The 115,343-nt window shown below is 69.1% G+C and carries 90 protein-coding genes, 4 tRNA genes and 3 rRNA genes (2 of these 97 running past the window's edge); 39 read left to right on the top strand and 58 right to left on the bottom strand.

The window, feature by feature from the left end; translation table 11 throughout:
* Positions 1–598 carry the 5' portion of an arylsulfatase gene (locus ACVN90_RS02260; protein ID WP_475100569.1) on the bottom strand. The gene continues 1,757 nt to the left of window position 1, outside the view, so the window shows 598 of its 2,355 coding nt (coding positions 1–598); the start codon lies at positions 596–598; the stop codon falls past the left edge of the window.
* 338 nt (positions 599–936) lie between these two features.
* Between ACVN90_RS02260 and helR the strand changes: the two genes are divergently transcribed.
* Both helR and ACVN90_RS02250 read left to right on the top strand, forming a co-directional pair.
* Positions 937–3,111, top strand: coding sequence for an RNA polymerase recycling motor ATPase HelR (helR, locus tag ACVN90_RS02255; RefSeq protein WP_475100568.1), 2,175 nt, complete (start codon positions 937–939; stop codon positions 3,109–3,111).
* A 129-nt stretch (positions 3,112–3,240) separates the two neighbouring features.
* Positions 3,241–4,104 (top strand): serine hydrolase domain-containing protein, encoded by an 864-nt coding sequence (locus ACVN90_RS02250; RefSeq protein ID WP_475100567.1) that lies wholly within the window; start codon positions 3,241–3,243, stop codon positions 4,102–4,104.
* 48 nt (positions 4,105–4,152) lie between these two features.
* Here the strand turns inward: ACVN90_RS02250 and ACVN90_RS02245 are convergent, their stop codons facing one another.
* The 3 genes from ACVN90_RS02245 to ACVN90_RS02235 are packed head-to-tail and all read right to left on the bottom strand — an operon-like array spanning position 4,153 to position 6,617.
* Positions 4,153–4,620, bottom strand: a complete 468-nt coding sequence (locus tag ACVN90_RS02245; protein ID WP_475100566.1) for a hypothetical protein — start codon at positions 4,618–4,620, stop codon at positions 4,153–4,155.
* Positions 4,621–4,666: 46 nt separating this feature from the next.
* Positions 4,667–5,590 carry a S1C family serine protease gene (locus ACVN90_RS02240; protein WP_475100565.1) on the bottom strand — a complete coding sequence of 308 codons (924 nt, stop codon included), beginning with the start codon at positions 5,588–5,590 and terminating at the stop codon, positions 4,667–4,669.
* A 58-nt stretch (positions 5,591–5,648) separates the two neighbouring features.
* Positions 5,649–6,617 (bottom strand): squalene cyclase, encoded by a 969-nt coding sequence (locus ACVN90_RS02235; protein WP_475100564.1) that lies wholly within the window; start codon positions 6,615–6,617, stop codon positions 5,649–5,651.
* Between the two features lie 124 nt (positions 6,618–6,741).
* Here ACVN90_RS02235 and ACVN90_RS02230 point away from each other — a divergent pair, with 124 nt between their 5' ends.
* Together ACVN90_RS02230 and corA are read left to right on the top strand one after the other, a co-directional pair.
* Complete coding sequence (locus tag ACVN90_RS02230; RefSeq protein ID WP_475100563.1) at positions 6,742–9,204, top strand: transglycosylase domain-containing protein; 2,463 nt, start codon at positions 6,742–6,744, stop codon at positions 9,202–9,204.
* A 104-nt stretch (positions 9,205–9,308) separates the two neighbouring features.
* Complete coding sequence (gene corA, locus ACVN90_RS02225) at positions 9,309–10,307, top strand: magnesium/cobalt transporter CorA (protein WP_475100562.1); 999 nt, start codon at positions 9,309–9,311, stop codon at positions 10,305–10,307.
* Positions 10,308–10,361: 54 nt separating this feature from the next.
* On the opposite strand, the gene ACVN90_RS02220 is transcribed toward corA, so the two are convergent.
* The gene (locus tag ACVN90_RS02220) at positions 10,362–11,381 is read right to left on the bottom strand and encodes a zinc-dependent alcohol dehydrogenase family protein (protein ID WP_475100561.1); all 1,020 of its coding nucleotides are present in this window, start codon (positions 11,379–11,381) and stop codon (positions 10,362–10,364) included.
* Between the two features lie 204 nt (positions 11,382–11,585).
* On the opposite strand from ACVN90_RS02220, the gene ACVN90_RS02215 reads away from it, so the two are divergent.
* The 4 genes from ACVN90_RS02215 to ACVN90_RS02200 all read left to right on the top strand — a co-directional run bounded on the left by ACVN90_RS02215 (position 11,586) and on the right by ACVN90_RS02200 (position 15,507).
* Positions 11,586–12,974 carry an O-acetylhomoserine aminocarboxypropyltransferase/cysteine synthase family protein gene (locus tag ACVN90_RS02215; protein WP_475100560.1) on the top strand — a complete coding sequence of 463 codons (1,389 nt, stop codon included), beginning with the start codon at positions 11,586–11,588 and terminating at the stop codon, positions 12,972–12,974.
* Complete coding sequence (locus ACVN90_RS02210; protein ID WP_475100559.1) at positions 12,971–14,323, top strand: LLM class flavin-dependent oxidoreductase; 1,353 nt, start codon at positions 12,971–12,973, stop codon at positions 14,321–14,323. Before ACVN90_RS02215 ends, ACVN90_RS02210 begins: the two co-directional genes overlap by 4 nt.
* Positions 14,324–14,347: 24 nt before the next feature.
* Positions 14,348–14,878, top strand: a complete 531-nt coding sequence (locus ACVN90_RS02205) for an NADPH-dependent FMN reductase (protein WP_475100558.1) — start codon at positions 14,348–14,350, stop codon at positions 14,876–14,878.
* A 158-nt stretch (positions 14,879–15,036) separates the two neighbouring features.
* The gene (locus ACVN90_RS02200) at positions 15,037–15,507 is read left to right on the top strand and encodes an aldehyde dehydrogenase family protein (protein WP_475100557.1); all 471 of its coding nucleotides are present in this window, start codon (positions 15,037–15,039) and stop codon (positions 15,505–15,507) included.
* A gap of 66 nt (positions 15,508–15,573) precedes the next feature.
* Here ACVN90_RS02200 and ACVN90_RS02195 read toward each other — a convergent pair whose 3' ends face one another.
* The gene (locus ACVN90_RS02195) at positions 15,574–16,515 is read right to left on the bottom strand and encodes a DMT family transporter (protein WP_475100556.1); all 942 of its coding nucleotides are present in this window, start codon (positions 16,513–16,515) and stop codon (positions 15,574–15,576) included.
* Between ACVN90_RS02195 and ACVN90_RS02190 the strand changes: the two genes are divergently transcribed.
* The 3 genes from ACVN90_RS02190 to ACVN90_RS02180 all read left to right on the top strand — a co-directional run bounded on the left by ACVN90_RS02190 (position 16,514) and on the right by ACVN90_RS02180 (position 18,754).
* Positions 16,514–17,926 (top strand): aminotransferase-like domain-containing protein, encoded by a 1,413-nt coding sequence (locus ACVN90_RS02190; protein ID WP_475100555.1) that lies wholly within the window; start codon positions 16,514–16,516, stop codon positions 17,924–17,926. The genes ACVN90_RS02195 and ACVN90_RS02190 overlap by 2 nt on opposite strands.
* Before the next feature lie 179 nt (positions 17,927–18,105).
* A complete protein-coding gene (locus ACVN90_RS02185) occupies positions 18,106–18,276 on the top strand; it encodes a hypothetical protein (RefSeq protein WP_475100554.1) in 171 nt (56 codons plus the stop codon).
* An 88-nt stretch (positions 18,277–18,364) separates the two neighbouring features.
* The gene (locus ACVN90_RS02180) at positions 18,365–18,754 is read left to right on the top strand and encodes a DUF5684 domain-containing protein (protein ID WP_475100552.1); all 390 of its coding nucleotides are present in this window, start codon (positions 18,365–18,367) and stop codon (positions 18,752–18,754) included.
* 58 nt (positions 18,755–18,812) lie between these two features.
* Here ACVN90_RS02180 and ACVN90_RS02175 read toward each other — a convergent pair whose 3' ends face one another.
* The 3 genes from ACVN90_RS02175 to ACVN90_RS02165 form a co-directional block, all read right to left on the bottom strand.
* Complete coding sequence (locus ACVN90_RS02175) at positions 18,813–19,820, bottom strand: zinc-dependent alcohol dehydrogenase (protein WP_475100551.1); 1,008 nt, start codon at positions 19,818–19,820, stop codon at positions 18,813–18,815.
* 30 nt (positions 19,821–19,850) lie between these two features.
* A complete protein-coding gene (locus ACVN90_RS02170; RefSeq protein WP_475100550.1) occupies positions 19,851–21,563 on the bottom strand; it encodes an IlvD/Edd family dehydratase in 1,713 nt (570 codons plus the stop codon).
* A gap of 222 nt (positions 21,564–21,785) precedes the next feature.
* Positions 21,786–27,185 (bottom strand): chitinase N-terminal domain-containing protein, encoded by a 5,400-nt coding sequence (locus tag ACVN90_RS02165; RefSeq protein ID WP_475100548.1) that lies wholly within the window; start codon positions 27,183–27,185, stop codon positions 21,786–21,788.
* Positions 27,186–27,422: 237 nt separating this feature from the next.
* Here ACVN90_RS02165 and ACVN90_RS02160 point away from each other — a divergent pair, with 237 nt between their 5' ends.
* The 3 genes from ACVN90_RS02160 (at position 27,423) to ACVN90_RS02150 (ending at position 31,008) form a co-directional block, all read left to right on the top strand.
* Positions 27,423–28,526 carry a substrate-binding domain-containing protein gene (locus tag ACVN90_RS02160; protein WP_475100547.1) on the top strand — a complete coding sequence of 368 codons (1,104 nt, stop codon included), beginning with the start codon at positions 27,423–27,425 and terminating at the stop codon, positions 28,524–28,526.
* A 155-nt stretch (positions 28,527–28,681) separates the two neighbouring features.
* Positions 28,682–29,323 carry a TetR/AcrR family transcriptional regulator gene (locus ACVN90_RS02155; RefSeq protein ID WP_475100545.1) on the top strand — a complete coding sequence of 214 codons (642 nt, stop codon included), beginning with the start codon at positions 28,682–28,684 and terminating at the stop codon, positions 29,321–29,323.
* The gene (locus tag ACVN90_RS02150) at positions 29,320–31,008 is read left to right on the top strand and encodes an MDR family MFS transporter (protein ID WP_475100544.1); all 1,689 of its coding nucleotides are present in this window, start codon (positions 29,320–29,322) and stop codon (positions 31,006–31,008) included. The genes ACVN90_RS02155 and ACVN90_RS02150 overlap by 4 nt, the downstream gene beginning before the upstream one ends.
* 18 nt (positions 31,009–31,026) lie before the next feature.
* Here ACVN90_RS02150 and ACVN90_RS02145 read toward each other — a convergent pair whose 3' ends face one another.
* A complete protein-coding gene (locus tag ACVN90_RS02145; RefSeq protein ID WP_475100543.1) occupies positions 31,027–31,467 on the bottom strand; it encodes a VOC family protein in 441 nt (146 codons plus the stop codon).
* 389 nt (positions 31,468–31,856) lie between these two features.
* Here ACVN90_RS02145 and ACVN90_RS02140 point away from each other — a divergent pair, with 389 nt between their 5' ends.
* Positions 31,857–32,000: a methyltransferase family protein gene (locus ACVN90_RS02140; protein ID WP_475100542.1), complete on the top strand. Its 144-nt coding sequence runs from the start codon at positions 31,857–31,859 to the stop codon at positions 31,998–32,000.
* Between the two features lie 10 nt (positions 32,001–32,010).
* Here ACVN90_RS02140 and ACVN90_RS02135 read toward each other — a convergent pair whose 3' ends face one another.
* Positions 32,011–33,144, bottom strand: coding sequence for a peptidoglycan-binding domain-containing protein (locus ACVN90_RS02135; protein WP_475100541.1), 1,134 nt, complete (start codon positions 33,142–33,144; stop codon positions 32,011–32,013).
* Positions 33,145–33,296: 152 nt separating this feature from the next.
* Positions 33,297–33,686, bottom strand: a complete 390-nt coding sequence (locus ACVN90_RS02130; protein ID WP_475100539.1) for a PPOX class F420-dependent oxidoreductase — start codon at positions 33,684–33,686, stop codon at positions 33,297–33,299.
* 113 nt (positions 33,687–33,799) lie between these two features.
* On the opposite strand from ACVN90_RS02130, the gene ACVN90_RS02125 reads away from it, so the two are divergent.
* On the top strand, positions 33,800–34,657 hold the full coding sequence (locus tag ACVN90_RS02125; RefSeq protein WP_475100538.1) for an aldo/keto reductase: 858 nt from the start codon (positions 33,800–33,802) through the stop codon (positions 34,655–34,657).
* Between the two features lie 147 nt (positions 34,658–34,804).
* Here ACVN90_RS02125 and ACVN90_RS02120 read toward each other — a convergent pair whose 3' ends face one another.
* The 7 genes from ACVN90_RS02120 to ACVN90_RS02090 form a co-directional block, all read right to left on the bottom strand.
* Positions 34,805–35,107, bottom strand: coding sequence for a hypothetical protein (locus tag ACVN90_RS02120; protein ID WP_475100537.1), 303 nt, complete (start codon positions 35,105–35,107; stop codon positions 34,805–34,807).
* A 130-nt stretch (positions 35,108–35,237) separates the two neighbouring features.
* Entirely contained in the window at positions 35,238–35,870 is a 633-nt protein-coding gene (locus tag ACVN90_RS02115; RefSeq protein ID WP_475100536.1) for a hypothetical protein, read from the bottom strand.
* A gap of 107 nt (positions 35,871–35,977) precedes the next feature.
* A 5S ribosomal RNA gene (gene rrf, locus ACVN90_RS02110) occupies positions 35,978–36,094 on the bottom strand.
* A gap of 128 nt (positions 36,095–36,222) precedes the next feature.
* A 23S ribosomal RNA gene (locus tag ACVN90_RS02105) occupies positions 36,223–39,329 on the bottom strand.
* A 445-nt stretch (positions 39,330–39,774) separates the two neighbouring features.
* Positions 39,775–41,296: ribosomal RNA gene (locus ACVN90_RS02100) — 16S ribosomal RNA — on the bottom strand.
* Together the 16S, 23S and 5S rRNA genes form the textbook arrangement of a ribosomal RNA operon.
* Before the next feature lie 542 nt (positions 41,297–41,838).
* Positions 41,839–41,929 (bottom strand) — tRNA-Ser (locus ACVN90_RS02095).
* 88 nt (positions 41,930–42,017) lie between these two features.
* A complete protein-coding gene (locus tag ACVN90_RS02090; protein WP_475100534.1) occupies positions 42,018–42,869 on the bottom strand; it encodes a class II glutamine amidotransferase in 852 nt (283 codons plus the stop codon).
* A 132-nt stretch (positions 42,870–43,001) separates the two neighbouring features.
* On the opposite strand from ACVN90_RS02090, the gene ACVN90_RS02085 reads away from it, so the two are divergent.
* Entirely contained in the window at positions 43,002–44,411 is a 1,410-nt protein-coding gene (locus tag ACVN90_RS02085) for an MFS transporter (protein WP_475100532.1), read from the top strand.
* Between the two features lie 52 nt (positions 44,412–44,463).
* Complete coding sequence (locus ACVN90_RS02080) at positions 44,464–45,417, top strand: L-lactate dehydrogenase (protein WP_475100531.1); 954 nt, start codon at positions 44,464–44,466, stop codon at positions 45,415–45,417.
* Positions 45,418–45,468: 51 nt separating this feature from the next.
* On the opposite strand, the gene ACVN90_RS02075 is transcribed toward ACVN90_RS02080, so the two are convergent.
* The gene (locus ACVN90_RS02075; protein WP_475100530.1) at positions 45,469–45,918 is read right to left on the bottom strand and encodes an SRPBCC domain-containing protein; all 450 of its coding nucleotides are present in this window, start codon (positions 45,916–45,918) and stop codon (positions 45,469–45,471) included.
* 75 nt (positions 45,919–45,993) lie between these two features.
* Here ACVN90_RS02075 and radA point away from each other — a divergent pair, with 75 nt between their 5' ends.
* Positions 45,994–47,364: a DNA repair protein RadA gene (gene radA / locus ACVN90_RS02070; RefSeq protein WP_475100529.1), complete on the top strand. Its 1,371-nt coding sequence runs from the start codon at positions 45,994–45,996 to the stop codon at positions 47,362–47,364.
* Positions 47,365–47,558: 194 nt separating this feature from the next.
* Here the strand turns inward: radA and ACVN90_RS02065 are convergent, their stop codons facing one another.
* From ACVN90_RS02065 to ACVN90_RS02040, 6 genes are all read right to left on the bottom strand, one after another.
* The gene (locus tag ACVN90_RS02065; RefSeq protein ID WP_475100528.1) at positions 47,559–47,966 is read right to left on the bottom strand and encodes a dehydrogenase; all 408 of its coding nucleotides are present in this window, start codon (positions 47,964–47,966) and stop codon (positions 47,559–47,561) included.
* 44 nt (positions 47,967–48,010) lie between these two features.
* Entirely contained in the window at positions 48,011–48,727 is a 717-nt protein-coding gene (locus ACVN90_RS02060; RefSeq protein WP_475100527.1) for a FadR/GntR family transcriptional regulator, read from the bottom strand.
* Between the two features lie 104 nt (positions 48,728–48,831).
* Positions 48,832–49,605, bottom strand: coding sequence for a 3-oxoacyl-ACP reductase (locus ACVN90_RS02055; RefSeq protein WP_475100526.1), 774 nt, complete (start codon positions 49,603–49,605; stop codon positions 48,832–48,834).
* Between the two features lie 106 nt (positions 49,606–49,711).
* Positions 49,712–51,076: an aldehyde dehydrogenase family protein gene (locus ACVN90_RS02050; RefSeq protein ID WP_475100525.1), complete on the bottom strand. Its 1,365-nt coding sequence runs from the start codon at positions 51,074–51,076 to the stop codon at positions 49,712–49,714.
* Positions 51,073–51,825 carry a gamma-glutamyl-gamma-aminobutyrate hydrolase family protein gene (locus ACVN90_RS02045; protein ID WP_475100524.1) on the bottom strand — a complete coding sequence of 251 codons (753 nt, stop codon included), beginning with the start codon at positions 51,823–51,825 and terminating at the stop codon, positions 51,073–51,075. Before ACVN90_RS02045 ends, ACVN90_RS02050 begins: the two co-directional genes overlap by 4 nt.
* Positions 51,806–53,161 carry a glutamine synthetase family protein gene (locus tag ACVN90_RS02040; protein ID WP_475100522.1) on the bottom strand — a complete coding sequence of 452 codons (1,356 nt, stop codon included), beginning with the start codon at positions 53,159–53,161 and terminating at the stop codon, positions 51,806–51,808. Before ACVN90_RS02040 ends, ACVN90_RS02045 begins: the two co-directional genes overlap by 20 nt.
* A 187-nt stretch (positions 53,162–53,348) precedes the next feature.
* Here ACVN90_RS02040 and ACVN90_RS02035 point away from each other — a divergent pair, with 187 nt between their 5' ends.
* Positions 53,349–54,917: an amino acid permease gene (locus ACVN90_RS02035; RefSeq protein ID WP_475100520.1), complete on the top strand. Its 1,569-nt coding sequence runs from the start codon at positions 53,349–53,351 to the stop codon at positions 54,915–54,917.
* Positions 54,918–55,045: 128 nt separating this feature from the next.
* Here ACVN90_RS02035 and ACVN90_RS02030 read toward each other — a convergent pair whose 3' ends face one another.
* The 7 genes from ACVN90_RS02030 to ACVN90_RS02000 all read right to left on the bottom strand — a co-directional run bounded on the left by ACVN90_RS02030 (position 55,046) and on the right by ACVN90_RS02000 (position 61,827).
* Positions 55,046–55,741 carry a hypothetical protein gene (locus tag ACVN90_RS02030; protein WP_475100519.1) on the bottom strand — a complete coding sequence of 232 codons (696 nt, stop codon included), beginning with the start codon at positions 55,739–55,741 and terminating at the stop codon, positions 55,046–55,048.
* Between the two features lie 78 nt (positions 55,742–55,819).
* On the bottom strand, positions 55,820–56,323 hold the full coding sequence (locus tag ACVN90_RS02025) for an amino-acid N-acetyltransferase (protein WP_475100517.1): 504 nt from the start codon (positions 56,321–56,323) through the stop codon (positions 55,820–55,822).
* Between the two features lie 82 nt (positions 56,324–56,405).
* On the bottom strand, positions 56,406–58,931 hold the full coding sequence (locus tag ACVN90_RS02020; RefSeq protein WP_116194741.1) for an ATP-dependent Clp protease ATP-binding subunit: 2,526 nt from the start codon (positions 58,929–58,931) through the stop codon (positions 56,406–56,408).
* 197 nt (positions 58,932–59,128) lie between these two features.
* Entirely contained in the window at positions 59,129–59,293 is a 165-nt protein-coding gene (locus ACVN90_RS02015; protein ID WP_475100516.1) for a hypothetical protein, read from the bottom strand.
* The gene (locus ACVN90_RS02010) at positions 59,290–59,874 is read right to left on the bottom strand and encodes a hypothetical protein (protein WP_475100515.1); all 585 of its coding nucleotides are present in this window, start codon (positions 59,872–59,874) and stop codon (positions 59,290–59,292) included. Before ACVN90_RS02010 ends, ACVN90_RS02015 begins: the two co-directional genes overlap by 4 nt.
* 126 nt (positions 59,875–60,000) lie before the next feature.
* Positions 60,001–61,467: a cardiolipin synthase gene (gene cls / locus ACVN90_RS02005; protein ID WP_475100514.1), complete on the bottom strand. Its 1,467-nt coding sequence runs from the start codon at positions 61,465–61,467 to the stop codon at positions 60,001–60,003.
* 165 nt (positions 61,468–61,632) lie between these two features.
* Positions 61,633–61,827 carry a hypothetical protein gene (locus ACVN90_RS02000; RefSeq protein WP_116194744.1) on the bottom strand — a complete coding sequence of 65 codons (195 nt, stop codon included), beginning with the start codon at positions 61,825–61,827 and terminating at the stop codon, positions 61,633–61,635.
* Between the two features lie 157 nt (positions 61,828–61,984).
* Between ACVN90_RS02000 and ACVN90_RS01995 the strand changes: the two genes are divergently transcribed.
* Positions 61,985–63,292 (top strand): DUF4192 family protein, encoded by a 1,308-nt coding sequence (locus tag ACVN90_RS01995; protein ID WP_475100513.1) that lies wholly within the window; start codon positions 61,985–61,987, stop codon positions 63,290–63,292.
* A 29-nt stretch (positions 63,293–63,321) separates the two neighbouring features.
* Here ACVN90_RS01995 and lysS read toward each other — a convergent pair whose 3' ends face one another.
* Entirely contained in the window at positions 63,322–64,845 is a 1,524-nt protein-coding gene (lysS, locus tag ACVN90_RS01990) for a lysine--tRNA ligase (RefSeq protein ID WP_475100512.1), read from the bottom strand.
* A 148-nt stretch (positions 64,846–64,993) separates the two neighbouring features.
* Between lysS and ACVN90_RS01985 the strand changes: the two genes are divergently transcribed.
* Complete coding sequence (locus ACVN90_RS01985) at positions 64,994–66,202, top strand: MFS transporter (RefSeq protein ID WP_475100510.1); 1,209 nt, start codon at positions 64,994–64,996, stop codon at positions 66,200–66,202.
* A gap of 30 nt (positions 66,203–66,232) precedes the next feature.
* On the opposite strand, the gene ACVN90_RS01980 is transcribed toward ACVN90_RS01985, so the two are convergent.
* The 13 genes from ACVN90_RS01980 to tilS form a co-directional block, all read right to left on the bottom strand.
* Complete coding sequence (locus tag ACVN90_RS01980; RefSeq protein ID WP_475100508.1) at positions 66,233–67,027, bottom strand: MBL fold metallo-hydrolase; 795 nt, start codon at positions 67,025–67,027, stop codon at positions 66,233–66,235.
* A 26-nt stretch (positions 67,028–67,053) separates the two neighbouring features.
* Complete coding sequence (panC, locus tag ACVN90_RS01975; protein WP_475100507.1) at positions 67,054–67,899, bottom strand: pantoate--beta-alanine ligase; 846 nt, start codon at positions 67,897–67,899, stop codon at positions 67,054–67,056.
* A complete protein-coding gene (locus ACVN90_RS01970; RefSeq protein ID WP_475100506.1) occupies positions 67,896–68,609 on the bottom strand; it encodes a DUF2520 domain-containing protein in 714 nt (237 codons plus the stop codon). The genes panC and ACVN90_RS01970 overlap by 4 nt, the downstream gene beginning before the upstream one ends.
* Positions 68,606–70,426, bottom strand: a complete 1,821-nt coding sequence (locus tag ACVN90_RS01965; protein WP_475100505.1) for a PH domain-containing protein — start codon at positions 70,424–70,426, stop codon at positions 68,606–68,608. Before ACVN90_RS01965 ends, ACVN90_RS01970 begins: the two co-directional genes overlap by 4 nt.
* Positions 70,423–71,022 (bottom strand): PH domain-containing protein, encoded by a 600-nt coding sequence (locus ACVN90_RS01960; protein ID WP_475100504.1) that lies wholly within the window; start codon positions 71,020–71,022, stop codon positions 70,423–70,425. The genes ACVN90_RS01965 and ACVN90_RS01960 overlap by 4 nt, the downstream gene beginning before the upstream one ends.
* A complete protein-coding gene (locus tag ACVN90_RS01955) occupies positions 70,964–71,461 on the bottom strand; it encodes a DUF3180 domain-containing protein (protein WP_475100503.1) in 498 nt (165 codons plus the stop codon). Before ACVN90_RS01955 ends, ACVN90_RS01960 begins: the two co-directional genes overlap by 59 nt.
* Positions 71,458–72,015 carry a 2-amino-4-hydroxy-6-hydroxymethyldihydropteridine diphosphokinase gene (gene folK / locus ACVN90_RS01950; RefSeq protein ID WP_475100502.1) on the bottom strand — a complete coding sequence of 186 codons (558 nt, stop codon included), beginning with the start codon at positions 72,013–72,015 and terminating at the stop codon, positions 71,458–71,460. Before folK ends, ACVN90_RS01955 begins: the two co-directional genes overlap by 4 nt.
* Complete coding sequence (gene folB / locus ACVN90_RS01945) at positions 72,012–72,407, bottom strand: dihydroneopterin aldolase (protein WP_475100501.1); 396 nt, start codon at positions 72,405–72,407, stop codon at positions 72,012–72,014. The genes folK and folB overlap by 4 nt, the downstream gene beginning before the upstream one ends.
* Positions 72,407–73,234 carry a dihydropteroate synthase gene (gene folP, locus ACVN90_RS01940; protein ID WP_475100500.1) on the bottom strand — a complete coding sequence of 276 codons (828 nt, stop codon included), beginning with the start codon at positions 73,232–73,234 and terminating at the stop codon, positions 72,407–72,409. The genes folB and folP overlap by 1 nt, the downstream gene beginning before the upstream one ends.
* Complete coding sequence (folE, locus tag ACVN90_RS01935) at positions 73,231–73,821, bottom strand: GTP cyclohydrolase I (RefSeq protein WP_475100499.1); 591 nt, start codon at positions 73,819–73,821, stop codon at positions 73,231–73,233. Before folE ends, folP begins: the two co-directional genes overlap by 4 nt.
* A gap of 9 nt (positions 73,822–73,830) precedes the next feature.
* Positions 73,831–75,840 carry an ATP-dependent zinc metalloprotease FtsH gene (ftsH, locus tag ACVN90_RS01930; protein ID WP_475100498.1) on the bottom strand — a complete coding sequence of 670 codons (2,010 nt, stop codon included), beginning with the start codon at positions 75,838–75,840 and terminating at the stop codon, positions 73,831–73,833.
* Positions 75,841–75,986: 146 nt separating this feature from the next.
* Positions 75,987–76,538, bottom strand: coding sequence for a hypoxanthine phosphoribosyltransferase (hpt, locus tag ACVN90_RS01925; protein ID WP_475100497.1), 552 nt, complete (start codon positions 76,536–76,538; stop codon positions 75,987–75,989).
* A 23-nt stretch (positions 76,539–76,561) separates the two neighbouring features.
* The gene (gene tilS, locus ACVN90_RS01920; protein ID WP_475100495.1) at positions 76,562–77,557 is read right to left on the bottom strand and encodes a tRNA lysidine(34) synthetase TilS; all 996 of its coding nucleotides are present in this window, start codon (positions 77,555–77,557) and stop codon (positions 76,562–76,564) included.
* Positions 77,558–77,728: 171 nt separating this feature from the next.
* Here tilS and ppa point away from each other — a divergent pair, with 171 nt between their 5' ends.
* Positions 77,729–78,262, top strand: a complete 534-nt coding sequence (gene ppa / locus ACVN90_RS01915) for an inorganic diphosphatase (protein ID WP_475100494.1) — start codon at positions 77,729–77,731, stop codon at positions 78,260–78,262.
* A gap of 67 nt (positions 78,263–78,329) precedes the next feature.
* Here ppa and ACVN90_RS01910 read toward each other — a convergent pair whose 3' ends face one another.
* Positions 78,330–79,712 carry a M23 family metallopeptidase gene (locus ACVN90_RS01910; RefSeq protein WP_475100493.1) on the bottom strand — a complete coding sequence of 461 codons (1,383 nt, stop codon included), beginning with the start codon at positions 79,710–79,712 and terminating at the stop codon, positions 78,330–78,332.
* Positions 79,713–79,961: 249 nt separating this feature from the next.
* Between ACVN90_RS01910 and ACVN90_RS01905 the strand changes: the two genes are divergently transcribed.
* The 3 genes from ACVN90_RS01905 (at position 79,962) to ACVN90_RS01895 (ending at position 80,278) form a co-directional block, all read left to right on the top strand.
* A tRNA-Glu gene (locus tag ACVN90_RS01905) sits at positions 79,962–80,034 on the top strand.
* Between the two features lie 20 nt (positions 80,035–80,054).
* Positions 80,055–80,128 (top strand) — tRNA-Asp (locus ACVN90_RS01900).
* Positions 80,129–80,205: 77 nt separating this feature from the next.
* Positions 80,206–80,278, top strand: a tRNA-Phe gene (locus ACVN90_RS01895).
* 70 nt (positions 80,279–80,348) lie between these two features.
* On the opposite strand, the gene ACVN90_RS01890 is transcribed toward ACVN90_RS01895, so the two are convergent.
* Positions 80,349–80,906, bottom strand: a complete 558-nt coding sequence (locus tag ACVN90_RS01890) for a dihydrofolate reductase family protein (RefSeq protein ID WP_475100492.1) — start codon at positions 80,904–80,906, stop codon at positions 80,349–80,351.
* A gap of 139 nt (positions 80,907–81,045) precedes the next feature.
* On the opposite strand from ACVN90_RS01890, the gene ACVN90_RS01885 reads away from it, so the two are divergent.
* From ACVN90_RS01885 to ACVN90_RS01875, 3 genes are read left to right on the top strand one after another with little or no spacing between them, the layout of a single operon-like run.
* Positions 81,046–81,522: a DUF2975 domain-containing protein gene (locus tag ACVN90_RS01885; protein ID WP_475100491.1), complete on the top strand. Its 477-nt coding sequence runs from the start codon at positions 81,046–81,048 to the stop codon at positions 81,520–81,522.
* Positions 81,522–81,767 (top strand): helix-turn-helix domain-containing protein, encoded by a 246-nt coding sequence (locus ACVN90_RS01880; protein ID WP_056366551.1) that lies wholly within the window; start codon positions 81,522–81,524, stop codon positions 81,765–81,767. Before ACVN90_RS01885 ends, ACVN90_RS01880 begins: the two co-directional genes overlap by 1 nt.
* Positions 81,764–85,615 carry an SCO7613 C-terminal domain-containing membrane protein gene (locus tag ACVN90_RS01875; RefSeq protein ID WP_475100489.1) on the top strand — a complete coding sequence of 1,284 codons (3,852 nt, stop codon included), beginning with the start codon at positions 81,764–81,766 and terminating at the stop codon, positions 85,613–85,615. Before ACVN90_RS01880 ends, ACVN90_RS01875 begins: the two co-directional genes overlap by 4 nt.
* Before the next feature lie 9 nt (positions 85,616–85,624).
* Here the strand turns inward: ACVN90_RS01875 and ACVN90_RS01870 are convergent, their stop codons facing one another.
* Together ACVN90_RS01870 and ACVN90_RS01865 are read right to left on the bottom strand one after the other, a co-directional pair.
* The gene (locus tag ACVN90_RS01870) at positions 85,625–86,140 is read right to left on the bottom strand and encodes a glycine cleavage system transcriptional repressor (RefSeq protein ID WP_475100488.1); all 516 of its coding nucleotides are present in this window, start codon (positions 86,138–86,140) and stop codon (positions 85,625–85,627) included.
* A gap of 26 nt (positions 86,141–86,166) precedes the next feature.
* Positions 86,167–86,532 carry a hypothetical protein gene (locus ACVN90_RS01865; RefSeq protein WP_475100487.1) on the bottom strand — a complete coding sequence of 122 codons (366 nt, stop codon included), beginning with the start codon at positions 86,530–86,532 and terminating at the stop codon, positions 86,167–86,169.
* 188 nt (positions 86,533–86,720) lie between these two features.
* Between ACVN90_RS01865 and ACVN90_RS01860 the strand changes: the two genes are divergently transcribed.
* Together ACVN90_RS01860 and ACVN90_RS01855 are read left to right on the top strand one after the other, a co-directional pair.
* Positions 86,721–87,839: a polysaccharide deacetylase family protein gene (locus ACVN90_RS01860; protein WP_475100485.1), complete on the top strand. Its 1,119-nt coding sequence runs from the start codon at positions 86,721–86,723 to the stop codon at positions 87,837–87,839.
* A 315-nt stretch (positions 87,840–88,154) separates the two neighbouring features.
* Complete coding sequence (locus ACVN90_RS01855) at positions 88,155–89,663, top strand: sugar transferase (protein WP_475100484.1); 1,509 nt, start codon at positions 88,155–88,157, stop codon at positions 89,661–89,663.
* Between the two features lie 233 nt (positions 89,664–89,896).
* Here ACVN90_RS01855 and ACVN90_RS01850 read toward each other — a convergent pair whose 3' ends face one another.
* Together ACVN90_RS01850 and ACVN90_RS01845 are read right to left on the bottom strand one after the other, a co-directional pair.
* Complete coding sequence (locus tag ACVN90_RS01850; protein WP_475100483.1) at positions 89,897–91,372, bottom strand: glycerophosphodiester phosphodiesterase family protein; 1,476 nt, start codon at positions 91,370–91,372, stop codon at positions 89,897–89,899.
* Between the two features lie 90 nt (positions 91,373–91,462).
* Positions 91,463–97,444, bottom strand: a complete 5,982-nt coding sequence (locus tag ACVN90_RS01845) for a DNRLRE domain-containing protein (RefSeq protein ID WP_475100481.1) — start codon at positions 97,442–97,444, stop codon at positions 91,463–91,465.
* Between the two features lie 571 nt (positions 97,445–98,015).
* Between ACVN90_RS01845 and ACVN90_RS01840 the strand changes: the two genes are divergently transcribed.
* Complete coding sequence (locus ACVN90_RS01840; protein WP_475100480.1) at positions 98,016–99,326, top strand: glycosyltransferase; 1,311 nt, start codon at positions 98,016–98,018, stop codon at positions 99,324–99,326.
* 72 nt (positions 99,327–99,398) lie between these two features.
* On the opposite strand, the gene ACVN90_RS01835 is transcribed toward ACVN90_RS01840, so the two are convergent.
* Positions 99,399–103,154, bottom strand: a complete 3,756-nt coding sequence (locus ACVN90_RS01835) for a LamG-like jellyroll fold domain-containing protein (RefSeq protein ID WP_475100479.1) — start codon at positions 103,152–103,154, stop codon at positions 99,399–99,401.
* Positions 103,155–103,444: 290 nt separating this feature from the next.
* On the opposite strand from ACVN90_RS01835, the gene ACVN90_RS01830 reads away from it, so the two are divergent.
* A complete protein-coding gene (locus ACVN90_RS01830) occupies positions 103,445–104,101 on the top strand; it encodes a CDP-alcohol phosphatidyltransferase family protein (RefSeq protein ID WP_475100477.1) in 657 nt (218 codons plus the stop codon).
* An 11-nt stretch (positions 104,102–104,112) separates the two neighbouring features.
* Here ACVN90_RS01830 and ACVN90_RS01825 read toward each other — a convergent pair whose 3' ends face one another.
* Together ACVN90_RS01825 and ACVN90_RS01820 are read right to left on the bottom strand one after the other, a co-directional pair.
* The gene (locus ACVN90_RS01825) at positions 104,113–105,315 is read right to left on the bottom strand and encodes an MATE family efflux transporter (RefSeq protein ID WP_475100475.1); all 1,203 of its coding nucleotides are present in this window, start codon (positions 105,313–105,315) and stop codon (positions 104,113–104,115) included.
* Positions 105,312–106,451: a glycosyltransferase family 4 protein gene (locus ACVN90_RS01820; protein ID WP_475100474.1), complete on the bottom strand. Its 1,140-nt coding sequence runs from the start codon at positions 106,449–106,451 to the stop codon at positions 105,312–105,314. Before ACVN90_RS01820 ends, ACVN90_RS01825 begins: the two co-directional genes overlap by 4 nt.
* A gap of 117 nt (positions 106,452–106,568) precedes the next feature.
* Here ACVN90_RS01820 and ACVN90_RS01815 point away from each other — a divergent pair, with 117 nt between their 5' ends.
* Positions 106,569–107,123: a DapH/DapD/GlmU-related protein gene (locus tag ACVN90_RS01815; protein WP_475100473.1), complete on the top strand. Its 555-nt coding sequence runs from the start codon at positions 106,569–106,571 to the stop codon at positions 107,121–107,123.
* Positions 107,120–108,223, top strand: a complete 1,104-nt coding sequence (locus tag ACVN90_RS01810; protein ID WP_475100471.1) for a glycosyltransferase — start codon at positions 107,120–107,122, stop codon at positions 108,221–108,223. Before ACVN90_RS01815 ends, ACVN90_RS01810 begins: the two co-directional genes overlap by 4 nt.
* Here the strand turns inward: ACVN90_RS01810 and ACVN90_RS01805 are convergent.
* Positions 108,220–109,701 carry a hypothetical protein gene (locus ACVN90_RS01805; RefSeq protein WP_475100470.1) on the bottom strand — a complete coding sequence of 494 codons (1,482 nt, stop codon included), beginning with the start codon at positions 109,699–109,701 and terminating at the stop codon, positions 108,220–108,222. The two genes, ACVN90_RS01810 and ACVN90_RS01805, sit on opposite strands and share 4 nt — an antisense overlap.
* A gap of 217 nt (positions 109,702–109,918) precedes the next feature.
* On the opposite strand from ACVN90_RS01805, the gene ACVN90_RS01800 reads away from it, so the two are divergent.
* Positions 109,919–111,547 carry a tyrosine-protein kinase domain-containing protein gene (locus ACVN90_RS01800; RefSeq protein ID WP_475100469.1) on the top strand — a complete coding sequence of 543 codons (1,629 nt, stop codon included), beginning with the start codon at positions 109,919–109,921 and terminating at the stop codon, positions 111,545–111,547.
* 9 nt (positions 111,548–111,556) lie between these two features.
* The gene (locus ACVN90_RS01795) at positions 111,557–112,120 is read left to right on the top strand and encodes an arsenate reductase/protein-tyrosine-phosphatase family protein (RefSeq protein WP_475100468.1); all 564 of its coding nucleotides are present in this window, start codon (positions 111,557–111,559) and stop codon (positions 112,118–112,120) included.
* Between the two features lie 11 nt (positions 112,121–112,131).
* On the opposite strand, the gene ACVN90_RS01790 is transcribed toward ACVN90_RS01795, so the two are convergent.
* A complete protein-coding gene (locus ACVN90_RS01790; protein WP_475100466.1) occupies positions 112,132–114,024 on the bottom strand; it encodes a glycoside hydrolase family 71 protein in 1,893 nt (630 codons plus the stop codon).
* A 372-nt stretch (positions 114,025–114,396) separates the two neighbouring features.
* Here ACVN90_RS01790 and ACVN90_RS01785 point away from each other — a divergent pair, with 372 nt between their 5' ends.
* Both ACVN90_RS01785 and ACVN90_RS01780 read left to right on the top strand, forming a co-directional pair.
* The gene (locus ACVN90_RS01785) at positions 114,397–115,134 is read left to right on the top strand and encodes an SGNH/GDSL hydrolase family protein (RefSeq protein WP_475100465.1); all 738 of its coding nucleotides are present in this window, start codon (positions 114,397–114,399) and stop codon (positions 115,132–115,134) included.
* 111 nt (positions 115,135–115,245) lie between these two features.
* Positions 115,246–115,343, top strand: the 5' end (the start) of a protein-coding gene (locus ACVN90_RS01780) for an FAD synthase family protein (RefSeq protein WP_475100464.1). It continues 373 nt past the right edge of the window; only the first 98 of its 471 coding nucleotides appear in the window; the start codon lies at positions 115,246–115,248; the stop codon falls past the right edge of the window.

Genomic DNA, 115,343 nt, shown 5'->3' with positions numbered 1-115,343 from the left:
GATTGGGCTCGTACTGCGAAGCCTCGCCGGCGAGGAACCCGTAGAAGTACTCGAACCCGTTGCCGGTGGGCCAGTTCTCGAACGGTCCGGCCTTGGTGGTCTCCTCGGCGGGGGTGTTGTGCCACTTGCCCCACGCCGCCGTGGAGTAGCCGTAGTTGCGCAGCACCTCGGCCATGGTCGCGCTGCTCTTCGGGATGTGTCCGGAGTAGCCGTCCCAATCGGCCGCCAGCTCGGCGATCTGACCGGCCCCGACGCGGTGGTGGTTGCGCCCCGTGAGGAGCGCCGCACGGGTCGGCGAGCACATGGCGGTGGTGTGGAAGCGGTTGAAGCCGATGCCGCCCTCGCGGATCCGCTCGAGCGTCGGGGTGTTCACCTTGCCACCGACCGGTGCGGGCAGCGCGGGCCCTGCGTCATCGATCAGGACCACGAGGATGTTCGGAGCGTCGTCGTTCAGGTGTCGTTCCGGCGGCAGCGGCGAGTAGGTCGACTCGGCGAGAGTGCGCCCCGCGTAGCTGCCTGACGGCTTCGGGGGAAACGGCAGGGTCCGCGCGGGCGGGAGCGATGCTCCAGCGACGGAGTGGCGGTCGTCAGCGGTCATGCGTGTCTCCTGTCCCCGAAAGCGGGCGGGCCAGAGCGCCACCCCCAGTGGTGTCACCGTATCGACAGGCGTGCATGCATGGCATCATGCGGATCGCGTGAACTCGTCCGCGAAGGTGAACATCGCGTGACGCGGGACGAGCGGGTCCGCGGGATCCCGACGGGGTCTGCGCACGCAGAGGCGCGACCTTCCTGCCACTTCCAGGATATCCGGGGGTGGGGGCCTTGCGGCAAGAGCCCCTCGAGGGCGCATACTGGTCGGTCGCGACGCTCCCCGCCCCGTTCCTCCTTCCTCACTCCGTCAGAATCCGCGTCGCGAAGCCGCCAGGAGCCGATGCCGTGAATTCCCGTCCGATCAGCGATTCGAACCCGTCCTCTCCCTCAGCGGACACCACTGCTTTCCACCTCCCCGAGCGCCTCGCCGCCAAATCCGACCCGGCCCTCATCGGCGGTGACGAGCTGCACTTCGCCTCGATCGCCGACACCCTCGAGCGCTCGATCGCAGGCCTCGAGGATCGCCTCGACGAGCTGCGCCGCCGCCCCGGCGGTCACGGCCAAGCGGGCGTCGAACGCGACATCGAGATCCACCGCGTCTCGGCGCGGCTGCGGGTGCTGCGCCGCTTCGGGGTCGACGCGTGCCTCGGGCGCATGGTTCCCGCGGACGGCTCTGCGCCCGTCTACATCGGCCGCTTCGGACTCACGGATGCTGCGGGCCGACGTCTTCTCGTCGACTGGCGTACGCCCGCCGCCGAGCCGTTCTTCGCCGCCACGCACGCGCACCCGTCGGGGCTCGTCAGCCGCCGCCGTTACCGGTGGACGGGCGACCACGTCACCGACTACTGGGACGAGGTCTTCACCGCCGAAGGGCTGGACCACAACGCCGCGCTCGACGACCAGTCCGCGTTCATCGCGAGCCTCAGCGCCAGCCGGTCGCCGCGCATGCGCGATGTGCTGGGCACGATCCAGGCCGACCAGGACGCCATCATCCGCGCCGGGTCACGTGGAGCACTCGTCGTCGACGGCGGCCCCGGTACGGGCAAGACCGTTGTGGCGCTGCACCGCGCCGCATACCTCGTGTACTCCGACCCGCACCTCGGCGAGGGGCGCGGCGGCGTGCTGTTCGTCGGCCCGAGCCCCGCGTACCTCTCCTACGTCGAGGACGTGCTCCCGAGCCTCGGCGAGGAGAGCGTGCAGACCTGCACGGTGCGCGACCTCGTGACCGAGGGTGCAGCGGCGCGGCCCGAGACCGATCCCGTCGTGGCGCGTCTCAAGGCCGACGCGCGCTTGGTCGACGCCATCGAGCCCGCCGTCCGGCTCTACGAGGAGCCGCCCACCGAGGGTCTCGTCGTCGAGACACCATGGGCCGAGCTGTGGCTCGCTCCCCAGGATTGGGCCGAGGCGTTCGCGTCGGCCGAGGCGGGCCTGCCGCACAACGAGGCGCGCGACCAGGTGTGGGAGACGGTGCTCGACATCCTCACCGACCAGGTCGACGGCGAGGAGGTGCCGCTGCACCAGCTGCGGCGAGCGCTGGCCCGCAACGAGGAGCTGACGCGCGCCTTCGGTCGCGCATGGCCGCTGGTCGAGGCATCCGTTCTCGTGTCCGATCTGTGGAGCGTGCCGGCGTATCTGCGGCGCTCGGCGCCGTGGCTCGAACCGGCTGAGATCGAGGCGCTGCAGAGAACGGATGCTGCGGCCTGGACCATCGCGGACCTGCCGCTGCTCGACGCGGCCCGGCGACGGCTCGGCGATCCGGGTGCGTCACGGCGCCGGCGGGAGCGCGAGGCGAAGCTCGCGCAGGAGCGCGAGTACATGGCGCAGGTGGTCGATCGCCTGAAGGAGGCCGGCGACGAAATGATGCAGTGGCTCGACGGCGACGACCTGCGCAACAGCCTCGTCGACGAGTCGGTGCTCGACGCCGTCGATCCCGACCTCCTCGCGGGGCCGTTCGCGCATGTGATCGTCGATGAGGCGCAGGAGCTCACCGATGCGGAATGGCGGATGCTGCTGGCCCGCTGCCCGTCGCGCAGCTTCACGGTCGTCGGCGACCGGGCGCAGGCGCGGCACGGGTTCCACGAGTCGTGGCAGGAGCGCCTGGAGCACGCGGGTCTCACCGACGTCGGGGTGTCGTCGCTCACCATCAACTACCGCACGCCGAGCGAGGTCATGGCCGAGGCCGAGCCGGTGATCCGAGCGGCGATCCCCGATGCGAACGTACCGACGTCGATCCGGTCGAGCGGAGTGCCGGTGCGGCATGCCGCGGTGGCGGACCGCGACCGGATCCTGTCGGAGTGGCTGGAGGAGCACGGCGAGGGAGTCGTGTGCGTCATCGGAGACCCCTCGTTCGCGCCCCGGGAGCGGGTGCGCTCGCTCACCCCGGAGCTTGCGAAGGGCCTCGAGTTCGACCTCGTCGTGCTCGTCGAGCCCTCGACCTTCGGGGACGGCATCGAGGGCGCGGTCGACCGGTACGTCGCGATGACCCGCGCGACCGAGCGGCTGGTGGTGCTGGAGGGTTAGGTAGGGGGACGGATGCCGCGGCGCGCAGGCGCGGTTCCCAGACTTCGCAGAAGCTCACCGATGTCGTCGCCGATGTCGAAAGCGCTGCGAGGTTCGTGCGATTCTGCGAAGTCTGGGATTCTGGACGTCGTGACCCGCGCCCAGATCGTCGCCGACCGCATCGTGCGCGAGGCGGATGCCTCGGGATTCCGCGCCCACGGCTTGCACGTCCTCGTCGGAGACGACGTCGCCGAGCACCGGTGGACCGCGGATGTTCGCGAAGACATCCACTCGGCCGCGAAGGGCGTCTGCGTGATCGCGGCGGGGATCGCCGCGGACGAGGGGCTGATCTCGCTCGACGCGCCCATCGCCGCGCACCTCCCCGACGTCGAGCTCGGCGAGGGCGTCGACGACGTCACGCTCCGCCATCTGCTCACCATGACGAGCGGCATCGACCTGCCCTGGTCCGAGACGATGATGACCGACTGGCCCGACCTGTCCGAGGAGTTCCTCGGACGCCCTTCACGCGGTCGGGTGTTCCAGTACTCGAACGCCAGCACGTACACGGCGATGCGCGTCCTCGCCGAGCGGGTGGGCGATGTCGGCGACTACCTGGGGCCACGCCTGTTCGCGCCGCTCGACATCGACGATCCCTCGTGGGATCGCTGCCCGAAAGGGCGCATCGTCGCCGGCGGCGGCCTCGCCCTGCGCACCGAGGAGCTGTCCCGCATCGGTCGGCTCATCCGCGATCGCGGGCGCTGGGAGGGACGGCAACTCATGTCGCCCGAGTGGATCGACGCGATGCACTCCGACTGGGTGGTCGCCGGCGAGAACCCGGGATACGACGGATACGCCCTCGCGGGCTGGCGTGGTCCCGGCGAGGCGTGGCGACTCCACGGCGCTTACGGTCAGCTGCTCATCTTCGCAGGCGACGCGGTGGTGACGATCACCGCCGACGACCACTTCGGCGCTGACCGCATGGCCGCCTTCGCCGTCGAGGCCCTTCGCGACTGACGCGGCACGAAGCGCAGCACGTCACTCGCCCCCCCGTGCCGCGACGCGTCAGCCGCGCTGTACGTAGTGGCGCACGGTGTCGTCCCTCTCGACGAGGAAGCGATCGTCCTCCGGGTAGTACACCGCCCTGTCGATGTCGTCTCCCGCGAATCCTCGAATACTCTCCAGGCTGTCCCACCGCGAGACAGTGAGGATCTCCGTCAGGCCGTCCGGGAGTTCGCGCGTCAGGGTCCAGGCGTCCTTGTTCCCCGGAGCCGCGCGATACTCCTCGATCCCCGTCCGCTCGACGTAGTCGACGTATTCGTCGCGGTCTTCCGTGCGGATCACTCCACGCCATACCCGCACGACGTACCGATGGTGGCTGTGGTCTGCGAGGTCGGGCTCCGCCCGCGCGACGTCGGCGACCTCCTCCTCGGGGCGCGGCGGGATGTTCTCGTCGACCTCGAGCTCGGGGATGCTCGACTCACCCGGCCCCGGAACATGGGCGTGAGAGAAGTGCTCGTCATAGGTGGACACCGCGACTCCTTCCTTCGGCGACAGTCACAGCGTAGATCCGCAGACGTCAGCGCACGCGCAGTTCCTCCGGCAGCACCACGACGTCGACCAGCGCGCCGTTGCGCCAGACCGTCATCTCCATGCGGCGGCCGATCGCACCCTCGACCATGCGCCGCTGCAACGCCGTCGGGTCGGCGATCGTGACGCCGTCGAGCGAGAGCACGATGTCGCCGATGCGAGCACCGGCCACCGCGGCGGGACTGTTCGGCACGACCGAGACCACCTGCATCCCGACCCTCGATCCCGCCTTCGCTGCGACGTCCGGGCCCAGCGGCACCGTCGAACCCGCGATACCCAGCCAGGCTCGCCGCACCCGGCCTGCGACGCGCAGGGCGTCGATGATCTCGCGCGTCGTGGCGTTGATGGGCACCGCGAGCCCCAGGCCGATGCCGGCGACCGCGGTGTTCACGCCGACCATGCGGCCCGTGCTGTCGGCGAGCACGCCGCCGCTGTTGCCCGGATTGAGGGCCGCGTCGGTCTGGATCACCTCGTCGATGACCCGCCCCGACCTCGTCGGCAGTGAACGCCCGAGCGCCGACACGATCCCCGCGGTCACGCTGCCCGAGAAGCCGCGCGGATTGCCGAGCGCGACCACGAGCTGCCCGACGCCGAGTTTCGAGGCATCCCCCATCGTCAGCGGCGGCGGGGTGTCGACGTCGGCGCGCAGCACGGCGAGGTCCGACAGAGGATCGGCACCGATGACGGATGCCGCCGCCACTGTGCCGTCCGGAAACGCGACCTCCACCCCCACCGCACCCTCGACGACGTGCGCGCTGGTGAGCAGATGCCCGTCCGACGTGATCACCGAAGCGCTGCCGGCTCCCGACCCCTGCCGGGTGCGCACGCTCACGGCCGCGACGGACGGCAGCACGATCTGCGCGACGCGCATGACCGTCGAGGAGTAGGCGTCGAGCGCCTCCTGGTCGTCCACGAAACCAGTGTCGACCCGTCACGGATGCTGCGGCAGAAGTTCGCCGACGGCGGAAGCGTCAGGGCGCAGCATCCCACCAATCCAGCGCTCGCGTGCCGATCAGCGTGAGCCAGCGCGAGGGCTCCCCCTCGGCGACGTCGACGTCGAACCAGGTGCGACCCGGCAGCGGCGTGGTCTGCGGCCAGGTGCCGTCGGGATGCCGGGCGGCGCGCACGGCCTCCACGGCGTCGGCGAGCCGCGGGTCGGGCGGCGTGCCCTCGAGCAGCGCGACGTCGCGGAAGTGGTCGAGTGCGGCCAGCGCGCTGTAGCGGTGCCGGTTCGGGTAGACGAAGCGCGTGACGAAGTCGCCGACCATCTCGCCAGTCGTCGCCCGGGTCATGAGATGGCGTGACAGGAGGTACTCCTCGCCGCCGTGGCGGGCGTCGCGCATGCTCGTGTCGCCGGTGATCCGCTCGTACGCGAGGATGCCGCGCGCCGCGTTGAGGGTCGAGTGGAACGACGAGCGCACCGAGTCGCCCTCCTCGGCCTCGCAGTTCCAGCCGCCATCGGCGAGCCGATGCTCGGGGAACCAGGCGACCAGCCGCGACACGTCGGCGCCGAGCCACGCGCCGCTCGCCAGAGTGTACGAGTTGATGCAGATGTCGACCTCGCCACCCCAGTAGGGCAGGTCGTCGTACTCCCACCGGCTGTTCGCGGCGAGCTTGTCGGCGGTTCCGTCCAGCGCGGCCGCGTCGACGCCCCACTCGCGGAGGTCTTTCAGCACCCAGGTGGTCGCGACCCAGGGCTGACCCGGCTCGTCCTGTTCGGCGCTTCCGAAGAAGCCGGCGGGGAAGAAGGCGCCACCGGCCCACTGGCCGTCGGCGTCCTGCTTCGCCAGCATCCGCGCACCGAAACCCTCGGTCGCCACCCGCGCACGCGTCGCCTCCCAGACCTCGGGCGGAGCGCCCGCGAGATCGCGCTCGACCTGCCAGCGCAGTGCCGGGTCGGAGTCGAGCAGCCAGTCGAGCAGATCCTGATCGATGGTCATGCGGGCAGGTTAGCCACCGCCGCCGACAACGTCGATCGCAGCGCATCGCGCCGGCCCGCAGCATCCACCTGGCGCATAGCTTCGTCACCAGAACCGTCCAGGCCCGCTTCCTACGCTCGATCGCATGCCCGAATCCCGACGACGGGCGAGCGGATTCCTCGGCGGTCTCGCCGGGCTGCTCGGCCTCAGCGCCCTTGCCGGAGTCCTCGTGGCCGCCACCGTCACCCCGGCGGTCGCCCTCACCAGCGGTGCGGCGTCACAGGCGATCACCCTGTTCGACAATCTGCCGAGCACGCTCGAGATCGACCAGCTCATGGTGCCGAGCAATTTCTACGCCACCGACCCCGACACGGGCGAGGAGGTGCTCATGGCGCAGTTCCTCGAGCAGGACCGCACGCCGGTCACCTACGACCATGTCTCGTCGGCGATGTACGACGCGATCCTGTCAAGCGAGGACCCGCGCTACTACGACCACGGCGGCGTCGACCTCATCGGCACGACCCGTGCCGTGCTGTCGAACCTCGAGGGTGGTGGCGAGACCCAGGGAGGGTCGACCATCAGCCAGCAGTACGTCAAGAACGTGCTGGTGCAGCAGTGCGAGGCGACCGCGACGACGCAGGAGGAGAAGTACGCCTGCTGGTCCGAGGCGACCACGTCGTCCGGCACCGCGGGCATCGAACGCAAGCTGCAGGAGATGCGGTACGCCATCGCACTCGAGCAGACGTACTCGAAGGACGAGATCCTGCTCGGCTACCTCAACATCGCGAACTTCGGCGGCACCACGTACGGTGTCGAGGCGGCCGCCCGCTACTACTTCGCCACGACCGCCGCGAACCTGACCGTCGGTCAGGCGGCGACCCTCGCCGGCATGGTGCAGAACCCCAACTCGTACCGGATCGACCGACCTGCCGGCTCGATCACGGCCTCCGACGGCGCGACCTTCAACAAGGCGCCGGATGGCGTCATCGACGACGGCGCGACGCTCGGCGCGCTCGACGCGCTGGTGCAGTCCGGCGAGATCACCGAGGAGCAGAAGCTCGCCGCGGCCGACGGGTACACCTCGACGAAGGTGCGCCAGCTCTACGTGCTCAGCCGCATGCTCGATGACGGCAAGATCACGCACGACCAGTACGTCGCCGCCGCGATCGAGCCCATCACCCCGGCGATCACGCCGACCGTCACAGGTTGCGCCGCGGCCGGCGGCGCCGCCTACTTCTGCGAGTACGTGAAGGACGTGATCCTCAGCGACGCCGCCTTCGGCGAGACCGCGACCGACCGGCTGCAGACCCTCCAGCGCGGCGGCCTGAACGTCTACACGACGCTCGACTCCCGCGTGCAGTCGGCCGCCGAACAGGCGATGACGCAGTACGCGCCCACGTCCGCCACCATGCCCACCTCCAGCGGGGCGTCGACAGGACGCTTCGGGTCGACGACCGTGAGCATCGAGGCATCCACCGGCCGCATCCTCGCGATCGCGCAGAACACGACCTACAGCGAGGACGCCGCCGTCGACGACGATCCGAATTACTCGTCACTCGTCTTCGCCGGAGACCTCGCGGTCGGGGGTTCGACGGGCTTCAGCGCCGGTTCGACGTTCAAGCTGTTCACGCTCCTCGACTGGCTCGAGCAGGGCCACTCGGTGAACGAGACCCTCGATGGGCGGCTGCGCGTGTTCGACCACCTCACGAACTCGTGCGACGGCGACTGGACCAACACCTCGAACACCCTCGTGAACAACTTCGGCAAGGCGGCGGGCCGCATCGGCACGCCCCTGCAGTTCACGGCGTCGTCGCTGAACACCGGGTACTTCGCCATGGCCGAGAAGCTCGACCTCTGCGACATCCAGAACGTGGCGAACCGCCTCGGGGTCACCGAGACCGACGGCGAGCCGATCTCGATGGACAGCCTGAGCTCGATCATCGGCACGACGGCGGTCTCGCCGATCGCGATGGCCGCCGCGTACGCGACCGTCGCCAACGGCGGCACCTACTGCCAGCCGCGGGTCATCGATCGGGTGACGGATGCTGCGGGCACCGAGATCGCGAAGCCGGAGAGCTCGTGCGCCACGGCGCTCGAGCCCGGCGTCGCGGCGACCGCCGCGTACGCGCTGCAGGGCGTGATGAACTCAGGTGGAACGGGAACCGCCGGCAACCCCGGCGACGGCACCCCGCTCCTCGGCAAGACCGGGACCCACGAGGCCTGGCAGACGTGGATGATCGAGTCGAGCACCGCCGTGACGACCGCCACGTGGGCGGGGAACGTCGACGGCGGCGGCGACGTCTTCAACACCTGGCACGACGGAACCAGACTGTCGGACATCCGCTACCGCATCGGCAGGGCGGTGCAGGCCGCCGCGAACGCCGCCTACCCCGGGAGCGCGTTCCCCGACGCCGACGCACAGCTGACCAAGAGCTCGCAGGCCACCGCGCCCCGCACCGACGAACCCACACCGACTCCCACGCCCACACCGACACCCGCACCGACACCGACACCGGAGACCGAGGACGACGGCGATGGAATCGACGGAGGCGGCAACGGCAATCCCGGAGGCGGCAACGGCCAAGGCGAAGGCGAAGGCGACGGCTGACCGACCGGCCGTCGCGGGCCGCGGGCGCCGGGGGCGCAGCATCCTTCGTCTCATAACCGTGAGGATCGTTGCCCGCCGACCCGCGGGCCAGGGAGAATTGCCCGATGCCCATCGTCGACAACGGCGTGTACGTCGCCGGAAAGCGGATCGAGAATCCGTCGAGCCTCGCTGAGACCTTCGAGTACACCCGCGCACATCACGGGATGGCGTGGATCGGGCTGTTCCGCCCGACTCCGGAGGAGATCGCCGAGGTCGCCGACGAGTTCGCCCTGCACCCGCTTGCGGTCGAGGACGCGCTGACCGGACACCAGCGCTCGAAGCTGGAACGGTACGGCGACATCCTCTTCGTCGTGCTGCGGCCCGCCCGGTACATCGACGAGAGCGAGACTGTCGACTTCGGCGAGCTGCACGTGTTCGTCGGGCCCGACTTCATCGTGACGATCCGCCATGCGGAGTCCCCCGACCTCAGCCGCGTCCGCCGCCGGATGGAGCAGGAGCCCGACCTGCTCGCGCGAGGACCCGAGGCCGTGCTCTACGCGATCCTCGACGAGGTTGTCGACGAGTACACGCCGGTCATCGAGGGCGTCGAGAACGACATCGACGAGATCGAGGACGCGCTGTTCGAGCACGGCGGCGTCTCCCTGTCCAAGCGCATCTACGACCTGTCGCGCGAGGTGATCCTGCTCCAGCGCGCGGTCGCGCCGCTGGCCGACATGCTCGAGTCGCTGCAGCGCGGGGCGCCCAAGTACGAGGTCGACCTCGAGCTGCAGCGGTCGCTGCGTGACGTACACGACCACGCGCTGCGCATCATCGACAAGGCCTCGGCGTTCCGCTCGATCCTCGACAACGCCCTCACCGTCAACGCGACGATCGTGACGCAGCGCCAGACCGACACCGCCCTCGTGCAGAACGAGCAGGTCAAGAAGATCTCAGGCTGGGCGGCGATCCTCTTCGGCCCTACGCTCGTGGGCACCATCTACGGCATGAACTTCGTCTATATGCCCGAATTGGAATGGCCGCTCGGCTATCCGATGGCACTCGCCTTGATGGCCGCGACGAGCCTCACCCTGTACTGGGTCTTCCGCAAGCGCCACTGGCTCTGACACAGGGATGGGGAGGGATGCTGCGGCCGCAGCATCCCTCCCCACGGCGCTGTCCTATACCGTGAGCAGGACCTTCGTGGCACGGCGCTCGTCCATCGCCCGATACCCCTCGGCCGCCTCCGCGAGCGGGAGCGAAAGGTCGAAGACCTTGCCCGGGTCGATGCGCCGGTCCCAGATGAGCTGGATGAGCTCGGGCAGGAAGCGGCGCACGGGCGCCGGTCCGCCGTGCAGGTGCACGCCGGAGAAGAAGAGCTCGAGGCCGTCGAGCGAGACGTCGTGCGCGACACCGACGTAGCCGACGTGACCGCCGGCGCGCGTCGCGCGGATGGCCTGCATCATCGACTCCTGCGTGCCCACGGCCTCAATCACGCTGTGCGCGCCGTAGCCGCCGGTGAGCTCCTTGATCTTCGCGACGCCGGCGTCGCCGCGCTCCTCGACGATGTCGGTCGCGCCGAACTCGCGCGCCAGCGCCTGCCGGTCGGCGTGCCGGCTCATCGCGATGATCCGCTCGGCGCCGAGCTGCTTCGCCGCCAGGATGCCCAGCAGCCCCACCGCGCCGTCGCCGACGACGGCGACCGCTTTGCCCGGACCGGCCTCGGCGGCGACGGCCGCGAACCAGCCCGTGCCGAGCACGTCGGAGGCGGCGAGCAGCGACGGGATGAGCTCGGGGTCGGGCATGCCGGGAGTGGCGACGAGCGTGCCGTCGGCGAGCGGGATCCGGGCGTACTCGGCCTGCGTGCCGATCGCGCCCATCGGGTGCGCGTGGATGCACCGTGACTGATAGCCGGCCCCGCAGATCTCGCACGTGTTGTCGGAGGCGAAGAACGAGCCGACGACGAAGTCGCCGACCTTCAGATCGGTGACGGCGTCTCCGATCTCGGTGACGACGCCGACGTACTCGTGCCCCATCGGGGTGCGGTCGACCGCGTCGTCGCCACGGTACGGCCACAGGTCCGACCCGCAGATGCAGGTCGCGGCAAGACGGATGATCGCGTCCGTCGGCTCGACGATGGCCGGGTTCTCCCGTTCTTCGACCCGGACATCGCCGGGTGCGTACATGACGACTGCGCGCATATGGGCTCTCCTTCTCAGGGTGGTGGTTCGAGCATCCGCTCCGCGCCGCTGCGGCGGGAGTTCCTGCTGTGACAGGTACTGGCGGGGCACCCCTTGGTGCGACCGCCGAGCGGCGCAGACCCCCGAATGACGTCGCGTGTCGTCGAGGGACGCCGGATGACGGCGAGGGCGGATCGGGGTGGCCGATGCGCCTAGCGTGACCCCATGCCCGAGAACGACCCGCCCGCGCACGAGCGCCCGACGCTGCGCGCAAACGCGGGCGGCCTGGAGGCGCTGCCTTCTGCGCGCCTGGGGTTCACCACGCGTCAGCTGCACGCCGGCGACCGGCCGGTGGGCCCGCACCGGCCTCGCGCGACGCCGATCTACCTCACCGCGGGATTCGAGTTCGAAGACTTCGCGCAGGCCCACGGCCGATTCGCGGGCACGGACGACGGCTTCAGCTATACACGCGTCGGCAACCCCACCAACGCCGCGGCCGAGCAGCGCATCGCCGACCTCGAGTCGGGCGTGGGCGCGCTCCTCGTCGCGAGCGGCCAGGCGGCCGTGACCACGACGATCCTCTCGCTGGTCTCCGCCGGCGACCACGTGCTGGCGTCGTCCAGCATCTACGAGGGCACCCGCGAACTGCTGCGCGACGACCTCGCTCGGCTCGGCATCGTCGTCGATTTCGTCGACGACCCCAACGATCTCGCGGCGTGGGGCCGCGGCATCCGTCCTCGCACGAAACTCGTGTTCGCGGAATCGATCCCCAATCCGAAGAACGACGTGCTCGACGTCGCCGGGCTCGCCGACGTGGCGCACCAGCACGGCGTGCCGCTCGTGGTCGACAACACGCTCGCGACGCCGTACCTGCTGCGCCCGCTCGAGCACGGCGCGGACATCGTCGTGCACTCGGCCAGCAAGTTCCTCGCCGGCCACGGCACCGTGCTCGGCGGGGTCGTCGTCGACGGCGGCACGTTCCCGTGGGCGGACCACGCGGACGCCTACCCCCAGCTCGCGCGAGAGCGCGGCCTCGACGGGCTGACGTACGCCGAGCGGGCACCGCGCACCGCGTTCCTCGAGTTCTCCCGACGCGTCGCGATGCGGTACGGCCCCGCCCCGTCGCCGCTCAACGCGTTCCTGATCCTGCAGGGCGTCGAGACGCTGTCGCTGAGGGTGCAGCGGCAGTCGGCGACCGCGCTGACCATCGCGCGGTGGCTCGAACAGCACCCCGGCGTCGAATCCGTCGACTACAGCGGGCTGGCGTCGAGCCCCCACCACGCGCTCGCGCGGCGGTACCTGCCGAACGGTCAGGGCTCGGTCTTCGCGGTCACCCTGCGCGGGGGCCTCGAGTCCGCGCGCGTGTTCAGTGACGCGCTGCGACTGTTCACACGGATGACGCACCTCGGCGACGTGCGGTCGCTCGTGCTGCACCCGGCGACGACCACGCACGTGCTGCGTGACGGCGAGCAGCTGGCCGCGCGCGGCATCGGCCCCGGTCTGCTGCGTCTGTCGATCGGCCTCGAGGATGCCGACGACCTCATCGCCGATCTCGATCACGCCCTGGCCGCCGCCCTGGCCACCGACCTTCTGAGCACCGTGGGAGCGTCATGACCCGTCCGCAGCACTTCGGCTGGTTCCTCTCGCGCGGCTTCGGCCCACACGGCTGGGCCCGCCCTTACTACGAGTGGAACTACGCCTGGCAGAAGCCCGACCTGTATCAGCAGTCCGCGCGCGACCTCGAGCAGGCGGGCTTCGACTTCGTGCTCATCGAAGACGCGCTGTCGGTGGGCATCACGCCAGAGACCCTGAACCTGCGCGTGCGGAAGGCGTACGGGGGGCCGAAGCACGACCCCTGGACACTCGCGCCGTACCTCTTCGCCGCGACGCGTCACCTGGGCGTCATCCCGACCGTGAACGCCGGCGCTTACCCGCCGTACCTCGCCGCGCGGCAGTTCGCGTCGCTGCAGCACCTCAGCTCGAGCCGCCTCGGCCTCAACGTCGTGACCGATGTGGGCAGCGCCCACCACTTCGGGCTCGACCGCTTGTCGCACGACGCGGCCTATGACCGGGCCCAGGAGTGGCTCGACGCGCTGCGGATGCTCTGGCACAGCTGGGGCGACGATGCCCTCATCGCTGATCCGGCGACGCAGATCTACGCCGACGGCTCCAAGATCACCGCGGTGCAGCACCGTGGTGAGTACTTCTCGTTCGACGGACCGCTGAACGCCGAGCCCCTCCCATCCGGACCGAACGGCGAGAGCGGCGATCCCGTGGTCGCGTCGCCGGGCGGGTCGCCGCGCGGTCTCGGCTTCGCGGGTGCGAACTCGCAGATCCAGTTGGCGCTGTCGAACCTCGATCCCGAGAGCATTCGCGCGTACCGCGCTCGCGTGCACGCCGCGGCGGTCGAGAACGGCCGCGACCCCTCCGACGTCCAGGTGCTGTTCGTCTTCAAGCCCATCGTCGCGGCGAGTCGCGAGGAGGCCGATCGCATCGTGGCGGCATCCGCGTCGCCTGACGACACGGTGCTGCGCGAGGTCGCCGAGGCGTGGTCGAGCGACCTCGAGACCGACCTCACGGCGCTCGACCTCGATCGCCCCCTCGACCCGGCGATCTTCGGCGAGCACGTCTCGAAAGGCACGATCCGGGGCCTGCAGGGGACGTTCGACTCGTTCGACGACGTGCCACTGCGCGACATCCTCACCGGCAAGGCGCGCCTGGGCCGCGTCACCGACGTCACCGACGGCATCGGTGGGACCGTGGGCACCGCCGACGAGATCGCCGACGTCATCGAGGCGCTCGGCGACGACGCCGACAACGACGGCGTCATCTTCTCGGGCGACCTGCACCCCGTCACGATCCATCGCGCCCTCGACGAGCTCGTGCCGATCCTTCGCCGCCGCGGGATCCTGCGCACCGACTACGCCGACGGCGGGCTGCGCGCCAACCTGTCCGCCTTCTGAGCTCCACCTCTCGAAAGGAACGCCATGCCATCGATCGTCGTCCTCGTCGGAAACCCGCAGTCCGCGTCGCGCACGCGCCTGGTCGCGGAGGAGGTCGCGCACCAGCTGGCAGAACGCAGCGGCGCCGACATCGAGCCGACGATCGACCTGGCCGACGTGGCCGGCTCGCTCTTCCGCTTTCCCGACGCCGAGATCGACGCGCTGCTCGAACGGGTCGCGAACGCCGCCGTGCTCATCGTCGCAAGCCCGACGTACAAGGCGACGTACACCGGCCTGCTCAAGGCGTTCCTCGACCGCTACGGCGCGAACGGGCTCGCCGGCGTCACGGCCATTCCTCTGCTCACGATCGGCGGCCCCGGCCACGCACTCGCCGTCGAACACGGCCTGCGGCCGCTCCTCGTCGAGCTCGGAGCCTCGACGCCGACGCGCGGCATCGCGTTCCCCGCCGGAGAGACCGATCGCCGCAAGGAGATCATCGCGACGTGGCTCGAGACCGAGTGGCCGCGTGTCGCGCCGGCGCTCGGCGTCCCGGCCGAGCCGGTGCGCGCGGGCTGAGCGCGAGTCGGCGCCTCCCGCCGTTTCCGTGACCGAAAGCGCCGCGACCGGCCGACTGCGGACCGCTCGCGACGCGTCCTCCGCCATGCTGCCGCGCCGAGTCGGCCGCTGCTGCCCCTTCTCTTGTGGGAACCGACGAGACGGGCCGACTCGGCGCCGTGAGAGTACGCCCGCTTCAGAACGAGAAGCAGTTCGACATCGTGCGCGGCCTCGTCGACGACGCGCGCGACCGCGGAGCGCGCGTCGTCGTCGGCGGCGAGCCCGCCCCCGAGCTCGGCCCGCTGTTCTACCGCGCCACCGTCGTCGCCGACATCGAGGACGGCGCACGACTGGTCGACGAGGAGCAGTTCGGCCCCGTCATCCCGGTGATCCGCTACTCCGACGTCGACGACGCCGTCCGCCGCGCGAACGCCTCGGAGCAGGGCCTCGGCGCCTCCGTGTGGTCGGCCGACGTCGAGGTCGCCGTCGAGGTCGCCAAGCGCCTGCAGGCGGGTACGGTCTGGATCAACGGACACGGCGGCCTGAACCCGATGGTGCCGTTCGGCGGCACCAAGGCCTCCGGCTACGGCCAGGAGTTCGGCGTCGCCGGCCTCAAGGCCGTCGCGGCACCGAAGGTCATCAGCCGCTGACCTCCACGGCCCGCATCGCCTGCGCCAACGAGGGGTTGCGCCCGGCGATGTGGGGCGTGTGGCGCATCAGGCGTCCTTCCGGGTGAGGCGGGTGCGCACGGCGAGCCCGGCGCAGGCGATGACGGCGAGGCCGCCGAGCAGGGTGGGCAGCCCGATCGACTCGTGCAGCAGCAGCGCGGACCACAGGATGCCGAGAACCGGCTGGACCAGCTGCACCTGGCTGACCTGGGCGATGGGGCCGATCGCGAGGCCCCGGTACCAGGCGAAGAAACCGAGGAACATGCTCACGACCGCGAGGTAGGCGAACGCCGCCCATTCGACCGGCGAGGCGTGCGGCGGCTGCTGGAGCCAACCCGCGAGCGCGCCCGCGATCATGAGCGGCGACGCCAGCACGAGCGCCCACGAGACCGTCTGCCACGCGCCCAGTTCGCGGGCGAGCAGGCCGCCCTCGGCGTAACCGAGGGCGCACAGCAGCACCGCGAGGAAGAGCAGCAGGTCGGCCTCGTGCAGGGCGCCGAGTCCGCCGTTCTGGAGCGTTGCGAACGCCATGGCCGCGACCGCGCCGAGCACCGCGAACACCCAGAACGACGCCGTGGGCCGCTCCCGGCCGCGCAGCACCGCCATCACCGCCGTCGCGGCGGGGAGCAGTCCGATCACCACGACCGCGTGGCTCGCGGGCACCGAGACCAGCGCGAACGACGTGAGCAGCGGGAAGCCGACCACCACGCCGACGGCGACGACCGCCAGCCGCGCCCACTGCGCACGGCTGGGCAGCGGAACGGCAGCCGGCCGCCGGTGCCGCACGATCGAGAGCACCAGCGCCGCGAGCAGGGCGGCGACGACGGCCCGGCCGCACCCGATGAACAGCGGCGACAGTCCCCCGACCGCCACGCGTGTGAACGGCAGCGTGAAGGAGAACGCGACGATGCCGACGAATCCCCAGCCGAGCCCTTCGACGCGGGGTAGCACTGTCGGTTTCCGGAGAGTAGCGCTACTCTGTTCTGTCATGAGTCAGGATAGCACCACCCGGATCATGACGGGTCTTCGAGCGTGGATCGCGGCCGCCCCGCCCGGAGCGCAGCTGCCGTCCAACCGCGCGCTGGTCGCCGAGTACGCGGCGAGCCCGGTCACCGTGCAGAAGGCGATGCGGCGGCTCATCGAGGCCGGGCTCATCGAGAGCCGACCCGGCGTCGGCACGTTCGTCCGCGCGCTGCGCCCGGCGCGACCCGCGGATTACGGCTGGCAGACCGCGGCGCTGGGCACTCCGCAGGCGCGCGTGTCGATGCTGTCGTCGACGCAGCGGTCGGTCGCGCCCGATGCCATCGGCCTGCACTCGGGGTACCCGGCATCCGATCTCCTTCCCGAACGCGCGGTGCGCGCGGCCGTCACCCGCGCAGCGCGCTCGAGTGCCGCGATCACCCGCTCGCCGGTGACCGGGATGCCCGAGCTGCAGGACTGGTTCGCCCACGAGCTCGCCACCGCCGCCCCCGCCGGCGTCACCCCTCCGACCGCTCGCGACGTGCTGATCATCTCGGGCAGTCAAAGCGGACTGTCGTCGATCTTCCGCGCGGTCGTCGGCACAGGGCAGCCGCTCGTCATCGAGTCACCCACGTACTGGGGTGCGATGCTCGCCGCCGAACAGGCGGGCGTGACCCTCGTGCCGGTGCCGTCCGGACCGCACGGACCCGACCCCGACGAGGTCGAGCGGGCGCTGGAGCGCACCGGCGCCCGCGCCTTCTACGCGCAGCCGACGTTCGCGAACCCGACCGGCGCGCAGTGGCCGAAAGCGACCTCCGAGGCGATCCTCGAGATCGTGCGCCGGCGCGGTGCTTTCCTCATCGAGGACGACTGGGCCCACGATCTCGCGATCGACGCCGATCCGCGCCCGATCGCCGCACAAGACGACGACGGCCAGGTCATCTACCTCCGCTCGCTCACCAAGAGCGTTTCGCCCGCACTGCGGGTCGCGGCCGTCATCGCCCGGGGCCCCGCGCGCGAGCGCATCCTCACCGATCGCGCGGCGGAGTCGATGTACGTCAGCGGCCTGCTGCAGGCCGCGGCGCTCGACGTCGTCACCCAGCCGTCGTGGCGCACGCACCTCAAGGGGCTGCGCGGGCAGCTGCGCAGCCGCCGCGATCTCCTGCTCGACAGTCTGCGCGAGCACGCGCCCACCGCCCACATCGAGACGACCCCGGGTGGCGGGCTGAACCTCTGGGCGCGCCTTCCCGACGGCACGGACGCGGGCCTCGTCGTGCGCGAGGCGGAGGCCCGCGGCCTCATCGTCGTGGCAGGCGACGAGTGGTTCCCGGCCGAACCATCGGGCCCGTTCATCCGCCTCAATTACTCCAGCGACGACCCCCGCCGCTTCCCCGACGCGGCACGCATCCTCGGCGAGGTGCTCGCGCAGCTCGCCGGGTGACCAGCTCCCCGGCCGGAAGCGCACCCGCGTCTACGCGCGTTACGGCCCGTGTCCTGGTGTTTCACGGCACCGTGGACGGGACGGATGCTGCTGTCTAGCGTCGTGACACGGCTTCGGGAGACACTTTCCCGCCGGTTGAGGGGCGCGCCGAGATCCGGCTCGCGCGAGAGGAGCATGCCATGTCGTGGACGCACAGCTTCAGCATCGGGAGTCTCGACGACGGCGTCCCCATCCGCCTCGTCGAGGCGCGGGACGCGTTCATCGACGCCCAGCGCGCGCTCGAGGCGGCCCGCGAAGACCTCCTCGCTGCGCACGCCCAGACGAACCGCCTCTGGGGCATCGGCCGCTGAGATCCGCCACCCGGCAACGACACCGAGGTCCCGTGACCGACGGGCACCAATGCGAGGCCGGCACCGCCGCACCCAATACGCTCAGCGCATGATCTTGCTCTCTGACATCGAACCCATCAATCAGGGCGTCTCGTCCGCCGCCGTTTTCGGCTACGTGGTCGTCGGCCTCATCTACTGGGTGGCCACCATCGCCGCCTACTGGAAGACGTTCACGAAGGCCGGCTACCCGGGATGGCTCGCGATCATCCCGATCGTGAACCTGTTCGTGCTCGTCAAGGTCGCCGGCTACTCGGCCTGGCTCGGACTGCTGTGGTTCGTGCCGATCGCCAACATCGTGCTCGCGATCATCGTCGCCTTCCGCAACGGCCGGGCCTTCGGCCACGGCGGCGCATTCTCGTTCTTCCTGCTGTTCCTGCTCAACCCGATCGGCTACTTCATCACGGGCTTCAGCAACGACACCTACACCAAGCCCGCCTGAGCCCACTCCGCTGACTGAGCGAACACCCCGGCTGCGGCCGGGGTGTTCCCGTCTGCACTCACAGCGCGACGTGGAACTTCGGCCCGGGACCTGCGCCCTCCGGCCGCTCGCCGGCGAGGATCGCGGGCAGCTCGTCCAGCGCCACGGTCGCGGCGATGAGCGGCCGCGGGTCCACCACGCCGGCGGCGTACGCATCGATCGTGCCGGCGAGGCCCGGTGACGCGCTGAGCACGCCGACGGCCGTCACGTCCTTCAGCGCCAGGTCGCGGGTGTCGATGAGGCTGGGCGTTCCGGCCAGGCCGATGTACACGACCCGCCCGCCCGGCTCGACCAGCTCGAGCGCCTTCGCGGGAAGCTGCGGGGCGTTGGATGCCTCGATCACGGCGTCCCACGCCAGCTGCGGCATCCGCTCCTGGGTCCAGATGTGGTCGAAGCCGAGCGACCGCGTGAACGCGAGGGCGCGGTCGTCGCGTGCGAGGAGGTGCACCTCGGCGCCGGCGGCACGGGCGAACATGGCGCTCAGCAGACCGATCGTTCCGGGACCGAGCACCAGGCAGCGATCGCCGGGATGCAGCGCCGCGCCCTGGACAGCCCGGAAGGCGTTGCCGCCGGGCTCGACCATCGCTCCCCTCGCGTCGTCGACGCGGTCGGGCAGCCGGTGCAGCGACGAGGCCGGCGTCGCGACCTTCTCGGCGAGCGCGCCGGCCTTCCCGCCGCGGATGCCGAGTTCGAGCCGGTTCTCGCACACGTGCTGCCGGCCGTGCTCGCAGCGACGGCACGCCCCGCAGCCGAGCATGGTGTCGCCCGTGACCCGTGTCCCGATCCAGGCGGGATCGACGCCGGCGCCGACGTCCGTGATGGTGCCCATCCACTCGTGGCCGATACGCATCGGGTACGAGGCGTGGCCGGCGTGGAGGTAGGCCATCTCGCCGGTGAAGAACTCGACGTCGGTGCCGCAGATGCCCGCGCGGTGCACGTCGACGATGACCTCGCCCGCCGCAGGCTCGGGCTCGGGTACGTCCTGGATCTCGGCGCGATGCGGCGCCGTGATCACGAGCGCCCTCATCGCCGGGTCCACCCGCGCCGGAGCGCAGGTTCAGTGGGACTCACGGGTCACCTCCGAGCCCGAAGCGCCGACCAGGAAGTCGAGGTCGGCGCCCCGGTCGGCCTGCAGCACGTGGTCGACGTAGAGGCGCTCCCACCCCCGCCGTGGATTCGCGTAGCCGTCGACGGTGGCCTGGTTCGGCATCCGACTCGCCAGTTCCTCCGCCGGCACGTCGAGGTCGAGGCGACGGGCGCGCACATCGAGTTCGATCCAGTCGCCCGTCTGCACGAGCGCGAGCGGGCCGCCCGCGGCGGCCTCGGGGGTGACGTGCAGCACGACGGTGCCGTAGGCGGTGCCCGACATGCGGCCGTCGCAGATGCGGACGATGTCACGGATGCCGCGTGCCAGGAGCTTGGTCGGCAGCGGCATGTTCGACACCTCGGGCATACCCGGGTAGCCCTTCGGTCCGCAGCCGCGCAGCACCATCACGGAGTTCTCGTCGACGTCGAGTTCGGGGTCGTCGACGCGGGCATGGAAGTCCTCGATCGAGTCGAACACCACCGCACGGCCCCGGTGCTTGAGCAGGTGCGGCGATGCGGCGGCGGGTTTGATGATCGCGCCGCCCGGGGCGAGCGAGCCGCGCAGCACCGAGATGCCGGCGTGCGGCTGCAGCGGGTTGTCGCGCGGCGTGATGACGTCGGCGTCCCAGATCTGCGCGTCGTCGAGGTATTCGACGAACGGGCGACCGGTGATGGTGAGCGCGGACGGGTCGAGCAGGTCGCGCACCTCGCGCATCACGGCGAGGAACCCGCCGGCGCGGAACAGGTCGTCCATCAGGTATCGCCCGGCGGGCTGCAGGTTGACCAGCAGCGGCACCTCCGCGCCGATGCGGTCGAAGTCGTCGATCGTGAGGTCGATGCCCAGCCGTCCGGCGATCGCGAGCAGGTGCACGACCGCATTGGTGGACCCGCCGATCGCGGCGAGCGCGACGATCGCGTTGTGGAAGTTCGCCTTCGTGAGGAACGTCGACGGGCGGCGATCCTCCGCGACCAACCCCACCGCGAGCGCGCCGGTCAGGTGCGCGGCCTCGAGGAGCCGCGCGTCGGGGGCGGGTGTGCCGGCGAGACCGGGGACCACCGTGCCCAGCGCCTCGGCGACCAGCGCCATCGTCGACGCGGTGCCCATCGTGTTGCAGTGGCCCTTGGAGCGGATCATGGACGACTCGGACTTCAGGAACATCGCCTCCGAGAGCGTCCCCGCGCGCACCTCCTCGCTCAGCCGCCACACATCGGTGCCACAGCCGAGAGCCTCGTTGCGGAAGTGGCCGGTGAGCATCGGTCCGCCGGGAACCACCACGGCGGGAAGATCGACGGATGCCGCGGCCATGAGCAGCGACGGGATCGTCTTGTCGCAGCCGCCCAGCAGCACCACCCCGTCGATCGGGTTGGCGCGCAGCATCTCCTCGGTCGCCATCGCCGCCATGTTGCGCCACAGCATCGCCGTCGGGCGGACGTTGGTCTCACCGAGCGATACGACAGGCAGCTCCAGCGGGATGCCGCCCGCCTCGTAGATGCCGTTCTTCACCGACTGCGCGACCTCGCTCAGGTGCGCATTGCACGGCGTGAGGTCCGACGCGGTGTTCGCGATCGCGATCTGCGGCCGCCCCGTGAACGTCGAATCCGGCACACCCCGCCGCATCCACGCCCGGTGGATGTACGCGTTCCGGTCGTCGCCCGAATACCAATGCGAGCTGCGCAGCGTCACCGTCGACCCTCATCCTCGCCCGCGGCAAGAGCAGGCGCTTCCGCCATCCTGCCCGAAACCTCCGCCAACAGGTCAACCGGGCTTCCACACGAGATCTGCACGGGAACCGGTCCTACCGAAGCCCGGTTGACCTGTTGAAGCGCGGGCGGCCCGGGAGGCGACCACGAACACGGATGCCTCGGCCCGATGCCGAAGCGCCGGGCCGAGGCATCCGTCTCCGGACTACTTCGAAACTGTCACCTTGAGCGGTGCGCTCACCGTGGTGCCGGCGGCGTTCGTGAACTCCACCGTGTAGGTGTACGTCCCCTTGGCCTTGCCCGACACCGGCAGGGTCGCGCGCTGCGCGCCGGGCGTCGCCGCCTTCAGGTCGCCCGCGCCGACCTCGACGCCGTTCTCGAGGAACCGGTACGAGGTGGCGTTGGTTCCCCACCACAGGTCGGCCGTGACGGTGTACGACGCCGCACCGTTCTTGACGTCGGTCGACAGGACGGGCTTGCCGGGCGCAGCATCCGTCACCTTCACGGTGAGCGGCTGCGTCGCGGTGGTGCCCTTCGAGTTGACCAGCTCACCGGTGAACACGTAGGTGCCGTTGGTGAGGCCCGTGATGTCGACGACCGCGGTCTGCGCACCGGGCGTCATCATCGTGAGCGGCACCTTGGCGACGAGCTCGCCGTCGCGGTAGAGCTTGAACAGCGAGCCGTTCTCGCCCCACCACAGGTTCATCGTCAGCTGGAACGTGCCGTCCTTGAGGCCGGTGTCCCACCCGTCGTTCGACGAGAGCACGCCCTTGGCGGGAGCCGTCTTCGCTCCGTCGTTCGACGCGACCTCCGGGAGGGTGACGGACGCCGTCGCCGCCGACCGCTCGCCCTCGCCGAGTGCGTTCACGCCCGCGACCTCGTACGCGTGGGTCGTGCCGAGCTCGAGCGCCCGGACGGTGCAGCTGGTGCTGCTCGTCTCGCACACCGGGTCGGTGCCGCCGGCCTCGTACACGCGGTAGCCCGTGAATCCCGGACCAGTGAGGGCCGCGGCATCCCACTCGACCGTGATCGATGTGTCGCCCGCGAGCGCCGCCGTCACGTTCTGCGGCGCGCCGGGGAGCGTCTCATCGGCCACGGCGAGCCACGAGATGACGGGCTTCTCGGCGCCGGCGCCCTCGTTGGTGACGAGGTAGTCGACGGTGGCCGGAGCGGTCAGCGTGAACGTCAGCGGCGCGGCGACCGGCCCGCTCGATCCAGACAGCGGGACGGTGCCCTTGGCGAGCTCGGTGCCGCCGACCGACACCGTCTGGTACATCGCGCGGTTCAGACCCCACCATTCGGTGAACCCGCCCGTCAGGGTGTACGTCCCCGCGTCGAGGGGCAGACGGTACACGAGCTTCGTCGTGTCCTGGTACAGACCCGTCGAGTACTTGTCGTTGATGTCGGTGGTGCCCTTCGTCTTCATGCCGTCGGCGACGTAGCCCCACTGATCTGGAGATGTCGAGACCTCGTCGACGGTGGAGTTCCGCAGGCTCACCGATCCGGCGACGGCGGCGTACTGCGGCGAAGCTGCTCCGCTCGTGCCCGAGTCGATGTAGTACACCAGCGCCGGCGGGACGATCTCGTAGCCCGCGACGACGGCCTGGTCGGTGTCGACGAGGCGACCCGTGAGGGTGAGCTTGCCGTACACCGTGCGCGGCTGCTCGGCGGACGCGGCATCCCATTCCACGGCCTTCTCGGCGCCGGCGACCGTCACCGTCTCGGGAAGCTCCTCCTCGACGGTCAGCGCACCCTGCACGCCGAGTTCGCGCGGCAGGCTCTGCACGTAGACGAGCGCGAGGCGGGCGTTGTACCCGCTCGTGCCCTGGGTCCCGAACTCGACGTCGACCACGGCATCCGCGTCGAGCGTGAGCGTCTGGGCGACCGGCGTGGCCGATCCCGTCGACGTCGCGGTCTTCGTGGTCTCGGTGCCGGCAGCCTTCACCTTCGCGTAGACGTTGGTCGTGAGCCCCGCACGCGGCGCCTGGACGGCGACGACGTTGTACGAGCCCGCGGACAGCGTCAGGTGGTACGTGACCGGCTTGTTGTAGTCCGCGCCCACGTACGACGAGCCCCAGTCGCCCGGCGATCCGGCCGCGATCGTGGTCGCCGTGGTCGAGTAGCCCCACGTCTCACCGGCGGTCGTGCCGTCCCACTTCTGGTCGCTGGTGTCGTTCAGCAGATCAGGGACGGATGCTGCGACACCGGCGTACGCCGATCCGGCCGGCGCACCGGCGGCGCCCGAGTCGATGAAGTACGCGAGGTCGGCGGGCACGACGAGCACCGAGGCGCTGAACCGCTGGTACAGGCCCGACGACAGCTTCTCGGTCGAGCGGCCGCTCGCCAGGAACGTGCCGAGCTCGGCGACGGTCTTCGCGCTCGTCGTCGACGCGAGGCTCCATGTGACCTTCGCCTCGGTACCGGCGAGGTCGAGCTTCGCGGGCAGCGTGCGGTCGGCCGACGTGATGGTCACGACACCCAGTTCGAGCACGTCGGGGCTGACGTCCTTCGGCACGAGGCCGTCCGCGGCCGCCGTCAAGCGAGCCGCGAGCGCCGCCGCGCCCTCGGTGTCGAGACCGTAGGCCGCCGGGTCGTCGAGCGCCGCGGTCGCGTTCGCCTTCACGGCCGCGAACACCGCCCACGTCTCGGCGCTGTACTCGCCCTCATCGAGGGCCCTCACTGCGTCGGCCGCCGCGGCGAGCGCGGTGGTGTCGGCCTTCGCCGCGTCGGCCGTCGCGGTGACCACGCCCACGGCGTCGACGTTGATCGAAGCATCGTTCGCGGTCTTGATGACCACCGTGTGCGGGCCGTTCTCGAGGCCCCGGAGGATGAACGTGGTGCGCTCGCTGCCCGCGGCGAACGTCGGCGCCGCGGCCTCGACCTGCACGCCGTCGACGACCACGTCGAGGGTCGTGGTGCCGGCGTTGGTGCCGATGATGTCGAGGCCCGTGCCCGTGAAGGAGTACGTCATCGACGCGCCCTTCGCCGTGCTCTTCGAGGCGGTGCGCTGCCACTCGAACATGCCCTGGCCGTTGGCGTGGCTCCAGTTCTTGTCGAACTGCAGCACCGGCACCGAGCGGTCCGCCCAGCTCGTCTGGTGCATCCCATCGATCATGGCGGCGTAGTACGGCGTGAACCCGGGCACCGTCTCGACCTTGAGGTTGTCGAACTGCACGAAGGTGAAGCTCGAACCCAGCTGGATGCGACCGGTCGCCTGGGGCGCAGCATCCGTGTACGACGCGATCTCCACGCCGTTCACGTAAGCCGTGTACACCGATCCAGCCACCTTCACCGCGATGTTGTTCCACACGCCCGCGCCCGTCTTGAAGGCCACGGCGGCGTTGCCCGCCACGGTGCCCGTCGAGAGGGTCGCGCCGAACCGCATGAACGTCCACGCGCCCGTCGGGTCGATCTTGAGCTCCGCCGCCGAGACGCTCTGGCCGTTGGCCGTGCCTCCCTGCTCGCGCGCGCCGATCGTCGCGTACTGGGATCCGGATGCCTCGAACAGCACGTCGGACGAGACCGTGTAGTTCGCCCAGCGGGCGTCGCCGATCGTCGTCTTCGGGTCGCCGCCGTTCCACGCGCCGCCGGCCATACCCGGACCGACCTGCTGGCGGAGCACACGGTCGTGGGAGGCATCCGCCGTCGCGACAGACTCGAACGCGCCGTTCGTGTCGTTCGTGTACCGGGGCGTGGCGCCGTTGTCCTCGTTCTGCACCGCCGGTGTGCCCGCGGGCTTCGCCTGGTTGCCGCGGCTGTCGAGGAACGAGACCGTCCCGTCCGAGAGCTCACCGCTCTCGGGGTTGTAGTCCTTGATGTTCCCCTGCTCGGCGTAGTCGAAGTCGTCGGCGTACAGGAACGCGTCGTCGGTCACGCCGTTGACGTTGCCGCTCGCGTCGGTGTCGAGCACATCACGGCCGCCGTCGTCATCGGTGTACTCCTTCGACGTCGGCAGCGCGCTGCCAAAGCCGTCCTTGGCGGCGAGCGCCCCGCCCGCGCCAGCGGTGGCATGGTCGAGCGTCGTGAAGGTGGCGGCCGACCACGGCTTGACCGTGACGGTGTACGTGCCGTCGGCGGCGGGCGTGACCTCGCCGACCGGCTTCAGGTAGTTCGCGTCGTAGGCCTGCCCGGCGTCGGCCGCACGGGTCTCCCACACCTCGCCCGTCTGGTCGGCGCCGAGCTTCAGGTCCGTGGCGACGATGCGGTAGGTCTTGGTGAACTTCGAGTCGTTGATGATGACGGTCGAGAAGTCCGACGCGTCGGGCGCCGCGAGCGTCGTGTACGACGCCCCACCCGCACGCGCGCCGCTCGGCGGGTTGCCCGTGCCGAGCTCGCTGCCCGATGCCTTCGGGATCGCGCGCCAGATGCCGGCGGTGTTGTCGGTGTTCTCCCACCCGAGCTTCGCGAACTGGGTGAAGTGCTCGATGACGGCGAGGCCGCCGTCGTAGTACATCCAGCCCGACCACGGGTCGCGGGCGTTCACGAGCTCCTTCGACGAGTACTGGAACCCGTCGTAGAACGAGCCGATCGCCGGCTGGAAGATGTTCATGGTGCGCCGCGACGCGGTGAAGCCGGTCGTGACCCAGTTGCCCATCTCGAGCGCGCTGTTGGTGCCGCCGAACTGCGTTCCGAAGCCACCCTGCTCGTCGCTCGCGTTGTTGTTCGGGCGGTCGGCCGAGCTCGAGAAGGTCGACTGGCCCTCGGAGTTCCAGACCTCCTTGTCGAGCTGCTCGGCGATCTTCTTCATGTTGCCGGCGCTGTCGTCGGCGCTCGAGTAGTGGAAGCCGACCACGTCGACCGCGTCACGCAGCGACGGGTCGGTGGCCGAGGTCATCGCGTTGCCGAACGAGACGGGCGGCGTACCCACGGTGTCGGCCGCGATGGTCTGTATGGAGCGGTAGAGGCTCTTCTCCTCCTCCGACGCGAAGCCGCTGTTCGGGTCGGCTGCGGTCGCACCCTCGTAGCCCTTGTCGTCGGCGCGCAGCCAGCCCGAGAAGGTCTTGTAGAGCTGGATGTTCGGGTTGCTGGTCTCGTTGGTGTCGGGGTTGATCGAGTCGACCATGACCCCGAACTCGCGGTAGGCGGCGAGCACGGTGTTCTTGAACCAGATGTACTGGTCGGCGTCATTCGCGACCCACGCCGGGCGATTCCAGCGCAGAAGGCTCACGTGCACGTCGCCGTGGGCGACGAGCTGCGCGTCGGCGGCGAGCTGGAAGCCGGGCTCGCGCAGGACGTTCGGGTACTCGTCACGGGTGCGCATCGTCGACGCGTTCGGGCCCGTCGAGGTGTTGCGGTCGTTGCCCATCTCGATCTTGACGGTGTTCATGATGGGGTGGTCCCCGCCGAACAGCGTCTCGATGAGCTCCCAGTACGCGTCGGGGTGCTGTGCCTTGTAGTCGAGCAGGAGGGCACTCGTGGAGTTCGCCGACAGCACGCCGAAGCCCTTGAACGTGAGCCCGTTCCTGTTCTGCGCCGCCGCCGCGATGTCGGCGCCGGTGACGTTCACGGTGACGGGGTCCGCCCCCGCCGCCTGCGCCATGGCCGGCACCGCGAGCGGTGCCGCGACCACGGCAGCGGTCACCACCGCCGCCAGCGTCGTGCGCACCCGTCGTGGTCTCCGTCCGTCCTTCGGACGAGGCATCCATCCCTGCGACATCGCAGTCTCCGTTCCCTGGGGCTTCTCGCGTGCGCTCGCAGACCCGGGACGGCCACGACGCACGATAGGGGCACGACCGCGTGCCCGCACGAGATCCTCTCGTGAGGGAGGCGGACACGGGAACCTAAACGAACAGATTCGTTCAGTCTTGAACCCACTCGAACACACTTGTACGCTGAGGCGATCATGGAGCAGCCCACCGACCCGCCGGCTTTCGGCCTCTCGCGCCGCGAGCACATCCTCGACGAGCTGCGACGCTCAGGTTCGGTGCGGGTGGCCGACCTCGCCCGAGAGCTCGGCGTCTCGGAGCTCACCATCCGGCGCGACATCGCACAGCTCGCCGATCGGGGCCTCGTCACCCGCGTGCACGGCGGCGCGACGCTGCGCAGTCGCCTCGACACGACAGTTCCCGCGTCGTCGGGCGCGCCCATCCGGTTCCGCGTCGGGATGGTGGTCCCGTCCCTCAGCTACTACTGGCCTCACATCATGATCGGGGCGCGGGCGGCCGCGACCGAGCTCGGCGTGCAGTTGATCCTCCGCGGCGCGACCTACTCGGTCGACGACCAGCGCCGGCAGATCGCGTCACTCGTCGAGTCGGGGAGCCTGCACGGACTCATCGTGGCCCCCGAGACGCTCGGCGCCGACGGGCGCGCGCTGCTGCACTGGCTCGAGGCGCTGCCGATCCCCGTGGTGCTCGCCGAGCGTCGCGTGCCGTCGGCGCTCGCGCTCACGAGCCTCGAGTGGGTCACGACCGACCACGTCTTCGGGGGCTCGCTCGCCGCCGACCACCTCGCCTCCCTCGGCCACCGCCGCGTCGGCATCCTCACCTCGGCCGGTTCACCCACGTCATGGCAGCTGCGCCGTGGGTGGGACCGTGCCGTCGAAGGCCTCGGCCTCGAGTGCCTCGTCGACATCGATGCCACCCTCGACGCGCTGGACGGGGTCGCCCGCGAGGCCCTCATCGCCGACGTGCTCGAGCGGTGCCGCGAGACGCGCACCACCGCGCTCCTCATCCACAACGACCCGCAGGCGGTACTGCTGCAGCAGCACGCGCGCGACCACGGCTGGTCGATCCCCGAAGACCTCGCGATCGTCGCCTACGACGACGAGGTCGCCGAGAGCGCGGAGCCCGCCATCACGGCGCTGCGCCCGCCCAAGCAGCAGGTCGGCCGTCTCGCGGTCGAGACGATGGTCGCCCGCCTCAGCGAGGGCGCGCGGCGCCCGGTGCAGCGCGTGTACCTTCTGCCCGAGCTGCTGCCGCGCGCCTCCACGGTCGCGGCCGTGCACTGACCCGCCCCACTTCGACAGGTCAACCGGGGCTCTGCAGGCCCCCTGCACTCGGTTCGGTCCTGCGGAGGCGCGGTTGACCTGTCGAAACGCGTGATCGGGGTGCGGCAACGCAGGCGAATTTGCACGAAAACAACTTGAGTGCAAAACTGCATGATGTGACAGATAGTGCAGACGGACTGCGCGAGCGCCGGCGCGCCGAGACGACGCGCACCCTGATCCGCGCCGCCCGGCACTTCACCGCCGAACGCGGCCTGGCGGGCTTCACCGTCGAAGAGCTGTGCAGCGAGGCCGCGGTGTCGCGGCGCACGTTCTTCAACTACTTCGCTTCGAAGGACGACGCCGTCCTCGGCATCCCTCTGGAGCGATCGGATGCTGCCGCCATCGCCCGCTTCCTCGCCGACGGGTCCGACGACCCGGGCATCTCGCCCACCCTGCTCACCGATCTCGCGCTCCTCGCCGAGGAGCGCTGGCGCGCCCTCGACATCGCCCCCGACACCGTGCAGGACCTGTTCCGCGCGGTCGAGAAGGAGCCGCGGCTCCTGGCTCGCATGCTCGAGCTCGGAGCCGAGGGCGAGAAGTTTGATGCTCGTCTCATCGAGCAGCGGGAGAACCTCCTGGCGGGCGACCTCCGCGCACAGGTGGCCGCGCAGATCGTCGGCGCCCTCGTCCGCTCGGCCGCGGCCGAGTTCCTGCAGCTCGGCAACGACGACTCCTTCCTCCAGATCTTCGAGCGACGCATCGGCGCGGCGCGCGACCTCTTCGCCACGCAGACCGCCTTGATGGGAACCCCTGAATGACCACCGCCACCGTCCCCACCGCCAAGCCCGGCGGCGAGGCGCCGTTCCTGCTCACGCAGCGGCGCATCTGGATCATCTTCTCCGCGCTGATCGCGGGCATGCTCCTGTCGAGCCTCGACCAGACCATCGTCTCCACCGCGATGCCGACGATCGTCGGCGAGCTCGGCGGTGTCTCGCACCAGGTGTGGATCACGACGGCGTACATCCTCGCCACCACGATCGTCATGCCGATCTACGGCAAGTTCGGCGACGTGCTCGGCCGGCGGCGTCTCTTCATGGTGGCGATCGCGATCTTCACCCTCGCATCGATCGGATGCGCGTTCGCCACCGACTTCTGGATGTTCGTCGTGTTCCGCGCCATCCAGGGCCTCGGCGGCGGCGGGCTCATGATCCTGTCGCAGGCGATCATCGCCGACATCGTGCCGGCCGACCAGCGCGGCAAGTACCTCGGCCCGATCGGCGGCGTCTTCGGCCTCGCCGCGGTCGCCGGTCCCCTCCTCGGCGGCTTCTTCGTCGACCACCTCACCTGGCAGTGGGCGTTCTACATCAACATCCCCGTCGGCATCGCCGCGTTCTTCGTCGCCGTGTTCGCGCTGAAGCTGCCGAACAAGAAGGCCGAGAAGCCCATCGACTGGCTCGGCGTGCTGTTCCTCTCGGCAGCCACGACGTGCCTCATCTTCTTCACCGACTTCGGAGGCTCGGCCGACCAGGGCTGGGACTCCGGCGCGACCTGGGCGTGGGGTGCGGGCCTCGTCGCCTCCGCGGGGCTGTTCATCTTCACCGAGTCGCGGGCGGCCGACCCGATCATGCCGCTGTCGATGTTCCGCAACCCGATCTTCATCAATGCGACCGCCATCGGCATGGCGATCGGCATCGGCATGTTCGCGGCTCTCGGCTTCGTGCCGACCTTCCTCCAGATGTCGTCGGGCACGTCGGCCGCAGCATCCGGTCTCCTGATGCTCCCGATGATGGTCGGCGTCATGGGCATGTCGATCGCGTCGGGCCTGCTCATCACCAAGACCGGCAAGTACAAGCTGTTCCCGATCATCGGCACGCTCATCGTCGGTGTCGCGATGGTGCTGATGACGACGCTCACCGCGTCGACGCCGATCTGGCTGATCTGCACCTACCTGTTCCTGTTCGGGGTGGGTCTCGGCTGCATCATGCAGGTCGTCGTGCTCGTCGTGCAGAACGCGGTGCCCGCGGCCGATCTCGGCACCGCGACCTCGACGAACAACTACTTCCGCGAGGTCGGCGCAGCCCTCGGCACCGCGGTGTTCGGCACGCTCTTCACCACGCGCCTCACCGAGAACCTGACGAAGGTCTTCACGGATGCCGGCGCGAGCGCCGAGCAGGCGGGCGAGGCGACGTCGAGCATCGACCCGTCGGTGCTGAACTCGCTGCCCGACACGGTCAAGACCGGCGTCGTCGACGCCTATGCAGACGCGCTCGCGCCCGTGTTCTGGTACCTCGTGCCGTTCATCGCCATCGCCTTCGTGCTCGCCCTCTTCCTCAAGCAGATCCCGCTGTCGGACGTCGCCGGGCTCGTCGCCCGCGGCGAGGCCATCGGCGGCGAGGAGGCCGAGCGCCTCGAGGCGGAGCGCCTGAAGGCCGAGCAGCACAGCGCCGCTCCCACCGGACGCGCGCGCCGGCGCACCCGCGAGAAGGACCGCGCCGCGCGATAGTGACGCGGAGGGACGCACTCAGTCGTCGAGCCGCTGCCCGAGTTCGATGATGAGTCCCTCGGGGCCGCGCACGTAGCAGACGAGCCACTGGTCCTCGTAGTTCACGAGCTCGGCCATGGTGTCATACCCGGCGCCACGCACCTTGCCCAGCAGCGCCTCGACGTCGTCGACACGGTAGGCGAGATGGCGCAGCCCCAGCGTGTTCGACGGGAGATCGCCGACGGGTGCCGGGCTCTCGGGTCGCAGGAACTGTGAGAGCTCGATCGCTCCCGAGCCGTCGGGTGCGGTGAGGAACACCATCTCGACGTCGGTGCCGGTCAGCCCGTTGACCCGATCGGCCCACGTGCCCCCGACCCGCGCCTTCTCGCCGCGGCGGAACCCGAGCATCTCGAAGAAGTCCGCCACCGTCTCCAGATCCTGGACGATGACGCCGATGTGCTCGAAGCTGCGGACGCCCACCCTCGCGACCTTAGGCGCCGAACGGCGCCAGCGGTACCCCCTCGGAGCGGCAGGACGCGGGGCTACACTGCGGGCATGGCGGACGCGCCCGCGTATCGGATCTGGCCGCCGGTGGCGCTCGGAGTCCCGCTCGTGGCCGGGTGTGTCCTCACGGCCGTCTTGGGCGACCCGGTCGTCCTGCCGGTCGAGCTCTCGCGGGCGATCGCTCTGGTCCTCATCATGGCCTTCGCGCTGTGGAACGGCTGGGCGATGTGGCTCATGGCCCAGCACCGCACCGCACTGCTGCCCGGTGGGGCGACGCGGGTGATCCTCGATCGGGGCCCGTTCCGCGTGAGCCGCAACCCGCTGTACCTCGGTCTCATCGTGCTCGACATCGGACTGGCCCTGCTGTGGCGTTCTGGGCGCTCGTCTTCACACCACTGGGAGTGGCGGCTCTGTGGTGGGGTGCCATCGCGCCTGAAGAGCGCTACCTCAGCGAGAAGTTCGGCGCCGAGTACGACGACTACCGCGCGCGGGTGCGTCGCTGGCTGTAGCGGGCCGGGCTCAGCCGTCCGAGCTCGAAGGCGACGGCGTCGGCGTGTTCGCCGCCTCTTGCAGCTCGGAGATCGCCTGCTCGAACGCGGCGATGGTCGCAGCATCCACCGTCCCCGTCGGCTCGACGCCCAACTCGGTCTGGAAGGCCTGCACCGCTGCGGTCAGCTCGGGCGTCCAGACGCCGTCGACGGGGCCGTCCCAGAAGCCGACGAGCTTCAGCGTCTGCTGGATGGCGGCCGTCGTCGCGACCGATTCCTGCGCGGCAGCGCCGCCCAGCTCGGCCAGCCTCGCCTGCAGCGCCTCGGCGGTCGCCTTGTCGACGGTGCCCGTGACCGGCAGCCCGGCGGCCGTCTGCAGATCCTCGACCGCCTGGACCGTCAGCGGCCCGTACACGCCGTCGACGTCGCCCGTGTAGTACCCCGCGACGAGCAGCTCCTGCTGCAGCGCCGACGTGTACGCCCGCACGGCGGCCTCGGCCTGCACCGCCTGCTCGTCGGTCAGGCAGCCTGCATCGGCGAACAGCGCGAGCCACGCCATCTCGAGCGCGACCGCGGCGCTGTTGAACTGCTCGGCCGCGTCCGTCAGGGGCGTGTCGTCGGTGACGGATGCCTCGGCCGAAGCGAGCTCGGATTCCGCCTGCTTGACCCGCTCGACGGTCGCCGTCGGCGCCAGCGGTGTGCTCGACGGCTCGGCCGGCGCGGGTTCGCTGGGCGTGCCTGTCGGACCCGCCTGCGCCTCGGCAAGCGCGATCTGCGCCTCGACCAGCTCCTGCTGCGCGTCGTACAGTGCCTGGTTCGCCGCGACGGCCGCCTCGGCGCTGTCCACGGCGTCCTCGCGGGGCTCGGCGAGGTCCGCACCCGCGTTGCGGACATCGCCGACGGTCGGAGCGGTGTCGTTGAGCACGTCGCCGTAGCGGTCGAGCGCCTCGATGTAGTCCTGGCTCGCACCGCAGAACGCGCTCGACGCGGCGGTGAGCTCGGCCTGCGCGTCGGCGACAGCCTTCTCCTTCGCCGACACCTGCGCCTGTGCCCGCTCGACGGGGTCGGCGTCGCCGGCGCACCCGGCGAGGACGACGGCCGCGACCGCGCCCGCGATGATCATGGCGCCCAGACGCGCCGACACCCTGGTGAGATGCGTTCCCACGTCGCGCCCCCTCCTGAACCGAAGCCTGTGAGGCACATCATGGCACCGCGGCGCGTCGCGCCGCGTCACGCGGAGGGCACGAGTTCCCGTGTGTCGGATCCCCGATCCACCAGGGCGTCACGTCAGGTCCCGCAAGGCGGCATCCACCCTCGTCAGGGCGACCGGAAGAGACCGCCGCTCCCCATCACGCGGGCGGGGGTCACGAGGATGGTGACGCGGAGCGGGTTCACGCGGGGCTGGCGGTATCGCTCCGCGTAGAGGGCGACCGCGAGCGCGACCTCGTCGGGGTCGTCGAGCACCGTCGCAGTCCCTTGGAACGAGAGCCAGCGGGCGCCGTCGACCTGGCTGATCGTGGCGGTGCCGTCACGCCGCACGTTGCGGACCTTTTGCGAATCGCGCGATGTGATGATCCGCAGCGCCCCCTCGTGCAGTGTGAAGCCCACCGCGACCGCGTGGATGCCACCCCACGGCGCCAGTGTCGAGAGCGTGCCGATATGCCGTTCGCGCACGAATTCGACGCCCGCCTCCGACAGTTCCCTCACCCTCCCACGCTACCCGGCCGTGACGCGACAGGACTCCCGCCGGGCCCGCGCAGAACCTACAGTCGTTGAGGGACTCGAATATCCACCTCCAGCACCCCGAGGAGGAGGCAGGCATGGCGACCAGCATCCCGCTTTCGAGCGGAACACGGATGCCGCAGCTCGGCCTGGGCGTCTACCTCGTCACGGACGTCGCCCTCTGCGAGTCGAGCGTGAGGTCCGCCCTCGGCTCGGGGTACCGGCTCATCGACACCGCGGCCATCTACCGCAACGAGCGGGCCGTGGGCCGCGGCATCCGTTCGTCCGGAGTTCCCCGCGCGGAGATCTTCCTCACGACGAAGCTGTGGCCCTCGGACTACGGCTATGACAAGGCGCGCGCCGCGATCGGCGGCGCGCTCGAACGGCTCGACTGCGGACCCCTCGATCTGCTCCTGCTGCATCAGCCCGTCAGCGACGTGAAGGGCGCGTGGCGGGCGATGGAGGATGCCGTCGACCAAGGTGTCGTCCGGGCGATCGGGGTGAGCAACTTCACCGTGTCCGACCTGAAACGCCTGCTGTCCGTGGCGCGGATCCCGCCCGCTGTCGATCAAGTGGAGCTGCACCCGCACTGGCAGCAGCCCGAGCTGCTCCCCTACCTCACTCAGCACGCGATCGTGCCCGAGGCGTGGTACCCGCTCGGCCACGGATCGACCACGCTCCGGGCGGAACCGGCCGTCGTGGGAGCAGCCGCCGCGCACGGCAAGTCGGCGGTGCAGGTGATCCTGCGGTGGCACGTGCAGCGGGGATTCGTGGCGATCCCGAAGTCGACGAACCCCACGCACATCGCGGCGAACATCGACGTGTTCGACTTCGAGCTCAGCCCCGCCGAGATGGCCGGCATCGACGCGCTCGGCAAGGATCGCCCGATGTTTCGACTGCCCCGCTGGATGATGGCAGCCACCATGCCGCTGGCGCGCCCGCGACCGCTCGGGTAGGGCCACGGCGCTGCGCGGGTTCGACGCACGCCGGTCACCGCGAAAGACGCCGCGGCGCGGCATCCGTCCGCCCATCGATGACCGGTGCCCTCCAGGTCGACGGCCCGTGGATCATCAGCGACGTCGTCATGCCCTGTCTGAACGGGCTCAGCCGGTGCGGGTGCCGACGATGGTCGAGGGCGGGAACGGCCCGGCCTGCGCCGTGCCCGTCAGCCGGTCGCCGACGACGTGCAGTGTGACGGCCAGCGACATCGGCAGCGGTGCGACGAGATCGAGCGTGAACTCGGCGGTGTCGCCCGAGGCCTTACCGCCGCTGATCGCGATCGGGCCGGTGGGTCCGATCGCGGTGCCGCTGAGCGTCGTGCCGACCGTGGTCAGCGTGACATCGAAGTGATGAGAACCCGCCAACGTCGCAACCTCGAGCGCCCACTTGCCGTCGATAGCTGCCACGCCGACCTCTCCTTCGTCCCAACGACCGCGTGGCCGTCGAGCCCATTCTCCCGCAGGGCGGGGACGGCGGGGAGCATCGTCGTCCCAGTGAGTGTGCCGATGTCGACTGCCGTGCCAGGCACTGACGTCTTCAGCCGCCCGGTCCTGTCGGGTCGATCGGCGCGCCGTCGCCGTTCTCGGGCAGATCACCGCGCTCGACCGGCGCTGTGGGATCCATGGGGGCGTCGGAGAAGAGCACCTCGAGTTCCGCCGCCGATGGTGCATGGACGGACTGCGCCGCTGCCAGCAGATCCTCGGGCGGCGCGCCTGCCCCGCTCACTCGGATGAAAGAGCCATCGCGCACCACGACGTACTCGTGGACGTCCCCCGCCGACCGATGCCAGACGCCGTTCTCCTCCGTGCATGTCATCGCCGCTTCGACCGCCTCCTCGAGCGGCGTCGCGGCGCAGGTATCGGGCGTGAACTCCCCTCGATCAGTGCGGATCGTCAGCATCCCGCTCGTACTCGAGTTGACCCACGTCGCCGACATCCCGTCGGAATTGCTCCGCCCGACCGACTGCGGTGCCAGGTCGTATCCGTCGACCGCGGTCGTGAAGACGAGTTCGGGTGCGATGCCGAGGCTGCTCGCACTCTCGGCGACGAGAGCGGGATCGGCGGGCGCAGGCGCGTCATCAGCCCCCGTCGCGCAGGCAGTGGCCGTGAACGCGATGGCGGCGGCGACCATCGCGCTCAGGGCCAAACGGGAGCACGATGATCGACGCATGATCGGATCCTCCCATGCTGACCCGCGCCCAGAGGATCTGACCTCGAATATTGGGGGGTTAACGCGAAATGGCCACCCTGCTTTGGGTGGCCATTTCGTGAATGGGTGTCCGGCGGTGTCCTACTCTCCCACAGGGTCCCCCCTGCAGTACCATCGGCGCTGAGAGGCTTAGCTTCCGGGTTCGGAATGGGACCGGGCGTTTCCCTCTCGCTATGGCCGCCGAAACTCTTTCGATGTTTCAGGTGTTCACAACGTGAAAGTCTTCTGTTCAGTTGCGGTGTCCCGACCGTACATCGGGAACCACTCAGTGGACGCGAGCTATCTCACCCCACCCGCAGGGGTGGGGGGAAGTGTTTTCAAGTCATCGGCTTATTAGTACCAGTCAGCTGCACACGTTGCCGTGCTTCCACATCTGGCCTATCAACCCAGTAGTCTGGCTGGGAGCCTCTCACCCCGAAGGGTATGGAAGTCTCATCTTGAGGCCGGCTTCCCGCTTAGATGCTTTCAGCGGTTATCCATCCCGAACGTAGCTAACCAGCGGTGCACTTGGCAGTACAACTGGCACACCAGAGGTTCGTCCAACCCGGTCCTCTCGTACTAGGGTCAGATCCTCTCAAACTTCCTACGCGCGCAGCGGATAGGGACCGAACTGTCTCACGACGTTCTAAACCCAGCTCGCGTACCGCTTTAATGGGCGAACAGCCCAACCCTTGGGACCTACTCCAGCCCCAGGATGCGACGAGCCGACATCGAGGTGCCAAACCATGCCGTCGATATGGACTCTTGGGCAAGATCAGCCTGTTATCCCCGAGGTACCTTTTATCCGTTGAGCGACAGCGCTTCCACAAGCCACTGCCGGATCACTAGTCCCGACTTTCGTCCCTGCTCGACCTGTCAGTCTCACAGTCAAGCTCCCTTGTGCACTTACACTCGCCACCTGATTGCCAACCAGGTTGAGGGAACCTTTGGGCGCCTCCGTTACTTTTTGGGAGGCAACCGCCCCAGTTAAACTACCCACCAGGCACTGTCCCTGAACCGGATTACGGTTCGAAGTTAGATATCCAGAGTGACCAGAGTGGTATTTCAACAACGACTCCACCATGACTGGCGTCATAGCTTCACAGTCTCCCACCTATCCTACACAAGCCACACCGAACACCAATACCAAGCTGTAGTAAAGGTCACGGGGTCTTTCCGTCCTGCTGCGCGTAACGAGCATCTTTACTCGTATTGCAATTTCGCCGAGTTCGCGGTTGAGACAGTTGGGAAGTCGTTACGCCATTCGTGCAGGTCGGAACTTACCCGACAAGGAATTTCGCTACCTTAGGATGGTTATAGTTACCACCGCCGTTTACTGGGGCTTAAATTCTGAGCTTCGCCTTGCGGCTAACCCGTCCTCTTAACCTTCCAGCACCGGGCAGGCGTCAGTCCGTATACATCGTCTTGCGACTTGGCACGGACCTGTGTTTTTAGTAAACAGTCGCTACCCACTAGTCTCTGCGGCCACCACACCCTTTTCCAGGCAAGCTGGTATAAGTGGATGGCCCCCCTTCTCCCGAAGTTACGGGGGCATTTTGCCGAGTTCCTTAACCACGATTCTCTCGATCTCCTCGGTATTCTCTACCTGACCACCTGAGTCGGTTTGGGGTACGGGCGGCTAGAACCTCGCGTCGATGCTTTTCTCGGCAGCATAGGATCACCCACTTTTCATCCGCATCGTGTCTCAGCCACACGAGTCACGGATTTGCCTATGACTCGGCCTACGCACTTGCCCCGGGACAACCATCGCCCGGGATGGGCTACCTTCCTGCGTCACACCTGTTAATACGCTAACCGCACCAGCATGGGGTCGTACGCTAGGCCCCACGCCATCACCCGAAGGATCCGGTCATGGGGATTCAGATACTTAGCACTACTGGATTGATTGGGGCGGTTCTTCGCCGGTACGGGAATATCAACCCGTTGTCCATCGACTACGCCTGTCGGCCTCGCCTTAGGTCCCGACTTACCCAGGGAAGATTAGCTTGACCCTGGAACCCTTGGTCTTTCGGAGGACGTGTTTCTCACACGTCTTTCGCTACTCATGCCTGCATTCTCACTCGTGTAGCGTCCACGGCTGGGTCACCCCGCCGCTTCACTCGCCACACGACGCTCTCCTACCCATCAACACGGCTGGACCACGAAGGCCTACCAATAATGTCAATGCCACAACTTCGGTGGCGTGCTTGAGCCCCGTTACATTGTCGGCGCGGAATCACTTGACCAGTGAGCTATTACGCACTCTTTCAAGGGTGGCTGCTTCTAAGCCAACCTCCTGGTTGTCTAAGCAACTCCACATCCTTTCCCACTTAGCACGCGCTTAGGGACCTTAGATGGTGGTCTGGGTTGTTTCCCTCTCGACTATGAAGCTTATCCCCCACAGTCTCACTGCTGCGCTCTCACTTACCGGCATTCGGAGTTTGGCTGACGTCAGTAACCTTGTAGGGCCCATCGGCCATCCAGTAGCTCTACCTCCGGCAAGAAACACGCAACGCTGCACCTAAATGCATTTCGGAGAGAACCAGCTATCACGAAGTTTGATTGGCCTTTCACCCCTATCCACAGCTCATCCCCTCAGTTTTCAACCTAAGTGGGTTCGGCCCTCCACGACGTCTTACCGTCGCTTCAGCCTGGCCATGGATAGATCACTTCGCTTCGGGTCTAGGACATGCGACTAAAATCGCCCTATTCAGACTCGCTTTCGCTACGGCTACCCCACCCGGGTTAACCTCGCCACATATCGCTAACTCGCAGGCTCATTCTTCAAAAGGCACGCTGTCACACCTACCAGGGGTGCTCCAACGGTTTGTAAGCAAACGGTTTCAGGTACTATTTCACTCCCCTCCCGGGGTACTTTTCACCTTTCCCTCACGGTACTTGTCCGCTATCGGTCATCTGGGAGTATTTAGGCTTATCAGGTGGTCCTGACAGATTCACACGGGATTTCTCGGGCCCCGTGCTACTTGGGATACTCTCCACGCTGCGTCCGACATTTCGATTACGGGGCTGGCACCCACTCTGGCCGGCCTTTCAAGACCGTTCATCTATATCGACGCATCACGTTCACCACTCGGCAGAATGATACGGAAAGTCCCACGACCCCTCACATGCAACTCCTGCCGGATATCACACACATAAGGTTTAGCCTCATCCGATTTCGCTCGCCACTACTCACGGAATCACGGTTGTTTTCTCTTCCTGTGGGTACTGAGATGTTTCACTTCCCCACGTTCCCTCTACCCGCCCTATATATTCAGGCGGGAGTCACTAGGTCGGCACGCCGCCCAGCGGGGTTTCCCCATTCGGACACCCTCGGATCAAAACTTGCTTATCAGTTCCCCGAGGCTTATCGCAGATTGCTACGTCCTTCTTCGGCTCCAGATGCCAAGGCATCCACCGTTTGCTCTTAAAGACTTGAAAACATGAGAATCAAAAACTCAACCACACTCCCCCCAAAGGAAGAGTGCGAAAGAAATTGACTAATGATCTTTAAGATCATCAACACAAAACAACCCCCAAAAGGGTCATCTTGCAAAGATGCTCGCGTCCACTGTGTAGTTCTCAAAGTACGGGCGGCACTTCCCCCACCCACCAGCCAAGCCGGCAGCAAGGAAAGCCCAGAAGTCACGTCCCCCACACCCCACCCAAACGGTGAGCATGCGGCGTCCGGTCCCTCAGGACCCAACAGCGTGCAGGCACCCCGCTCACCCACCCCCACCCTCCAACCCCACCCCGAAGGATGCGGCGTACTAGTAGGAATCAGTCGCGCTGATGCCATGTCAAATGTTCCACCCACGAGCCCCCACCAGGAACATTCGTCCCGGCTGAGGTTCCTGCAACCCCGAAGAGTTGAGGTGCTCCTTAGAAAGGAGGTGATCCAGCCGCACCTTCCGGTACGGCTACCTTGTTACGACTTAGTCCTAATTACCGATCCCACCTTCGACGGCTCCCTCCACAAGGGTTGGGCCACCGGCTTCAGGTGTTACCGACTTTCATGACTTGACGGGCGGTGTGTACAAGACCCGGGAACGTATTCACCGCAGCGTTGCTGATCTGCGATTACTAGCGACTCCGACTTCATGAGGTCGAGTTGCAGACCTCAATCCGAACTGGGACCGGCTTTTTGGGATTCGCTCCACCTCACGGTATTGCAGCCCTTTGTACCGGCCATTGTAGCATGCGTGAAGCCCAAGACATAAGGGGCATGATGATTTGACGTCATCCCCACCTTCCTCCGAGTTGACCCCGGCAGTATCCCATGAGTTCCCACCATAACGTGCTGGCAACATAGAACGAGGGTTGCGCTCGTTGCGGGACTTAACCCAACATCTCACGACACGAGCTGACGACAACCATGCACCACCTGTTCACCAGTGTCCAAAGAGTTGACCATTTCTGGCCCGTTCTGGTGTATGTCAAGCCTTGGTAAGGTTCTTCGCGTTGCATCGAATTAATCCGCATGCTCCGCCGCTTGTGCGGGTCCCCGTCAATTCCTTTGAGTTTTAGCCTTGCGGCCGTACTCCCCAGGCGGGGAACTTAATGCGTTAGCTGCGTCACGGAATCCGTGGAAAGGACCCCACAACTAGTTCCCAACGTTTACGGGGTGGACTACCAGGGTATCTAAGCCTGTTTGCTCCCCACCCTTTCGCTCCTCAGCGTCAGTTACGGCCCAGAGATCTGCCTTCGCCATCGGTGTTCCTCCTGATATCTGCGCATTCCACCGCTACACCAGGAATTCCAATCTCCCCTACCGCACTCTAGTCTGCCCGTACCCACTGCAGGCCCGAGGTTGAGCCTCGGGATTTCACAGCAGACGCGACAAACCGCCTACGAGCTCTTTACGCCCAATAATTCCGGATAACGCTTGCGCCCTACGTATTACCGCGGCTGCTGGCACGTAGTTAGCCGGCGCTTTTTCTGCAAGTACCGTCACAAAAGCTTCTTCCTTGCTAAAAGAGGTTTACAACCCGAAGGCCGTCATCCCTCACGCGGCGTTGCTGCATCAGGCTTCCGCCCATTGTGCAATATTCCCCACTGCTGCCTCCCGTAGGAGTCTGGGCCGTGTCTCAGTCCCAGTGTGGCCGGTCACCCTCTCAGGCCGGCTACCCGTCGACGCCTTGGTGAGCCATTACCTCACCAACAAGCTGATAGGCCGCGAGCCCATCCCAGACCAAAAAATCTTTCCAACCCCCACCATGCGATAGAGGCTCATATCCAGTATTAGACGCCGTTTCCAGCGCTTATCCCAGAGTCCAGGGCAGGTTGCTCACGTGTTACTCACCCGTTCGCCACTGATCCACCAAGCAAGCTTGGCTTCACCGTTCGACTTGCATGTGTTAAGCACGCCGCCAGCGTTCATCCTGAGCCAGGATCAAACTCTCCATAAAAAAATGATGCCCACCAGAACCGGGAAAACAGCTCACAGCAGACGAGTTCAACCATGACCAAAAACGAATATCAAACTGACATCCATGAATTGATCCAAAAAAGACCCCCACCAACCAGCAAAAAACTGATCGACAGAGAAAAAAATTGGCATTTGACAAGTGCACGCTGTTGAGTTCTCAAAGATCGGACGCACCAACCAGCAACGAATCCCACGGACCCGCAACCCAGCTGGGCAACTTCACTATCCTACCTCGCCGAAGCGATCCGGTCAAACTGACCAAAACCCTCCGAACAAGGCTTCCACCACTCTCGCAAGCGAGTGATCCGACAAGCGGATCCTGTGTGGTGGAGGTCGTTCGCTACTTGAGGGGAGCGAGACCTTCCGGCCTTCTGCTCTACCCTTTGGGGCGAACGTGAATACTCTACACACGAAGGCCGCCCTCGGCCAAATCGACGCCGTGCCGACCGCTCGCGGCGTTCCCTTGCCGCTTCCCAAACGCAGATCAGCCCCGCAGAAAGCGGGGCTGATCTGGTGTGAAGATGGCGGTGACGGTGGGATTTGAACCCACGGTAGGGGGTTACCCTACACAACTTTTCGAGAGTTGCACCTTCGGCCGCTCGGACACGTCACCGCCGACAAGCTTACGACACGAAAACGGATGCCGCGAATCGGCGCCGAGCGCCGGGCGACGAGCACCCGCGAAGGCCGCAGCCCGCACCTCACGCATCCAGGAAGGAGTGGTGGTGGTACCCCTCGGGGTCGAGCACCGCGACGGTCGACTCGGGGACCTCGAGGAACACACCCGGCAGGTCGTTGAGCGGCTCCGATACCACGACGTGCGCGTGATCGCCGAAGAGCGACAGACGCTCGGCGTCGGGATACATGGACCGGATCGTCGGCACATCCGCGGAATGGAACAGCGTGCGGGAGCGTCCCTGCGACGAGTAGCGGAACGCCCACACCGTCTCGCCGTCCGACACGGCGATCGTCCCCTGCATGGGGAACTTCACACCCGCGGCGTGACCCGCCTCCTCCACGCGGCGCACGGCAGCCGCCATCGCGGCGATCGGATCGTCGGTCAGCCCGAAGGTCACGGCGAGATGGAAGAGGACCTCACTGTCGGTCGTCCCCTGAATGAGCGGAAACAGCGCGGGATCGACGGCCAGGGCGAGCTCACGTCTGATGAGACCGAACTGCGAGATCGCCCCGTTGTGCATGAACAGCCACTGGTCGTGGCGGAACGGGTGGCAGTTGGTCTGCTGAATCGGCGGTCCGGCGGCCGCGCGCACGTGCGCGAAGAAGAGTGGGCTTGTGACCGCCCGGCTGACCTCGCGGAGATTCTGATCGTTCCAAGCCGGCTCGATGCTGCGAAAGACGAACGGATGCCTCGCCCCCGCGGCATCCGCTTCTCGACCGTCCGCCGGATACCAGCCGAACCCGAAGCCGTCGCCGTTGACGGTCTCGGCGCCGAGCGGTGAGTTCTGCGACATGGCGACGACCGAGTGCTGGGCGTCGAGGATGAGGGCGGCCGGCTGGAGCGGCTCTCCCGTATAGGCAAGCCAGCGGCACATCACGACTCCTGGAAAGGTTCGACTCGGTGCGTCGCGGCGCGGCGCTGGCGTCATCGTACGACCGGGCGCCGCCCCGCACACCCTGGATCGTGCGAGCGCCCCGGTGTCGCCGGGCGGGGCTAGCGTGGGGCCGTGACCGACGAGCACTCCGCATCCGTCGCGGACCGCACGAGCACCACCCAGCGGTACGTGCTGTGGATCGCCGTGCTCGCGTCGTTCGTGGCCTTCCTCGACGGCACGATCGTGAACGTCGCCCTGCCGGCGATCAGCGACGAACTGGGCGGCGGCATCACCACGCAGCAGTGGGTCGTCGACGCCTACCTCATCACGCTCGGCGCGCTGATCCTCGTCGCAGGATCCGTGAGCGACGCGTACGGGCGGGTGCTGGTGCTGCGCATCGGGCTGATCGGCTTCGGGGTCGCGTCCCTCGCGATCGCGGCCGCCCCGACGGCGGAGTTCCTCATCGTCGCCCGGGGAGTGCAGGGAGCCGCCGGCGCATTCCTCGTGCCGAGCTCCCTGGCGCTCATCACCTCCAACTTCAGCGGACCGGCGCAGAGCCGCGCCATCGGCATCTGGACGGCGATGACCACCTCCGCGATGATCGTCGGCCCGCTGCTCGGCGGCATTCTGGTCGACTTCGCCTCGTGGCGCTGGGCCTTCCTCATCAATGTCGTGCCGATCGGCATCACCCTCGTCCTGCTCGCTCGGGGCGGCTTCCGCGACACCCGGCATCCCGATGCGTCGATCGACTGGGTCGGCGCGGCGCTGTGCACCCTCGGTCTCGGCGGCATGGTCTACGCGCTCATCGAGCAGCCCACCCAGGGGTGGGCCTCCCCCGCGATCTGGCTGCCGCTCGTCCTCGGCGCGGCGCTCTTCCTCGCGTTCGTGCTGCGTCAGCGCACAGTGAAGCATCCGATCCTGCCGCTCGACCTGTTCCGCGTGCGCAACTTCTGGACGGGCAACGTCGCGACCACGTTCATCTACGGGGCGCTCGCGCTCAACGGACTCGTCGTCGTCGTGTATCTGCAGGAAGGAGCGGGCCTGTCTGCGACCCTCGCCGGACTCGCGAGCCTGCCGATGACGATCCTCATGATCCTCTTCAGCTCCCGCGTCGGCGCACTCAGCGGCAGGTGGGGGCCGCGGTTCTTCATGACGGCGGGCCCGGTCACGATGGGCATCGGCGCCCTGCTGCTCCTCACGGTCGGCACCGACTTCTCCTATTGGTGGCAGGTGCTGCCGAGCATGATCGTGATGGGCGCCGGCCTCGCGCTCACGGTGGCGCCGCTCACGTCGGCGATCCTCGGCGCCATCGAGCCCGAACGCTCGGGCATCGCCTCCGCGGTGAACAACGCAGTGGCGCGCGTCGCAGGACTCATCGCCATCGCCCTGCTCGCCACCATCGTCGGCGGCGCACTCGACCTCGAAGGCTTCCACCGTGCTGCCATCGTCACGGCCGCGCTCATGATCGCCGGCGGGATCACCTCGTTCTTCGGCATCCGCAATCCGGTTCGTTCACACGACCCGTCGGCAGAACCGGCATAGACCCGGCGATCCACGGTGGCTCGCAGCATCCGTGGACTGCAAGACTGACCGCATGGCCGTCATCGAGAATTCGAAAGTCACCATCGTCGGAGCCGGCAGCGTCGGCTCGAGCGCCGCGTATGCCGCGCTCATCCGCGGTTCCGCCCGCCACGTCGCCCTGTACGACATCGCCACGCAGAAGGTCGAGGCCGAGGTTCTCGACCTTGCGCACGGCACCCAGTTCACGGGCACGACCGACATCATCGGCGGCAGCGACCTGTCGGTGGTCGAGGGCTCGCACGTCGTCGTCATCACGGCCGGCGCGAAGCAGAACCCGGGCCAGACTCGCATCGAGCTCGCCGGCGTGAACGCCGGGATCATGAAGAAGATGATGCCGCAGCTCTTGAGCGTGGCACCCGACGCGATCTATGTGATCGTCACGAACCCCTGCGACGTGCTGACCGTGCTCGCGCAGGAGGAGACGGGCCTGCCACCCGAGCGGATCTTCGCCTCGGGCACCGTGCTCGACACCTCGCGCCTGCGCTGGAAGCTCGGGGAGCGTGCCGGCGTCTCGACCTCCAGCGTGCACGCGTACATCGTCGGCGAGCACGGCGACACCGAGTTCCCGCTGTGGTCGAAGGCGACGATCGGCACCGTCCCGATCCTCGAGTGGGTGACGCCCCGCGGCGACCGCATGACCGTCGAGGAGCTCGACCAGATCGCCATCGACGTGCGCGACGCCGCCTACAAGGTGATCCAGGGCAAGGGCGCGACGAACTACGCGATCGGCCTGTCGAGCGCCCGCATCATCGAGGCGATCCTGAACGATGAGCGTGCAGTCATGCCGGTCTCGCCGGTGCTGCGCGACTTCCACGGCGTCGACGGCGTCGCCCTCTCGGTGCCGTCGGTCGTGAGCGCGGCCGGTGCCGTGCCGATCCTCCAGACGCAGTTCGACGACAAGGAGCTCGGGCTGTTCCATGCCTCCGCCGACGCGCTCAAACAGGTGGCCGACTCGCTGCGCGGCTGAGCCGGCGGACGTGAGGGGAACGGATGCTGCGGGCCGCAGCATCCGTTCCCCTCATGCGAACAGGCGGGCGAGGTTCTCGAGCGACGAAGCGAGACCCTCGGCGTGGTCTGCGGGAGAGATGCCGGCGGGGACGTCGGTCGCCTCGACGGTGACGAGGGTGGAGCCGTGGCGCGGCTCGAAGCTCCACGTCATCGTCATGGTGCCGGCGAAAGCGGGGTCGTCGGAGGGAAAGTCGATCGCCTCGATGATCCAGTGGGGCGGCGCGAGCTCGACACGGCGCACGTCGGCGACGTCGGAATCCGCCGCCGCCTTTCCGCCACCCTCGGGTGCCTCGTCGTAGGTCAGCACCATGCGGTACCCGGTCACCGGGTCGAACCGCTCGAAGCGGCCGGTCATCCCGGACGGCGGCAGCCACGCGAGAAGCTGTTCCGCGTCCGTGAAGGCCGCGAACACGCGCTCGGGGGCGGCGGCGATGAGACGGGATGCCGAGTCCACACGCATGCGGTCAACCTACGCCTCGACCGGACCTGCGCGGGCCTTGCGGGCGATGTCGCGGGCCGGACGTAGGCTCATCGCATGCCCGCTGCCCGACGCCCGACGCAGACCGCCCCGTACCGGTGCACCGAGTGCGGCTGGACCACGCTCAAGTGGGTCGGGCGCTGCGGCGAGTGCCAGCAGTGGGGCACGGTCGTCGAGACGGCCGAGCAGACCGGCATCCTCCGATCGGTGACGCCGGTGTCTCCCGGGACGGGGCGTGCGGCGCAGCCGATCACGCGGATCGACACGACCGACTCCCCGCGGCGCACCACGGGCGTCGGCGAGTTCGACCGTGTCCTCGGGGGCGGGCTCGTGCCCGGCGCTGCGATCCTGCTGTCGGGCGAGCCGGGCGTCGGCAAGTCCACGCTGCTGCTGGAGGTCGCTGCGCAGTCCGCGAAGGCCGGGCGCCGCGTTCTGTACGCGAGTGCCGAGGAGTCCACCGCCCAGGTTCGGCTGCGGGCCGAACGCACCGGCGCGTTGCACGACGAGCTGTACCTCGCGAGCGAGACCGACCTCGCGACGATCCTCGGTCACGTCGACGACGTGGCGCCCGACCTCCTCATCGTCGACTCGGTGCAGACGGTGTCGTCGGCCCTGTCGGAGGGCATGGCGGGGCATCCGTCGCAGGTGCGCGAGGTCGCGGCGACGCTCATCCGCGTCGCGAAGGAGCGCGGGCTGCCGACCATCATCGTCGGCCACGTCACGAAGGACGGCTCGATCGCGGGCCCCCGCATCCTCGAGCACCTGGTCGACGTGGTGTGCCAGTTCGAGGGCGACCGGCAGACGTCGCTGCGGTTCGTGCGGGCGCTCAAGAACCGCTTCGGGCCGACGGACGAGGTCGGATGCTTCGACATGACCGGCGCCGGCATCGCCGAGGTGCCCGACCCCAGCGCGCTGTTCCTCGGGCACGGCAGCACCGAGCCGGGCACGTGCGTATCGATCGCGCTCGAAGGGCGCCGCGCGTTGCCGGTCGAGGTGCAGGCGCTCACGATCGACAGCAAGTCGGGCAACCCGAGGCGCATCGTGAACGGTGTCGATGCCGCGCGCGTCGCGACCGTGCTCGCGGTGCTCGAGAAGCGGATGAAGATCAAGACCTCGGATCAAGACGTCTACGTCTCGACGGTCGGCGGGGTGAGATTCGCCGAACCGGCGGCCGACCTCGCGATCGCGCTGGCCGTCGCCAGCGCGGTCGAGGGATGGACGATTCCCCGGCACATCGCCGTGATCGGCGAACTGAGCCTCGCCGGCGAGGTGCGGCCCGTCACCCAGGCGACGCAGCGGCGCAGCGAGGGAGCGCGTCTCGGCTACCGGGACGTCATCGATCACCGCTCGGGATCACTGGGCGGCGCCGTCAGCGACGTCCGGGTCCGGTCCAAGGGCCGACCGGGGGAAGACATCCCCGAGTTCTGAGGTTCGGCCGGTTCGCTCAGCGGCCGCGAGGCCGGCGCCGACGCCCAGGGTCGACATATCCGAGCACGATGGGGATCACCAGTCCGGCCGCGCACACGATTCCGACGAGCAGGAATTCCACCCGGCGAGTCTGCCCCGTCGTCCCCGAGGATGCAAACCGTTCGTTCGGAGTGTCGCCGGGTCGAGGGCTGGGGTCAGGCGTCGAGCGCGGCGATCAGGTCGGCGGGCGCGGCCTGCAGCGGGTGCGGACCGGCGATGTCGAAGAAGACGGTGGTGATCTCGTCCTCGTGCGCCCCGAGGAAGGCGCGCAGCCAGGCCGGCGACTGCAGCGCGACGCCCGGAGGAAGCGTCTCGGGCTTGTGGGAGGCGTCGCTGAAGAGCAGCAGCGCGACGTCGCCGGTCTTCGCGTCGCGATAGGTCCACACCTCGCCGACGTCGAGCGGGTTGTCGCGGTGGCCGGGCCGCATCAGCGGCACGACGGTCGGGCCGTGGCGCAGGGCGAACGCGACCGCCGCCATGTCCTGCGTCTGGAGCGCGTCGCCGAGCTGAGTGTTGCGGAACTCCGCCGCTCCGGCCTTCTTCACGCGCTTCTTGGCTGCCACCCGTCCAGCGTAATCGCCCGCAGAACCGGTGACGGTGCGCGACCTCAGGCGAGGAAGCCGCGCAGCAGCGCCTCCGAACCGCCGAGGTGTTCGAGGATGGCGGCTTCCGCAGCATCCGGTCGCCCCGCGAGGATCGCGGTGACGATGCGCTCGTGCTGCATGTTGGAGTGCTCGATGTTGCGCGGTAACAGCGGGAACGTGTCGAGCCATTCGTTCACGCGCGCGCGGTTCTCGGCGGCGAGGGCGACGAGCGACGGGATGCCCGCGAGCTGGGCGATCGTCAGATGCAGCAGTGTGTCGAGCCGGCGATAGTCGGATTCGGATGCCTCGGCCACGACCTCGTACCGCGCCCACAGCTCGTCGCGCGCGGCGGCGTCGAGCGTGCGTCCGGCGGCGGCGCGGGCCGCGCCGGCCTCGAGCACGCGGCGAAGCCCGAGGACGTCCTCGAGCTCAGCGGTCGTGACATCGCGGGGATGCGGCGGCTGCGGCAGCGGATCAGCGACGAACGTGCCGCCGTAACGGCCGCGCCGGCGCACCAGGTAGCCGGTGTCGGCGAGCTCGCGGATCGCCTCGCGCACCGTGTCGCGGCTCACGGCGTACAGCACGGCGAGCTCGCGCTCCGACGGCAGCGACTCCCCCGGCGCGACCACACCGAGCCGGATGGTCTGCACCAGACGGGCGACGGTGTCTTCGAGCGCGTTGCCCTCGCGCACCGGCCGGTACACGGCCTTGCGCACCTCATGCAGGGGGGCGTCGGTCATACGCGCCCTCTTTCGCGCCCACAACTCGGGCTGGGAGGCGCGGAACCGTGCTGCGGGGCCTCCGAGCACCCCGAACTGCCTGAGTCATACGCCATGGCGAGACCTTACAGCGGCGTGACGTAGGCGTTGGTGATGCCGCCGTCGACGACGAACGCGGTGGCCGTGATGAACGACGCGTCGTCCGAGGCGAGGAAGGCGACCGCCGCGGCGAGCTCCTCCGGCTCGGCGAAGCGGCCCATCGGCACGTGCACGAGGCGGCGCTGCGCGCGCTCGGGGTCCTTGGCGAACAACTCCTGCAAGAGCGGCGTGTTGACCGGCCCGGGGCACAGGGCGTTCACCCGGATGCCCTGCCGCGCGAACTGCACGCCGAGCTCCCGGGTCATGGCGAGCACCCCGCCCTTGGACGCGGTGTACGAGATCTGCGACGTCGCCGACCCGAGCAGCGCCACGAACGACGCGGTGTTGATGATCGACCCCTTGCCCGCCGGCACCATGTGCCGCAGCGCCGCGCGCGAGCACAGGTACACGCTCTTGAGGTTGACGTCCTGCACGCGGTCCCATGCAGGCAGCTCGGTCGTCTCGATCGAGTCGTCGTCGGCGGGAGAGATGCCCGCGTTGTTGAACGCGATGTCAAGGCGCCCCAGATCGCCGGCGACCGAGTCGAAGAGCATGTTGACGGATGCCTCGTCCGCGACGTCCACCGGACGGAACAGGCCGTCCACCTCGGCTGCGGCACGCTCGCCGGCCGCCGGGTCGAGGTCGGCGATCACGACGCGCGCGCCTTCGGCCGCGAAGCGCCGTGCGGTCGCGAGGCCGATGCCGGAGGCCCCGCCGGTGACGACGGCCACCCGGTCCCTGAGTCGCTGGGTCAGATCCATGCTTTTCCCCTTCCGTTCCCTTTCTGCCGTGCGAAGTCCGGACTTCGCAGGGTTCCGCGCCCCGAACCCCGCGAAATCCGGACATCGCCACCGTCGTGGGGGCCGGTCACGAGGCGTCCGTCGCGAAGAAGACGTTCTTGGTCTCGGTGAAGTGCTCGGCGGCGTCGGGCCCGAGCTCGCGGCCGAGGCCCGAGGCCTTCATGCCGCCGAACGGGGTCCAATACCGCACCGAGGAATGCGAATTGACGGAGAGCACGCCGCTCTTGACGCCCCGCGAGACGCGCACCGCGCGGCCGAGGTTCTCGGTCCAGATCGAACCCGCGAGGCCGTAGATCGTGTCGTTCGCGAGTCGGATCGCGTCGGCTTCGTCGTCGAAGGGCAGCACGGCGACCACCGGTCCGAAGACCTCCTCGCGCGCAAGCCGGTCCCCGCGATCGGCGAGCACCACGGTCGGCGCGAACCAGAACCCGTCGCCGGACGGCGCCGAGCCGCGGAACGCGACGTTCGCCCCGTCGAGGAATCCCTCGACCGTCGACCGGTGGGACGGCGAGATCAGCGGCCCCATCTCCGTCGTCTCGAGCGCGGGGTCGCCGACGCGCCACCCCTGCACCGCCGGTTCGAGCAGCTCGAGGAACCGGTCGTACACCGAACGCTCGACCAGGATGCGGCTGCGGGCGCAGCAGTCCTGGCCGGCGTTGTCGAATACGGCGCCCGGCGCCGAAGCGGCGGCCTTCTCGAGGTCGGCGTCGGCGAACACGATGTTGGCACTCTTGCCGCCGAGCTCCAGGGTCACCGGCTTCAGCTCGCGCGCGCAGCCGGCCGCGACGTCCGTCCCCACCGACGTCGACCCGGTGAAGACGACCTTGCGCACGTCCGGATGCGAGACGAACCGCTGCCCCACGACAGACCCCGACCCTGTGACCACCGAGAACAGCCCCTCGGGCAGTCCCGCGAGCAGCGCAAGCTCACCGAGGCGCACGGCCGTCAGGGGCGTCAGCTCGGCGGGCTTCAGCACGACGGCGTTGCCCGCGGCGAGCGCGGGCGCGAATCCCCACGACGCGATCGTCATGGGGAAGTTCCAGGGCACGATGATCCCGACGACGCCGTACGGCTCGTGGAACGTCACGTCGAGTCCGCCCGCGACCGGGATCTGCTGTCCGGAGAGACGCTCGGGCGCACCGGCGTAGAAGTTGAGCACCTGCGCGACGTGCGCCGCCTCCCAGCGTGCCGACCCGATCGGGTGCCCTGAGTTCTGCACCTCCAGCTGCGCCAGCTCCTCGACGTGGTCCTCAACCACCCGCGCGAACGAGCGCAGCGCGTCGGCACGCGCGACCGGCGGCAGCGACGCCCACGCACGCTGTGCGACGACGGCGCGTGAGATCGCAGCATCCGTCTCGTCCACGCTCGCACGCGCGATCTCGCGGATCGGCAGCGCGGTCGCCGGGTTGATCACGGTGAACGTGGCGCTCATGCGGTCGGCACCTCCCGGGATGCGTAGACGGATGCCTCGGCCACCAGTCCCGCGAACAGCCGGCGATCCTCCTGGTTCTGCTCGGGGTGCCACTGCACGCCGAGGACGTAGCCCTCGCCGTCGGACTCGAACGCCTGCACCAGCCCGTCGTCGGTGCGGGCGGTCACGACGAGGCCGTCGCCCAGCCGGTCGACGCCCTGGTGGTGGTAGCTGTGCACCTCGAGGTCGCCCGGTCCCACGAGTTCCGCCAGCCGCGAACCTTCGTCGACGATGACGTCGTTGGTCGCGAAGACACCGCCGCCGACGCGGAACCGTTCGGTGCCGAACGCCTCGGGCAGGTGCTGGTGCAGCGTGCCGCCGCGCGCGACGTTGACGAGCTGCAGCCCGCGGCAGATCGCGAGCACCGGCAGCCGTCGCTGTTCGGCGCCACGGAACAGCGCCAGCTCCCAGGCGTCGCGGTCGGGCCGGGGCGCGTCGGTGAGCGGATGCCGCTGCGCACCGTACAGCTCGGGCTGCACGTCGCGGCCCCCGGTGAGGATGAGGCCGTCGAGCCCGTCGAGCACCGCTTCGGCGGCGATCTCGGGATCCGGCTGCGGCGGCAGCAGGACGGCGACACCGCCGGACGCCGTCACCGAATCGAAGTACACCTGCGGCAGGAACGCCGCGCGGACGTCCCACACGCCCTGCTTCGCCTGCTCGAGGTAAGTCGTCAGGCCGATCACGGGCTTCCTAGAGGCGTTCGAAGCCACGGACCCTCTCCCAGTCGGTCACGGCGGCATCGTAGGCTTCGACCTCGATGCGCGCCTGGTTCAGGTAGTGGTCGACCATGTCGTCGCCGAACGCCGCACGGGCGATGGCCGACTCGTCGAACAACTGCGCCGCCTCGCGCAGCGTCGTGGGGAGGTGATCTACGCCGGCCGTGTACGCGTTGCCCTCGAGCCGGTCGGGCAGGGGCAGCTCGTGCTCGATGCCGTGCAGGCCGCCGGCGATGATCGCCGAGATGCCCAGGTACGGGTTGACGTCGCCGCCGGGCACCCGGTTCTCGACGCGCAGCGACGAGCCGTGGCCGATCACGCGCAGCGCGCACGTGCGGTTGTCGACGCCCCAAGCTATGCCCGTCGGCGCGAACGAGCCCTTCGCGAACCGCTTGTACGAGTTGATGTTGGGCGCGTAGAGCAGCGTGAACTCGCGCAGCGTCGCCAGGATGCCGGCGATCCAGTGCTCCATGAGCGGGCTGAAGCCGTATTCGCCGTCGCCGGCCATGACCGGGTCTCCGGTCGCAGACCGCACTGAGAGATGGATGTGGCAGCTGTTGCCCTCGCGCTCGTTGAACTTCGCCATGAACGTCAGCGACTTGCCGTGATGCTCGGCGATCGCCTTCGCGCCGTTCTTGTAGATCACGTGCTGGTCGGCGGTCTCCTGCGCCTCGGCGTAGCGGAACGCGATCTCCTGCTGGCCGAGGTTGCACTCGCCCTTGACACCCTCGGTGTAGAGGCCCGCGCCGTCCATCGACAGGCGGATGTCGCGCAGCAGCGGTTCGAGACGGCCCGAGGCGAGCAGGTCGTAGTCGACGTTGTAGTCGGTCGACGGCGTGAGATCGCGGTAGCCCTTGGCCCAGGCATCCCGGTACGTGTCGTCGAAGACGATGAACTCGAGCTCCGTGCCCGAGAAGGCGACGAGGCCGCGGTCGGCGAGGCGCTGACGCTGGCGGTCCAGGATGGCGCGCGGCGACTGCACCACGGGCTCGCCCTTCTCCCACGTGAGGTCGGCCATGACCAGAGCCGAGCCGGGAAGCCACGGGATGCACCGGAGGGTGGAGACGTCGGGCCGCAGCATCATGTCGCCGTAGCCGGTCTCCCAGCTCGACATCGCGTAGCCGTCGACCGTGTTCATGTCGACATCGACCGACAGGAGGTAGTTGCACGCCTCGGCGCCGTGCGGCAGCACCTCCTCCTGGAAGAGCCGCGCCGATACCCGCTTCCCGACCAGGCGGCCCTGCGCGTCGGCGAACGCGACGACCACGGTGTCGATGTCGCCTGCGGCGATCCCGGCGTTCAACTGCTCGACGGTGAGGTTGCCCGGCATCCGTTCCTCCTCTTGTGTCGACGTGCGACGAGACCCGTGAGCGCGGTCGCCCGAACCTCGCTCGCCCGCACACTCTAACCAAAATTCTCTCTAAAGGTAGACACAGCCGACCAATAGGCGCCACAATCGGCGAAAAGCGCCTGAGTGTGACCCGAGCGCACCCCCTTCGCCGATCCTTGGAGAACCGATGTCCCAAGCGAGCAGTGCATCACAGCCGGAATCCACGGCCCCGTCCCCCGCGGGTTCGGCGAAGGTCGCGGGCGCGACCTATACACGGGCCGGTCAGGAATACTTCGAGAAGCGCGGGCTCAAGCGGGCCGCCGGAGTCTGGGGTCTCTGGGGCCTCGCCGTCGCCGCCGTCATCTCGGGCGACTTCTCGGGCTGGAACTTCGGCATCGACTTCGCGGGCTTCGGCGGCATGCTCATCGCTTTCGTGATCCTCGTGGCGATGTACTACGGCATGATCTTCTCGATCGGCGAGATGGCCGCGGCCATGCCCCACACCGGCGGCGCCTACTCATTCGCCCGATCGGCGATGGGCCCGTGGGGCGGCCTCATCACCGGGGCCGCTGAGACGATCGAGTACGTCGCGACCACCGCCGTCATCGTCTTCTTCTCGGCCTCGTACGCCGACGCCATCACCTCGGAACTGCTCGGGCTGTCGCTGCCCGGATGGGTGTGGTGGATCATCCTCTACGCGATCTTCATCGCCTTGAACGCCGCCGGCGCCAGCATCTCGTTCACCTTCGCGATCGTCGTGTCGGTGATCTCGATCGGCATCATCCTCGTGTTCTCGGCGATGGCATTGTTCTCCGGCGCCTTCCAGTGGGCGAGCCTTTGGGACATCGTCCCCGACCCCGGCCAGACCGAGTTCCTGCCGCACGGTGTGCTGCCGATCCTGTTCGCCCTCCCCTTCGCCATGTGGTTCTTCCTCGGCATCGAAGAGCTGCCCCTGGCTGCCGAGGAGTCTCACAACCCCGTGCGCGACATCCCGCGGGCGGGATTCTGGGCGCGCGGCACGCTGATCGTGACCGGCCTGCTCGTGCTGTTCCTCAACACGGGCGTCCTCGGCGCCGAGGCGACGGGCGTCGCTGCCGAGCCGCTGCTCGACGGGTTCCGCGCCATCGTCGGAGACCAGCTCGCGGCTCTCCTCGCGCTCTTCGCCCTCGTCGGCCTCCTCGCGTCGCTGCAGGGCATCATGTTCGCCTACGGCCGCAACATGTACTCGCTTTCGCGTGCAGGCTACTACCCGCAGTTCCTGTCGCTCACGGGCAAGCGCAAGACCCCCTGGGTCGCCCTTGTGGTCGGTGCCGTCATCGGATTCATCGCGCTGCTCGTCATCGAGTTCGCGGGCGGATCAGGCAGCGTCGCGGGCGCCATCGTCCTGAACATCGCGGTGTGGGGCGCGGTGCTGGCGTACTTCCTGCAGATGTTGTCTTTCATCATTCTGCGCAAGAAGCTGCCCAACGTGGAGCGCCCTTACCGCAGCCCGTGGGGTATCACTGGCGCGGTCATCGCGGCCGCGATCGCGCTCCTGATCTTCGTCGGCTTCCTGCTCAACCCCACCTTCCTGCCCGCGATCATCGCCATCGCGGTCGTCTACGTGGTGCTGCTCGTCGGCTTCGGCCTGTTCTTCCGCCACCGCCTCGTGCTCTCGCCCGAGGAGGAGTACGCGATCTCCGGTGGCACGCACGGCGACCCGCAGGCGGAGGGGTACGACGCGATGGAGAAAGAGGTCTTCGACGACAAGTCCTAGGTGTTCGGCCAAAACACCTGTGCAGGGGAACGGAGCGGGGCGGCCTGGGGGACGCCCCGCTCCACTGCGTCACGCGGACGGATGGGATCGATGGATGCCGCGGGCCGCAGCATCCGTCATCCCGTAAGTCAGTAGAGCAGGAACTGCTTCGGCTCGGTCGACGAGATGCCGCCGATCTCGACCGACAGGTGGTACGAGGACCCGCCGCCGGGAGCCATCGGGCGGTTGCCGTCGGCGCACGTGCCCACCGCGGAGCGCGTGCGATCCCAGGAGAGGGCCGTCGCGCTCGACACGGTCTGGCCGGCGCCGATCAGCACGATCATGTCGCTGGGCTCGCTCTGGCAGTCGGTCGACCGCCACCAGATGTCGTCGCCGCTCGTGACCGTGAAGGACTGGGCGCTGGTGCCGACGTTCATCGTGCAGTCGGGGCCGTTGTTCGTCAGCGTGATGGTGAACTGCGGCTGCTGGTCGCCCGCGTACGTGTCGGCGCTGGTGACGGGCTCGACCGTGATCTCGCTGGCGACACAGGGCTGCGCGGTGGGGGTCGCCCCGGGCGTCGGGGTCTGGCCCTCGACGACCGCGCCCTCGACGGCGCCGGTGTCGGTCCCGCCGGTCGTCGCCTGTGACGACGGCACCGGCAGCGACTCGGCGGTGTTCTTGGTCTCGGGCTTCTCGTCGGACGACGTGGTCGCCGCGCCCGCCCACGGCTGCGCGATGAGCAGCCAGACGACCGCCGCGATGACCAGCAGTCCGACGATCAGCACGAGCCGTCGTCGACGGTACACCGCCTTCGAGGGGCGACGTCGAGGGGTGGTGCCGGTCATGCTCAACAGGCTAACGGCGGGCGCCGGCTTCTCACGTCGGCGCGCCCCGGATGCCGCGACCCGGCGGGTTCGGGCGGGTCAGAGGCGCTTGAGCATTCGACTGTTGCCGAGGGTGTTCGGCTTGACGTGGGCGAGGTCGAGGAACTCCGCGACACCCTCATCGGGAGAGCGGATGAGCTGCGAGTAGACGTCGGGGTCGACGACCTGCTCGCCGATCTCCTGGAACCCGCGACGCGTGAAGAAGTCGACCTCGAACGTGAGGCAGAACAGGCGCGAGAGACCGAGCGTGCGGGCGTTCGCTTCGAGGCCCTCGACGATCGCGCGGCCCACGCCGTGGTGCAGCCAGCCGTCGGCGACGATCAGGGTGCGGACCTCGCCGAGGTCCTCCCACATGACGTGCAGCGCACCGCAGCCGATGATGTCGCCGTTCGCGTCCTCGGCGACGAGGAACTGCTGCGTCGCCTCGTAGAGCACGACGAGGTCCTTGCCGAGCAGGATCCGCCGCTGCACGAACGGCTCGAGGAGCGCCTGGATGCGGCGGACGTCGCTCGTGCGCGCCGGCCTGACGGTGAACTCTGCCACCCGTCCAGCGTAGAACCCCGCAACGGCGAGAGCGGATGCCGCGGCCCAGGGCCGCAGCATCCGCTCTCGATCTCTTCCGGGGTTACGCGTTCGCAGCGAGGTCCGGTGTGGCGGTGATCTCGCCGTTGTGGACGACGCCCACCGCGACCTTCTCGCCGCGCGGGCCGTGCTCGAACACGAACTCGCCGTTCTCGGCGTCCACCTTCACGTGGTCGCCGGGGTTCAGCTCGCCGTGCAGGATCTTCTCCGACAGGCGGTCTTCGACCTCGCGCTGCATGGCGCGGCGGAGGGGTCGGGCGCCGAGCGCGGGGTCGAAGCCGATCTCGATGAGCTTGTCCTTCGCGGCATCCGTCAGCTCCACCGTCATGTCGCGGTCGAGCAGGCGCTCGCCGAGGCGCTTGGTGAACAGACCCACGATCTGGCGCAGCTCGTCCTTGTTCAGCTGCGGGAAGACGATGATGTCGTCGACGCGGTTCAGGAACTCGGGCTTGAAGTTGCGCTTCAGCTCCTCGTTGACCTTGCCCTTCATGCGCTCGTACGTCGTGCCGCTGTTGCCCTCGACCTGGAAGCCCACCGGGCCGCCGGCGATCGCCGACGAACCGAGGTTCGTCGTCATGATGATCACCGTGTTCTTGAAGTCGATCACGCGGCCCTGACCGTCGGTCAGGCGACCCTCTTCGAGGATCTGCAGGAGCGAGTTGAAGATGTCGGGGTGGGCCTTCTCGATCTCGTCGAAGAGCACGACCGAGAACGGCTTGCGGCGCACCTTCTCGGTGAGCTGGCCGCCCTCTTCGAATCCGACGAACCCGGGAGGGGCACCGAACAGGCGCGACACGGTGTGCTTCTCGCCGAACTCCGACATGTCGAGCGAGATGAGCGCGTGCTCGTCGTCGAAGAGGAACTCGGCGAGCGCCTTGGCGAGCTCGGTCTTTCCGACGCCCGTGGGACCGGCGAAGATGAACGAGCCCGACGGGCGCTTCGGGTCCTTGAGGCCCGCGCGCTGGCGGCGGATCGTCTTCGAGAGAGCGGCGATCGCCTCCTCCTGGCCGATGACGCGCTGGTGCAGCGCCTTCTCCATGAAGACGAGGCGGCTCGACTCCTCCTCGGTGAGCTTGAACACCGGGATGCCGGTCGCCTGGGCGAGCACCTCGGCGATCAGGCCCTCGTCGACCACGGCGTGGCTGGCGACGTCACCCGAGCGCCACTGCTTCTCGAGGCGCAGGCGCTCGGCGAGGAGCGACTTCTCCTCGTCGCGCAGCGACGCGGCCTTCTCGAAGTCCTGGTCCTCGGAGGCGCGCTCCTTGTCTTCACGGACCTTGGCGATCTTCTCGTCGAATTCGCGCAGCTCCGGCGGGCTCGACAGGATCGACAGGCGCAGGCGTGCGCCGGCCTCGTCGATCAGGTCGATCGCTTTGTCGGGGAGGAACCGGTCCGAGATGTAGCGGTCGGCGAGGTTCGCCGCCGCGACGATCGCGCCGTCCGTGATCTGCACCTTGTGGTGCGCCTCGTAGCGGTCGCGCAGCCCCTTCAGGATGTTGATCGCGTGGGGCAGGCTCGGCTCGGCGACCTGGATCGGCTGGAAGCGACGCTCGAGCGCAGCATCCTTCTCGAAGTGCTTGCGGTACTCGTCGAGCGTCGTCGCACCGATCGTCTGGAGCTCACCACGGGCGAGGAGCGGCTTCAGGATCGACGCGGCGTCGATCGCGCCCTCGGCGGCGCCCGCCCCCACGAGCGTGTGGATCTCGTCGATGAAGACGATGATGTCGCCGCGCGTGCGGATCTCCTTGGTGACCTTCTTCAGGCGCTCCTCGAAGTCACCGCGGTAGCGGGAACCGGCGATCAGCGAACCGAGGTCGAGCGAGTAGAGCTGCTTGTCTTTGAGCGTCTCGGGCACGTCGCCCTTGACGATCGCCTGAGCGAGCCCTTCGACGACAGCCGTCTTGCCGACGCCCGGCTCGCCGATCAGCACCGGGTTGTTCTTGGACCGGCGCGACAGGATCTGCATCACGCGCTCGATCTCCTTCTCGCGCCCGATGACGGGGTCGAGCTTGTTGTCGCGCGCGGCCTGCGTGAGGTTGCGACCGAACTGGTCGAGCACCTGCGAGCCGCCCTGCGTCGTGCCCTGGGTCTGCTCGCCCTGGCCGCTCGCGACACCCGCCGGCTCCTTGCCCTGGTAGCCGGAGAGGAGCTGGATGACCTGCTGACGCACCTTGTTGAGGTCGGCGCCGAGCTTGACGAGCACCTGGGCGGCGACGCCCTCGCCCTCGCGGATGAGGCCGAGGAGGATGTGCTCGGTGCCGATGTAGTTGTGGCCCAGCTGCAGCGCCTCGCGGAGGCTGAGCTCGAGCACCTTCTTGGCACGCGGCGTGAAGGGGATGTGGCCGGTCGGCTGCTGCTGACCCTGCCCGATGATGTCCTGCACCTGCTCGCGCACCGCGTCGAGCGAGATGCCGAGGCTCTCGAGGGCCTTGGCGGCGACGCCCTCACCCTCGTGGATGAGACCGAGCAGGATGTGCTCGGTGCCGATGTAGTTGTGGTTCAGCATCTTCGCCTCTTCCTGGGCGAGGACGACCACACGACGGGCACGGTCGGTGAATCTCTCGAACATCGTTCACTCCTCCGGGGCGCCTCGGGTCGATTGGTCCCACTGCGCCTTACATCGAGGGTAGCCAGCGGGTCGGGAGCGCACGGCCGTGTTCGCCGTGGGCATAGCGGGGCGTCCGACCGCGACCTCGAGGTCGCGCCGGGGAGGGTGCGCTGAAGGACGACGGATGCCGCGGGCCGCGGCATCCGGAATCGCCGGCGTCAGTTGGGGTAGATGGGGATGCGGACGTTGTCGAACTCGCCGCCGGTGAGGATCGCGAAGGTCTCGGCGTCCTCGTCCTCGATGCCGTTCACGGCGGTCACGACGCCGCGCGGAGCCATGTCCATGGTGCAGACCTGGTCGGCGGGCGGGGTGACGAAGGTCACGGTGACCTCGGTCGCGCTCGTGGGTTCGGTGCTCTCGACCTGCGGCGCGCACGAGGACGACCCCACGAGAGGATCACGAACTGGCCGTCGACGTCGGTCCAGCCGGCGCTCGGCAGGTAGTCCGTCTCACCGCCGACGGCAAGGCCAGCGACGCCCTCGAGGTCGGTGTCGCCGTGCCAGCCGTCACCCGTCACCTCGATCTCGACGCCGTTGACCGGATCGACGTCCGCGGGGGTGCCAACCAGGGTCACGCGCGGAACGAGGTCGGCCGTGCAGGCCTCGTCGCCCTCGGCGTCGACGAGCGTGACGAACATGACGCCGTCGTCGTAGGTCGCCTCCTCGGCGACCGGGATGCACGTCGAGCTGCCCTGCGTGACGATGCCGATCATGCGGCCGCCGTCGAGCCAGGCCGCGGTGACCTCCTGGTCGTTGCTGCTGTCGTCGTCCTTGGTGGTGGCGGCCGGCGTCGGGGTTGTGGTGGCGCCGCCTGTGCCGGCGGGGGTCGTGCAGGCGGTCAGAAGGCCTGCGGCGAGGAGCGCCAAGCCGAGCCCGGCGAACAGTGAACGGGAGCGAACGGGCATGCGAGGCCTCCTGGAGTTCCGCGGACGCCATCCCCCGCGGCATCCGTCACCCATATCGTGTCGCAAAACGACCCGGAATCTCAGCCGTCCGGTCACGTCAAGGTCACGATCCGCCGGGAGAACGCCTCACTGCAGCGCCGACGTGAGACGCGCGAGATTGTCGAGCACCGTCGATCGCAGCGGCTGCTTCTCCCACTCCTCGAGCGTGAGCTCGCGCGAGAGCGACCGGTACATGTCTTCCACCGCGCGCATCTGGCGCACGAACTCCTCGCCGCGCACGAGCATCGAGATCTCCATGTTGAGACCGAACGAGCGCATGTCCATGTTGCTCGAGCCGACGATGGCGACCTCGTCGTCGATGGTGAGGCTCTTCGTGTGCAGGATGAACGGCTTCTTGTACATCCAGATCTTCACGCCCGCGCGCAGCAGCGCCTCGTAGTAGCTGCGCTGCGCGTGGTAGACGATCGCCTGGTCGCCTTCCTCCGACACGAACAGCTCGACATGGATGCCGCGCTGGCACGCCGTCGTGATGGCGAGGAGCAGCGCCTCGTCGGGCACGAAGTAGGGGCTCACCACGATGATCTTGCGGTGCGCCGCGTAGAGCAGCCCGGCGAAGAGCTTGAGGTTGTTCTGGAACTCGAACCCCGGCCCCGACGGCACGATCTGGCAATCGAGATCGCCCGGCCCGCTGCGCACGTCGAAGAGGTCGATCTGCTCGGTGAGCACCTCGTCGGTCTCGCTGTACCAGTCGCTCAAGAAGACGGCATTGACGGATGCGACGACCGGGCCCTCGATGCGCGCCATGAGGTCGACCCAGTGCAGGCCCCGCTTGATGTTCTTGCGCAGGTTGTACGTCGAGTCGGTGACGTTCTGCGACCCGGTGAACGCGACGCGCCCGTCGACCACGAGGAGCTTCCGGTGGTTGCGCAGGTCGGGACGCTGATACTTGCCGCGCAGCGGCTGCACCGGGAGCATGAGATGCCACTGGGCACCCATCGCCGTCAGGCGCTTGAGGGTGCGCTTGTAGAACGGCTTGCCGCGGTTCGCCCAGTGGTCGAGGAGCACGCGCACCGTCACACCGCGCGCCGCCACCTCTTCGAGCGCGCGGAAGAAGTTGTCGGTCGCAGCATCCGCCTGCAGGATGTAGAACTCGACATGCACGAACCGCTCGGCCGCGCGGATCGCCTCCGCCATCGCGTCGAGGCTCTCCTGGTAGTCGGGGATCAGGTCCGCGGCGTTGTCGCCCGCCAGCGGCATCGCGCCGAGATTGCGGTTGAGGGTCACGAGCGATGTGAACCAACTCGGCGCATGCGGGCGCAGCGTGCCGAAGTCCAGCGACGCGCTCGTGTCGTGGATGTAGTCGTTGATGCGCTCCTGCTTGCGGCGGCGCTTGCGCGGAAGCCGCGGGTTGCCGATCAGCAGGAACAGGAAGACGCCGATGATCGGGATGAAGTAGATCGCCAGCAGCCACGCCATCGCCGCGGTGGGGCGGCGGTTGCGCGGCACCACGATGATGGCCGTGACACGGATCACGATGTCGACGATGAAGACGAGCACCACCCACCACGTCGCGTCGAACGTGATGGTGATCATCGAGCGGAGCCTCTCCCCGGTCGTCGGGCGGGTCCGCCCCATCGGACGCGCCGATCGAGCGGTGTGCCCACACTATCGGGGGCGGCGGACGCGGCCCCGCATCCGGGGAGGTCGGCGCGGCCGCGCGCGACCCGGCGCGGCGTCACTCAGCGGTGTCGGCGCCGATCAGGCGTCGGTGGAGGCGGTGCCGGGCGCCACCGGCGGGAGCCCGCGCTTGGCGCGCTCTTCGGCCTCGATCTTCGCGTAGACGCGACGCTCCGTGCGGTCCGCACGGATGATGCTGCGCAGCACGAAGAAGAAGATCAGCGACACGAGGACGGTCGGCAAGAGCGTCCAGAGCGCCGCGACCCAGTAATCCATGCCTTCAAGGATACGCGCGCGCGATCGCATTCCTCCCCCGTCGCCGGCGACACCCGCGTTGAGCGAGGTTCCTCCACAGGACCTGTTTCCGCGCCGCACCCGCGCTATCCATTCACAGGTCTTCCGGCGCGCCGGACGACGTCGCCAGAGTCGCCCCATGACCCCCACCGTCGTGAAAGCCGCGGATGCCGCGCAGTTCCTCTCCTTCGTCCCCCGCATGCTCGGCTACCACCCCGCGCAGAGCCTCGTCGTGATCCCGTTCCACGGCGCCCGCAGTCTCGGCGCGATGCGGTTCGACCTCCCCGACGGCGACGCGGACGCCGTCGACCGCATCGCCGCCACGGTCACCGGCATGGTGTGCCGGCTCGCCGAGGCCGACGCCGTCGCCGCGATCGCGTACACCGGCATGACCTTCTCAGAAGACGGACGGATGCCGCATCGCGACCTCCTCGCCGCGCTCGAGCGGCGAGCCGATGCGTGCGGCCTGCGGGTCACCGATCTGCTGTGCGTCGCCGCGGACGCGTGGGGATCATTCCTCGACGCGGAGTGCCCGGCCGCGGGCAGGCCGCTCGGCGACCTGGAGTGGTCGGGCTCCACAGACATCCCGGAGCCCGACGGCGATCAGGCGACCGGCGCCGATCTGCCGGACTGCTCGGCCGAGGAGCGGGAGCGGGTGGCGAAGGCGATGACCGCGCTCGACGCGGCGGTCGCCGTGCTGTGCGGACCGCCGGCCGAGGGCGGCACCGCCGCGCGCACGATGCGGTCGGCGCGCACCGCCTGCGACGATGCGGCGGCGGACCTTGCTTTCGCAACGGCGGCGGTGGAGGACACAGCGGGGCCTCGCGCGCGGGCGAGCGACCTCGGCCCCGTTCCCGAGCCGGTGTCGGCAGCGGCGGAGGACGAGGCATCCATCACCGACGAGGCGGCACGGATCGACCCGCAGGCGCTCGCCACGGTGTGCCGGTTCGACGATCTGCCCGGGTTCTTCGAAGACTCCCTCGCGCGACCTCTCGACGCGGCGGGCGCGTACGACGTCGCCGCCCTCGTGTGGTGCCTCGCTCGCCCGTCCCTGCGCGATGTCGCGCTGGTGCAGTGGAGCGGCAATCTCGCTCAGGGCGACGAGGCGTTCGATGCGCAGCTGCGCTGGGAGTCGGGCGAGGAGTATCCGGCGCATCTCGCGATGCGCATGTGGGGTGAGGGCGATCGGCCGCAGGTGTCACGTCTCGAGACCGCGCTCGAGCTGGCACGGCACGCAGCGGCGGTCGCGCCCCGAGACGCTCGACCCGGACCGCTCGCGATGTGCGCGTGGCTGTCGTGGGCGCTCGGTCGCTCGACGCACGCGGCCGCGTACGCGGAGCGCGCGTGCGAGATCGAGCCCGAGCACGGGCTCTCGCAGATCGTGCTCTCGTTCGTGAACGCGGGGCACCTGCCCGACTGGGCGTTCCAGCGCGCGAGCGCCCGGTGATCCGTGTGCGCGACGACCCCGCCGCGGGATTACTTGACGAGCGGGAAGAGGATCGTCTCGCGGATGCCGAGCCCGGTCACCGCCATGAGCAGCCGGTCGATTCCCATGCCCATGCCCCCGGTCGGGGGCATGCCGTGCTCAAGCGCGCGCAGGAACTCCTCATCGATGCGCATCGCCTCGAGGTCGCCCTTGGCGGCGAGCTTCGCCTGCTCGACGAAGCGCTCGCGCTGGATCACCGGGTCGACGAGCTCGGAGTAGCCGGTTGCGAGCTCGAAGCCGCGCACGTACAGGTCCCACTTCTCCACGACGCCGGCGATCGAGCGGTGCTCGCGCACGAGGGGGCTGGTGTCGACGGGGAAGTCCATCACGAAGGTGGGGCGCACGAGGCCCGGCTTCACGAAGTGCTCCCACAGCTCCTCGACCAGCTTGCCGTGGATCGCGTGCGGGGGCAGGTCGACGTCCTCTGCCTCGGCGAGCGCGACCAGGTCCTCGAACGGCGTCTCGGGCGTGATCGAGCGACCGGCCGCCTCGGACAGCGACTCGTACATCGACAGGCGGTCCCACTGGCCGCCCAGGTCGTACTCGGTGCCGTCGGCCCAGATCACCGTGGTCGCACCCGAGATCGCGATGGCCGCGTTCTGGATCAGCTGCTGTGTCAGGTCGGCGATGCCGTTGTAGTCGCTGTACGCCTGGTACGCCTCGAGCATCGCGAATTCGGGGCTGTGCGTCGAATCGGCGCCCTCGTTGCGGAAGTTGCGGTTGATCTCGAAGACGCGGTCGATGCCGCCGACCACCGCACGCTTGAGGAACAGCTCCGGCGCGATGCGCAGGTACAGGTCGGTGTCGAACGCGTTGGAGTGGGTGATGAAGGGGCGGGCGGACGCGCCACCGTGCTGCACCTGCAGCATCGGCGTCTCGACCTCGATGAAGTCGTGGGACGCGAAGGTCTGCCGCAGGCTCGCGTTGACCTTCGCGCGCGCGAGGACCGTCTCACGCGCACGATCGCGCACGATGAGGTCGAGGAAGCGACTGCGGACGCGGCTCTCCTCGCTGAGCTCGGAGTGCAGGTTCGGCAGCGGCAGCACGGCCTTGGACGCGATGCGCCAGTCAGACACCATGATCGACAGCTCGCCGCGGCGACTCGAGATGACCTCGCCCGAGACGAAGACGTGATCTCCCAGGTCGACGAGGTCCTTCCAGACCTGCAGCGACTCGTCGCCGACGGCCGCGAGCGACACCATCGCCTGGATGCGGCTGCCGTCGCCCGCCTGCAGCGAGGCGAAGCAGAGCTTGCCGGTGTTGCGGCTGAAGACGACCCGGCCGGCGACAGCGGCGGTGACCCCCGTCTCGGCGCCCGCCTCGAGGTCGGCGAAGCGCTCGCGCAGGGTCGGTATCGTGTCGGTGATCGGCAGGCTGACCGGGTAGGCCCCGCCCGCAGCATCCGCCCGCTCCGCGATCAGACGCTCGCGCTTCGCCAGCCGCACGGCCTTCTGCTCGAAGACTTCTTCTTCGGTCGGCTCGGCGGTCTCGGCGGGCGAGGTCGTCTCGGTCACGGGGTGTGCTCCTCGGTGGGGGTTCTCCGCAGAACGCGGACCCCCAAGTCTACCGAGGTGCTCCGCGGCGCGAGTAAGGTCGGGGGCGGCTCTTCGAACGCCCACCTCGACACGATCGGACGACGCGATGTCGCAACCTCGTCGCACGATGTCGGATCTCACCGGGTTCTGGGTCGTCGCGGCCGCCTTCACGACCGTCACCGCGTACGCCACGGTCCCGACGCCGCTGTACCCGCTCTACCAGGCCGCCGACGACTTCCCCGTTCCGGTCGTGACCTTCATCTTCGCCGCGTTCGCGGTGGGAGTCGTGGTCAGCCTGTTCCTGATCGGTCACATCAGCGACTGGGCGGGACGACGCCGGATGGCCGTGATCGCGGTGCTGGTGTCGGCGCTCGCGGCAGTCGTCTTCGTCGTGTGGAACTCGGTGCCGGGCCTCATCGTCGCGCGATTCGTCGATGGAGTGAGCGTGGGCGTGCTCAGCGCCGCGGCGACGGCTCACCTCGCCGAACTGCGCTCGAAGGCGCGGCCCGCCGAGACAGCCGTCGTGGCGGCGACGGTGGCCGGAGCCGCCAACCTCGGCGGCCTGGCGCTCGGGCCTCTTGTCGGCGGCCTCTTCGCCGAGTTCGCTCCCGACCCGCTGGAGCTGCCGCACATCGTCTTCCTGGTGCTCTTCGTCGCGGCAGCGCTTGTGCTGCGCCACGTGCCCGAGACGGTCGACACCTCGGCGGCGCATCCGGCGTATCGACCGCAGCGACTGGCGTTCCCGGCCGGGTCGGGCGCGGCCTTCGCGGCGGCGGGCACGGGCGCGGCCGCCTCGTTCGCGCTCTTCGCACTGTTCACGTCGCTGGCCCCGACCTTCCTCCACGACACGTTCCACGTGTCGGACCACCTGGTGGACGGTGCCACCGTCTTCGCCGTGTTCGGCGCCGCGGCGGTCGCGCAGGTGCTCCTGGTCCGCGTGGCGCAGCGGGCGCAGCTCCTCATCGCGATCCTGTGCTTCGCGGTGGGTCTCGTGTCGATCGCGTCCGGCGCACTGATCCCGGCCCTCGGGCTGTTCATCGCCGGCGGCATCGTCGCCGGCTCCGGCGCCGGCATCATGTTCCGCTCGGCGATCGCCGCAGCGAGCGCGCTCGCGGCACCCGACCGCCGTGGCGAGACCCTGGCGCTCCTCTTCCTCATCGCTTACGGGGGTCTCGTCTTGCCGGTGCTCCTCGTGGGTCTCAGCCTTCCTCTCGTGGGCGAGACCACCGTGCTACTCGTCTTCTCCGCCGTCGTGCTCGTCGCGACCCTCGGCGCGGGTATCGCGATGCGACGTCACTCGCTCCAGGCGACCCCGCAGGACGATCGGGCTGCCTGAGCTGGGCTCGACGCGATCAAGGGGCGGACCTCAGGGAAGATCGACCGGCACGCCGAGAGGCGCCCAGCGCACCCGCTCTCGCACCGGACCGGGGGCGGCGTCGAAGACCGCAGCGGCGGCCTGCTCCTGCTGGGAGAAGTGGCTCCAGCCCTCGACGTGGATGGGCACGGCCACGCCGGGCTGAGCGAGCCCGATGAGCTCGACAGCGTCGTCGGCGTCCATCGTGTACGCGAGCGGCCCGGTGAGCGGGAACTTCACAGCGCCGATGTGCACGAGGGCCACGTCGGGTCGCATGCCCGCCGCCGCACGGCGCAGCCCGCCGTACATCACGGTGTCACCGGTCATCCACAAGCCGGGCCGGGCCGTGCCCCCGAGCGAGAGCGCGAACCCGACGACGGGGCCGACGATCGGGCCCGTGAGGGGAGCACCATGCCGGCACGGAGTCGCCGTCACGACGAGGTCGCGCTTGCCCTCGGCGGTGAGGGTGACGTCGTCTCCGGCATTGAGGCCCCGGGTGTCGGGATGCGCACCCTCCGCCGTCAGCGCCTTCGCTCCGGCGACTGTCGTGAGCACCGTTCGCGCCACGGAGAGCCCTGCCCGACCCGCATCGTCGAGGTTGTCGGCGTGGTGATGGTGGCTCAGCAGCACCACGTCGACCGGGCCGATCTCGTCGAGCGGTACAGCCGGGCCCGTGGTCTTCTGCGACGACGTCCCCAGTGCGAAGGAGTACGTCCGCCCCGGCGGGTCGAACGTCGGGTCCGTGAGGATCCGCCACCCCTCCCATTCGACGAGGGCGGTCGGACCGCCGATCCGTGTGACGCGCATGTCGCCTCCCAGCCCTCTTGCCCGGTTCAGCCCAGGTAGATCCCGGCGTTGTCGATGAATCGGTGACCCGCCACCGAAGCGGCGATGAGTGCCAGTGCCGGACCGCTGCTGCCCTCGTCGACCGGCAGGAACGTGGCCGGGTCGACGACGCTCAGGTACTCCAGCCGGATGCGCGGCTCTCCCATCAGCGCGGACTGCGCTGCGGCGATGCACGCGTCGACGCCGCGATCCGCGTTCGCGGCCGCCGCGTCGAGCGCGGCCGGGAGGAGTGCAGCGGCAGCGAGGTCGCGGTCCTCGAGCATGCCGACCCGTGTCGACACCGGCAGCCCGTCGTCGCCGCGCACGGTCTCGACCGTTGCGACCTCGATGTCGAAGAACAGATCGCGGATCATGCGGCGCACCAGGAACACCCGCTGACGATCGCGGTCACCGTAGACGGCGACGTCGGGGTCGACGAGGTGGAAGAGCTTCGCCTCCACGGTGAGCAGTCCGTCGAAGTAGAACGGTCGCGCGCGCCCCTCGTAGCGAAGGCCGAGATCGCCCGCGGTGACTTTCGTCGTCGCGGAGCCGTCGGGGAGCAGCTCGCTCGCATCGGGGGCGAACACGACCTCGACGCCGAGCGACTCGAGCAGGCGCTCATCCTCGTCGGGCGTCCGGGGATACGCCGCGAACTCCGCCGGCGACGCGAAGCGCAGCGGGTTGACGAACACCGACACGACGACGACGTCGGCGACTTCACGCGCGCGATGGACGAGGTCGATGTGCCCGTCGTGGAGCGAGCCGATGGTGGAGATGAGTGAGATGCGTGCGTCCGGCGCGGCGGCGCGGACCTCGGCGAGCCGAGCCCGCAGCTCGTCGACGGTGCTGATCATCCTTGGATCGTAGCGGGGGGCTCGGCTCCGGGACCGGAGCCCGCCTCCGCCAGCGCGTGGTCGATGGTCGTGTGCGCCAGCGCCGAGAGGAACGACCCCGGCTGCGGCACGCCCGCCTCGGCGAGCAGCGCGGTCGCCTGCTGCACGATCGACCGCGAGAAGTCGCGTGCGGTCGCGATCGCCTCGGCGTACGCGGGCCGGGCCGACTCGTCGACGACGACGGGCTCGCAGCCGAGCTCGACGGCGAGCGCCTGCGCGATCGGCAGGACGGGGGCCGGCGCGGTGACCGCGGCGTACGCGCTCGAGAGCGCCCGCAGGTCCATCGAGGTGCCGCTGAACTCGATCGCGGGGTGCACGGCGAGCGGGATGGCCCCCTTCGCGACCGCGGCGGCCAGGACGCCCGTGCCCCACGCCGGGTCCGTGTGCAGCACGAGCTGCCCCGGCTGCCATGCACCGACCTCTGCCAGGCCGCCGACGAGCCCTTGGAGCTGGTCGTGCGGCACCGCGACGATCACCAGCTCGCTGCGGCGGACGACCTCCGTGGCGTCGAGGACGGGCACGCCGGGCAGGATCGCTTCGACGCGCTCGGGGTCGGAGCCCTGCGTGATCCCCACGAGGGCGTGCCCGGCGCCGCCGAGCGCTGCGCCGAGCACCGGCCCGACGCGGCCGGCGCCGATGATCCCGACACCGAGGCGGCCGTCGCGGCTCACGCGCGGTCCTCCCCCGGCTCGCGAGCGACGGTGTAGCCCGCCGGCGGCGGGGGCACGGATGCTGCCGCCCGAGCCTCTGCGCCGGCAACGGGTGGAGCAGACGCCGCAGCGGCAGGCACGTACGCCTCGGGCTCCGGGGTCACGGCGGCGGCAGCATCCGTCTCATCCTCAGCCCAGCGATGCGTGCGGTCGGCCAGTGCTGCGCGCACCGAACCGCGGGCGACGTCGTCGAACAGCGCGAGCGCGGCGTCGCGGTCGACGGCCGCGAGGAACGGCGACACCGGCCCGGTGACGACGTGTGCGCGCACGTTGGTCACGCGTGTCGCCCGATCGAGAGGGCCCTGGTGCAGCGCGAAGCTCTGCAGGCGTGCGAGTGGCAGGATCACGAGCTTGCGCCACACCACGCCGCGCCGCATCAGGAGAGCGTCCTCCGTGAGGCGGAAGCCGTTGCGGCGGTAGGAGAACGGCCGGATCCACCGCGCGCGCTTCGGCGTGTTCGTGAAGGTGTCGCTCGCGGTCGGTCCGAACATGCCCTCCTGGACGATGAGCGCCCGCTCGTCGTCGGGGAGCGCCGGCTGCAGGAGGCGCAGCACCCGCTCGACGTCCGCCGCGGTGCCGACCGGCAGCACCGTCGTGAACTGGTCGGTCGTGGTGTCGGCGGCGCTGCGGCCGGTGAGGCGGTTGATGCGGATGGTCCACCAGCCGGCGGGGCGCCAGAAGATCCCCTGCGTCACCTCGACGGCGTGCACGCGACCGGGCGGGACGATCTCGGTGATGGTGGTGAAGAGCCCGAACGTGATGCGCACGCCGTCGGGCGTCGGCGCGATCGAGTACCGCAGCGAGCGGACGATCGAGCGCACCCAGTAGGCGCCGAAACCGATGATCGCGGGTACGAAGCCGAACAGCAGCCACGTCACGCCCTGGCTGACGCCGACCACGATCGCGACGATCGCGAACAGCAGTCCCAGCGTCGAGGTGCTGAGGACATGGGATGCGACGAGCCGGCCCAGCGGAATGTGCACGACCGATTCCAGCTCGGCGACGGGGGTCTCGGGCCCCTCGATGAGTCCGGTGATCTCGCGGCCGACGGTCTGGCTGAGGGACGCCACGCGGCCGGGCTTCAGCGGCGCAGCCGGATGGGCGGGACCAGCGGCCATCGCGAGCCTGCGCCCCGACGCGAGGCGCAGGATGTCGGAGCGGACGGCCTCGGCGTTGGCGGTCGAGAGGTACTCCAGCTTGACGTTGGCGTCGGTGCCCGCTCCGACCACCTCGAGCTTGGCCATGCCCAGCAGCCGCGCGATCATCGGCCGCGTGAGGTTGACACCCTGCACGCGGTCGAGCGGCGCACGCCGCTGCGTGCGGAACAGGATGCCGCTGCGCACCTCGACGTCGTCATCCGTGATGCGGAACGTGTGGAAGCGCCACGACGTGTAGAACACCGTGACCAGCACGATGAGCGCCGCGAGGACGGCCAGTGCGGCCAGCACGTAGAGGTTGTTCGCGATGATGAAGTCGACCGGGTCGCCGCCGACCTGCTCCCACTCCACGACCTCGTCTCCCACGCCGGGCGCGAGCCAGGGCAGGAAGATGTACAGCAGGCGGTCGCGCAGGTTCGCGAAGACGATGCCGATGACGACGATGAGGAACAGCCCGCCGCGCAGCAGTGGGGTGAGCGGGTGAAGGCGGTGCCATTCGCCGTCGCTGAGCGGCGACCGCACGAGCTGAGGCGGCGGCGCGCCGGGGCCGGTCGGAGCCGCAGGGGGCGGCCCTTCGACAGGCTCGGGGACCGGGTCCACGGACTCAGGGATCGAGCTCATAGCCCCGTGCGCCGGCTCTCGGCGACCTCGACGAGGTGGTCGCGGAGCGTCTCGGCCGTGGACTGCGCGAGACCCGGGATCACGACGCCGGTCGCGGCGGCGGCGGTCACGAACTTCAGCTGCGCGATGCCGAAGCCGCGGTCGAGCGGACCGTGCGTGATGTCGATGAGCTGCATGCGGCCGTAGGGCACGGCGACGAAGCGCTGCCACAGGATGCCGCGGCGGAACACGAGATCGTCGTCGCGCAGCTGGTACCCGATCGCGCGGGCCTGGCGCGGCAGGATGGCGAGCGTCCACGCGAGGATCACCGTCATGATCCCACCGGGGATCCACGCCCACAGCTGGTGCATCAGCAGCGTGAGCACGAGCGTGGCCGCGATGACGACGAGCAGGAACGAGCCGGTCGAGATCAGCTGCACCGTCACGTACTTCGGCGAGATCTGGTGCCACACCCCGCCCTCGAGAGCCAGGCGGTTCTCGGACCGCGGTTCGACGAGCTTCTCGAACTCCGGGGCGACGTCAGGCGTCGCCGCCGCGTCAGTGACCGTGGATTCGCGGCTCGAGTCCGGGGTCGTCGCCTCCGGGCTGTTCGTCATCGTCGTCCTTCCGGATGGTGCACAGGTGCTCCGCGACCAGACCCGCGGCGACCAGCAGGGCACCGCACACGGTCGTCGCGATGACCGTTCCCAACGAGCCTAGCGAGGGCGTGACGGGCCGGGTCGCAAGGAAGATCCACAGCCCCGCGCCCACGCCGCCGACCGCGGCGCCCACGATGCTCGACGCCTTCGCGAGCATCGCGATGCGCACCGCACGGAACGGGTCGACCTTCGCCTTCGAGGTGCCTCGCGTGGCGCGGCGGATCGGGATGGCGAGCGCGATCACGACCACGCCGAGCAGCACGAGGAGGATCGGCAGCGTCACCGCGGGCGTGAACGTGGGACGCCCCGCCGAGGTCAGCAGCTGATCCACGAGGAACCCCGCCGCGACCCCGAGGACCGCCGCGATGGTCAGCACTCCGGCACCGGTGCGCTTCATCGGTCCTCCGCCCGCAGCCGGCGCAGCGCCTCGTCGACCCGACCGACGCCCGGGAGCACGGCGTCGGGATCGACGGCCAGCCACGGACCGAGCACGAAGTCGCGCCCGGCCGCCCGCGGGTGCGGGAGCAGCAGCCGCGGGTCGTCGCTGACGACGTCGTCGTAGGTGATGAGGTCGAGATCCAGCGTGCGGTCCTCCCAGCCTCCTTCGCGCGCGGAGCGCAGGGTCGACCGCACCCGGCCGTGCCGCAGCTCGATGGAGTGGAGGTACCCGAGCAGCACCGATGGCGCCAGGCGCGTGGTGAGGATCGCGACGGCGTTCAGGTACGCCGGGGCGGAGGCATCCGGTCCGTCGGGCTTCAGCGCGACCGACTCGATCGGCTCCGACACGCGCACCGCGTCGACGAGCGGCACGCGCGCAAGGTCCTTGATCGCGGCGGCCATCGTCTCGGCGCGATCGCCGAGGTTGGCGCCGAGCGCGACGACGGCCTCGACCGCCTCGCGCGGGTGTCGCTCCACGTCGCCCTCGAAGCCCTGGGCCAGTCGCCGGTTCACGACTGGACCGTCCACGACGGATCCGCGGGGCGGCCCCGGCGGATCGTCACCGACACGTCGGAGAACGGGACCGTGATCGGCGCCTGCGGCTTGTGCACCGTGACCGCGGCCATGCGGACGAGGTCGTAAGAGAGGAGATCGTCGGCGATGCGCGCCGCGACACCCTCGATGAGATTCAGCGGCTCGCCGCCGACGAGTTCGACGATGCGCTCGGCGACCTCGCCGTAGTGGACCGTGTCGGCGACGTCGTCGGTGTCGGCCGCCTCGGCGGTGCTGAGGTACAGCGTCACGTCGACCACGAACTCCTGGCCCTCACGGCGCTCGTCCTCGAACACCCCGTGGTACCCGTAGGCGCGCACGCCGGTGAGCGTGATCTCATCCATGAAGTCCATCAGCCCTCCCGGCCGCCCAATCGATCCGCTCCCGTCCAGCGTGCGGCGACCACCAGAGCATCTCGCGTGGCGGCGACATCGTGGACGCGCACCGCCCACACCCCTGCCCGCGCCGCGAGCGCACTCGTCACCGCGGTCGCGAGATCGCGCCGGGCTTCGGAGGCGTCGGCGGGGTCTTCCGCGAGCGCCTCGGCGAGGAACCGCTTGCGGCTCGTCCCGATCAGCACCCGCTGCGCCATCGCGACGAAGCGGTCGAGCCCACGCAGCGTCTCCCAGTTCTGCTCACCGCGTTTGCCGAAACCGATCCCCGGGTCGACGATCACCCGCGAGGGATCGATGCCCGCAGTCTCGGCCGCCTCGACGCGAGCAGTGAGCTCGCGGGCGACCTCGGCCACGACGTCGTCGTAAACGGCGCGCGCGTACATGTCGGCGGAATGGCCGCGCCAGTGCTGCAGCACCACGTCCGCGTCAGTCGCGGCGACGGCCGCCAGCATCGCAGGATCGGCCATGCCGCCCGAGACGTCGTTCACGATCCGTGCGCCCCCCTCGACGGCGGCGACGGCGGTGGAGGCGTTCATGGTGTCGATGCTGACGATGACCCCGACCTGCGCCAACGCCCGCACCACCGGGAGGACCCGCTCCTGCTCGACGTCAGGGCTGACCCGCTCGGCGCCTGGCCGGGTCGACTCGCCGCCGATGTCGAGGATGTCGGCGCCCTGCGCGCACAGCAGGAGCCCGTGCGCGACGGCGGCTTCGGCGTCCACGTATCGTCCGCCGTCGCTGAAGGAATCGGGCGTCACGTTGACGACGCCCATCACGAGGGTCATGAGCGGCCGGCTCCGATCAGCGCGACCAGCTCGGCCCGGGCGGCGGGCTCCGCGAGCTCCCCGCGCGCCGCGATCGTGACGGTCGAGGCATCCGGCTGGCGACCGCCGCGCATCGTCACGCATTCGTGCGACGCGTCGAGCACGACCAGCACCCCGCGGGCATCGAGGGATCCGGCGATCACGTCGGCGATCTGCTCGCCCAGGCGCTCCTGCACCTGAGGCCGCGACGACAGGATGTCGACGACCTTGGGCAGCGCGCCGAGTCCGACGACCTGCTCGCCGGGGAGGTACGCGAGGTGCGCGTGCCCGCGGAAGGGCAGGAGGTGGTGCTCGCACACCGACCGGAAGATGATGTCGCGCAAGATCACCGCACCCGATGGCAGCGTGTCGGGCGCCGGGCCGCGCGAGACCGAGATGGTGTGCGCGAGGGGGGACGCAGCATCCGTCCCCACTCCCGCGAAGAACTCGGCGTACGCGTCGGCGACGCGCTCGGGCGTCTGCTTCAGCCCGGGACGCTCGGGGTCTTCGCCGATCGCCTCGAGCAGTTCGCGTACGAGCGCGGCGACGCGCTCACGATCGACGGCCATAGGCCGAGCCTACGCGGTCGCCGGGCGCGCCTGTCCGGTGGGGCGGCGCTTGGTCGCCTTCTCGGCAGCCGGCAGCTCGTCGGCCTCGACGCTCGCGGCGAGACCGGCCTCGTCGCGGCGCTGCGGCACCTCGACGGGCGGCAGCTCCGAGACGGGACGCTGCTCGCTCGACAGCCACTGCGGGCGCGGCGGGAGGCGCTTGACGTCCTTGAAGATGTCGGCGAGCTCCAGGTGGTCGAGCGTCTCCTTCTCGAGGAGCGCCAGCGCGAGCTTGTCGAGCACATCGCGGTTGTCGTTGATGACCTGGTACGCCTCGTTGTGCGCCTGCTCGATGAGGTCGCGCACCTGGACGTCGACGCGCTCGGCGACGCGCTCCGAGAACTCGCGGCCGTGGCCCATGTCGCGGCCCATGAAGACCTCGCCGGACGACTGGCCGAGCTTGACCGGGCCGATGTCTCCGGTCATGCCGTATTCGGTGACCATCTTGCGGGCGATGCTCGTCGCCTTCTCGATGTCGTTGGAGGCACCCGTCGTCGGGTCGTGGAAGACGATCTCCTCCGCGACGCGCCCTCCCATCGCGTACGTGAGCTGGTCCTGCAGCTCGTTGCGCGTGACGGAGTACTTGTCGTCGAGCGGCAGCACCATCGTGTAGCCGAGGGCCTTGCCGCGCGGGAGGATCGTGACCTTCGTGACGGGGTCGGTGTGGTTCATCGCCGCCGCCGCGAGGGCGTGACCGCCCTCGTGGTACGCGGTGATGAGCTTCTCCTTGTCCTTCATCACGCGCGTGCGCCGCTGCGGGCCGGCGATCACGCGGTCGATGGCCTCGTCGAGGGCGCGGTTGTCGATCAGCTGCGCATTCGAGCGCGCGGTGAGCAGCGCGGCCTCGTTCAGCACGTTGGCGAGGTCGGCACCGGTGAAGCCGGGGGTCTTGCGGGCGACGACTTCGAGGTCGACGCCGTCGGCCAGCGGCTTGCCGCGACCGTGCACCTCGAGGATCTTCGTGCGGCCCTTGAGGTCGGGGGCGTCGACGCCGATCTGGCGGTCGAAGCGGCCGGGACGCAGCAGTGCCGGGTCGAGGATGTCGGGACGGTTGGTCGCCGCGATCACGATCACATTCGCCTTGGGGTCGAAGCCGTCCATCTCGACGAGCATCTGGTTGAGCGTCTGCTCGCGCTCGTCGTGACCGCCGCCCATGCCGGCGCCGCGGTGTCGCCCGACCGCGTCGATCTCGTCGATGAAGATGATGGCGGGGGCGCTCTCCTTGGCCTGGTTGAAGAGGTCGCGCACGCGGCTCGCGCCGACGCCGACGAACATCTCCACGAAGTCCGAGCCCGAGATCGAGTAGAACGGCACGCCGGCCTCACCGGCGACGGCACGGGCGAGGAGAGTCTTGCCTGTTCCGGGAGGGCCGTACAGCAGCACGCCCTTCGGGATGCGGGCGCCGACCGCCTGGAACTTCGACGGGTCCTTCAGGAAGTCCTTGATCTCTTCGAGCTCTTCGATCGCCTCGTCGGAGCCCGCGACGTCCTGGAAGGTGACCTGCGGCATCTCCTTCGTCACGAGCTTCGCGCGCGACTTGCCGAACTGCATGACCTTGCTGCCGCCGCCCTGGGCGCTGGACAGCAGGAACCAGAACAGCAGACCGAGCAGCAGGATCGGCAGGAGGAGCGAGATGAAGCCGTCGAACCACGTCGCGCGCGGGACGGCGTCGTTGAAGCCGTCCTTCGGGTTCGCCTCGTTGACCGCGTCGACGACCTCGGCGGCACGCGCCGAGACGTAATAGAACTGCACGTCGGTGGCGCCGTCGTACTCTTTCGAGAGCTTCATGTCGACGCGCTGATCGCCGTCGGTGTTGACGACCTCGGTGACCGTGTCGCCCGAGAGCAGCTCGAGACCCTCCTGCGTCGAGATCTGCTTCGCGCCGCCCAGGCTCGAGATGAGCGAGAACCCCACGATGAGGAAGACCCCGATCAGCAGGACGTAGAAGAGCGGGTTGCGGGTGATCTTCTTGAAGTCCATGGCGCGGGCGCGAGCCCGACCCCTTTCGTCGACGTGCCGCCGCGGACGGGAAAACCCCCGTCGACGGTTGAATCAGGGTATCGCGCGATTCCTAGGCGCCGTCTGTGCATTCGCCCCGGGCGTAATCACAGTCCGCCCGGGACCGTTCAGCTGTAGACGTGGGGCGCGAGCACCGCGACGTCCCGCAGGTTGCGGTACTTCTCCGCGTAGTCCAGGCCGTAGCCGACGACGAACTCCGTCGGGATGTCGAAGCCGACGTACCGGCAGTGCACCTCGACCTTGGCGGCCTCGGGCTTGCGCAGCAGCGCGAAGACCTCGACGGATGCCGCGCCACGGGCCGCGAAGTTCTCCAGCAGCCAGCTGAGGGTCAGACCCGAGTCGATGATGTCCTCGACGATGAGCACGTGCTTGCCGAGGATGTCGGTGTCGAGGTCCTTGCGGATCTGGACGACGCCGCTGGACTTGGTGCCGGCGCCGTACGACGAGACGGCCATCCAGTCCATCGTCACGTGCTTCTCGAGCGCCCGCGAGAAGTCGGCCATGACCATGACCGCGCCCTTGAGGACTCCCACGAGCAGGAGGTCTTCGTCGGCGTAGTCGTCGGCGACCTGCGCCGCGATCTCGTCGAGCTTGGCTCGGATCTCCTCCTCGGTGACGAGGACTTCGGTGATGTCGCTGGAAACGTCGGCCGCGCGCATGCGACGAGTCTAGAGGGGCCGCCTCAGCGTGCGGTGAACTCGATGCGTCCGCCGACGCGGCGGGCGCGGCAGGCGGGAAGGTCGATGGGTCCCTGACCCGACCAGTCCGTGACGAGCCGCGCAACCTCGAGCGTCTGCGTCCGCGTGAGGCTCTCGTGGAACTCGCTGGCCACGACGTGCCGGATGATGCGGTGGCGCAGGGCCGCCGGATTGGCGGCGAGGGCGGCCGTGGACACCGAGATGCCCGCCTCGGCGTGCTCGACGATGTCTTCGATCGTCTCGTCGATCATCTCGTCGAAGGCTTCGGCGTCTTCCCGCAGCTGGGCGGCTGTGCGGGCGAGCGCTTCGGCGATGCCCGGGCCGAGCTCGGTCTCGAGCACCGGCAGCACCGATTCGCGCACCCGCACGCGCGCGAACCGGTGATCGGCGTTGTGCGGATCGTCCCACGGTGCAAGGCCCTCGGCCGCGCATGCGGCGCTGGTGGTGGCTCGCCGCACCGCGAGCAGCGGGCGCAGCAAAGGGACACCCTCGAGAACGGATGCCTCGGCCATGCCCTGCAGGCTGGTGGAACCCGCGCCGCGGGCGAGGCCGAGAAGAACGGTCTCGGCTTGGTCGTCGAGGGTGTGGCCGGTGAGGATCGCTGCAGCGCCGGTCGATCGGGCACCCTCGGCGAGCGCGCGGTAGCGTGCGTCGCGTGCGGCGGCCTCGGGACCGCCCGCTGCGCCGACCTCGACGCGCGCGACGCGGGCCTCGAGTCCGAGCGCCTCGGCCTGAGCTGCGGCGGTGGCGGCAGCATCCGTCGATCCGTCCTGAAGGCCGTGGTCGACGGTGAGCGACGCCGCGCGGAGGCCCAGCTTCGGCGCCTCGAAGGCCGTCGCCGCCGCGAGCGCGAGCGAGTCCGCACCGCCCGACAGCGCGACGACGACGGTGCCGCCCGGCGCCAGGCCGGTGAGCGCGCGGCGCACGGCGAGCCGCACCTCGGCGACAGCGGGGTCGAGTCCGGGTCTGCGCTCCTCCACCTGCCCACCGTACCCGCGACGCGCCGTACCGTTCTCAGGATCGATGGGCACATTCCGGTCGATGCCCCGGCGTGTCGCGTCCGTCGGGCACCACCCATCCTGAGTTAGTGCCCGGTGAACGCCCGAACTAGGCTGGTCGCGGCAATCCACAGTCTTCGAAGGAGCACCACTATGGGCGCGTACGACGCCGTCATCGAGATCCCGCGCGGCAGCCGCGTGAAGTACGAGGTCGACCACGGCACCGGCCGCGTGTTCCTCGACCGCATCCTCTACACGCCCATGGGCTACCCCACCAACTACGGGTTCTTCGAGAACACCCTCGGTGAGGACGGCGACCCGCTCGACGTGCTCGTGATCCTCGACGTGGACCTCGCCCCCGGCATCCTCGCGAGCGTCCGCCCCGTGGGCGTCCTCAAGATGAGCGACGAGGCCGGCGGCGACGACAAGGTCGTGGCCGTGCTCGCCAAGGACCCGCGCTGGGCGCACATCCAGGACGTCGCCGACATCTCCGAGTACCTGCAGAAGGAGATCACGCACTTCTTCGAGCACTACAAGGACCTCGAGCCCAACAAGTGGGTCAAGGTCGACGAGTGGGCGAACGCGGCCGAGGCCGAGCGTCTGGTCGGCGAGGCCTTCGACCGCTTCAAGGAGCACGAGGGCGAGACCCGCACGCAGGGTGAGGGCGTCGCGCCGAGCACGCTCTGACCTGTCGTCTCATGCGAGAACCGGATGCCGCGGCATCCGGTTCTCGTCGTTTCAGGCGTGTTGTCGGTCAGACCGAGATGCCGCGCGCCGCCATGAAGTTGATGGGGTTGGTCGTCCCGCCGTTGACGTAGGTCTCGAAGTGGAGGTGGCAGCCGAACGAGTTGCCGGTGTTGCCCTCGCTCGCGATGAGCTGGCCGGCGCTGACCCACTGGCCGACGCCCACGAAGATGCCGCCGGTGCGGATGTGCCCGTAGCCGGTGCCGATGCCGCCGCCGTGGTCGATCTTGATGTAGTTGCCGTATCCGCCGTTCCAGCCGGCGTAGACGACGCGACCCGCCGAAGCGGCGTAGATTCCCGAGCTGCAGCCGGCCGCGAGGTCGACGCCATAGTGGAAGCCGCTGGAGCAATAGCTGTTGCCGCACTGCACGGTGCGGGGGCCGTAGCCGGAGCTGCGCCAGCCGGACGAGGGACGTGCCCAGCCCGAGCCGACGACGGCTCCTCCGCCGCCGCTGCCGCCTCCGCCGCCACCTCCACCGCCGCCCTGGTTCTGTTGGGCGAGGCGCTCGGCCTCGGCTCGTGCCGCTGCGGCCGCGGCCTCGCGGGCGAGGCGCTCCTGCTCCTTGCGGATGCGCTCGCCCTCCTCGTACTGGGCGACAGTCGCGGCGGTGGTGTCCTGAAGGGCCGCGAGCTGCGCCTCGAGCTCGCCCCGCTTGGCATTCTGCGCGTCGAGGGCGGCCTGCGCCTCGTCGGCGGCCCGCTGCGCGGCGACCATCTTCTCTTCGGCGATCTTCTGCAGCCGGTCGCGCTCGGCGCGCTGCACGGCCGCCTGGTCGCTCAGGCTCTGCGCCGAGTCGCGCGCCGTGACGGCCTGGGCGTAGACGTCCTGGTTGCGCTGGACGAGCTTGTCCATCGTGCCCAGGCGCGCGAGAAGGTCATCGGCGCCGGCGGCCGAGCCTGCGAAGAACAGCTCGAGCGACGTGTCGTCGCCGCCGTTGCGATACAGCTGCGCGGCCACGCGGCCGGCCTTGTTCGCGGCGTCGAGCGCGGCGGCGCCCTGCTCGTCGGCCTGCTGCTGCAGTTGGTCGGCACGAAGGGCCGCGTCAAAATATTCCTGCTGCGCGACGTAGAACTCGTCGGCCATCTGCTGCGCGACCTGCTGCTTCGCGGCGACATCGGCCTCGAGCCCCGCGATCAGCTCTTGGATCTTGGTGATCTCGGCGGCCTTCGCCGCCTCGTTGTTCTTCGCGGCGACGACGTCGTCCCACGACGGGTAGTCTGCGGCGAACGCGGGAGCGACCAGCGGCCCGAGCGTCCCGCCGGCGGCGCCGAGCGCCGCGACGCCGAGGATGCCGAGCCCGAGAGCCGTGCGCCGGTTCATCGAGGGCCAGAGGCGTCGCTGCTCGCGGGCGGACGGAGCGCACCCGCAGTCGACCGAGGTGTCGTCGGACACGGCCTGATCAGTGACGTTTTCGGGCTGCACCGGGTCCCTCCCTCGCGGCGTCAACTCGTTTCACACTAGCAACATCAGTAACATGTGCAACCCCCCAGAGGTGCACGGCGACCGCCGCCTCGGGAAGCGGTCACCCGGTCAGTGTGCGCCTCCGCAGGGCGTTGCACAAGGGCGGCGCGCGCTCGATTCGCGTTTTCGCCACGAGTTACGTATGCTTGGTCCTCGGCAGTGAGCCCCAAAGGTTCACCCGGCCCCATCGTTTAGCGGCCTAGGACGCCGCCCTTTCACGGCGGTAGCACGGGTTCGAATCCCGTTGGGGTCACTCCACAATTCAATAAGCATGGCCCTGTAGCGCAGTTGGTTAGCGTGCCGCCCTGTCACGGCGGAGGTCGCGGGTTCAAGTCCCGTCAGGGTCGCTCCGAGCGACGGGCCCTTTTTTCGAAGAGGGCCTTTCGTCTAGGACGCGGCAGGTCTTGTATACGAGATGCCGCGAGGCTCTGTAGCTCAGTTGGTAGAGCGTTCGACTGAAAATCGAAAGGTCACCGGATCGATGCCGGTCGGAGCCACAAGGGTGATCGTTACAGTCACCCCAGGAACCCCCGCGTAGCTTCTACATCGCGGGGGTTTCGTTTTTCCTCAACCCTTCACCCGGTACCCCAGGTAGACGAACCCGTTCGCGAAGCGGCGCTCGTCGAACAGCTCCAGGTCGAGCTTCAGACCCTCGTCGAGGAAACGGATGCCGCCGCCCACCACCACCGGACACACGACGACGTGCACCTCGTCGAGGACGCCGGCCCGCGCCGCCACCGAAGCCAGCTGACCGCCGCCGATCGCGAGAGGCGCGGCCGAGGCATCCTTGAGCCGCCGAGCTTCGTCCGCGTCGAACGTGTCGCGCAGCTCGGTGCGCTGGGTCGTGACCGCCCCAAGGCGGCGCGAGTAGACGACCTTGTCGATGTCGCGCCACTGCAACGCGAACTCGCGCTCGGCTGCCGACAGATCGTCGAGCGGGATGGAGTCCCACACCTTCATCACGTCGTACACCTTTCGCCCGTAGAGGTGCGTACGCGCGGGGGCGAGCAGCCGGTTCACGAAGGAGTGCACCTCGGCGTCGGGTGTCGCCCACGTCCAGCGGCCGTCGGGTCCGGCGATGTACCCGTCGAGCGAAGCGGAGTTGAAGTAGATCAGTGAGCCCACGGTCGGCACGGTACCCGGCTCCTGCGCCGCGGACCAGCCTGTGCCAGTGGATCCCCAGCAACAGCACTTGCGCGGAGGACGGATGCTGCGGCTATTGTTTCTCGATAGCTTCATACCGTTTATCGATAGGCTCACCCACATGCACCGCACCACGATCGTCGTCCTGAAAGTCCTCATCGCGGCATTGCTCGCGCTGCTGCTGTGCTGCCAGGTGTTCGTGGTTCCCGCGGTCGCCGCGCAGTCGGCGGTGCGCTACTCCGAGATCGCGTACTTCGAGATCCCGGGCACGATCGTCGGCATTCTGTTCCTCCTGTGCGTGCAGGTCGTGCTCGTGTGCGTGTGGCGGCTGCTGTCGCTCGTGCGGGAAGACAGCATCTTCAGCGACAGCGCGTTCCCCGATGTCGATGTCAGTCTCGCGGCCGTCGCCTTCGCGACGTTCCTGGTGTTCGTCGCCCTCGTCGCGCTGAGCCTGACCGGTTTCCTGACGCCGTCGATCACCCTGCTCCTGCTGCTGGGCGTCGTGGTCGGCGCCGGCCTGTCGTTGCTGATCGTCGTGCTGCGGGGTCTCCTGCGCAAAGCGTCGCAGCTCGAGCACGACCTCTCGGAGGTGGTGTGATGCCGATCATCATCAACCTCGACGTGCAGCTGGCGAAGAAGAAGATGTCGGTCACCGACTTCGCCGCAGCGATCGACATCACCCCCGCGAATGTCTCGGTGCTGAAGAACGGCCGCGCGAAGGCGGTGCGGTTCACAACCCTCGATGCGATCTGCCGCGTGCTGGAGTGCCAGCCCGGCGACATCCTCGAGTGGGTGCCCGACGATCACCCCGCGGCGATCGCGGCGGCGGAGGGCGAGGCATGAGCACAGCGCCCGCGGGTGCGCGGACGGCGCCCGCCTGGAGCACCACGGCGATCGCCGAGCTGCTCGACGTCGTGCGCTGCCCGGTGTGCGGCTCGGGCATCGTCGCCGAGCGGCGCTGCCCGGCGTGCGACGCGGACTTCCGGGGTGCGGTCGGCCGCGATCTGTGGGCCGCGTCGCAGGACGCCGTGGATGCCCTTCGCGTACGCCAGGCACTGCTCGAGCGCGTGCCGATCGTCCCGATAGAAGCACAGAGCGCCGCCACACCCGCTGCCGAACCGCTTGGCCGTGACCGTCCCGCTCCCGCCGCGGCCCCAGCCCCGGCAGCCGGGCCATCCGCGACCCTGCAGTCCGTCCTCGCGGTCGCGGGCGCGGGCCTCGTCGCCGTCGCAGCGGTGGTGTTCACCTTCTTCAACCCCGACCTCGCCGACCCGCTGCCGCGCGCCGCGATCGTCGGCGCCATCGCCGCCGCGTTCCTCGGTGGGTCGGCGCTCCTCGCGCGTCGCGGCCTGCGCTTCTCGGCCGAGGCGATCGGCGCCCTCGGCGTGGTTTTCCTCGCCCTCACCGTGACAACGGTCCTGGCGCTGTTGCCGGCGAGCGTGGACGGATGGGTCTTCACCGCCCTCGCGACGCTGATCGCGGGCGGAGCCCTCGCAGTCCTCGGCCCGCGCGCCGGCATCCACGCCTGGCTCTGGAGCGGTCTCGTCGCCCTCGCGTTCGTGCCCCTCATGCTCGCTCTCGCAACGCCGTCGGCGCTCGCGACGACAGCGGGATGCCTGGCTTCCGCCGCCGCGTCGAGCGCGCTTGTCGCATACGCCGCGCGGGCCGGGTCCGACCACCCGCGCACTGCTGAGGCCGTGACCCTCACCGTCCTGCAGTTCGGCTTCACGGCTGCGTCGCTGGTGGCGGTGTGGGGGACGGATGCCGCCACCGGCGTCTCCCCGGCGCACCTCGCGAGCGCGACCCTGGTAGCGGTCGCCGCCCTCGCTGCGGCATCGGCCCGCCACCTCGCCGGAACGCTCTGGAGCGGCGTCACCGGTGCGGCGATCGTCGCCGCCGTGGCGGTGCTGCCGTTCGCCGGGGCGAGCGCAGACGGCTGGTTCGCGGCGTTCCCCGTCGCGGCTGGTGTGGGGCTGGTCGTCGTCGGCGCGCTCACCCCGTTGCACCGCGGGCTCGCGTGCGGCGCGCTCTTCGCGGGAGCGATCGCGGTCGTCGCGGTCGTCGCCGTGATCCCGACACTCACCGCGTTCCTGACGCTGGCAGGGGTCATCGCGAGCCCGACGGGCGGCACTGTCCTCCTGCCGGCGACCGCGCTCGGGCTCACGGTGGGACTGGCCGCCCTGGCGCTGGCGCTCGCGTCGTTCGCCGCCCTCACGACCCCGCACGGCGCCGCCATCGCCGACACGGCCGGGGACGCGGCATCCATCGCCCTTCCTCCCGCGTTCGGGGCGGAGGCCGAACCCGCGGGGCGCACGGCACACGCCCCGAACGCACACGGCGCGCCCCGAACCTCGGACGCCGCCTCCGACGCCGACGCCGACGCCGGACCGGTCGAGTCGTGGACGTCGCCGGCCGTCGGCACGCGATGGCTCGGGTTCCTGGGCGCGTGGTACGCGGTGCTCGCGTTCCTCACGGTGCTCGCGCTGCCGGGCCTCGAGGTGTGGGCGCGCATCGTGCTCGCGCTCGTCGCGGCGGTCGTGGCCGGCGCAGTCGTGACGACGCGGCTGCGCGATGCCTCGGCCGCGGTCCGCATGCCACTGGTGGTGGGCGCGCACGCGGCCGTCGCGTTCGCTGCGGTGCTGTCGTGGCGCGAAGACGACCTCACCGTGTGGGCGGGCGCTGCCGTGGTCGCGACCCTGGGTATGCTCGCGCTCACCGTGCCCCTCACGGCGCGATTCGTGCACATCGGCGTCGGGTTCGCCTACGCGCTGGTGGTGCTCGCGACCGCACTCGCCCGCGCGGACGCTGACCCGCTCGTGGTCGTGTGCGTCACGACGTGCGCCGCCGGAGTCGTCGCGATCGCGGTCACGTTCGCCCGCCGGGTGCCGTCGCGCGAGTGGTACGCCGTGCTCGTCGTGACAGCCGTGCCCTTCGCGATCGGCGTGCTGCAGGTCGTCTTCGAGCGCAGCGGCTGGACCGCCCTGTCGACCACGGTCATCTTCGGCCTCGCCCTGACCCTGGTCACCACGACGCGACCGGGACTGGGCATCGTCGTGCGCACGCTCGCCGCCGCCACCCTCGTGCCCGCCGTCGCCGTGGTCGCGGTGTGCCTCGGAGCGCAGCTGCTGCCGATGAGCGGATCGCCGATCGTGCTCCCCGTCATCGCCGGGATCGTGGCGGGCACGCTGGCCTCGGCCGACCTGCTCGCCGATGCGCTCTCGCGCCGCGTGCCGCTCCCACACGTGCGGGCGGCAGGGCTCGCGGTCGAGGCATCCGCTCTCCTCACCGCCGCGATCGCCGTCGCCCTGTCGCTCGCCCGCACGTCGGCGGGGCTGCCGACGACGCTGCTCGTGCTCGTGATCCTGGGCATCGGGTTCGTCGCGACCGCCCTCTTCTCACCGCGCCGCTACGCGTGGCCGCTGGCGGGTGCCGCCTTCACGGGCGCGCTGTGGAGCGCCTGGGGCATCGCGGGCGTCACCGGCCTCGAGCCGTACCTGCTGCCGCCCGCCCTCGGCGTCGCGGTCGTCGCCGCCTGGATGACCGCGCGCGGGCGACCGGCCGTCGGCCTCTACACGGTGGGCCTCGCGGTCGCGGTGGTTCCGGTCCTGATCGCGCTGGCGCTGGACGGCACGGATGCTGCGATCCCGGCGCTCGCCTTCACCACCGGGTTCCCCGCCCGGGCGTACGTACTCGTGGGCGCGGCGTGGGCGCTGGTCGCAGCATCCGTCATCGCGTCCCGCGCGTCCGCGCCGCGGATGCGTCGCCTGCGGGCGCTGCGCGCGCCGACGCTCGCCGTCGCGGTCGTGGCCGCCGCGGCGGCCGCGGTGCAAGGTGTGAGATGGGGCGCGGGGCTCGATGCGGCGCCCACGGATCCCCTGATCGTCGCGTCGCTCGCGTTCGGACTCGTCGGCGCCGGGGCCGCGGCGAGCGCCGCGCGGGCCTTGCACCGCAAGGCCGCACCGGGAACGCCGCTCGCTCGGACGCGCTGGCTCGGTGCCCCGGCCGTGCTGATCCTCGGCGTCGCGGCGTGGCCGGCGATCGAGCGCGACTGGGCCGTCATCTGGACGATGTGGGCGCTGCTGCTGGCGTTCCTCGCGCTCATGGTGGCCGTCGCGGCACGAGGTCTTCGCGGACCGACCGCGTTGCCGCCGGTGTGGTTCCTGTTCGACGTCTCGTTCACGACCGCGGTGGTCGCGTGGAGCCCTCGTGACCTGCGGGTCGAGTGGTTCTCGCTGCCGCTCGGGGTGTTCCTCCTCGCCGCCGGCGCGCTCGCGGTGCGCCGGCCAGCGACGTTCCCGCCGGCACGATCGATCGAGGCGTGGCCCGCGGGGTGGACCGGATCGTGGCCGCTGCTCGCCCCCGGGCTCGTCGTGATGCTGAGCGCCTCGGTGGCTGCGACCTACACCGACCCTCGCACGTGGCGCGCGATCCTCGTGATGGCGATCGCCCTCGTGGCGATCCTGGTGGGCGCCACGCAGCGCCTCGCTGCGCCGTTCCTCATCGGGATCATCGTGCTGCCGGTCGAGAACGTGCTCGCGTTCATGGTGCAGATCGGGCGCGGCATCGAAGCGATGCCGTGGTGGATCACGCTGTCGGTGGTCGGCGCGGTGCTGCTCATCATCGCCGTCGGCTACGAGCGGCGGGCCGGCGACGGCACCGGCCTCGCGGCCCGGCTGCGCGACCTCGCCTGACCGCGGGGGTCAGGGCTCGAGCGTGACGTCGACCTGGATCTCGGTCGCGAGGCGCTCGAGCTCCTGGGTGAGGGCGGCGAGGTCGACGGATGCCGGGATCCGGGCGACGACCGTCGCCTCGAACAGCCGGCCGCCGTACATGGCCGCCTCCCGCGTCTCGGTGGTCATGCGCTCGATGCTGATGTCGTGGGAGCGCAGGACAGTCGTCAGTTCCCTGACGATGCCCGGATGGTCGTTGCCGATCACCTGCAGGGCGAGCGGACGCATCGCGGCATCCTGCGGTGAAGGCTCGGAGCCTGTGTTCACCGTCACGGAGAGCAGCCCGTCGAGCACCGACAGCGACTCGCGGAGCTCGTCCGCCCGCGCCGGGGCGACGGAGACTTCGACGACCCCGGCGAACACTCCCGACAGCTCGGCGAGCTGGCTGTTCTCCCAGTTGCCGCCGTGGCGATCGACGACATCGGCGACGGCCGCGACAAGACCGGCGCGATCGCCTCCGACAAGGGTGAGCACGAGGATCGTCATGGCGTCAGGTTAGCGAGGCCGGAGCGTCAGCGGGGCAGGAGTTCGTCCGGGGCAGGGAACGGCAGGTGGAAGCGCTCGGGGTCAGCCCCGACCGCGGAGGCGGCGCCGTATTCGTCGGCGACGACGGTGACGCCGCGAGCGCTCGCCTCGGCGATCCGGACGGGGCGCTGGGTGCCGTCGGGAAGGCGCAGGGTCCACTGGTCGGCGAGATAGCCGATGCCGAGGTCCTCGAGGAGCTCCTCGGCGGCGAGCCACTCGAGGTCGCCGGCGTCCTCAGGGGTGCGCTCCCGACCGAGCAGATCGAAGACGCGGAAGCCGTCGCCGGAGGCGAGCATCCATCCCAGGATCTCGCCGTCGGCGCGACGGTGCTCTATCCAGTCCGCAGGCAGCATGGGACCCGAGCGTAGCGAATCGTCCCGAGGCGACGCGGATCATCCACAACCCGCGCCGCGGTGGGGCGGCGGGCCGCAGCATCCGGGTAGCATCCCCTCAGAGATCGCACGTGGGGATGCGCGGTCCGGACGCGGGGAGTCGTATGGCCAGCTTCGGCACACCTCCCGCCCGACGACCGTCAGCGCGGGTGCGTCGCCGGCGCCTGTTCGCGGGCATCGCGGGCGCCGTCGTGCTGCTCGCCGTGATCGGCGGCACGGTGGCGGCGATCGGTTTCGCACGAGCGGGCGCGGAGGATGGGAACACGGATGCTGCGCCCTCGGCCACCGAGTCGGCAGCACCCACGCCCACCCCGACGCCGCTGACCCCCGAAGAGCAGCTGCTCGCGTCGAGCACCGACCCCGCGGCGTGCGCGGTGAGCTTCGCCGGCGACGGCATCGCCGACGCACCCATGCTGCAGACGCAGGGGGCGCTGTACGCCGGACTCCCCATCCCCTCGCGAGACGGGCTCGTGTTCGCGGGCTGGTACGCGACCCCGGCGGATGCCGCGGCCTTCGCGATCCCCGGACGCGTCAACGGCTCCGAGCCCGTCGTGTGCACCGATCAGCGTGTGACTCTGCACGGTGCGTGGATGAGCCCCGAGCAGAACATGGCCGAGGACGCGCGCATCCCGATCCTGATGTACCACCAGTTCACCGCCAACCCCCAGGGCGAGAGCGGATGGCTGCGCGGAAACTACGCCTACATCGGCGACTTCGACGCGCACATGAATCACATCGCAACCACGGGGTTCTACCTGCCGACGTGGGACGAGCTGTCGGCGTTCATCGACGGGCGCCTGTTCCTGCCGACCCACTCGGTGATCGTCACCGACGACGACGCCGACCAGACATGGTTCGACCTCGCGGTGCCCGTGGTCGACAAGTACAAGGTGCTCACGACCTCGTTCATGATCACGGCCTACCGTCAGGATCCGCCGCCGAACGTCTACGTGCTGCGGCGCTCGCACACCCACGACATGCACCGCGCGGGCGCGAACGGCGACGGGCTCATCACGAACCTGTCGGTGCCCGAGATCGTCGCCGACATGGAGGCCTCGTACGGCGTGCTCGGGGTCAAGGAGATCATGGCCTACCCGTTCGGGCACTACAACGACACCGCGAAAGAGGGCTTGCGTCAGGCGGGCTGGGAGATGGCCCGCACGATCGAGCCCGGCTATGTCACGATCGGCACCGACAAGCTCGCGCTGCCGACGGTGCGCATCAACTACGGCATGGGGTTGGACGCGCTGATCAACCTCATCGGGTGATGCCGGAAGGCCACTCCTGAGCCCCAATACCGGTTTCCCTTAAGGTGTGTCAAGTTTTCCGGGGAAAGCTCTTCCGGTCAGGCCGTCGCCGCAGTACATTTACAGGGCGCAGGGGGGCGCGGTACCCGAAACCAACGTTCCCTCTCGACCCGACAACCCGGCCGGGTCTGCGCACTGGGGTTGGTCTGCTCGACGATGTCGTCGTGCCGTCCGACTGGGGAAGTACATGTCTGCTAGGGACGCGTCGTCGTGCGCGCGGTGGACCGCGGTCTGAAGCCGACCGCGATTGCCGCGGCGCCAACGGGCGCCGGAGGAGTGACCCGAACGCTCCTCCGACGTCCACCCCTGACGCGCCCGATTCTCGACACCCTTCCCGACGCGATCGCCCCGCGCGTACAGCCGTCGCTGGAGCGCCGCCACCTGTGGGAGCGGCGCTACCGGCGACGGTTGGTCGCAACCGATGCGGCCTGCGTCACCGCGGCCGTCATCGCCGCGATCGTCTTCGAAACGGGAGGCGTCGTGCCCCCCACCGCGCTCGCGGGGCCGGCTCGCATCGGCGTCTTCGTCATCTGCGCCTGGATGACGCTGCTGTGGCTCGCCCGCACCCGTGAGCCGTCCGTGCTCGGCGCGGGTGCGGCCGAGTACATGCGCCTCGGGCACGCGACGGGCTTCGCCTTCGGCATCCTGTCCACCGTGTTCATCCTCGCGCAGCTGCCCGGCCTGCGCGGACAGCTCATCGTCGCGCTGCCGTGCGGGCTCGTCGCCCTCGTGCTCACCCGCCGATTGTGGCGCAAGTGGCTGATCCACGAGCGCGAGCGGGGCGAATGCGTCTCGCGCGTCATCGTCGCCGGTACCCGCGAGGACGTGGAGTACGTCATCGACAAGCTCACCCACGACCCCCACCACGCGTACATGGTCATCGGCGCGACGACGACGGACGGGGTGTTCGACCCCATCGACATCGAAGACCATCACTACCCGGTGATCGGGTCGATCCGCCTCACCGCGAAGTACGGACGCCAGGCCGGCGCCGATGCCATCGTCGTCGCCAGCACGCCGGAGAACGACCGCGACTTCGTGCGGCGACTGGGGTGGGAACTCGAGGGCAGCGCGGCCGAGCTCGTGCTGTGCAACCGGCTCACCGACGTGGCTGGGCCTCGCCTGTCGCTTCGGCCTCTCGACGGACTGCCGCTCGTGCAGGTCAAGATCCCCGAGTTCGAAGGCGGCATCCACGCCATCAAGCGCGGGATGGATGTCGTGCTGTCTCTGCTCGCCCTCGTGCCGATCGTGCTCATCGCACCCTTCGTGGCGATCGCCATCAAGCTGGATTCCCGCGGGCCGGTGCTGTTCCACCAGTTGCGAGTGGGCCGCGACGGGCGGCAGTTCTGGATGCTGAAGTTCCGCACAATGGTCGCCGACGCCGAGATGCGCCGCGGTGAGCTGCTCGCCGAAGACGAGGGCGCGGGACCGCTGTTCAAGGTGAAGAGCGATCCTCGCGTGACGCGCGTGGGCGCCGTGCTGCGGAGGTTCTCCATTGACGAGCTGCCGCAGTTCGTCAACGTGCTCCGCGGCGACATGAGCATCGTCGGACCGCGTCCGCCGCTGCCTGCGGAGGTGACGTCGTACGACGGCACCGTCTATCGGCGGCTGTACATCAAGCCCGGCATCACCGGGCTCTGGCAGATCAGCGGGCGCAGCGATCTGTCGTGGGACGACAGCGTCCGTCTCGATCTCCGCTACGTCGAGAACTGGTCCATCGCGACCGACCTCATGATCATGTGGCGAACCGCGCACGTGATGATCGCACCGAAGGGGGCCTACTGATGTCCCTTCGGAAGACTTGGCCGGCGACAACGGCGTCGCCGGCCGCCAACAACCGGATCCGCGGTCACACGCCGGTCGCTCCGCGTCGGGTGCATCCCGGCGGTTGATGCGCAACGGTGAGCCCGTTCCCCCAAGCGGGCGTGGCCGCGGGTCCCTGGGCGTCGGACGAGCCAGATTCCCGCAACGGAATACACCCCCGGTGTCATGCCGGACAGACCATCCGGTGGGTCTGGCTACTCCGAGACGACCCGCAGCCCGGAGAATTCGACCGCCTGATCCGTCTTGTAGTCCTTGAACAGACGCAGCCACGGCCCCCGCAGAGCGGCCCCGGCCAGGACCGCATCGACCGGGGTGCGGTCACCCACCGTTACGCGCACATGGTCGTCATCGACATCGATCCGCAGACGTATCGCCGAGCCCGCGGCGGGCGCATCCACCCTCCCGGTGGACACGGCCGATCGCGTGACTCCCTGCTCGTACGGCGCGATCTCGACCGTGCCGTCGACGCCGAGCGTCAGCTGACAGCCGGTGGCGTCGCCACGATCTCCTTGTCCGCCCGGGGCGTCGCCGCTCAAGGCGAAGACCACCCCGACGGTCCCCTTCGGGGGGACGGCATCCGGCCATGCGATGGTCACATCCAGACGGCGGAGCCTCTTCCCGGCGGCGGCGAGCGAACCCATCAGGTAGCTGGTCGCGGTCGCGTTCTGGATGCGGAGGGACTCTCTCGACGGGACGAAGGACGGCTGAGAAGACCAGCCGAGGGTGTCGATCGCCGAGGGCAGGTCTCCTGCTGCTCGTCTCCCTGTGGCGAAGGTGTCCCGGTCCGCGGACAGGCCGTCGACGAGGTAGGCGACGTTGGAGCACATCATTCCCTTGACACCGAGGTCGGCGAGCCGCTGTACCTGATCATGGAACCGCACCTCCCAGCACATCACCGGGATGCCCGTGCCCACGACCTGCTGGATCATCTCATCGGGCGATGAGGTGGGCACCCCGAGGATGTCGAAGGTCGCCGCGAACTCCTCCAGGCGATCGAGCTCGGCCGTGTCGAAGTACCCCCAGGCACGGTAGCCTCGCTCCTTCGCGGCGCGTACCTGAGCGGCGGGCGCCCACTGCTTCCATACGAAGCGCTCCGTCGGACGCGCTTGCGCATCGAGGGTGTCCAGGAGCGGCTTCGTGTTCGTCCCCTGCTTGTCCTCGATGAAGACGAGCGCGTCCGGACCGAGCGCCTGCAGCACGTCCTCGAGCCTCGACACCGGCTCCAGCGGGGTGTTGACGCCGAGCCAGGTCCGCGCGTCCACCTCGAGGGCGCTCACTTCGCTCCAGCTCATGTCGCCGATCTTCTTGTCGACGCCGAGCACTCGCTCGGCCGACAGGTCGTGATGGCACACGAGGACGCCGTCCGAGGTCGAGCAGACCGAGATCTCGATCGCGTCGGCACCGGCCGCGCGCGCGTTCCGGTAGGCGGCGAGGGTGTGCTCCGGCCAATTGTCACCGCTGCCGCGGTGGCCGACGTAGAACCTCGGCCGAGCGAGAAGCTCGGCAACCGAGGAGGGAGCCGGCGCCCGTGAGGGGGTGGGCGTGGGCGAGATCGTCGGCGAGGGGTTCGGAGGCACCGCACTCGGGGTGGTTCTCTGCCCTGGCAGGGCCGAGCAGCCCGCCAGGACCGCGGTCGACAGCCCGACGACCAGGAATGCGCGACGCGACATCGGAGAAGGTGTCATCGCGTCTCCCCCGTTCCTCGTGAGACTCCCGGGCCCAGCCCTTCACCGAGGAAGCGGCCCGGACCGGCTGCGGACTTACGGCACCGCCGTGTACGTGAGCGTCAAGGTCGGACGGTACGCCGGGTTGGTCGCCTCTCGCGACCAGATCCGGACGTTGTCCGTGCCGGCGACGCTCGACATCCGCATCGTCACCGTCTGACCGGCCAGCCCGGCAAGATCCGCCGCGCTGAGGGTCGCCGTGTAGGCGGTATTGACGGCGGCGGCGGCGGACAGTTGACCGATGGCACCGGAGGCGGTCTGGGTGATCCGGTTGTTCCACGTCGTCGTCGTCTCGTCCCACGCGCCCGACATCAGGTGGAAGACATGGGTGTCGGCCGATGCCGCGGTGGCGTCCGTGGACGTGCGTACGGCGAGCGAGACGCTCGTCAGCTGCATCCCTGCCGGCGCTGCCGGGAGCGCGAACGACATGAACGATTCGATCGCGGTGTTGAATCGCGACGACAGCTGGTTGGTCGTGCCGTACAGCCCCGTCGGGTTGCTGGCGGCCACCATCGTGTCGGCCGTCGTCACCACCGTCTGCACGACGGGCGGTACGACCGGCGGGGTGATGGTCCCCGAAGCGGCCGCCGAAGCCGCGCTCACGTTGCCCGCAGCATCCCGCGCGGTCACCTTGTAGTACCAGGTGCCGGTGGGGCGCCCGCTGTCGCCGTAGGACGTCGTGGTCACATCGGCGAGCCGGGACGAGGCGTCGGCGGTGAAGCTCGCCGCGGTGCCGCGGTAGACGGTGTAGCCGGTGACGCCGGTGTTGTCGGTGGATGCGGACCACGTGAGGTTGATGTCGGCGTTGTTCACCACGGTCGCAGCGAGACCCGCGGGCACCGAGGGCGCCTCCGTGTCCGGGCCCGCGACGGGTGTGAACGTGAGCCTGACCGACGGCCGGTACGTCGCCGATGTCGCCTCCGCGGACCACAGCCGGACGTTGTCGCCGCCCGCGCTCGACATCCGCAGCGTCACCGTCTGACCGAGGGCCGCCGCAAGCGGCTCCGGGCTCAGCGGGACCGTGTACGGAGTGTTGAGCGCCGTCGCGCCCGTGAGACTGCCGAGCACGCCCGACGTCGTCGTCTGGGGACGGTTATTCCAGTTGACCGCGGCCTCGGTCCAGGCTCCGGACATCAGCCGGAGGTCATGGGCGGACGCGGACGCGGCCGTGCTGTCCGTCGATGTCCGCACCGAGAGGACGGCCCCGGTCAGCGTGGTGCCGGCGGGAGCTGCCGGGAGCGGCACGGCGAGGAACGATTCGATCGTCCCTCCGGTCCCGCGGGACGACAACTGGTTCGACGTGCCGTAGAGCGTCGTGGGAGCAGACTGCGCGACCATCGCATCGTCGGTGATCGGCACCGTGATCTCGACCGGAGTGCCGCCGTTGGCGAGGATGGTGGCGAAGGTGCTCGCGGAGGGCGCGCTCACGTTGTTCTCGGCATCCCTCGCCGTCACCTTGTAGTACCAGATTCCCTGTGTACGACCGTTGTCCGTGTAGGACGGGGCCGTCACGTCGGCGATCTTCGAGGCGGCGTCGGCGACGAAGCCCGCTGTCGTTCCTCGGTACACCGAGTAACCCGTGACCCCGACGTTGTCCGTGGAAGGCGACCAGGTCACTGTCACGTCCGCGTTGTTCGCGACGGTGGTGGCGAGCCCTGTCGGCACGGTCGGCGCTTGCGTGTCGGGGCCCGAAACGGGTGTGAACGTCAGCCGCAGGGATGGCCGGTAGGCCGTCGACGTCGCCTCGGCGGACCACAGTCGCACGTTGTCACCGGTGATGCCCGACATGCGCAGGGTCACCGTCTGTCCGAGGAAGGAGGTCAGTCCGTCAGCGCCGAGGCTGACGATGTAGGGCGTGTTGAGCGCCGTCGCACCGGTGAGCGAACCGAGCACGCCGGTCGCGGTCGCCGTCGGGCGGTTGTTCCAGTTGACGGCGTCCTCGCTCCAGGCGCCTGTCACGAGCCGGAACTGAGGAGAGTCCGCCGTGGCGGCAGTGCTGTCGTTCGAGGTGCGGACCGACAGCACGGCGCTGGTCAGCACCGTCCCCGCCGGTGCCGCCGGAAGCTGCAGCCGGATGAACGACTCGATCGTGCCGCCGGTGCCCCGCGCAGACAGCTGGGTGGACGAGCCGTAGAGGGTCGTCGGCGCGGATTGCGCCACCATCGCATCCTCGGTGGGCGTGAGAGTCACTTCGACCGCCTGCGACGGCGGCTGGACCGTCACCGATGCGGATGCTGCGGCGCTGACGTTGCCCGTCGCATCCTGTGCCGTCACCTTGTAGTACCAGGTGCCGGCGGCGCGACCGGTGTCGACGTGACCCGGCGTCGTGACTTCCGCGATGCGGTTGCCAGCGCTGGGCGTGAAACCCTCCGTCAGGCTCCGGTACAGGACGTAGGAGCTGACGCCACGGTCGTCGGTCGAGGCATCCCACGACAACGTCACGCTGGTTCCACTCGAGAGCGTCGCGGTGAAGTTCCCCGGCGTGCTCGGAGCGGTCACATCCGGCGGGACGATGGTCACGACGGCCGTGTCGGAGGGCGGGCTGGCGTTGCCGGCTGCATCCCTCGCGACGACGCGGTAGTACTTCGCGCCCGCCGAGAGTCCGCTCTCACTGAACGACGTGCCGGCGACCGTCCCCACGAGCGTCCCGTCGACGATCGCGAATCCCGACGTCGTGCCGCGGTAGACCGCGTACTCCGTCACGTCGACGTTGTCGGCCGAAGGCGCCCACGTGACGGTCACGCCGTCCGCACCGACCTGGGTCGCGGCCGCGCTGGCCGGCGTGGTGGGCGCGTCGATGTCGGTCACGTCGAGCTGCCTCGCCGACGAGGGTGCGCTCTCGTTCTCGGCACCGTCGACCGCGGTCACGCGGTAGTAGTAGGTGCCCAGCGCCGGAGCCTCCTCGTGATACGAGGTCGTCACCGTGGTCGAGAGGAACGAATCGGCATCAGCGACGAAGTCGGCCGTCGTGCCGCGATAGACGCGGTACTCGAGCACGCGGGTGTTGTCGGTCGACGCCGTCCACGACACGTCCACCCCGCCGGCGCCATGCGTCGCCGCGAGTCCCGACGGACTGCTCGGCGGTGCGACGTCCTGTACTCCGAGCGCGTAGTGCCGCGCGATCTCGGTGGCGCTCAGTCCGCTGCTGTAGAGCGAGAACTCGTCGAGCGCCCCACGGAAGTAGGAGTTCGATGTCGCGCTCGGCCAGCTGGTGAGGTTTCCGCCGCCGATCCGCCAGTATCCGTTCGTGGTCTCGGCGCCCGTGACGGCGCTCTGCGCGACGAGCACGCCGTCGACGTAGAGCTTGCGGCCCGAGGAGTCGAGGACCCCGACCGCCTGGTGCCAGGTGCCGTCGGCATAGCCCAGCGGGCTGGTCACGACCACGTTGCTCGAGCCGACCCGCGAGCCGAAGACGAGGTTGCCGCCCGAGGTCATGTACAGGTGCTTGTCGTAACTCGTGCCGTTGCCGTTCTGCACGTTCTCGAACCCGAACAGCTTGCCGCCGGGGGTCGTCGTGTTGAACCAGATCTCACCTGTGAACGTCGTCGACGGAGTGAGCGAGGCCTGAGTCGCCACCGTACCCAGGTTGGTGCCAGGCGTCGTCACCGCCGTGTTGCCGGGGATGATGCCGGGCTGGCCCTTGGTGACACCGGTCCGGTACGTCCCCGGGTAGGTTCCGAAGCGTGCGGCGTCGGCAGCGGCCGTGCCGGTCGCCTCGCCGAGGCGCCAGTAGAGCGTCGGTTCGGCGCCGAAGACGCGTGTGCCGTACGCATCGGCCGGTGCCTGGTTCAGGCCGAGGTTTCGACCCGCCGCCTGGTAGTGGTCGGCCACGGCGCCCGCGGTGAGGACGGTCGAGTAGACGGCCATCTCGTCGATCAGGCCCGCGAAGAAGTTGCTCGTCGGGCGGTTCGGCCAGCTGGAGAGGTTGTCCCCGCCGACGTGCCACACGCCCCAGTACGCCTGCGCTACCGAGTTGGTGTTCTGCGCGACGCGGACGCCGTCGACGTAGAGCGACATGCCCCCGGAACCCTGCGTGCCGACGATGTGGTGCCACGATCCGTCGTTCAACGCGGTGGGCGAGGTCAGCGTGACGGTCGACCCGGTGTAGGCGCCGAAGAGGACGCGACCCGTGTTCGTCATGTAGAGGTGCCGGTCGTAGCTCCCGCTGAGCACGGTCGCACCGTTGTCGGTGCGGGGCCGCCCGCTTCCGAATCCGATGATCTTCCCGCCGCGAGTGGTCGTCGTTTTGATCCACGTCTCGACGCTGTACGTCGTCGGCGCGGGAGCCCATCCTTGATGCCAGACGTAGTCATCGGCTCCGTCGAAGGCGAGAGATCCGCTGGGGTCGCCCGCAACGGGAGTGTCCATCGACCGGGCCGCGCCGTTCTCGAGGACGCCGGGTTCGCGACTGGTGTTCGTGGTCGAGGCGGAGCCGTCCTGCAGCCACGAGGCCGCAGCATCCCCCGGCCAGAAGATCGCCGGTGCGCTCGCGCGGACGGATGCCGCGTAACCGGCGCTGGGAGTGACGGCCGTGGCGGTCGCCACCTGCGACAGGACAGAGGTGTTCGTGCCGTCGGTTGCGCGGACACGGTAGGTGTACGTCTGCCCTGCGACGACGTCGGTGTCGACGAACGTCACTTGCGGCCGGTTCCACCACACGGACGAGGAGGAACCGCTCCAGATCGGGCTCGACGAGTTGTTGCGGAACACCTGATATGTGAGTTGAGAGTCGTCGTCGTCGATCGAGGTGCGGATCCGGATATCGATCGCACCGCTGCTCTGCGCGACGGCAGACACGGCGGGCGCCGGCGGGTTGCCGGTGTCGGTCGTTCCGAAGCGCGTCAGGTGGTCTTGGGGCGCGCCGTTGATCGTCGTGAAGTCGCCCCCGCTCCACATGTACTGCTGCCCGCCGGATCTGCCCGTGGCGATGGCCAGCGCACGCGGGCCGATGTTCTCACCTATGCCGTCGTTCGCCTTCGGATCCCACGCGAAATGCGACCCGTTGACGGTGCTCTGCGCGAGGAAATAGTGGCGTGTACCGTCCTGCTGGGCGTTCACCGACCCGCAGTCGTGGCCGTGGCTCACGGAGTAGAGAGTCGTCTGCAGCTGCAATGTCATCTGGGTGGCACCGAGGCACGTGTCGCGCCACAACTGGTCACCCGTGGCCCATGAGAATGCCGCGCGCCCGTCGAACACTCCGCCGCCGCTGCCCTCGTTCGAGATGTAGAACTTGCCGTCGTCGCCGCTGAAGATGTGTTTGGTCACCGACGTGTTCGCGATGAACCCGGACGGGTACGTGCGGATGTTCGCGCCCGTGACCGCGTCGACCATGGCGATCGAGTGCGAGTACACGCCGTTGACGTTGAAGAAGTCGCCGCCGATCGCGACCTTCGAGCCGTCGGGCGAGACGCCGATGCCACGGCCGATGTCGTCGACGTTCGCCGTCCAGGGGAGCAGGGCACCTGTGGTCACGTCGACGGCGGCGAAGCGCTGGCGCGGCTCGCCGCCGACCGTGAGGAACATGCCGCCGAAGTACATCGTGGAGCCCTTCACCGCGATCGTGTGCACGATCGAGGAGATGCTCGGGAGCCGGAGACTCGTCACGGAGCAGGTGCGCACGTCAATCTGAGCGATGCGGCCTGTCGACACACCGCCCACGTTGGAGAAGTTGCCGCCGATGTAGACGCTGTTGCCGTCGGGAGCGGTGGTGGCCGCGTAGATCGCCGGCGTGCCCCCGACCAGCGAGAGGCTGAGCTGGCAGCTGTCGGGGTTGCCCGTCTCGGCGTCCAGGATCGCGAGACCGTTCGCGGCGATCGGCGATCCTGATCCCCCTTCGGGCGGACGGATCTGGCTGAACGTCCCACCGGCGACGACCCTGCCGGCCGTATGCGCCAGCGCGTACACCGTCCCGTTCGTCTGCCACGTCGGCAGGTCATCGGCGCTGAACTGGACGCCTGGCGAGAGGGCCGCGGCTCGTTCGGACGGCGTCACGGCGACGAAGCCGACGACGAGTGCCATGGCTGCAACAACACTTACCCAGATACGTGAGACCACAGGTCACGCTCCCCACCAACGCCCACGGTCGGGTCCGCAGGCCTCCCAGTAGCACCGTCGGGTTCCCTGTCGCGGGCCCTGACACTCTCCCCTGAGTGCGGCACTCGGCATTCGGGACGATGCTACGCACACTGTACATCGCAGTTCCGGCTTTGTCTGCCCAGGATTTGTCCCGCGGCACTCGAGTGTGCTATGCGTCCGCGGCGGGAACGGCCGACCGACGTATTCCGCGAGACCCCGTTGCACTGTATGGTGTGCCGGAAAGAACCCCTCGCCCGCATGCGGGGGTTGTGCCGGCCGACGAACCCGAAACCGTCGGTCGACGTCTCCGACGGCCGACGTACCCGAAACCGGCGGCCGACGTGCCCGAGATCTCCGGCCGACGTGGTCGAAATCGAGGGCAGAAGCAGGACTGCGCTTATCGCGCTCTCCGACAGGCTGCGACGACGTCGTCGCGGCCTCGCTGGGAGGTCAGATGGCTGGGCGATCGACGGAGCCGATGCGACCGCACGCCCCACGGGTCCTCTTCATCGGGATGAATTACGCCCCCGAGCCCACGGGCATCGCTCCCTACACCGCAGGAATGGCGCACGCCCTCGCGACGAGGGGATGGCACGTCGAGGTCGTCACCACTCACCCGCATTACCCGTGGTGGAAGGTCCAGGACGGCTTCGGGGGTTGGAGTCGAGTCGAGCAGCGGGATCGCGTCGACGTGACCCGCCTGAGCCACTATGTGCCTCACCGGCACCACATGATCGATCGTGCGCTGTCGGAGTTGACCTTCGGGGTCAGGGCTGACTTCGCCCACTGGCACCACCCGGACGTCGTCGTCCTGGTCAGCCCCGCGATGATCTCCTCGCGCCTCGCCGCCGTACGGGCGGCCGTCACGGGCATCCCGACCATCGTCTGGGTGCAGGACATCTACACACTGGGCGCCCGCGAGACGGGCGCTGTGGCACACCGCGCAGCGGCGATCGCGGCGCTCGAGCGCGGACTGGTGAGATCGGCCGACCGAGTCGTGGTGATCCATGATCGATTCCGCCGCGTCCTCCGTGAGGAGCTGTCGGTCAGCACACCGGTCGACGTGGTGCGGAACTGGACACACGTCACGACGGATGGAGCGGGACGCGACGGCGCACTGCGGCGAGATCTCGGCTGGTCGGACGACGATGTCGTCGTCCTCCATGCCGGCAACATCGGAGCCAAGCAGGGGCTGGAGAACGTCGTCCACGCTTCACGCGAGGCTGAGCGCCGAGGATCCCGCGTGAAGTTCGTGCTCCTCGGCGATGGCAACCAGCGCCCTGCGCTCGAGGCGATGGGCGGGTGCTCGCGCCTGCAGTTCCTCGATCCGCTGCCGGACGGCGTGTTCGAGCGTGCCCTCGCGTCTGCGGACATCCTCCTCGTGAACGAGCTTCCGGGTCTGACCGAGATGGCCGTGCCCAGCAAACTGACCACGTACTTCGCCACGGGTCTCCCTGTGATCGCGGCGGTCGACCCATCGAGCATCACGCACGACGAGATGCTCTCTGCCGGAGCCGGTCCTTGTGTGCCTGCAGGTGCGCCCGGAGCTTTGGTCGACGCTGCGGAGCAGCTCGCGGCGGATCCCGCCGCCGCGCAGGCGTTCGGTGACGCAGGACGACGCTTCCGTGATCTCCACCTCGGCGTCGACGCCGCTGTGGCCTCGTTCGAGTCGACGCTGACGGCGGCGGTGACATCTGGACGCCGTGTGCCGGTCAACGCCCTCGCCGCATCGATGAGGCGGGGACTCGATGTCGTCACTCATCGGGGACCGACGAAGACGGCGGGCGCGGAACGTCCTCTGATGGGCCGGCATATCCGCGCGTGAGACGCCCAGAGGTCTCCCGGCGGCGGGGCGGGGCATGACGCCCGCACCCGCCGCCGGGAACCGTCCATCGGTTCAGGGCGTCGTGTACACGAGCGTGATGGTGGGCCGATAGGCGATCGGCGCCGCCTCACGCGACCACAGCCGGACGTTGTCGCTGCCTGCCGAACTAGACAGCCGCAGGGTGACGGAGGTACCGGCCAGCGGCGCCAAGTCGGCAGCGGACAGGGTGGCGGTGTAGGGCGTATCCACCGCCGTCGCCCCCGTGAGCTGTCCGACCACGGCCGCTCCGACCGTCGTCGGGCGATTACTCCAGGTGATGGTGTTCTCCTGCCAGGTGCCGCTCACCAGCCGGAACTCATGGATATCCGTCGACCCTGCCGTCTGATCGTTCGACGTCCGCAACGAAATCGTCGCGGAGGTGAGGACCTGTCCAGCCGGCGCGGCCGGCAGGTCGAACCGCAGGAACGACTCGATCGTGGTGTTGAAGCGCGACGAGATCTGGTTCGTCGTCCCATACGCGAACGTCGGATTGATGGCCGCGGCCATCGAATCGGCCGACGTCACGATCGTCTGCGTCGTGGGCGGCGCCGGCGGAGATGTCACGACGGCGCTCGCGGCATCCGACGCCCCGCTCACGTTCGAGGACGCATCCCTGGCCGCGACCTTGTAGTACCAGGTGCCCTGTGGTCGAGCGCCGTCGGTGAAGGTCGTGTCCGTCGTATCGCCGATGCGAGACGCGTCGTTCGCCGTGAACCCGGCCGTCGTTCCGCGATAGACGAAGTATCCCGCCACTCCGACATTGTCGATCGAGGCCGTCCAGCTGAGCTGGACGTTGTTGGCGCCTTCGACCGTCGCATTCAGCCCTGTGGGCACGCTCGGCGGCGTGTTGTCGGGAGCCACGATGATCACGGAGGCCGCGGTCGACGCTCCGGAGACATTCCCCGCGGCATCGCGGGCCGTCACCTTGTAGTACCACGTGCCCTCGGAGAGAGGCGCGTCGTGATACGAGGTGCCGGCGACGTTCGCCTGGATGAGCGTGTCCATGCTCGGGACGAAATTCGCATCCGATCCTCGGTACAGCGCGTAGCCGGTGACACCGGCGTTGTCGGTGGAGGCCGTCCACGAGATGTCAGCCGCCTGGCCTGCGGCAACTGCGCTCACTCCGGTCGGTACCGTCGGCGGCGTGCCGTCGACGATCGTGACCGGCGCCGACGACGCGGATGCCACGCTCGAGTTGTTCGCACCGTCGAACGCGACGACCTTGTAGTAGAACGTGCCCGGCGGTGGTGCGACGTCTTCGAACGTCGTCCCGCTCGCCGTGCCCCGGAGCGTGTCGGCCGCGGGCGTGAACCCGGCCGCAGTCCCTCGATAGACCCGGTATCCCGCAACGCCGACGTTGTCGGTCGAGGCGGACCACGATACGTCGACGTTGGCGCCGTCGAAGGACGCGCTCACCCCTTGAGGCGTGCTCGGCACGATCGTGTCGACGAACCCGGTGCCGACGCTGAAGTGATTCTGCACCTGCTGCGGCGACAGCGCGTTGTAGTACACCGCGGTCTCGTCCAGCTGTCCGTCGAAGTAACGGTTCACGAGGTTGTTGCCCGACGACGGGTAGCCGTTGAGGCTGTCGCCGCCGACGTGCCACGTCCCGGCGTAGGTGCCGCTGCCGGTTGTGGCGTTCTGCGACTGGAGCACGCCGTCGACGTACAGACGCATGCCGCCTGGGCCTTGCGTTCCGACGACGTGGTGCCACTGTCCGTTGTTCAACGCCGTCAAGCTGCGCAGCGTCGTCGTGCCGAAGCCGGCGCGCACGCCGAAACGAAGGAACCCGGTGCCGTTCTCCATGTACACGACACGGTCGACCGTCCCGCTGGTGCGGTCCGTTCCGTTGTCCGAGCGCGGACGGCCATTCGACGATCCGTAGTTCGCGAGCGCTCCGCCCGTGGTGGAGGTGGTCCGGAACCACGTTTCGACCGAGTACACGGTGGGCCCGGGCGCGATGACGTCGTTCCAGATGTACTGCGGCAGCCCGCTTGCCTGCGTGTCGGTGAACGTCGCGCTCCGACTGGCGTCGTTGGGAATCGCACCGACCGCATTGCGGTCGACGCCGTTCTGGGCGAGACCGTTCAGGCCGACGACCGTCTGGCCGGCGCTGTCGATGATCCACTGCGCGGTCGTGGTGTCGTCGTAGCGGTAGTAGAGCCGCGGCTGATCGGCGATGACGGTCGAGGCATAGACCGACCCCGTCGCCGACGCGGTCGCGGTCACTGTCGCCGACAAACCGCTCTGGTTGTTCGCCCGGTCGATCGCTCTCACCCGGTAGGTGTAGCTCGTACCCGCTGCGACGTTCGTGTCGACGAACGTCGCCTGGTGGCGATACCAGTGCTTCGACTGCGCCACGCCGGTCCACACCGGGGTCGTCGTATTGGTGCCCCGATAGACGGCGTAGGTGATGTCGGAGTCGTCCGGGTCGTAGACGCCGCGGATGTTGACCTGGATCGCGTTGGGCGTGATGGCGCGCGCAGCGACGGTCGGGACCGGTGGAGCGCCTGTATCCGTGGGGCTGAAGCGCGTCACGCCCTGTTGATTGGCGCCATTGACGCGGGTGAACTCGCCGCCGACCCACAGGTACGGCGTCCCGTTCGTTCCGGGGCCGATCGCGATGGTGCGCGGGCCGATGCCCTCGCCGGTGCCGTCGTTCAGTTCGGGGAGCCAGCCGATCTGCAGCTGTGTCGGGTCGGGTCCGTGCGTCACGGAGAGGAATGTGCGCCGGCCGTCCGGGAACATCCCCATCGCCCCACAGTCATGGTGGTGGTGCGCTTGGAACAGCAGCCCCTGGTACGGCACGACGGCTTGTGTCGCGCCGGCGCAGTTGTCGCGCCATACCTGGCTGTAGTCGGACCAGTTGTATGCGAGCTTGCCGTCGAACCCGGCGAACCCTTCCTGCGCCACGAAGAAGCGCACGCCGTCGGAGCTGATCATCTTCGTCCGCGAGGTGTTGCCGACAGTGTTGGCCGGCCACGTGCGCAGCACCGCTCCCGTTGTCGAATCCACGACGGCGAAGCTGTGGGACGCCGAACCATTGATCGTGAACCAGTCACCACCGATCGCAAGCCGAGTACCGTCGGGCGAGAGCTGGAGCGCATCCCCGCGGGCATTCTTGTCGGGAACAACTGTGGTGCTGTAGAGCTCCTCCGTCGCACCGTAGGCGTTGGCGACGAAAGCGGTCTGCAGGGCTCCCGCGCGATTGACCTTGGCGAAGCTTCGCCTGGTCTGTCCGGCTACCGTCTGGAACACGCCGCCGAAGTAGACGAAGTCGTTGGAAGGCTCGATCTCGAGAACGTAGTTGGAGATGCCGGTCACGCGGAACGGCGTGACGGTGCAGGTGGCGACATTGATCTCGGCGAGTCGGCTCACCGCGACACCGCCGACGCTTGTGAATTGGCCGCCGACGAAGACCGTGTTGCCGTCGGGCGCTGCCTTCACCGCGTAAACCGCCGCTGTGCCGCCGTTGAAGGCGACCGGCAGCTGGCACGCGTCCGGCTCGCCCGTCGCGGCGTTGAGGATGGCGAGGCTCTGGATACTTCGCGCCGTCCCCGACTGTCCTGCACCAGGTCGGATCTGACTGAAGGTTCCCCCGACGACTGCCCTGCCGCGGGAGATGGCCACCTGCCAGACGACTCCGTTCGTCTGCCATGTCGGCAGCGCATCGGCGCTGAACGGCAGATCGGGCGAGAGCGCTTTCGCCTGTTGTGCCGGTGGCAAAGCGATGATTCCGATGGCGAGCGCCGCGACTGCGGCGACGCTCGCGAAAAAGCGAGTACGCACGTGAACCCCGTTCCCAGATATTCGAGACCGGTCGCTGCACTTCCCCAGTGGAACACCGGTCGCCCACAGGCTCCCCGTCCGCGGGCACACGTGCTGTCGCTGCGCTTCGGCATCATCGTCGTCGGGTGCAACTTGCCAGTACGCTTGACGCGGAGTTTACACGACAGGGCGTCAGGCGCCAGTGTGGATTCCGATACTCGCGCCAGGTGGTGCGGGGGCATGGGGGGAACATGTCCGGCCTGACCTTTCGCGAAGCCATGGGTTCGCTGTCGAGTTCGCAGAAAAGCCGAGTGGGCGTCTCGCTGTATTCGCGGTACATCAACCGCCCCGTCGGACGCGTCTTCGCGGCGTCAGCCGCCTCCGCCGGCGTCTCCCCCAACGGGGTGACCGCCATCTCGGCGCTGTGCACCACCGCGGGCCTGATCGTGCTGGTGATCAGCCCCGCAGGCTGGGCCACGGGTCTGGCGGTCGCCATCCTGCTGGTGCTCGGCTTCGCGCTGGACTCCGCAGACGGTCAGGTTGCACGATTGACCGGACGCGGCAGTCTCGCCGGAGAGTGGCTCGACCACGTCGTGGATGCCGGCAAGATGGTCGCCGTCCACGCCGCGGTGCTCATCTCGGCGGCGACTCAGGGGCTCTTGGCGGGCGCTTGGCTGCTGCTCCCCCTCGCCTACATGCTCGTCGCCGTCGTGCTGTTCTCGGGAATGACGATCTTCGAGCTGCTCCGCCGCACTCGGCCGCATCCCGCCGATCCACCCCGGTCCCCTTCGACGATCCGTGCGCTCGGCCTGCTGCCGGCAGACTACGGCGTCCTCGCTCTCGCCTTCCTCCTGTGGGGCGCAACGCAGATCTTCTTCGTCGTCTACGCGGCGCTCGGCGGCTTGACCGCCCTCATCACGATCGCCCTGCTCGTCAAGTGGTTCCGGGTCCTGAAACGGAACGTCTGACAGGTCGAGAACTAAGTCGCTCTGCGTGTGTCCCGCCGGTAGTGGAACAGCGCGACGGGGAGGAACAGCAGCGGCGCAGAGATCGCGTTCGCGCCGAATCCGAAGACGAGACTCCACGTGTCACCACCGAACGCGTAGCCGAGGAGAAACCCCGCCGTCGTGGCCGCTGCGATGCCGATACGGACCAGCGTGACCGCGGATTGGTGATCGAGCACGCGGAGCACGATGCCGTGGATGCCCGACCAGCCCGTCAGGATCGTCGACGCCCCGACCAGGACGAGTCCGAGCAGGAGGTCCGCCCGCTCGACTCCCGCCGGCGCCCACTGACTGAACCAGATGACGCCGGTGAGGAGTGCGACGACGGCGGTCGCCAGGAGGCCCAGCCGGATGCTGGCACGCCAGCCGCGCGCGATGACCGCCGACGCCTGCCGATAGTCGACGTGGGTGGCGCCGTCGGCGACGATGTTCGTCGTCGTCGCCGCGAAGGCGAGATTCAGCGGCCCGAGAAGAGTCTGCGCGAGCCGCACTCCGCCGATCAGATCGTTCGCGCCGGAACCGGCGAGCACGAAGAGGGGTACCGAGACGATGAATTGCCCGACGACGAAGTCGAGCGTCTGCCAAGCCGCTGATGAGCGGTAGCTGCGGTAGGAGTAGGCCCCGACGCGAAGCGGGACCTGGGGAAGGACGACGGCAGCCGCGATCGCGCAGGAGACGCCGATCGCGAGCATGAATGCCGTGGAGGTGGTGGCCAGAAAAGGCAGTGCCGTCACGGAGACGAGTGCCAGGCGCACGCCGTCACCCGCGGCCACGGCCCAGCGCCGGCTCGAACCGATGGCGCGATATCGGACCCAGTCGTAGAACACCGGAATGGCGCCGGCGAGACCGATGAGCCCCGCCTCGGCGGGTCCGGCGCCGGTCGAGCTGATCGCGATCGCTGCCACCGCCAGGGCGGACAGCGATGAGACGACCAACATGTACCGCGCCGGCACCAGCGATGCGAAATCCGTTCTCTGGAAGATCAGCGCGGGCTGGAAGAGGGCGGCTCGGGACCCTCCGACCGCGAGCACGCTGGCCAGGGTGAGGATCGAGAACGACGTGAAGGTCGCCGGGTCCATCCGGACCGCGGCGATCAGCATCGGCACCGCCCCGGCGGCGCTCGAGAGGATCTGCGCGACCGTCAGCGGGCGCGGGAGCCGCAGACCACGAGGGCTCATCTCGCCGCCGCTCGGATCGCGGTCTCCAGGTTGGCGCCGACGGCGTGCACGCTGAACCGGCGCGGTGGCGCTGACGCGATCTCCAGTTGCCTCGCGAGGTGCCCGTCGTCGCGGAGGAAACTCGCGAGGGTCTCCGCCAGCGCTGGTGTCCCAGCGGGATCGACGGCGACGGCGGCAGCGCCCGAATCGACGATCTCTTCCGCCGCCCCGTCGCGCGTGGACAGCACGACGGGTCGCCGGGCGTTCACGGCCTCGAAGCCCGCGAGCGAGCGGTAGTCGCCGAGCGTCGGACAGACGACGACATGCGCGCGAGCGTAGTCGGCGCCCACCTCGTCGTGCGACCTCCGGCCGTGGAAGCGAACTCGCTCCCCCAGCCCCAGCTCCACGACCTGCTGCTGGAGTGCCGCGCGCTCGGGTCCGTCCCCGACGACATCCAGTGTCCAGTCGCGTGCGTGCTCGGGCAGCACAGCCAAGGCGGCGAGGAGGAGATGGAGCCCTTTCCTGCGCTGAAGACTGTTCAGGAACAGGAAGCGCACCGGTCCCCCGTCGTCCGAACCGGCCGCCGGCTCTCCCGGCTGAGATGTCAGGTACGGCCCGACGTGCAGCCTCTCGGCACGGATGCCGAGTCGTTCGCGCGCATATCGTGCCGTCCGATCGTTGCTCACGAGGACGACGTGCGACCGACGCGCAAGAATCCTCTTCAGCGTCGTCGCGAGGCGGCCGTCGCGGCCGCCTCGGAAGGAAGGATCGGATTCGATCAGCTGAACGACGCGGCGTCGTCGGAGGTGCGCGACAGTCGCCGAGACCAACGCCGTGGGAGTGAACTCGACGATGACGACGACATCCGTCGGACGCCGCAGCATCCGCCACGCCGTCCGGGGCGTGGGAACCCGGAGATTCCCCGTGTACGTGAACTCTCCGACCAGACGGTCCCGGCGGCGCACCCAGAAGCGCAGGTCCGGTGCGAGCGGGAGCTCGGGATAGCGCTCGACAGGATAGCCCTCCCGCACGAGGACGACGGCGTCCGGCAGCCTTCGGGCGAACTGCCCGAGCACCTCGCGGAAGTAGGCCAGATCGTCCCCGAACCCGAACGCGCCACTCACCCACACCGCTCGCAGGTGATCGGACGCTGTCACCCGGTCCTCCCTCGACCCAGTGTTGATCGACCGCGACGGCAATCGGCGGTCGGCGAGGCGCGCTCGAGTGGATCATAACCGCTGACCAGCGAAATTCTCGTGGCTAGGATGTGGCCCATGGGCGGACGACGGAGTCTGGCCGGCTTCACCGGCGCCGGCTATGACAAGGGACGCGGCATCGCTTGGCAGGCGGGGTGGCAGCTGGCTTCCAGCCTTCTCGTCATGCCCTGGTTCGTGCCTCCCGGACTCCGCGTCAAGGTGCTCCGAGCATTCGGCGCGAAGATCGGCGCCGGCGTGAACTTCCGTGCCGGCGTCCGCGTCCACTGGCCCTGGAAGCTCACCATCGGCGACAACACGTGGATCGGCGAACGCGCATGGATCCTCAACCTCGAGCCGGTGAGCATCGGCAGCGACGTCTGCATCTCGCAGGGCGTGTTCCTCTGCACCGGAAGCCACGATCGACGCTCGCCCACCTTCGAGTTCGACAACGCCCCGATCACGATCGAGGACGGCGCGTGGGTCGCTGCGCGCGCGACCGTCCTGCGGGGCGTGACGGTGGGTCGGGATGCGGTCGTGGGAGCGACGGCGTTGGTCACCTCGGACGTCGAGCCGGGATCCATCGTCCTGGCACCGCGCGCGTCCGTTCGCGGTGCGGCGGAACCCGCCACATGAAGATCCTCGGAATCGTCACACTCGTGAGCCCGCTAGGCGAGTACGGCGGACCGACCCGAGTCGCGATCAACCAACTGCTCGCACTCCAGGCGCGGGGGCATCAGGTCGTGCTCGCAGGGACGCAGCGGGGGTTCGACGGGAACATCCCCACCGAACTCGAAGGCGTGCCGGCGAGGCTCTTCCCCGCCCGCACGATCCTGCCCGGAAGCGGATTCGCGGGGCTGGGCTCTCCTGCGCTGTGGAAGGCGGTCCACCGCCACGCGCGGGAGTTCGACGTCATCCATGTCCACGCCGCGCGCGACCTCGTGACGCTCCCGTCGGCGCTCATCGCTCTCCGGCGCCGCGTCCCGATCGTGGTGCAGACGCACGGGATGATCGACGAGACGAGCAATCCCCTCGCCATTCCCCTCGATCTCGCGCTGACTCGCCCCGTACTCAGCCGCGCTCGGATCGTCGCCTACCTGACCTCCCGCGAGCGGGCATCACTGGAGGTCGTTTCCCGTGGCGGGGCGAGACTGGCGGAGCTTCCCAACGGAGTTCCGCTGGAGGCGCCGGTCGCCGCCGTCGGCTCCGCCCGCGTTCTGTACCTGGCTCGTCTCGCCGCGCGCAAGCATCCGGTCGCGTTCGTCGAGGCCGCGGCGCGCGTCGCGCCGGAGTTCCCCGAAGCCGCCTTCGCGCTCGTCGGACCCGACGAAGGCGAGGGCGCGTCTGTCCTGAAGACGATCTCGTCCTCGGGATACGGCGATCGCATCCGTTGGGAGGGCGCGATCGACATGAGCAGTGCGGCGGAGCGGATGCGGCGGGCCAGTGTCTACGTGCTGCCCAGCGTGGACGAGCCCTACCCGATGTCGGTTCTGGAGGCGATGTCGGTCGGGCTGCCGGTCGTCATCACCGATACCTGCGGCCTCGCATCGTTCGTTCGAGACCATGATGCGGGCCTCGTGACGGACGACACCGTCGAGAGCCTCGCGAACGCCCTCCGCACCCTGCTCGCCGACCCGCACCGGGCCGCCGCGATGGGCGCGCGGGGCAGGGATGCCGTGCGGTCAGAGCGCAGCATGACCGCCATCGCCGAGAGCCTCGAGGGTTTCTACCGCTAGGTCGCTCCCGCGTTCACCTGATCGGAATCCGATGATGGGGGCTGCTCCGGGTCAGCAGCGGGGGGCATCGTTCGGGGGCCGCTGACCACGAGGATGCAGGCGATGGTGAGGAAAAGGGCGCCGGTCGCCTGCAGCAGCGATCCGCGGAGGAGGATCGTCATGAAGACCGGCAGGATTCCACCGACGATCGCCCACACGCCGCCTGCGCGGAAGGCGGGCACCGTCCGGCTGTCCATCGCGCGCAGGAGCAGTCCGATGAGCAGGAAGGCGATCACGACGGCGATGATGCCGCCGTTCACGAGGGCCTCGGCCCACGTCGGCGCCGAGAGATTGTCGAACGTGTAACCGCGGTACTCGGCCAACAGGATGCCCGTGTCCGTCGGCTTGTTCGCCCACAGAGCACGAGGAACCCAGAAGAGGACGCTGCCGGCGAACTGGCTCAAGGGTGTGACAAGACCGTCCAGCCAATACGACAGTGCGTTCGCGACCTGCCAGAACGCGTCGTAATCCGGGTTGGACAGGTATTCCGCGAAGAAGCCGGACCGGGTGCTCGCCTCTCCGCCGACGCGGCGGAACGCGTCGGCGATCGGGAACACGAACAGGAATCCGGCGATCGCCGCCAGCATGGTGATCCGCGCACGTCGACGCGTGGCGACGGCACCGGCGAAGACGGCGAGGGCGAAAGCGACAGTTCCGAACGAATACCTCGCACTCGTGACCGGATTGACGATGAGCAGGAGGATCGCCGCGCCGGCAACCGCGCCGATCAGAGCCAGGCGGCGGCTCTGAGCATTGCTGGCGGTCCGACGGAGCTGGGCCAGGGCGCCGACCGACACGAGCAGGGGGTAGATTCCGCTCGCGAAGACCACGCTGCGCACCGCGGGGTCGGGCCACACGGCCGCGCGTGCCGCGGCCGCCGCATCCCGGCTGCCGAGCAGCGCGACAGCTCCCAGCCGAGACAGGACGTAGCCGCTCAGGGCGAGCGAGATCAGGGAGAGCACGATCGTGCCCCAGCTGCTGACCGAGCGGACCTCGATGCTCCGCCCCTCCGTGTGACGACGGCTTTCGCGCAGGATCCACAGCAGCCGCCCGATCTCGTAGCAGAGCACTCCGAGCAGGACCACTCCTGCCGTCGGCATGTCGAGCCCGGTGTCGACCCCCGGTGTCGTCGTCGACGTCAGCCCCGACAGGATCTGAGCGGTCGGAGCGATTCCCATGAAGATGTAGACGAACAGCCAGAAGAAGAAGTCGAACAGCCTCGGGGTTCCCCTCACCCACAGGAAGGAGAGCCGGATCCCGGCCCACACCAGGAGCGCGAGCGTCATGATCCAGGCATCGCTGCGCGGCAGGTCGGCGACGTCGGCGACGAGGAAGGCCGGGATCCCCACCGAGAGGACTGCCAGAGAGATCACGAGAAAGAGCGCGCGCAGTCCCCGTCGGAGCTCGTCGCCGGCGGCGTCGGGCGCACGCGAGCCCACCCGTGAACCCTCCGAGCGCCCATGCCGCGGGCTGGGTTGCGGAAACTGTTCGGTTCGCGTCATCGGGCGCCGTCCACAGGGGTTTCGCAGCGGCTGAGCGCTCAGTCCGCGGGTTGTAGATTTCTCTGCGGTTGGGGGGAATTATATGGGGATGGGGGAAAATATGGTCAGGTTCTCTCCCTCCGCGTGATGGGGCGAGGGTATGGAAACCAGAAGTATGCTCCGGCTCGTCCGGCATCACTGGGCGGTGGTCGTTGCCTGCTTGATGCTCGGCGTCCTCGGAGGATGGGCGCTCGTCGTCACCGCGCCGCGCGAGTACACGGCCAGCGCTGACGTCTTCGTCACGTTCACCGGCGGGGCGAGCACGGGCGAGCTGGCGCAGTCGTCCAACTTCTCGCAGCTTCAAGCCCGGAACTTCAGCGCCATCGCGACCCGCGAGGTGGTGCTGGAACCGGTCATCGAGTCGCTCGACCTCGACGTCACCATCTCCCAGCTGCGCCGTCAGGTCTCGACATCGGTCCCACTGAACACGAGCGTCATCACGATCTCGGCGACCGACCAGTCCCCCGAGCGCGCGGCGGCCATCGCCAACTCGGTATCGACCTATCTCGCCGAAGTCGTCCCCTCCCTCACGCCCCGGGTCGACGGGCAGTCCCCGGTCCGCCTGCAGGTGATCGAATCAGCCAAGCCACCGACGGCACCGTCGTCGCCGAACGTCCCCCTGCTGCTGCTGACCGGGCTGCTCGCAGGCCTTGTGGCGGCGACTGTCGTCGTCGTGCTGCGCGGCGTCGTAGACGCCCGCGTGCGCGACAAGGACCAGGTCGCGGAGCTCACCGGGCTGCCGGTACTGGGGGTGGTGTCCTTCGACCGACGCGCGCAGCGGGACCCCATAGCGGTGGTGAAGAGCGGGTCCCGGCGTGGTGAGGAGTACCGGCAGCTGCGCGCCAATCTCCGATTCCTGCAGCCCGGGGAACCGCACAAGGTCTTCTCGATCACGTCCTCGCGCCCCGGCGAGGGCAAGAGCGCGACGGCGGCGAACATCGCGGCCGCACTGGCCGCCTCGGGACTGGAGGTGTGTCTCGTAGAGGCCGACCTGCGTCGGCCGACGCTGAGCGACGTGCTGGATCTTCCCGAGTACACCGGCCTCACCGACGTGCTCACCGGGGACATCACGCTCGACGAGGCCATCGTGAGCTGGGGGCCCGACGACCTCAAGGTCGTCCTCGCGGGCTCGCGGCCACCCAACCCCAGCGAGCTTCTCGAGTCCGCCGCCGCCAGCGAAGTCCTGCGGCGCATCCGGGAACGCTTCGACGTGACCATCATCGACTGCCCACCCCTCAACCCCGTCCCCGACGGCGCCGTGCTCGCGCGACTGCTCGGCGGCGTCATCCTGGTCATCGGCGCCCGGGTGCTGCGCGTCCGCGAACTGCGTCGAGCACTGGACCGGCTCTCCGCGATGGGAGCGTCCGTCGAAGGCACCGTATTCAACCTGTCCCGCGCGCGCGAGGACCACCGGTACAGCTACGCACCGGCGAAGGCACCTGCCCGTCCCGCCGAAACGGATACCTCGGACGCCGCAGCGGATGCGCTCGCCGACGTGGGGGACCGGGCTTCCGCCGCAACTCTCGAGACCGATACACCGGCCGGCCGAGGTGTGAGCGACCCGCTCGCGGACGAGTACGATCCGATCGGCGCCGACGACGGCTTCGCCGACGACGAGGAGGGCATCGACGACGTCGACTGGCCGACCGGCGAGGGCAGCGACTCCGACCGACCCCGGCGCCGCTCAGCGCGCCGCGCCAGCGTCCCGCCTATCCGTGGGGCCGACTCGTCCCGCGACGCGTAGTGATGCATCGTGGGCGACGGTCTGGGCTCGATCCTCTTCGTCTGCACAGGAAACGTCTGTCGGTCTCCTTACCTGGAATGGGGGCTTCGGGGGGCACTCGAGTCCAGAGGAGGACCGGTCGCTCGATTGGCGTCCGCAGGCCTCGCTCCGCTCGCCGGTCACCCCATGAGCAGCGTGCTTCGCGACCGATTGCTGGACCGTGGAATCGACGCATCGGAATTCAGGGCCCGCGGGCTGACCGAGGGAATGGTCGCCCGGGCTGACCTCGTGCTCACCGCGAACCGGGGGCACCGACAGTTCATCGTGCGTCAAATGCCCGCCGCGGCGACCCGGACATTCACGGTGCTGCAGTTCGCCCGCCTCTTGCGCGCACTTCCCGAGCGCGGGGATGGCGTCGCCGACCTCCCCACGCTCGCAGGCCTCGCCCACCAGGCACGCGGCATGGCCGGCGCGTCGACCGAGCACGACGACATCGAGGACCCGTGGAAGCGCTCACGTCGCGTGTACGCGAGGAGCGCCGGAAAGATGGATGAGGTGCTCGAGGATCTCCTCGAGCACCTCATCCCGCGATGAGAGGTCGCGTCTTACCAGCTGCTGGCCGCGTAGTACTGCAGGTCCTGCACGTACGGCGTCGAGACGACGGTGTACGGCGACGTGACGGAGTCCGCCGTCGCCCCGGATCGCACGATCTTCGCCGATACGGAACCCACCTTCAGCGGCACCGTGTACGCGGAGACTCCCGCAGGGGCGCTGAAGCTGGTCGTCGTGCCGCCGACAGTGATCTGCACGGTCGCCGGCGACGGCAGCCACACGACAGCTTCCACCATGTCGCGCGCAGCGGTCGACGTGCCGTCGAGCGTCGGCGCGCCCATCAGCTGCTGCGAGTACGAGGGCTTGGCGCTGACGAACTGCGTGCGGTGCGTGAGCACGATCGCGTCCGACGTGATCGCCGGCTGCGAGCCCGTGTGGAACCACGAGGTGTAGTACCTCGTGAGATCCAGGAAAGCCGATCCGTGATCCTGCGACGGCGCGATCTGGGTCGACTCGCTGTAGTCGTTCCACGTCACGAGCTGGACGTAGTCGGCCTTCTGGGAGATGGCCTTGCTCCACTGCGCCCGCACGGACGCGGTGTTGTTGGCCTCAGCCCACGAGAGCGATCGGTAGCGGACGTCCTGAACCGCGATCGGCGACATCCAGGTCTTGCCCATCGCGTGGGCGCGAGCCACGTTGTCGGCGCTGTTGAGCGTGGTGCGCTCGGTGCGCGTGCCCCAGTTGCCGAAGCCGTCCGCGATCGGAGCGTAGGCCTTGAGGTTGGCGTCGCTCGCGTTGTTGAACACGGCCTGGAACGAGATGGGCAGCGCGTACTTGGTCTCGAGCAGGTTGATGACCTGCGTCCACCACGACACCGATGCGCCTTCCGCCTTGAAGCTGGACAGGACGAACTCGCCGTCCTCCTTGTAGGCGGACCCGTTCTTGTAGAGCTGGCTCAGCAGAGAGGCCGCCGTCTCGGGGGTGGCGGAGGTGAAGCCAGAGGATCCGTCGACCATGGGCACCACGGAGAAGCCGCCGACCTGCGTGGCTGCCTTCATGAGGTTGACCGAGGCATCCCAGTTCTGGCCGCCGGTGCTCATGAGGTTGAGCGTGAATCCATCGATGCCCGCGGACTTCGCCTGCCGCACCTCGGTGGCGAAGTTGTTGACTCGCCAGTCGGTCGAGGTCGACACCCCGGGAGAGACGGGCCGGTCACGCAGCAGGCCGCCGACGGAGGCGAACTTGCCGCTCTCACCGTCCGGGCTGAGGTAGTTGCGGGTGTAGTAGTCGGTCGACTCGGTCTTGTTGTCGATCGACAGGGGGTACGGCACGAAATAGTGCGCGAAGACGAGCGGGCCATCTGCGGGTGTTTCCGCCGGCGGCGTGGGCGTCGGCGTGGGTGTCGGTGTCGGCGTGGGCGTAGGCGCAGGTGTCGTCGAAACTGGCGCGGTGCTCACCTCGATCCGGGGAACATCAGCGTTGAAGCGCTCCATGCGCAGCTGGATGTAGCGCTGACTGTAGTTCAGGGCAACGGCGAAGTCACCGGTCGTCGAGATCGACCGGACGTCGAGGGGGATGCGGAGCGTCTGGCCCTTGACGGCGGTCGCGCTGGGCTGCGACAGCGCCGCGCCGGTCGGACCCGGCTGGTTCTCGTACGTCAGCGAGGAGGACTTCCACGAGGCGGACGTGGGGTAGGCGACGAGCCCGGGAGCCGTGGCCGTGGTGCTGTTCACCTTGACGACGAGGGTCGCCGCTGTCACCTCGCGCCCGGCGAGCGAATCGCCGTCGAACTTGAGGTACGTGCGGTCGGCCGAAGCGGTGGCGCTCAGCAGCCCGGACTGCGGCACGGTCGGCTGTCGCGTCGTCGTCCAGGCCGTGTCGGTGGCGGTCAGGATCGCCGAGTCCGCGGCGTCGGCACGCTCTCCGCCTGCGGTGAGGGGGAGCACGGCGCCCGCGACGATCGCGGCGACGAGGAACGCTCCGAAAGCCTTGGCACGCCGAGGCTTGCGAGAGCGATGATCGGGGGAAGTTGGGAGGTTACGAGTATGGGGAGATGTCACGAGTCAGCTCTTGTCCTTGTTGCGATTGTTCGGTCTGGCTGCGCGACGACCCCCATCGACGCACGGTGCCCCAGACGACTAGGTCACGTTAGCCGGACAGCGATTGCCCCTCCTAATTGAGAGCGGGTATATTAGGCGATTCTCAGAATTCCGCAGTGCTGCGACACGGAGGTTCAACGACATCTCCGCCACTTTTCGCTAGCATGGGCTCGCCGGCTCGGAGCCCGAACCAAGCCGGGTCTGTCCGGGGAGACCGCGATGCGAACGCTTCGTAGGGATGTCGGCGGTATGCCGCTGTGGGCGATCCTGCTCGTGATCCTCGTCGGCCTCATCGTGGCCGCGTTTCTGGGCAGCGCTTCCGCAGCGCGCGGGAAGGTCCCCCAGTACGCGGCGCCTTCCGACGCCTCGACTCCGACGATTCCCGCCCCGATGCCGTTCGCCGTCTTCATCGGCGATTCTTACACCCAAGGTGCCGGTGGCGCCGGCGTCAAGTGGCCGACCATCGTCGGCGAAGCGCATGGGTGGGACGTCGACAATCTCGGGCTGGGCGGAACCGGGTACATCCAGACCTCCGACGTGAACGGGTGCGGGAGGACATACTGCGGAAGCTATCGCGAGGCCGCCGACGAGATCGTCGGGTCACCGTCGTACATCTTCGTCGCCGGCGGTCGCAATGATCTGAGGCTCCCCGCGGCGGACATCGGCGCCGCGGCAGACGCGCTGTTCGCCGACCTGCGCGAACGCTACCCGCTCGCGCGGATCTTCGTGCTCGCCCCCTGGTTTGACGACGATGCGCCGCCATCCGAGATGGCAGGCGCCTCCGCGGCCATCGAAGCGGCGGCCATCGAGCACGGGGCCGTGTTCCTCGACACGGGGGAACCCCTGCGCGACAGGCCTGACCTCATCTCGGAGGACGGCGTCCACCCGAATGCCGAGGGATATCGAGCGCTCGCGGCCGCGGTCGCCGCAGTGCTCGATCCGCAGCTGGCACCGTAGACGGAAGATCGGTCCCACCCGGTCCCCCTCTGTCCGTGCGGCCGGGACTGCTGTAGGGTGCCGCCAACAGACCCGGTGTGTGGGACACCGAGGGATTCACATGGGGGAATCATGGCTGTACGCATCGGCTACGCCGCCGGGGCATTCGACCTCTTTCACGTCGGACATCTCAACATCCTTCGACACGCCAAGGAGAACTGCGACTTCCT

It is taken from the genome of Microbacterium sp. F01 (assembly GCF_056156365.1).
This window is presented reverse-complemented; position numbering and strand designations above follow the sequence as displayed.

Coding starts and splice junctions, on each gene's coding strand:
- ACVN90_RS01960 (WP_475100504.1), bottom strand. CDS start 71,022: ATGACGAACAGCCCGGAGGCGACGACCCCGGACTCGAGCCGCGAATCC.
- ACVN90_RS02125 (WP_475100538.1), top strand. CDS start 33,800: ATGGCGACCAGCATCCCGCTTTCGAGCGGAACACGGATGCCGCAGCTC.
- ACVN90_RS01980 (WP_475100508.1), bottom strand. CDS start 67,027: ATGCGCGTCACACGGATCGGCGGTCCGACCGCCCTCGTCGAATGGGAG.
- ACVN90_RS01955 (WP_475100503.1), bottom strand. CDS start 71,461: ATGAAGCGCACCGGTGCCGGAGTGCTGACCATCGCGGCGGTCCTCGGG.
- corA (WP_475100562.1), top strand. CDS start 9,309: ATGCCCATCGTCGACAACGGCGTGTACGTCGCCGGAAAGCGGATCGAG.
- ACVN90_RS01865 (WP_475100487.1), bottom strand. CDS start 86,532: ATGCTGCCTGCGGACTGGATAGAGCACCGTCGCGCCGACGGCGAGATC.
- ppa (WP_475100494.1), top strand. CDS start 77,729: ATGGGCGCGTACGACGCCGTCATCGAGATCCCGCGCGGCAGCCGCGTG.
- ACVN90_RS01815 (WP_475100473.1), top strand. CDS start 106,569: ATGGGCGGACGACGGAGTCTGGCCGGCTTCACCGGCGCCGGCTATGAC.
- ACVN90_RS02055 (WP_475100526.1), bottom strand. CDS start 49,605: ATGGATCTGACCCAGCGACTCAGGGACCGGGTGGCCGTCGTCACCGGC.
- ACVN90_RS01880 (WP_056366551.1), top strand. CDS start 81,522: ATGCCGATCATCATCAACCTCGACGTGCAGCTGGCGAAGAAGAAGATG.
- ACVN90_RS01870 (WP_475100488.1), bottom strand. CDS start 86,140: ATGACGATCCTCGTGCTCACCCTTGTCGGAGGCGATCGCGCCGGTCTT.
- ACVN90_RS02075 (WP_475100530.1), bottom strand. CDS start 45,918: ATGCGTGTGGACTCGGCATCCCGTCTCATCGCCGCCGCCCCCGAGCGC.
- ACVN90_RS02180 (WP_475100552.1), top strand. CDS start 18,365: ATGATCTTGCTCTCTGACATCGAACCCATCAATCAGGGCGTCTCGTCC.
- panC (WP_475100507.1), bottom strand. CDS start 67,899: ATGATCAGCACCGTCGACGAGCTGCGGGCTCGGCTCGCCGAGGTCCGC.
- ACVN90_RS01810 (WP_475100471.1), top strand. CDS start 107,120: ATGAAGATCCTCGGAATCGTCACACTCGTGAGCCCGCTAGGCGAGTAC.
- ACVN90_RS01850 (WP_475100483.1), bottom strand. CDS start 91,372: ATGTCGCGTCGCGCATTCCTGGTCGTCGGGCTGTCGACCGCGGTCCTG.
- folE (WP_475100499.1), bottom strand. CDS start 73,821: ATGGCCGTCGATCGTGAGCGCGTCGCCGCGCTCGTACGCGAACTGCTC.
- radA (WP_475100529.1), top strand. CDS start 45,994: ATGCCCGCTGCCCGACGCCCGACGCAGACCGCCCCGTACCGGTGCACC.
- ACVN90_RS02030 (WP_475100519.1), bottom strand. CDS start 55,741: ATGACCGGCACCACCCCTCGACGTCGCCCCTCGAAGGCGGTGTACCGT.
- ACVN90_RS02220 (WP_475100561.1), bottom strand. CDS start 11,381: ATGCGCGCAGTCGTCATGTACGCACCCGGCGATGTCCGGGTCGAAGAA.
- folP (WP_475100500.1), bottom strand. CDS start 73,234: ATGACCCTCGTGATGGGCGTCGTCAACGTGACGCCCGATTCCTTCAGC.
- ACVN90_RS02195 (WP_475100556.1), bottom strand. CDS start 16,515: ATGACAGAACAGAGTAGCGCTACTCTCCGGAAACCGACAGTGCTACCC.
- ACVN90_RS02175 (WP_475100551.1), bottom strand. CDS start 19,820: ATGAGGGCGCTCGTGATCACGGCGCCGCATCGCGCCGAGATCCAGGAC.
- ACVN90_RS02235 (WP_475100564.1), bottom strand. CDS start 6,617: ATGACCATCGATCAGGATCTGCTCGACTGGCTGCTCGACTCCGACCCG.
- ACVN90_RS02215 (WP_475100560.1), top strand. CDS start 11,586: ATGCCCGAGAACGACCCGCCCGCGCACGAGCGCCCGACGCTGCGCGCA.
- ACVN90_RS01800 (WP_475100469.1), top strand. CDS start 109,919: ATGCTCCGGCTCGTCCGGCATCACTGGGCGGTGGTCGTTGCCTGCTTG.
- ACVN90_RS01825 (WP_475100475.1), bottom strand. CDS start 105,315: ATGAGCCCTCGTGGTCTGCGGCTCCCGCGCCCGCTGACGGTCGCGCAG.
- ACVN90_RS01965 (WP_475100505.1), bottom strand. CDS start 70,426: ATGAGCTCGATCCCTGAGTCCGTGGACCCGGTCCCCGAGCCTGTCGAA.
- ACVN90_RS02185 (WP_475100554.1), top strand. CDS start 18,106: ATGTCGTGGACGCACAGCTTCAGCATCGGGAGTCTCGACGACGGCGTC.
- cls (WP_475100514.1), bottom strand. CDS start 61,467: ATGATCACCATCACGTTCGACGCGACGTGGTGGGTGGTGCTCGTCTTC.
- ACVN90_RS02190 (WP_475100555.1), top strand. CDS start 16,514: ATGAGTCAGGATAGCACCACCCGGATCATGACGGGTCTTCGAGCGTGG.
- ACVN90_RS02010 (WP_475100515.1), bottom strand. CDS start 59,874: ATGCCCGTTCGCTCCCGTTCACTGTTCGCCGGGCTCGGCTTGGCGCTC.
- ACVN90_RS02210 (WP_475100559.1), top strand. CDS start 12,971: ATGACCCGTCCGCAGCACTTCGGCTGGTTCCTCTCGCGCGGCTTCGGC.
- ACVN90_RS02090 (WP_475100534.1), bottom strand. CDS start 42,869: ATGTGCCGCTGGCTTGCCTATACGGGAGAGCCGCTCCAGCCGGCCGCC.
- ACVN90_RS01845 (WP_475100481.1), bottom strand. CDS start 97,444: ATGGCACTCGTCGTCGGCTTCGTCGCCGTGACGCCGTCCGAACGAGCC.
- ACVN90_RS02040 (WP_475100522.1), bottom strand. CDS start 53,161: ATGCCGGGCAACCTCACCGTCGAGCAGTTGAACGCCGGGATCGCCGCA.
- ACVN90_RS02080 (WP_475100531.1), top strand. CDS start 44,464: ATGGCCGTCATCGAGAATTCGAAAGTCACCATCGTCGGAGCCGGCAGC.
- ACVN90_RS01995 (WP_475100513.1), top strand. CDS start 61,985: ATGACCCCCACCGTCGTGAAAGCCGCGGATGCCGCGCAGTTCCTCTCC.
- ACVN90_RS02000 (WP_116194744.1), bottom strand. CDS start 61,827: ATGGATTACTGGGTCGCGGCGCTCTGGACGCTCTTGCCGACCGTCCTC.
- ACVN90_RS02060 (WP_475100527.1), bottom strand. CDS start 48,727: ATGACCGACGCCCCCCTGCATGAGGTGCGCAAGGCCGTGTACCGGCCG.
- ACVN90_RS01985 (WP_475100510.1), top strand. CDS start 64,994: ATGTCGGATCTCACCGGGTTCTGGGTCGTCGCGGCCGCCTTCACGACC.
- ACVN90_RS02020 (WP_116194741.1), bottom strand. CDS start 58,931: ATGTTCGAGAGATTCACCGACCGTGCCCGTCGTGTGGTCGTCCTCGCC.
- ACVN90_RS01885 (WP_475100491.1), top strand. CDS start 81,046: ATGCACCGCACCACGATCGTCGTCCTGAAAGTCCTCATCGCGGCATTG.
- folB (WP_475100501.1), bottom strand. CDS start 72,407: ATGGACTTCATGGATGAGATCACGCTCACCGGCGTGCGCGCCTACGGG.
- ACVN90_RS02230 (WP_475100563.1), top strand. CDS start 6,742: ATGCCCGAATCCCGACGACGGGCGAGCGGATTCCTCGGCGGTCTCGCC.
- ACVN90_RS02205 (WP_475100558.1), top strand. CDS start 14,348: ATGCCATCGATCGTCGTCCTCGTCGGAAACCCGCAGTCCGCGTCGCGC.
- ACVN90_RS02160 (WP_475100547.1), top strand. CDS start 27,423: ATGGAGCAGCCCACCGACCCGCCGGCTTTCGGCCTCTCGCGCCGCGAG.
- ACVN90_RS01840 (WP_475100480.1), top strand. CDS start 98,016: ATGAATTACGCCCCCGAGCCCACGGGCATCGCTCCCTACACCGCAGGA.
- ACVN90_RS01785 (WP_475100465.1), top strand. CDS start 114,397: ATGCGAACGCTTCGTAGGGATGTCGGCGGTATGCCGCTGTGGGCGATC.
- ACVN90_RS01875 (WP_475100489.1), top strand. CDS start 81,764: ATGAGCACAGCGCCCGCGGGTGCGCGGACGGCGCCCGCCTGGAGCACC.
- ACVN90_RS02115 (WP_475100536.1), bottom strand. CDS start 35,870: ATGCGTCGATCATCGTGCTCCCGTTTGGCCCTGAGCGCGATGGTCGCC.
- ACVN90_RS02150 (WP_475100544.1), top strand. CDS start 29,320: ATGACCACCGCCACCGTCCCCACCGCCAAGCCCGGCGGCGAGGCGCCG.
- ACVN90_RS02050 (WP_475100525.1), bottom strand. CDS start 51,076: ATGAGCGCCACGTTCACCGTGATCAACCCGGCGACCGCGCTGCCGATC.
- hpt (WP_475100497.1), bottom strand. CDS start 76,538: ATGCGCGCGGCCGACGTTTCCAGCGACATCACCGAAGTCCTCGTCACC.
- ftsH (WP_475100498.1), bottom strand. CDS start 75,840: ATGGACTTCAAGAAGATCACCCGCAACCCGCTCTTCTACGTCCTGCTG.
- ACVN90_RS02035 (WP_475100520.1), top strand. CDS start 53,349: ATGTCCCAAGCGAGCAGTGCATCACAGCCGGAATCCACGGCCCCGTCC.